Origin of the sequence: Photobacterium rosenbergii (genome assembly GCF_033022775.1) — a bacterium.
Classification (GTDB): domain Bacteria; phylum Pseudomonadota; class Gammaproteobacteria; order Enterobacterales; family Vibrionaceae; genus Photobacterium; species Photobacterium rosenbergii_A.
On sequence record NZ_JAWJZI010000009.1, the window covers coordinates 1 to 115,343 of the forward strand.

Here is a 115,343-nt window from a genome sequence, read left to right on the forward strand (position 1 = left end):
TCGCTGCCGCTCGACTTGCATGTGTTAGGCCTGCCGCCAGCGTTCAATCTGAGCCATGATCAAACTCTTCAATTAAAATTTGATTTGCTGCTAAATAAATAGCGGCTCAATGAATACTGTTAATCCATTACCGAAGTAATGAATGAATTGACTGTGCCGATACCTAAGTATCGATTTGGTCACTCAGTTTCATTGATAATTCTTTTGTTGACTATCATTTCACGAGTGCCCACACAGATTGCATGGTCAAATTGTTAAAGAACAATACTGATTGGTTAGCGGCTTAAGTTGCCGTGCTCCGTGTCAGTGAGGTGGCATTATAGAGACTTCGATCACATTGGCAATAGCCAAAATGCAATTATTTCATTTAAATTAATCAAGCGCTCAACAAACAGGCAATCGCTCTGTTTTGCGCATAAAATCCCTACAAGCCACTCTGTTTGAGCTAAGGCTTTCCATAAGAAAACCTAGCTTTTCTGCTACAATCGTAAGGTATAGCGTATTGCCCAAGCAGCAATAGCGAACAATAGAAAGGGAATCCCCGCGGCTGTATATTCAACCCAAGCATATTCAATTAGCTGTTTGGCCAAGATGAGATGACCAAATACCAACAACAATGCGCACGCTATTGCGACACCTATCAATTTCAGCTCAACCCGATTGGCTTTCCTCTTCATACTGCTCTCCTTTATCTACGCAATAAATCAATATTGAACAGGAGAAAGTAAGAAAGTGGGTAGCACAGTTAACCTTAAAAACGGCTAAACAGTTTATTGCTTATGACTACTGAGCAATTTTGCTAGGGCTTTGAGCGCTTCGTAGTTCTGAGCGGTCAGTTCATAACTACTGTTGATACGAATGCAATGCCGGTATTGCTTGCCTGAGGAAAACAGTGTGCCCGGTGCAATACTGATACGATAACGCTCAAGTAATAGAGTGAGTAACTCGGAGCTATCTAGATCAAATGGGAGAACCACCCAGACAAAATAACCACCATCCGATTTAGTTACTGTCGTTCCGGCGGGAAACAATTGATATATTGCTTTTATCATCTGCTGCTGTCTCTTTACCAGAGTTCTGCGTAATTGCCTCAGATGACTGTCATATACCCCTTCCTTAATATAACTGGCAATTGCATGTTGATTTGGTACTGGCGCTGAAAGCGTCGACATAAACTGTAGTTCGGTAACTTGCTGGGCAAACCTGCCAGCTAGCGCCCAACCGACACGAAAACCAGGGGCAAGGGATTTAGAAAAAGAGGAGCAGTGGATCACCAGTCCTTCACTATCTATAGACTTGAAACAAGGTGGCTTATGCATCCCGTAATAGAGTTCGCCATACACATCGTCTTCTATGATGGCAACGTTTCTCGCAGCAAGCAGATCATACACAGCACGTTGCTGCTCGGAAGCAAGACTCACTCCTGTTGGGTTCTGGAAATTACTCATCAACCAGCAAGCTTTTATCGGATAGCGCTCAAGGCAGCTGGCCAGGGCTTTCGTGCCTAAACCTTTTGCGGGGCAAACTGGGATCTCTACGGCCTTGAGATGAAGCCTTTCAATAGCTTGCAAGGCACCATAAAAAGCTGGTGACTCAATAACGACCATATCACCGGGTTGTGTCACTGCCGCCAAGCCCAAACCGAGCGCTTCTGTCGCACCGGAGGTGATGACAACTTGCTCTGCACTAACATTAATACCAGCTTTGGCGTATCGCTGGCTGATAGCCCGGCGCAAAGACTCGCACCCGGGCGCTAAATCAGTAATGCCACTGTCGTATGGCATCGTTTTCACCGCGCGACTTAACAACCTGCCTAATGTCGGCATAGGAAACAAAGCAGGATCAGGAAACGCAGAACCAAACGGGATCACATCCGGTTGCTTGATGGCCCTCATCACTTCAAAAACATGACGGTTAATGTTGATCGACTGGTTGACGACTTGTGGTTGCTGCGGTGGCGTGGGGAGGAGCTGGTTAAAATGCGGTGAGACAAAGAAACCACTTTTGGGTTTGGCATAGATCCAGCCGTCGAGCTCTAGTTGCTCATAGGCTTTCATTACCGTCATTGGACTGATGGACTGCAACTGGCTCATCTTGCGAATCGACGGGATCCGCTCGCCCGGAAGCCAGACTTGCTGGTTAATCTGCTGCTTTATCAGCTCAATAACAATGATAGCCGGGCTTGGCTCTCTCCCTGATGGCATCGCCTATATTCCAGATCGTTTCAGTGAGGGTGCCACTATAGGCAATCTTTTATACAGAGGCAGCTTGGATGGTAATATATGAGAGGCACGTTCACTTTGCTTAAGTGCAGATACAACAAAGCCCCGACTTTCGTCGAGGCTTTGTTGTTTGAAGTTGGTGCCCGGGGCCGGACTTGAACCGGCACAGTTATTCACCGGCGGATTTTGAATCCGCTGCGTCTACCAATTTCGCCACCCGGGCAGATGCGGCTCATTATACGTATATCAGCCTGATAGACAATCATTTTTTTCTATCTTATCAAAACCACCCTGCAAGTGCATGGTACGCAATCAATACGTTCAAAACAGCACCACCAGCTTATAGCATCATTTCTTTGTTGAGTAGATTCTCATCAATTACTTGAGAGCATCAGAAATCATACTTCAGGGATAGCCTGTTTATTTATACTCTGTCGAAGGCGTAACTCCGGTACAAAGTGCTTCGTGATAGAGCATTCCGTTTGGTTGATTTGACACATCAGAAGTTCAACGGCGGTTTGAGCCATTTGACTAATAGGAAAGTGAACCGACGACACCTGCGGATAAAGCGCATCACAAAGCTCTATACTGTCAAAACTTATCAAGGATAGTTGTTGTGGCAGTTTTACATTGTGCTCATGAAGATATTGCAATGCCCCCTGGGTCATTTCCTCACTGCATGAAAACAATGCCGTCATTGATGGTGCAGAGCGATAAAGTTGCTCCGCCGCTAAATAACCACTTTTTCTGCCGTAGTCTCCCTCAGCACAAAACGCAGGTTCAAAACTAATCGCCGATTGGTGCAAAGCTTCTTTATAACCTTGTAGGCGTAGGTGGCTACTTGGACGACTTAGAGGACCGGTGATACAACCAATGTGGCGATGCCCCTGCTCTATCAAATGCTCCACCGCCATTTTTGCCGCCAGAGTATGATCAAAAGTAATGCAGCGTGACTCTAAACCTTCAACCACCCGGTCCAGGATCACAAAAGGAGTAGGTTCCTGAGCAAGCTCCCTCAATTCATCGTCACTCAAGTGGCGACTATTGAGGACATATCCTTCACACCGGAGGGCATGAAACCGGCGAATCGCTTCCCGCTCACCTTCTGCGCTGTGGTGCCCTTGAGCGGTGATCAGAAACTTTTTATGCAAATCCAGCTCTGCCTGTACCTGCTCCATCATTTGGCCAAAGAATCCACCTGTGTAATAGGTGACAAGCAAACCAGTCATATTGGATGAAGCTGTTGCCAACGAACGGGCAATAGCGCTTGGCCGATAATTTAGCTCTGCCATTGCCTGCTCGACTTTCCTTTTGGTATCGGAACGAAAGACACCTTCTCCGTTTATGATCCGCGATACTGTCGAGCGGTGGACACCAGCCAATGCTGCAACATCTTTTATACTTGCCATGGCAGTTGCCTCTCCTCCTTCACCATTAATTTCCAACCATATTATTGGTTCATCATATCTCGCTAGCGACTATAAAGTGATTTAATTGGTACATGAAGTGATTAACGAGCGTTTTAATATTCAGCTCTCAACATATAGCAAGTTGCCAGTAGGATGCACCAAAACTCTTTAGGGGGAACGAATGCGCTACTGGCAACTGCTATTTGGGTTAAATGAGGAAAAAATTTACGCCTTCAGAGAATGAAAGCTTCCGACTTTCACTCCCCATAGATCCAATGCCTCTTTCAATCTCACATCGGTGAGGATCTCCAACTCCATAGCCCTCGGTATGGCATAACCGCTCGACTCAAGCAAGGGCTGATCAATGTAGGCAGGGTGGCACATTATTTCCAACACATCACACTGACCGCGATATTGCCCAATAATGGCAAGCAGCTTATCTAAGCTCAGTGAATCACCATAAAAGTTTTGACTGAACACATAGTCTTTTCCTTGATTCACGCTCCCACGCAGCGGCACTTGGTATCCCGCCACAATTTCTTCAATAACAGGCAACAGCTTGGGATGCATGTGAGCATGATGGTGGCTGTCAACATGGCTGAGCGTTAACCCTGTTGCCAGGAAATGTTCAATCTGCGCGATCACTTCATCAGCTATTTCACGCTCTTTAAATGCCGGTCTTTGCCAGAAGAGCTCCTTCGCCAAGAAATGGCCGTCGTTGCCGACTAAGCTCGCTGCAGCGGTCACGGGCATGCCCGCAGTAAATCGTAAATGCAGCCCTATCGCCAGAGATGGCTGGGCTGCTGCAACCTGCAACGCGTGCTGCTCTGCCGCCATCCCCACCATCATTGTTGTTGAGCGAACCACTCCATGTAGACAGGCCTGTCCAATCCCAAGGTTAACCCCGCGGGTCAGGCCAAAGTCATCCGCATTGAAAATTACATGCATAAGTTCCCTCTTTTTACTCTGCGGCAGGCAGAATGGTCCTGCCGCATATCTAACAGACAATTAAGCAAAATTTGGCAGGTAATCATGATTCGTGCGCAGGATATCATCGAGAATTGCTTTCGCTCGAGTAATATCTGGCACCAATGGGTTGCTGGACAATGCCATGAAGGCTTTGTTGTAGCTACCCTCAACAGCCGCTTCAATCGCAAGCTGTTCATATGCCTTGACCTGATGGATCAAGCCTGTGATTGCAGGGCTAAGCTTACCAACAGCCAGTGGACGCACTCCCCAACTGCCAACTACCGCACTACATTCAATTACGGCTTCATCGGGCAAACTCGAGATCGTGCCGTTATTCGCTACATTGATCACATGGATCGTTTTGCGATCGTTATAAATTGCATCGACCAGATTCAGTGACGCATCGGAATAGTAAGCCCCACCGCGCATTTCAAGTTGCTTGGGTTTTTCAGCCAGCTCTTCGTCACGATAAAGCTCGAACAGTTCTGCTTCGGTTTTCATGACCTGCTCGGCCCGGGTCCCGCCATCGCGTGCTGACTCCTTTTCTTCAGCCAGCATAGCATCAACCTGATAAAAATAGCGATGGTATGGGCAAGGAATAGCCCCCAAAGCGTTAAGAAAATCTGGGTCCCAAGGCTCTTCAAAAATATTATTCATACTGAAATTCTGGCCATCACCCACTTTTTTCAGCACCTCAGCAGTCACATCCTGGCCATCGACCCATGCCCGGTGAGCCCACACTAGATGGTTCAAGCCAATACATTCAAGCGAGAGTTTCTCCGGAGGGCACGCCATCATCTCCGCAATCATCATCTGCATCGATACCGGGACATTACACAAGCCAATGGATTTGACTTGGGTATATTTCTGAATAGCTTCAGTGACTAAACCTGCAGGGTTAGTAAAGTTCAGCATCCACGCATTGGGCGCCAACTCTTCAATATCTTTGCAAATATCCAGTATTACCGGAATCGTCCGCAATGCCTTGGCGAAACCACCCGGCCCTGTCGTCTCCTGACCAATCACATCATATTTAATGGGAATACGTTCATCATTTGCCCTTGCCTGCAATCCCCCCACTCGAAACTGGGTCATGACGAAGTCAGCATTTGCTATCGCCGCCCTGCGATCCAGTGATGCCTTGATCTCAATGTTTGCGCCGGCTTTTTCAACCATCCGCCGAGTCAGTCCTTCAATGATCTCGAGCTTTTCTTTGCCCGCCTCAATGTCGACAAAATGCATTTCTGTTACCGGGAGTATATCGAGTCGTTTCAATACACCTTCTACAAGCTCTGGTGTATAGCTACTCCCGCCCCCAATAATGGCCAGCTTAAGTGATTTGGTCATAATACGTCCTTATTTCTCAGACAACCTTTCATGCATAGCAACCATTTCTGTAGCCAACTCGTGGGCAAGAATGGTCGTCATCAGATGATCCTGGGCATGCACCATTACCAAGGTCATTTTTACTTTGCCCTCTCCCTGATCGGCTTCAATAAGCTGGGTCTGGATCAAGTGGGCACGGTTAAGGCACTCTTTCGCTTGTTTGAGTAGCCCCTTAGCCTCCAATGCCTCCCCTTTACGCGCCTTGGCCAAGGCTTCGTAACATAAGCTTCGAGCTTCACCGGCATTGATAATAATTTCCATTACTACTGATTCCTGATCCATCAGTCTCTCCTTCATAACAAAACATTCAACACTGCGGGCCAAGAGGCCCGCAGCACTATCATTAAGCAGTTGCACCCTCACCAATAGGTGCATTTTCCTTCTCCTTCTGAGCAGCCGTTTCTTTTTCTTGCTCAAGCAATTGCTTTTCAAACATCTTGAAGAATGGCAAGTAAATAAACAGGTCAAGGATCAGAAGTCCGATAACCAACAGGACGGGAGCAAGTGTCCATCCGGCTCCCCACGAAGCACCGATAATGGCCGGTGTTGTCCATGGCGTTGTTGCCACGCCCATGCCGACAAGACCGGAATGCACCGCTACATACGCTATAACCGCATTGATAATTGGTGCAAATACGAAAGGCACAAATAGCATTGGGTTAAGTACCAATGGTGTACCAAAAATAATGGGTTCGTTGATTTGGAAGAACCCCGGAACCACACTCATCCGGCCCAAACTACGCAGGTGAACCGAGCGGCTGAAGACCATCAGGATAGCTAGCGCCAAGGTCGCACCTGAACCACCGATGAAGATATAGAAATCCCAGAAAGGCTGAGTAAAGATATTCGGAATGGGCTCACCGGCAACAAATGCTTCGATGTTGGCACCAATATTGGTCAGGAAGATCGGAGAGAGCAGACCGACCACAATAGCCGCACCATGAATACCCGCAAACCACAGCAGCTGGGAAACTAACAGGGCACCAATGATTGCAGGCAAAGAGTTAGAAGCACTGATCAATGGCTTAAACATCTGCATCACAGCATCAGGGATCAGCATATCGTATTGAGACTGAACAAATAGGCTGAGCGGGTAAACCGTCATGAATACAACCAGCACAGGGATCAGCATTTCGAAAGAACGCGCTATCGCCGGTGGTACCTGTTCAGGCAAACGGATAGTGATGTTGTGCTTTTTGAGGAAACGGATCAGTTCAACGGAATAGAACGCACTGATAACCGCAGTAAAAATCCCTGTTCCCCCCATGTGCGAGGTAGGAAGTCCGCCTTCGCTAACTGGGGCTGCGACCAACAAAAAGCACATCAAAGACAAACAGGTACTAGTGATACCGTCCATCTGGTAGGCGCGTGCAAGACTATAGCCTATACCCATCGAAACAAAGACGGTCATGATCCCCATCGTCATGTTGTAAGGCATCATAATCATGTCAAAGTTTTTGCCGGCAAAATCCAGCCAAGCTCGGCCAAAACCATTTTGTGTATCTTCCGCGAAAGGAGGAAAAGCTAGAATTAATAAAAAGCTACCCACAATAATAAACGGCATAGCGGTAATAAACCCATCACGCATTGCCCTTACATGTTTTTGCGAACCGACCTTTACAGCTATGGGGGCTATTTTGTTTTCAACAAACCCCATGAGCTTATCGTAAAATTTCATATAGATATTCCTTTATTTAAAACGTAGCAATCCGTCCTGCACAACATGTGCAGGATGTATTGAGTCCCGTTATTATTTTCTTTTAGGTAAGAGGTAATTATTAAATTTATTCGGGAATTAGGGATAAAGCCTGTTCGAGAACTTCCTCACCTTTCATCATCCCGTATGCCATTGGAGAGATCGCATCAATTGGCTTGCCATATAAACTGGCCGTTTTTCGCAACTCTTCAAGCTGAAAACGGACCTGAGGTCCAAGCAAGCAAACATCAAAGGATTGTATTGCATCATCAAAAGCTGTTACGGCCTGTGCTTCGATTTGGCAATCAATCCCACGAGCTTCTGCAGCCTTCGTCATTCGTTGAACCAGCATACTGGTTGACATTCCCGCACTACAACACAACAAAATCTTTTTCATCACTCTCTCCAAGATTCATTTTTAACACTTAAAAACGACAATTAAATATTAGCCAACATAACAAAAAAACGAAAGCGCAACCGGTTGCATTAAGTGTGAAGAGAATCCCATTTCATAGATCAAAATACGACCGAAATTACAATAAATAAATTATCAGAATAAAAGTAATGGAATAAAAAGAAAGCATCATGATTTTGAAGTCAAATTGAAACATTTGAAATAAAGAGTAAATGATAAAACAATCAATACAATTGGCATCTCATGAGCATAATGTTCAGATAGACATTTATGAAAACTTAACACGTTAATAGCCCCATGCTTTATCGCTATTACCAATACCTTTTCAGCAAAAGGCTGTAATAAACATTGTTATTAACTAATAAGATATGGAGTAACATATTATGAAAAAAAATTTATTGTCATTACTATGCTCGGGGTTGTTGCAGCGACCTCACTCACTGTACAGTCCGCCCGCCCTCAAAGGAACTCTCGATCTTCCGATGACAGGACAATCGATGCCACTATCCCATGTAAAACGCCACTGCATACCCATAAGGTTATCATTCTGACCCATAACTTCCTGTTCGAAGACGGCCCTGTATACAGGGCAACGGCGGATCACACGGCGCAATCTGATTGGGCACCATCACCGATATCGAGTCTATAGGTTAATAGCATGCCGCGCACTACCTAGACAGTGAACGTTAGCTACAATCAAGGCGACGTAGTGACATATAAAGGCATGAAGTATGTGGTTAATGCTGCACATATCTCTCAGTCCGACTGGACCCCAGATACCGAGCCAACACTATTTAGCAAACTATAAAGACACAGGCTAAAGCTGAGAGTAAGTAATTTCTATTCGCTAGAAACAACAAAGCCCAGACTTTCGTCGAGGCTTTGTTGTTTAAAATGGTGCCCGGGGCCGGACTTGAACCGGCACAGTTATTCACCGGCGGATTTTGAATCCGCTGCTCCAACTTTGCAAGCGCTATCAACATTTGGATCTAGTAGGATTTATTAGCTCACCAACTTGGATAATCTTGGATTGCCTTAGCACGCATTGCTCACCTAAATGGCCCGCCCCTTAGGCTCAACTTCTTCTAGCCCATCTGAAGCAACTATTTCGTTAGTGCACAATCAAGGAGTCTTCCTCATAGTGCACTCAAAAATAGACAATCCATGTCCTAAAAATAACATTGATTACGCAGAAGGTTGTAACCCGTTTTGTGATGAAGAATGGTATATCACTTCACGTTTACTAGTTGGAGGAGAGGGCTTCATTCAGGAGCTACCTCCAGAGTGGTTTGAGTCCCTTCTTCTTAATGACAAAAAGACCTTTGCACTAAATATCACAGACCGAGAAGTGATAACGATATAATAACTTCAGCTTTAATGCCCATCAGAAAGATGGGCAAACACCCATATAAACACGTCTCAAACCTTTCAAATAAACCAGTACGATAATGACAAACTAATCCCTCATCATCCATCTAATCCAGAAACACCAAGCTGCACAGTATTTTTCTGATACAAACCTCAGGTTTGGTATTCTTTGATTTTATAGCCCACATAATTCGAGAGCGAGTTCTCGCATTAAGCACACCTGCCACTACAACCCAAGACCTTGTTTATTCCACAGCTGTGTCTACTTTTTCAAATTCTAGCCCAACCCAAGGTCCGGCAAAAAGCTTGACAACTCCGGACCCGTAAACCACAATAGTCCGGAGTTTAATCAACAATCTCCGGACCATTGATAAGTAGGATTTTATTATGCGTTTCACTGACCAGCACAAACAGCACTTTGCAGCAACAGATGGCGCTTATTCGGATATTACAAGTGCAGATGAAGCCAAAAAGAGACAGATCACATTAACGGATCATGAAGTAGAACTATTCGTACAGCACTTTGGTGAAGAGAACATTCATACGGGAGCTGCTGGGACTAATCCAGAACTTGCTACGAAGCAATTTTATTTCTTTAACGAAAACAGAGTTATTGAACTAAAACTGGTTTTTCCCAAGCCGAAAAAAAGTGAATTACGGCTCTACATGGCTAAACGACAAGGGTTTGCACCAGATGAAAGACATACTTGGTTTGTCTTCAAATCACCAAATCAGGAATTACTGACGATTGGTTACCTCGAAACTGATAACTGGAACCAACTAGAAGAAAATGATAAGAAAACTAAGGTTATCATAGAAACAATAGAATCAATTGATGATGAGGATTACCTTTATCAAGGTGAAATTTTAAAACAGTTGGCCAAGCAACCCATTGAAGTTTCGAGCTTAAGAGCACCTCGCGATTCCAAAATAGCATCTCAAGCAATAGCCATCGCGAAATACAACTGTGAATATGACAATAAACACCCCACGTTCATTTCAAAAGCAACATTAAAGCCTTACGTCGAGTGCCACCACCTCATCCCGATGGCGTTCCAAAGCGATTTTGAAAACTCGCTAGATGTACCACAAAATATTGTAGTTCTTTGCCCTAACTGCCACCGGCAATTTCATCATGCAGAAGTGAAAGTCCAAAGAGGGATGGTTGAATATATATTTCGTCAGAGGCAAGAGCTGCTAGTCCAGGCGGGTATCGAAGTATCACTAGAGCAATTGATGTCTTACTACGGTATCGATGATTAAAAGTAATAAAAAACAAATTTAATGAATAGGTAGGCAGAATTCTACACCTACCTATTCCGACTAACTACTGTCGTAAATATTCAATAATTGCAGCAGAAATCCTCTCCACTACAGGCACAACTACAGAGTTACCAAATTGTTTATACGCTGGAGTTTTAGCCTCCGGAATCCAAAAGTCTTCAGGATACCCAAATAACTGTCGGCACTCATTGCGAGTAAGTTTACGAGGATTCCTCCCTTCTTGTGGAATAAGGCACTCTTTTCCATCCTTACCATACCTTGCAACGATGGTATTTGACGGACGATTTAGGTCTGCAGCATGAGCCGTAAAACCAGTATTACGCTCCAAATTACGTTGTGTACGGTTTTTATGCCCTTGCCATAACTTATCAGAGATTGTGTACTCTTCAGCTTCTTCTTCTGTCGTCCGTTCAGTTACCCGTCGCAGTGGAATAGGCTCACCATCAAAAGCCGGAAAAACAAAATCTCTTTGCCCATTCGCATTCCATATATCCTCACGGATGCATACCATAAAGCACCGAACTCTTCGTTGCGCAACTACGGTCTGGGAATTAATGATAGAATCGAAGAAAACGTAACTGTGCTTGTCTGGATTATCATCACCAAGAGTCGTCATTGTCTTTTTGATGACCTCATAGGTTTCCCCATCATTATGCGACACCAAGTTCTTTACGTTTTCCATAAACACAACTTTCGGTTGCTTAACGTAGGCAATTTTTGCGATCGAGTGGAACAAGTTACCCTGAGTATCACAATCAAAACCATGAGCCAAACCTAAGGCTGTTCGGGCGGAAACACCAGCATGACTAAAAGGCTGACAAGGAAAACCACCAGCAAGAATACTATGGTCTGGGATTAAGCCATCTAGTTGTTCTTCGCTTATACCTTCACCTGTAAACTGATTGATATCACCAAACGGCACCTTTCCGTAGTTCTTAAAGTAGGTCTTCTTAGCTGCTTTATCCCACTCACTGGAAAAAACACAGCGTCCCCCATTACGCTGAAGCGAAAGGTTAAAACCACCAATACCAGCAAAAAGATCGATGAAAGTAAATTCGTTAGCATCAGGAGCAAACCTCACTTCAGCAAGAACTTGCTCTAAGTCGACGTTACGCTCGCGACAAAAAACTAAAACACACGTCTCCCATAAATCAACTAACTCTTCAGTTTTAAAGTGAAAGTTAATTTCTTCATTATTAAGCCAATGTGTAACAGCAGCCAACAACTCAGCTTCACTTTTCAACTCTGGATTATGAGATATTGTCTGACTGGCGATATATTCAACTAGATCTTCATACATGGGGCATGCTCTCAATGATGCTTATTTTTACACCTGTACTTTTATACAGCACTAAGTGGACTAGGAATTCTAGTCGATTTTGCCTCTTTTTGTAAGTAGAAGCTCAAAATCTGACATCAACGCAAGCAGATAAACCCTGACTAATATGCATCAATCAAGGCACATCAGTTAGAAAAGTAAGTCACATTCAAACAACAAGCGCCCATTGTTTTATGAAAGAAATGGACTCGCCTAGAGACAAAAATTCATTAAGCTGAACCATACTTTGCCGTCGATTGAGCCTAAAATTAACAATATACATTCATTTTAAAGCATGATTAGCCCATGCCCAACATGCGACTGTATAAGTCAAAAAACACCAAGCTAGAAGTCGAATTCCGCAAGCTAATCTTTGCAAAAGGCTTTCGGTATAAACTGCATGACAATACCCTCCCTGGGAAGCCCGATCTAACGTTTCCAAAGTATAAGGCAGTAATCTTTATTCACGGCTGCTTCTGGCACAACCATGAAAGTTGTAAATACGCATCAATACCAAAATCACAACCTGAATTCTGGAAAGGTAAGTTTCGAAAAAATAAAGAGAACCACAGCAAATCAAGCTTAAAGTTAAAAAATGATGGATGGCGGGTTTTAACTGTATGGGAGTGCGCAATCAAACACTCCAAAGATTTTACTATTGATGAATTACTAGATTACATCGAATGTTGGCTTATTAGTGGTGCAGCGTCATGTGAAATATCTGGAACTACTCCTTTCCCAATATTAAACCTTGACTTCAAGAAAATATGAAATCCAAATAGTTCCCCTCTCTCAAGCAACAAGCATCCTCGGCAAGCTTCTTCAAGCCATCTACATAAGCAGGAAAATCATCAACGACACGCAACCTCTCAAAGTCACTTACAGCCAAAAATCTGATATGGCTCAACAACTCCTCAAGCTGTCGGGCTGAACTTCAGATTTAGTGTGAGTTACTACTAACTAATTAATAATCCCCAGTACAACAGCCGCTAGCGGCTGTTGTACTGGGGATTATTAATAAAGATATAAATACCCTACCACCAACCTGTAATGGCCAAATTAACCACGCTTCACAAAGTACGGGTCCGGTATACACCAATCATTAGTGCCCCCAATACCGATGAAAAAATGAGCCAGAGACATGCCCTAGCTCGGTCACTCTGAATTAGTAAGTAGTTATAGAAAAAGATCACAAAAAACCAACGTAAGTCCTCGCCACCCCATTTTCCTTAAAACTAAAGAGACAGATTTTCAGCTAAGTCAGATTCTTTTTTCTTACTTTTCGGAATGTGTTTTTCTGACGCTTCAACTAGACGCTTAGCAGCTACTAATTGATGATACTCATTTAAAAACAAGGCAGAGTAGAATCCAAAAATGGCCACCCACAATATCTGCCCCACAATACTCCCCTCAACAAACATCGTTCTAAAAAGAAGCGGAGCCATAGCAATCAAAGCAAGCACCCCATATGAGATTGCGAAGAAGATAGAAAATACTTTCACTCTCCAAGGACCATCGTATCTCCTCGCCAACCTGAATTTCTTTGTCATTACTTGGTTTGTTGGATGTGTATGGGCACTTGCTTTTACTTTATTGAACGCTCTCTGATAGTCTTTTAACCTATCAACAGCATTGTCCAGTTCAAGAACATACTTAATTTCATCAATAGGAGCGTTCTTATTACCCATCAACGCCCTATACCCCAAAGCCTCCGTATAAGAGGAGTTATCATTGCTTTCCTTTTCATTCAGTGAGTTAAAGAATTTCTTCGCAAACTCAAATTCAGCACGCAACTTAGTCTTTGATTCAAACAGTGCATGCAGCTTAAAGAACGCAATGGTTACACCAAGTACAGCAGCAATCAGCTTAACAAGAAACATGACGCTTTCTCCCGACTCCATTCCAACCTCGCTCATATGTACAAATAAACAGTACTTATACATATAGGGATTACAGTAGGCTAATTCAAGTGCAAGAGCTTTTCTTTCTTTGTTACCCTTAAAATACTCGGCGTTTCATCAATTCACTTTACAGTTAACCGAATGTCAGCTCTGACTAGAATCCGCCATCAAATTCCTTACTAGATCACCACAACAAGCGTATAGATGTCGTATTTCTGCGGTATTACCCCAAAAAATATGAATGTAAACCCCATGAATTAACCGCCGCCGAAGGGCCTCAGACACAAATCGCAGACAAGAAAAAAGGGAGCAGTCACATAACGCAGCTGCTCCCTTCAAGGTTCTAAGGCATACAATATCATAAAGCTCAGACAAAGCATCTTCGTCAACTTCACACTAACCTCATTCAGCTACAATTCAAGCACTTCACCTTTTGTTCTTTCTCGCCGGAGTTTGTCACTCAATAGCGTGGCACATCTACCTATAACGCCACCAGCAGCTAGATCAGCGATACTAGGGGGAATTTATATGAAGTACACAAATATATGGTTAGCTCTCCAACTCAACAGCCTCAAGTACTACCATCGAATTATCATAACGGCCATCACCAGCAAGCACGCGGTTCGCTTCACGTTCAGCTGCCAACCAGTGTCTTCCTAGATCTGAATTCTGATCACGCTCATATGCTTCAAAGCACACAAGCATATCAATATCTTGCTCATCAAAGTACTTCTTAGCTAATTCAACACCTTCATCAGCAAGGTATTGAGGAGCATCTCCGATGGTATATGCACCCAATTCAAATTTAGACATATAAAACCTCTGCTATTAATAGTGACTACAAAACAATAATATATAATTGATTTCCAAATTCTTCCGGAAGAAAGCAAAGGCAGCAGATGAAAGAACAAACATTATCTTTAGGGCTGTACAATATCTCGTTTCACTGGCAAGGCGAAGAAGAACAAAACGCTACCATATCATCAGATCTAACCAGTAAAGCAACAGCCCCACACCACAAAGTTGCGATATCAGCAATAGAGACGCTCATTCTCAGCCACTTCAGAGCGGGAGTTGACATCCTAGCACCTGATTACCTTAAAGCCACCGAAAAAGCGATAGAGGCCATTCTGGCGAATCAAAACCGTTAAATCAAACATACAAAAGGGTGCGGTAACCACACTTCGCATACGCTCATTGTGGTCACCGCGCTTTCAAAATTAATTTTAATATACAAAGACTTTCCTAGCCCGTACAGCCGTTGAACACATTTCCAAATCTGCATCATCAACATACTTTTCAAGCCATCGACTCAAGCCAGAAAATCATCTACAAAACGTAAATTCTCAAGACCAAATATTTTCCAAAACTCAATACTGCCTGGCGGCATAGTTCATTATATAAATACCTCAAAATGGCAGGTCATCAATATCGGAATTCTCAGTCGGCTTCTGGCCTAGTTTCACCTTGCCTTTGAACCGCTCATACAAGTCGAACATGCGCTTAATAAGCTCAAGATTCGCAGGCTGCTTTCCAGTAGAATTTAGCCAACCTCGCCCCTTCCAGTCGGGAGTCAGTTTACACAATGTACGCCCCACACTGTCGTCCAGACCGATTATTTCAACGAAATCAGCCCCACCATTTATAGTATCCTCTGCCACCTTTAACGCTTCGTAGCCCAATTCTAGGCGTTTCAGCGGGGCCTTGGCACCAACAGATGTTTGAACCACCAGCAATGCACCATTGCTAAGCTTAATCTTGGAAGCTTTACCGTCCGTGCCCAGCGAGCAACTTAATGTGACAATTTTTTTCTTAGGCATGACAGCAGTTTTTGGCTCAAGGAAAATAGCTAAGTGATCAAGCGTCGGCTTACATTGTGTCGACGATGATCCATAGATGCGATTGCGCTTTGGCTTAGCTCTTTGCTTTCGCTTGTCTCTTTCATCAATTTTATCAAACAAGTAGGTTTCGGCATCAGCACGGTTCAAGAACTTCCTGCTATGCCCACCTCGCTTATTTTGAGTGATTTTTGCACATTCATCCCATGTGGTAACAATGCGAGCTTCATTGTCATTGATAGCGGCATAAAAGTATTTTTTGGCCATGATCGGCTCCTTTTAATTTTATAAATTATTCCTGCACCTGAACGATGCAGCAGTGAGAGGTTTTAGGTGTGGTGCACAACCGGTATTGGTATCCCCAACGCATCAGTTGCACACCAAAAGAAAGCCCTTGCCAGACAAGGGCTAAGAGGAATAACGTGTTACGAGCAAAGCTCTACGAATGAACGCAGAAGCGGCAAGTCTGACTTGCGGAACATCGCTTCGTAGTTGAACTCCGGAAAGCGAGAGCGGATGACCCCCAGCAGCTTCAACGTATGCGCCGTTATCGGCACTGCGGCTTCAACAAGCTTTTGGCGCTTGGCTCCACGAACCGCAGTTGCCTTGGTGACATAGCCTTCGTCAGTCAGCCATTTAGCAAGCTGGTTAGCATTAAGCGTGGCACCTTCAAGACCGTGACTCTTGCGGGCATAGAATCGCAGGAATAAGCGGCGCATCAGTTCATCAGAGCGCTCTTCAGCTTTGATGCGTACCTTGGTCAGCTTGGCCTCAGAAAGTGCCTCAGCCATCGCCATACGGTCTTCCAGGTTGTGCCAGTCATCCATCGTCTTCAGACAATGATTCAGTCGCCAGCGGTCAAAACGAAGGCGATTAAACATCATCTCGTCAACGTTCTGGAACGGCATTGACTCAAAAGCAATATGCTCGGTGTTACGAACACTTTGCATACGAGGACTAACCAAACGACGCTTCCAGTCAGGTTCAAGGTTCAGACGGCTTTCCTTCTCTTTCATCAACATATCCTTGCGGCCAAGGAACATCTCCCGCGTGGAAGTCAAATGGGACACATCGGTTAACTGTCCAGGAACTCGATTGAGGTAAAGGTTAACCATGAAAGCATTGGGGTCAGTTTCACCTTTAGGTGTCTTGACTCCGGCCTTAGCCAATACCTCAGCGTACCCATTAGATTGTTTGGCCGTTAACTGTCCTCGAGTCTTCATCGCAATGAGCTGGGATGCTCGGTGCTTCAGCTCTAAGATCTCACCGCCATTTGGATCAATACGATGAAAGAAGCCACGGAAGCGGTTGCTAATCGGGCCAGACAAGTTGATCTCATCAAGTTCAGCGTCTGTCAGAAAGCCATCCGTTGTAACCGATACCACCGTGCGGTGACTTGGTACGCCATTAAGCATTTCAGACATCAAAGCACGAGCCAGACCAGTGGTATAAGCAGCAAAGAAGGGATTGGTCAGCGTCGATGGCAGCAGCGGCTTATTCAGGCCACTTTCGACCTCAAATGAGGTTTTACGGCGTAACCCTTGCGCCAGCTTACCGTATACGCTGTTCCCACACTCCTTAAACAGGCGCTCGTCAAAGCTACCTTTTTCGTGAGCAAGGCGTTGCTGTCGTACCCACTGCATAAACGGTTCAAAGATCGAAGCTTGATTTAACCACGGTACGACAAACCCCTGTTTAACAGTGATTTCAGCGCCTTGGTTATAGGCAACCTCTAGCTCGTGCCCAGTGCAGTAGGTCACACCTTCCAACGGGTAGATGAGGCCAAAGGACTCGGTTCTTACAGGCAGTGATGGGAAGCGAGTTCCAGCTGGAAACTTGAAGCTAACTCGGGCTAGTGCACACTTGTCACCGAACAGCTCTTTCAGATTGTGGGTCATGAACATGTTGTCATAATCCAACTGACGTAAGCCGATAAGGATCGAGGTGTAACAGCTCGGAGCATCGAAGTCGTTCCAAGTGTCCTCAGCAGTAGGGCCAGAGACAAAGCTCTCATTGCGCCCACCGTGGTAACAGCGGGTAGCGAAGTCCTCCAGTATCAATCGTTCATCACAGGCAACATCGGAAGTGATGGTTAAAGGCTGGTTGCGGCCTTCAGGCCAAATTTCCTTAGTTACCTCTTCAAAGCCAAACAGTCGGCGATAAGCCTTGGGGTCACTCAGAGTTTCGGTAAATGCCTTAACAGCAATACCACCTATGGTGAATGGAACCCGTTTGATCCCTAGACTCGCGCAGAACTCGATGACTCGCTCCATGTGAAGCGCAGCAACTTCAGCATCACGCAAGGCGTAAGCCTCAAAGCCCGCTTTGTCAGCCTCCAGGTACTCATCCATGCGCTCGATTGAATAGGGAGCCGGGATCTCCAACTTAGAAAGCCCCAGCAGCTCACCCACATCAGCCAAGCTTTTCCCGTTTGGGCAAAGCAGCATGGTGTCGTACCACTGCAACAACAGATGACGACTATTGCGGTTGCTATCCCAGACCTTGATTGGTTGCTTGTCGATACGACGGCAGCTCACCTTTTCAACGTCCACGCCATACGCCTTATCAAGTGATACAACCGTCTTACGGACGCTGTTTACTGCTTCTTGAACGCCAGAAAAGGCTTTATTGAAGTTAAACAAATCCGCTCGCAGGAAGTGAGCACAAGCGATGACCATCTCAGGCCAACACTCAAGTACCCCTTCGGTAATGGCATGCTCAATGGCTTGCACTAAGCAGTGATCCAGATCCAGACGACCGCCTTTACGGTGATTGTCTGGATACAGAATCAATGTTGTCATCTGCCCTTTAAATCGAATCGCAAACTGATAACTCAGAATGTTGTTCTCGGTACCACAGGCTGATGCCGTGTACTCGGTATCTATCGCCACAATAGGGTGAGCTTCAGTTACAAGCCCACGTGGCAACTTGAATACGTTGTCCTTAGGGTCATAAGGGCGGCGAGGCTGGATAGACTCAAAGGTCACATCGTTGCTACCTTCGGCTTCCCATCCTTCTACGCTCTCGTTCTCCCATGACGAAACAACTTCAGAGTCGTTCGCTGCATCATGCCATCCAGTTACAGTCTCGGTTTCAGCGGCATTATTCCAATTAGCTTGCTCTTGCATTTTCATATCCTCCAGGAAAGAAGAAAGCTCCCGTAGGAGCCTTCGATACAGCCATCAGCGCCATTAAGCGTGGTATAGCGCCCAATCAACTTTTGGCATTGCCTTTCCGTCGTTCGCAGATATGAGTCCGTCAACCAGAACATCACGCAAACCCTCAAGGTTGGTATGGTGCTCGGCGTCGAAAATATGCAACAACTTGTCATTGGTGCCAGACACCAACAGCGAACCACTCTTCTCGGACAAACGAATGTCCTTGATCGCTTCGATGTTGATGAAACCACCGTTCTCCATCTTGATGCACTGCTTCGGCTCTGGCTTAACCTTGCCCTTCAACTGTTTGAACAGGTCTTCAGCTTTATCACTATTGTCGTAGCGAAGCAGAGAGCAACCTTTGCCCAATACCAACAGAATGTTGGCTTGCTCGTCATAGAGAACGGTTTCAGAGGCTACAAGGTTTACAGCGCCATTAACAGTGCGAAAAAACATAGACTTAGACATCTTAAAATCTCCATTAAATAAATTGTTAAAGAGCGGTAATGGCGGTGCCATTACCGCCAGCAGCAAGTTGGTGCTGCTTACTCCTCAATGAGGACTGGGTGCAGATTACGGATTTCGTATATCGATATTGTTCGGTACAAAAAGATCCGCCTCTTCAATTGCCAAATGGCATGCAGTCGAAACCGCTTTATCCCTCAGCCCCGAAGGAGTGAGTGCATAGTAAGTGGGTGGGGAATTTCAGGTGTTCAGTGCAAAAAAAGTACGAGTTAGATGAATTCGCAGATTTGGTAGGCTTAGATGCAACAAAGCCCGAGAACATGCGTCCTCGGGCTCTGTTGCAATGTCGGCAAGCTAGTAGGTTTAAATATCCCAGCGAGGCTTCAGTCGCTTCTGCTGCGCTTTCTGATCCAGTTGCTGTTTCTCCATCTGAGCAAGCTCCCAGGCAATCACGTCCTCAAGACGGAAGCGTATCGGGCTGTTACGGTTTGGCCCCAGTTTAAAGAACGGTGGCAGTGACTCCGGATTGCGGGAGCATGCAGTCGTGATGGACTCGACGCTACGTTTCTGGCGTTGAGCTAGGTCTTCCTTGGTCAAGATCACATCGTTCACGCTACGGCCTCCCCTGCAGCGGTACCCGCCCACATACCATTATTACTGGCGAGCATCGATAGAGCAGTCATATCACTTGCCTCAGACAGCTGGGTATTCTGGTGGAAAGCATAACGCTCAGTGGTCGTCACGCTTTGATGGAACAAGTTCTGCTGCACCAAGCGAGCATTACCAGTCAGCTGCAACTGGCGGCTTGCATAGGTGCGGCGCAAGTCATGGATGGTAAAGCCATCAGTCCCACCAGTACACTTTAAGACGAAATCCCGCAGCTTTTCATGGCACGAACGAGGGTGAGCAATGTGCTTGCCTTGTTTGACCTCAGACGGGAATAACCACTCGTTCCAAGAATCAACGGCGCAGGCCTTCAGCAGTCGCTGTGCTGGCCCGTTAATATGAATACGATAAGCTCGCCCATTCTTCGTCATTGGTAGAGAAAGCATTGTGAAGTCGTCACTGATCATGTCGCGAGTGATATCGATGACATTGCCAATACGAAGCCCAAGGAAAAGGCTCACCAGCAAGGCGCGAGATGCGAAGCTATCGATTTCAGTAGCATGCTCGATGTAGTAGCGCAGTTCATGCTCATCCAGAATTCGGTCACGGATGTTAGCTTCAGGCCACTTCTTTATGCCCTTACATGGGTTCTTCATCAATAGGTCGAGATCAACCGCAGCAGAGAAGATCCGGGATAGCAGCGATAGGTGACGATTCACCGTAGCTCCAGAAACCTTGGAAGCCAACCCAGTCAGGAACTGCTCAACATCAAGGCGAGACACTGAAGCCAAGGTCTTATCGGCAAAGTAAGGCATCACACGACGCCAGCGAGTTTTTACGCTTCGGATATCGCGGTTACGGCTTTCCATCATCGGCAGCACATAATCAATGAAGAAGTCACCGACCATTAAGCCAGCGGCCTTGTTGTAATGACCTTGTTCGATCTCGGAGATACGCTTGTTGGCAATCTTATCAAAGGTTGAGATCCCCATTTCAGGCCAATGGCCGATGACCTCTTTAAAGCGTTGTCCTTTAAAGGACTTGTCGATGGACAATGATACGGTTGCCTGATTAAAGGTCACAACCTGATGCTTCACGCCAGTGCGGCGCTTCACGATAGGTGCTTCACCCTTAGCAGGTCGAGGATGCTCACTGAAAGCACGGTTAGTAAAAGAAATGGTGTTGGTCATGTTCGCCCCCTGATATCTAATAAAAATCAATGGGCGAACTTTAACGAAGTGGGACTAGCGAAGTGTTCGGTACAAAACTAATTGATGCTTGCCAAGGCTTTTACTACATGGCGGTTGATGGTCGAACGACTGAGCTCAAAGTCCTCGGGCTTAATGTCAGCTCCCCAAATGTCGAAATCCAGCTTATCTGCTAAATTAGCCAACTCGACATCAAAGGGGCTTACAGCCCCGCTAGCACCGACCGAAAATGCTCGAGAGCAATGCTTCTGGGTCTCCTTACGGATCTCCTCTTCTAAGTCATCCAGTGAGCACTTTGAAGTTACTAACTTCTTCTTGAATCGTTCATATACCTTCTGAAATACGCCATGCTTCGCCATCAGGACATGAACTTGATTTACAAATTCATTGAAGAAAGGCTGCATTTTTGCACTTTCTTTATGGGAGGATGAGTTTTTGACGGATGCTCTACGTTTGCTCGCCAATTCCTCTTCTGCTAATTTTTTATGCTCCCGACGCTTGACATATGGTTCGGCATTAACCGTTTGTCGTTCGCATAGAAGCATGCCTTCTATAAAGTGCAAGTCATCAACTAATTTAACTGCTAAGTCGGTATTGAACTCACCACCGGCACGCGCCACTTTTCTAATTTTTTTGACTTCGAAAAGCGCCTGCTCTGCTTTTCTTCTAGCCAATGCAGGAAACAAGAATTGCTCAGCAACTTCTTCGTCCACTATATCTCCATGCACACCGACATCGGGAAATAGCTCCGGAACCACAAAGGCAACGTACAGTGCTTGAATATCGCTGTAGCTAGCAATGTGCTCAGGTGACGGTAGGTCGTGTAGTTTGCAAAATTCTTCGTCAATTAAATCTGCACCGTTTACCCGCACATCCTCAATTGCTGCATCGACATAGTACATAAGAGGCTCTAGGGTCGCCGCATCATACTTCAAAGGACTTGCATGCCCCTCTCCGAGCAGTTCATCAAAATGCGATGTCGTACTTCCGATCAATTCGTCGACGATGAACTCGATTGATTGATCAAGTTTTTTGCTCTGCTTATCCAGAACGTTCTGTATCTTTTTTGTTTTTGCCACGGTATTACCAATCGCTATCCGGTGTGTTTGTAGTGGCTCATATTACCCCAACGATCCAGTTGCACACCCCACAGCCGACCTTCAAACTCGTGAAAAAAAGTAGATAGTGTGAACTGCGGCGATTGAGCATCAAATGACTAACTAATCATTAACAATCATCAACTCAACAGCTAGCACAGCGGCGCTGTTGAGTTGATGATTGTGATATAGGTAAGTAGGTCAGATTATAGAGCTATACCCACGATCTCACCATCAGTCCTCAGGCCCAAGCACCCACCCGAGCACTCCGCCAATACAGGTTCCAGCGACTGCTCCAGGCAATCCAAAACGGGCTCCAATAACGCCGCCAGTGGCTGCACCTCTTAGTGCACCTTGAGTGCTAGGTTTAACGGTGACCTTGCGCTTACCGTTCTTGTTCTTAGGCGAGATCTCGATGGCATTTATCTCCATCACAGTTGTATGGGGTTTCAATGGATTCATGTTGTACTCCTCAGGTTGGTGTATGCAGGTGAGTTGGTTGGGGTTAGCAGTCGGATGCTATTTACATTGAGCTCTGCTATTCGCTCAAACATCGGTGTGAGGTTGTGACTCAGGGGCTTCCAGTGATGACAGGCGCAGTGGTTACTAGCGTAGGATCTAGGTAGAGGCGGTGACCGCTGTTGACCATACGAGTTCACTGTGGTGGCACTTCTCTAATCAAGGGTTTGCCGAGCAAGCCCAGTGATTGAATAAACAGGCAACCGTGACAGGAACGCAAGATAGGTGTTAGTCCATAATGCCAATTGGACAAGCAGCAGGGTGATGAAAGGAACTCAGCAAGGCGAGATATGCAAGGTTAGCGAATACCCAGCTTTTCGGCGGGAAACGCTAACAAAACACTAAGGTGCAGAATTGCACCAAAATTATATTAATAAATATTATTAATCTGAGTTCACCTTCAGAGCAGATTGCCCAGCCCACACAAGGGTTAATCGGTACATGGACAGAACGATAGCATGAAATTGCAGCCCCCGTTCGTCGTCTGTTAGCAGGGCATATGGAAAGCCCACCCAGAACCAGCGGATGGTTCCCCAGTCATATCAGTGCTTGTTACCACGTCGGTAACAAGCGCCTTTATCTCAAATTGGCACTGGGGGAATTAATACGACCTCGCTCCAGAATCGGGATTTATTAGCCAGCTCCAGCAAGCATGGTTATCAGACTCACGTCGGGTATTTCATCGCTCTCGCCATCAGATGTACCAATCTGAGCCGTCCTCCAAGCAAACAGGCCGACATTTCAGATACACTACCCACCTGCCGCTCAAACAGGCACTAGGGATGCGGTATCCGTTGAAAAACAACAGCAGATATAAAGAGGCGATCCATCAGCACTTACTGCGTAAGCACCTATGGACTGCCCCTCTGAGCTACTGCCTTTCGGTACCTTCCTTCTGGTCTATATCCGGATTCGGCCAACGAAATCGGTCAAGCAACCTCAACCTCGATCTCGGTAAAACATCCCTCGTCCAGATAAGTCAGGAAGTTGGACTCCCACAACTGGTAGAAGTCCAACACGTCAGGTTCATCAAATGGTGCAGCCCCTAGTCCAGCAACCATGGCTTGTCGTGTGCTGAAATCAAAGTCCACCTCTTTCGCTAGTTCAGGTTGGGGGTAACCTTGGTAGCTGAAATCGGTGATGTAATCGATCAACCATTCGTTCAGCAGACGAGACAGCCTTATCTCCACAGGGTGAAAGCCACCTCGGTCAGCAGAGTAAGTAACATCTCGAAAGTTGAACACGATAGCCATGCTGTTGCTTGGTAAATAGGTCTTTTCACCCAGCGTTTGGTTTAAGGCTTCGATAAGGCGTGCGGATGCTGGACGGCACAAACCATCCTTGTCGATGTATAGTTTCATAATGCGTTCACTTTGGGATTGTTTAAAGGGAAGGTGGTGTAGCGGTGGTGCTATGGATTGAAATTATGCGGTGCTGAGTTACTTACCGGATAGTGCCAACAACTTGGCCTTAGCGGCTTCGTAATCAGGGTTGAGCACATGAAGAAATGGGCTCTTGTCGCTAGCCTGGATTAAGCCAAGATCTTTAGACCGCAACGCCGCAGCAAGAAACCCTGCATTGTTCGCACTACCGCCGCCGTAGAGGTCACGAAGCGCTACTGACTTGAATGGCACCTTTGGTTTCTGTTGATCCAGTACGACAATCACATCATCAACAAGCAGCCAGCGTTTGCTGTGAAGTCCCCCGCCTTCATTCCTGCTTAAACGCAGGTAGAGCCTGTCGTCACCCTTGTTGATGGCAACTTCGAAGAAGACATGGTTTTGTGTCTTCGGGCTGAGCTTCTTGCCCTTGCCACTGAGCACTACCTTCTCGAATGGATCATCTACAGGTACATCAGATTGCTTGTTTGGCGTAGCCTTAGGGGGCTTGGGTTGATGGTTGGCGGCTTGTTCTTGTCCCGATCCGGTCGTTGGTTCAGGTGCGGCTTGTTGCCCGGTAGATTCGGTCGCTTGCTTAGTGGTGGATTTAGCTTTGGTTGTCTTGCGGTTCATAAGAAAATCCTCATTAAAGTTGGAATATTTAAGTCACTTCCATCAGTCGATATGACGGCAAATAGCAGTGCTGAAGTAGTTGGCAGGATGGCAAGGAGATAGCAGGTAACACCCACCTCCAGCCGCCGTGGTAATGGTTAAGGCGAGAACGTATTGCTGGTCGTTACCTTCCAACAAGATGGCGTACTCAGGGTTATCAAGAGCGAATTGGATTGCGGTTTGATCAGCTTCATCTTGCTCTCGCAATGTGGCTTCATCATCCTCCGCATCGATCAGAACCAAAGCGGTGCCAGTTTCATCCCACATCTGTTGCGCGGCTTCGATGTCGCCATCAAATGGGGTTGTTAGCTCCGCCATCAAGAGCTGCTGGATAGAAGGAGGCAACGGCAAGGTCGCTACCTGCCAGAGTTGATTGATGAATTGCATAGTTCTCTCTCCGTAGAAAAGACAAAGCCCCTAAGCGAAGAATCGCTTAGGGGCTTTGCCATTAGGGTTGTGGATTGTTTCTCAGGGATAATGGGCAAGTCAGCCAATCGCCGTTACCCGTCAATATGGTTGAAGTGATGCTTACCTTCGATCATGTCAGATAAGGCCGCTGTGGTTTGCCGCTGATTGGCTTCACTGTGCTTCGCGTAGATCAAAGTGGACTCAACGCTTCGATGATTAAGCAGCACCTTAACAGCACTGATATCTGCGCCATTAGAGATCAGATTAGAAGCCACTGAATGCCTAGCGGTATGGAACAACACCTCTCCAGCATCCTTAATGCCAGCCCGCTTCTTGATCAGGTTAAACGCCCAACGAGGTGGTGCGATTGGCTTGCCCTTCTTGGTGCCAGGAAAGACATGGGGGTTGGAGCTGACCCTCGGGATGGATTGAAAAATCTCGACCATCAAGTCAGACAAGAAGATGGTATGACTGCTGCCGTTCTTGGTATTTGGGATCGACAAAGTACGTTTAACCAAGTCAACATCAGTCCATTTCCGATAACGAAGCTCAGACTCTCGACACCCCATTAGGAACAGCAGGGCAATGAAGTTACCAGCACTAGGACAATGGTACTCCCGAGCACATTTAATAATCCGTCGAGTCTCATCGAGATCGCAGAACCGAGTCCGAGTGTTGTTTTCGGGAAGCAACGAAACCATCAGCGCTACGTTGGGTACATTCAGCAAACGCTCAGCCAATTTCCCAACGGTCTTCAGCATCGCTAAGACACGGTTATTGGTCGCAGCCGAGTAACCTTGGTCACTAAGTGATAGCTGGAGTTGCATAACTTGATGAGCAGTCAGGGCGTTATAGGCAATGTCGGCTATCGGTTTGGCGTGATCACGGAATCGCTGCTCATCATCATCCCATGTCTTCTTTCGCTTCTTCGCCATCGGTAAGTAGGTGGAATAGAAGAAGTCCTTTACGGTGGGCACATCGGCACTCTCATCACGAACTTGCTTAGGGTCAATGCCGTCAGCCACTTGTGCCTTGTGTTTACGAGCAATCCGACGAGCTGTATCCACATCGATATCGGGAAAGCGACCAATGGCGATACTGCGCTTCTTCCCATGTAACGTATACCGCAACAGGAACCGCTTAGATCCCGTTCGGCCAGAAAGGCACTTCAAACCGACGATCTCGGTATCGGAGACTTCCAACTCAGTAGAACGGGAATCGGCAGAATTGGCGGGTAATGCCTTCAAAGTGGCATTGGTGAACTTAAATCGCTTATTCATATCAATACCTCGGTTAAAATTAATCAAGGTATTAATATCTGTTTGAAGGGGTCTTTATTTCGGCAGTGGTACCAAATAAGTATTCGTCATCAAGGTGGAAGTAAAGCCCAAAAGCGAGGTAATCAATCTCGGTTAAATTGCGATAGAACTCGTCTGCTTGGATGTTCAGCCTTAACCCGTTCTGGTTACTCAGCAATACATCAATGCAGCAAGAAACAATTAATACAGTTCAACATCATTTTCGAGTTTAAGAAATGTGTGTAAGTCTCATTACTACCCCTACGACCTAATTGCACACTAAAGCAGATGGACAAGATGGGAACCGGAGTAGACCAGTAAAACGATACGTCGAAATGTTGAATCTTGTTGGATAGCCTTGGATCCAGTCACGCACAGAATCGGCACAGCCAAAAACGGATATGGACAAGGAGAAGCTATCTGAAGGGGGCCGAGCGAGCGAGATGTCAGGAGCTGCAGGCAGGATTTGCAACAGCTCATAGCTTGCAAAGCCGCATCAGCCCAGATACAACAAAGCCCCGACTTTCGTCGAGGCTTTGTTTTTGAAAATGGTGCCCGGGGTCGGACTTGAACCGACACAGTTATTCACCGGCGGATTTTGAATCCGCTGCGTCTACCAATTTCGCCACCCGGGCATGTGAATCATTCTACGCATCTTGCTTCCCAACGCAATAGTAAAAAGTAGGAAAATCGCACCCTTGCGTTTGTTTGCTGAGATTTTGAGCGTTTTAAGCAAAAAGGTCCATTAACAAGTACTATGAACGCCAGAATCGGTACATGAATGTTGGCCCATGACGCAACCACCACCCTACCCCGGATATCGATACTTTATAGGGTAGCCAAACACGTAGCCAGCCTTGACGCCGGGTGATTTTCAAGGAAGCGCAGTCGGGAATACTGACAACGAGCTGATGACCATCAAAGATAAAAGGGAGTCGTGATAACGTTTTTGACACCGGAAAACGGCGATGGAGTCCAATCAAAGACACTAACATGCTTTCACTAGGAACGACCAGGGTTAGCCGTCCCCCTTGTGCGTTGAGGTAAGCAACCTCACCACCATGCTCGACCTCAACCTCACCATTATATTCCAACATCATTATCCAACATCAATCCAGGTTACGCCCACGGATGCTGATACTGCCATTTACCTTCCAGATGGAGTGTTCTGATTTGTCGCCAGCCCCGCTTGGCACGCTGATTTCAACATGGTCAAAATCATAGGTCAGCTCGGCATGCCGTTCCGTCAATTTGTCATAAAGGGCGCCAGCCAGTTCCGGCCAGTTCGTTGTATTGTCATTGATATCAGCCATGGTGTTGCTCCTCATTCGTAATGCGCCTTAGCCAGGCTTTCATTTCGGGTATCAGTTACTTCACCCTCGCTTCAAAGAGTTTTGAGGCACAGGCTCCAATAAATATAGTGCCCCTAACCAAAACTGCCGTTAGGAGGACTCTCATTTCCAAGATCCGTATCATTCTCCCCAGAGAGTAATATTGCTACACTGCTCGCAACACCTTGAAGCTAAGTTAATTTGGAAAATCTTGTGAAGAAGAAGAAACAGCCGGACGTTGCATCCACCAAACAATACCCTAGCCTTTTTCGCCGCCTTGCGGCATGGCTCTATGACACCCTGGTCATCGCCGCAGTACTCATGCTTGCTGGCGGCATCGCTATCGGCTTGATGGCCGTCCTAGTGGCAGTTGGTGCTGTTGATATTACTGGCTACGAGGATGTCAGTGCCTATATGACCCTGCACCCCGTGGTGGGCATGCTTTACACCGGCTACCTTGCCATGGTTATTGTCGGCTTCTTTACCTATTTCTGGTGCCAAGCGGGACAGACCTTGGGGATGCGGGCGTGGAAGTTGCGCATCCAAAACAAAGACGGCTCAAATATCCGCCCGACCCAAGCGATGATCCGCATGGCTACCTCGGCATTCGGACTGGGTAACTTGTTGGCTCCCTTTAGCAAGACCAGACAGTCGTTCCAGGATGCCATGGCAGATTGTGAGATGGTTGTTCTGCCGAAGGTCAACTAATTAGCAGCTCACACGTTTCAGAGACAAAAAAGGCGCCGACGGCGCCTTTTCTCTCTTTCGAAGCTACAGTTTTCTTCTTAGCAAGTAAATGGTGATAAACAGGAACACCAAACTCGGCCCTATCGCCCCGATTATCGGGTGAAGCCGGTAAACGATACTCATCGGCCCGAACACTTCATTGGAGATATAAAAACCGAAGCCGAAAATGACCCCCGACAACACCCTTGCTCCCATCGTCACCGAACGCAACGGGCCAAACACAAACGACAGCGCCAGCAACATCATCACCGCAATCGAAAACGGCTGCAGCGCCTTGCGCCAGAACGCCAGCGCATAGCGCGACGAGTCCTGCTTGGAATCTTCGAGATAGTTTTTGTAGTCATACACCCCTGACAGCGAGAGCTCCTCAGGTTTCAGCGTAACGACGGCCAGTTTGTCCGGGGTCAACGCTGTCCGCCAGTGAAGCTCAGGCAGGCGCTCATTGACTTGTTGCTCTTTTCCTATCGTCGTTACCGTTACATCCTTGAGCTGCCAACCCTTGTCATTGTCGAAGGTTGCAGACTCGGCGAAGGTAGAATGGGTTAGCTCGTCCTGTTCATTGAACTGCCAAATATTGACCCCATACAGCTCCTGTTGCTCGTGAACCCGACCTATATAAATGAAGTCATTGTCATCCTTGGTCCAGACACCGCGCTGCACCGACAGGATGTTTCCGCCCGAAGTCCACAGTGCACGCAGTTCACGAGCAGCTTTCTGGGCTTCGGGGGCCCCCCACTGGCCCAGCAGGGTGATCAACAACATCAAAGGGACGGCGGTCTTCAATACCGACAGGCCAATGTCCAACTTGGAAAAGCCAGCCGCCTGCATCACCACCAGCTCCGAACTCGAAGCCAGCATGCCCAGACCAATCAACGCCCCCAGTAAAACCGCCATCGGGAAGAACATCTCAATATCACGCGGAATACTCAGCAGCACATAAATCAAGGCTTTCCAAAGATCGTAAGTACCATCGCCCACTTTTCGCAACTGCTCAACATACTTGATGATGGCCGACAACCCCACCAAGGTAGATAGCGTCAGGGCCGAGGTCGAAATCAGGGTTCGGCCAATGTATAAATCCAGAATCTTAAACATTAACCACGTCTCCGAAACTTCTCTCTCACCTTGCGCACCGCTAAGGTATCCCAACTATTCAGGGCTATTGCCACCACAAAAATCACTAAGTTGATTGACCACAGGCCAATATACGACGGAAGCCCTCCGTCTTCGACAGCAGACTTGGCCGCACTGATTGCAAGGAAGTAAGCCAGGTAAATCAACACCGCAGGAACCAATTTGGCAAAGCGCCCCTGACGCGGGTTCACCGCAGACAGAGGAACAACGATCATGGTCAGTAACGGAATACACAGCACCAGTGACATCCGCCACTGGAACTCAGCCTTGGCTGCCAACTCCGGGCGCTGCATCAACTCGAAGGTCGGTAAGGCATCCCAGTCCCGGCTCTTTTCCCGTACCGCCCGCTGGCCAATCAGGGCCTGGTAGTCATCGAACTGGGTAATGGAATAGTCCAACCGTGTCGGGATCCCCTCGTAGCGGGTGCCTTCTTTCAAATCCAATACCTGACGGCCGTCAGGTAATTCGCTAACATAACCACGGTCTGCCACCATCACACTCGGACGCAGTGCATCACGGGCAGATAGTTGGGCAACGAACACTTTATCCAGTCGGCTACCGCTGTTGGTAATGTCGTTGACGAATACTACCCCCTGACCATCCGGTGCAGCCTGAAACTGGCCCTTCACCAACAAATCAAGACCGGAATCAGCCTTGACCTGCTCCATCAACTGCTCGGTTTTTTCTACCGACCACGGCGCTAGCCACAATGCGTTGAAAGCGGCTACTGAGCCGGTGATAATCGCCAGCCACAAAGCCGCCTGGATCAGGAACTTATTGCCGATACCGGTGGCATTCATCACGGTAATTTCACTTTCGGCATACAATCGACCAAAAGTCAGCAAAATGCCGATGTACAAACTCAGCGGCAACATCAACAGGGCCATCGAAGGCATGTACAAACCGAGCAAGGTCGCGATCAAATCACTCGGGATGGAACCCTCTGTTGCATCAGCAAGAATGCGAATAAATTTCTGACTGATAAAGACAAGAAAAAGGACAAAAAGCACCGCAAATTGGCTTTTTAATGTCTCACGCGTCAAATACCGAACAATAATCACGCTTTAATTACCCATAGAAAACTTGTTTTTTTACTGGAATCACTATAATTTTTCGGTTAATCAGTTATTTTTTTAATCTTTCGGCTAATTGTTAACCTGCACTTTAATCCTATACCGAATTCGTGGTCCAGCAACATAAGTGCGGCATTATCTAACATTTAGCTTTAATTGTCTTTATTAGGATGTAGGAGTACGCATGGAGTTCAGTGTAAAAAGTGGTAGCCCCGAGAAACAGCGCAGTGCCTGTATCGTCGTTGGCGTATTCGAACCACGTCGCCTTTCTCCCATTGCCGAGCAGCTCGACAAAATTAGCGATGGCTATATCAGCTCACTGCTTCGCCGTGGTGATCTAGAAGGCAAGCCTGGCCAAATGCTGCTGCTTCACCATGTACCAAACGTATTATCAGAGCGTGTATTACTGGTTGGTTGTGGTAAAGAGCGCGAACTTGATGAACGCCAGTACAAGCAGATCATCAAAAAAACCATTAGCACCCTGAACGAAACCGGCTCGATGGAAGCGGTCTGCTTCCTGACCGAGCTGCACGTCAAGGGACGCGATACCTACTGGAAAGTCCGCCAAGCCGTAGAAACGACCAAGGACAGCCTGTACACCTTCAACCAGTTCAAGAGCAACAAACCGGAAACCCGCCGTCCGCTGCGCAAGCTGGTATTCAACGTACCGACCCGCCGTGAGCTTTCTCTGGGCGAGCGCGCGATTGCCCATGGCTTGGCTGTTGCCTCTGGCGTAAAAGCCGGTAAAGACTTGGGCAACATGCCACCAAACGTAGCGAACCCGGCTTACCTGGCTTCACAAGCCCGTCGCCTAGCTGATGATTTCGACACGGTCAGCACCAAGATCATTGGCGAGCAGGAAATGAAAGAGCTGGGCATGACCTCATACCTGGCTGTTGGCCAAGGCTCGAAAAACGAAGCCATGATGTCGGTGATTGAATACAAAGGCAACCCTGATTCCGATGCCAAGCCAATTGTCCTTATCGGTAAAGGCCTGACCTTCGATTCCGGCGGTATCTCTATCAAGCCATCAGCCCAGATGGATGAGATGAAATACGACATGTGCGGTGCCGCGACCGTATTCGGTGCCATGAAGGCACTGGCGAAACTCAACCTGCCTATCAATGTGGTGGGGATCCTTGCTGGTTGTGAAAACATGCCGGGTGGCGGTGCCTACCGTCCGGGAGATATCCTAACCACTATGTCTGGCCAAACTGTAGAAGTATTGAATACTGATGCCGAAGGCCGCTTGGTACTTTGTGACGCCCTGACTTACGTTGAGCGTTTCGAGCCAGAGTGCGTTGTTGATGTCGCGACCCTGACCGGTGCTTGTGTAGTCGCATTGGGTAACCATATCAGTGGTCTGCTTTCAAACCACAACCCGCTGGCACACGAGCTGATCAACGCTTCCGAGCAAGCCGGTGACCGTGCATGGCGCCTGCCGATGAACGATGAGTACCAGGAGCAGCTGAATAGCCCGTTTGCCGATATGGCCAACCTAGGCTCGCCGGGCGCAGGGACGATTACCGCCGGTTGCTTCCTGTCTCGCTTTGCCAAGAAATACAACTGGGCGCACCTGGATATCGCAGGTACCGCTTGGGTCGGTGGCAAGGCGAAAGGTGCGACCGGTCGTCCGGTCCCATTGCTGGTCCAATTCCTGCTCAATCGAGCCGGCCTAGAGAACGTCGAGTAACATTGACGCTAGAGGGGGCCAAACGGCCCCCTTCGTTTATAGAGTAAACGCCATGACTCATGCTACTTTTTATATAATCAGTGAACAGCAACATGCAGAGGATAACGACTTCCAGCTGCATTTTGCCTGTCATCAAGCAGCAATGAGTTACCGCCAGGGCCACAAAGTCTACTTGCTTGCCGCAGACAAAGCGCAGGCAGAACAAATAGATGAATACTTATGGCAGCTGGATCCCGATAACTTCGTGCCCCATAACCTGATAGGTGAAGGCCCCCGTGGCGGCTCACCGGTCGAGATTGGCTGGCCCGGACTGCGCCACAGCGGACGGCGCGGGATCCTGATTAATTTGGGGCAAGATGCACCAAATTTTGCCGTTACCTTCTCACAAGTGGTAGACTTCGTCCCTTGCGATGAAAAACAGAAGCAATTGGCGCGCGAACGCTACAAGCAATATCGCCAGGCTGGTATCCAGCTCAACACCGCCAATGCTGCGACGCCCTAATTCCACATAGATCCTTCTAAGAGCGCTATGGAAAAGACATACAACCCACAATCAATTGAAAAAGCGCTGTACCAGCGCTGGGAAGAGGCTGGTTACTTCAAGCCTCACGGTGACACATCAAAAGATGCCTACAGCATCATGATCCCACCGCCGAACGTCACAGGTAGCCTGCACATGGGCCACGCGTTCCAGGATACCATCATGGATACCCTGATCCGCTGTGAGCGTATGAAGGGCAAGAACACCCTATGGCAAGTCGGTACCGACCACGCAGGTATCGCGACCCAGATGGTTGTGGAGCGTAAGATTGCTGCCGAAGAAGGCAAGACCAAGCACGACTACGGCCGTGACGCTTTCATCGATAAAATCTGGGAGTGGAAAGGCGAGTCTGGTGGCACTATCACCAAGCAGCTTCGACGCCTAGGCGCTTCTGTAGACTGGGAGCGTGAGCGCTTCACGATGGACGACGGCCTGTCTAACGCGGTTCAGGAAGTCTTCGTTCGCCTGTTCGAAGAAGATTTGATCTACCGCGGCAAGCGCCTGGTTAACTGGGATCCGAAACTGCACACTGCAATTTCTGATCTTGAAGTTGAAAACAAAGACAAGAAAGGCCACATGTGGCACTTCCGCTACCCGCTGGCTGACGGCGTGAAAACCGCTGAAGGCAAAGACTACATCGTGGTAGCGACTACCCGTCCGGAAACCATGCTGGGTGATACCGGTGTGGCAGTAAACCCGGAAGATCCACGTTACAAAGATCTTATCGGCAAGGAAATCCTACTGCCAATTGTTGACCGCCGTATCCCAATCGTCGGTGACGAGCACGCTGATATGGAAAAAGGCACAGGTTGTGTGAAGATCACTCCTGCGCACGACTTCAACGACTACGAAGTGGGCAAGCGCCACAGCCTGCCGATGATCAACATCCTGACGTTCAATGCTGATATCCGCAACGCGTCTGAAGTGTTCACCACCAACGGTGAGCCAAGCGATGCCTACAGCACTGAGCTACCAGAAAAATACCACGGCATGGAGCGCTTTGCTGCGCGTAAAGCTATCGTTGCCGAGTTCGACGAACTAGGCCTGTTAGACGAAATCAAAGATCACGACCTGACCGTACCTTACGGTGACCGTGGTGGCGTGGTTATCGAGCCAATGCTAACTGACCAGTGGTACGTACGTGCAGCTCCTCTAGCAGAGCCTGCTGTTGCCGCTGTAGAAAACGGCGACATCCAGTTCGTACCTAAGCAATACGAAAACATGTACTTCTCTTGGATGCGTGATATCCAGGATTGGTGTATCTCTCGCCAGCTTTGGTGGGGCCACCGTATCCCTGCCTGGTACGACAACGACGGCAACGTCTATGTTGGCCGCAGCGAAGATGAAGTTCGCGAGCAGAACAACCTGGCACCTGTTGTGGTTCTTCGCCAGGACGATGACGTACTGGATACTTGGTTCTCGTCTGCACTATGGACGTTCGGTACCCAAGGCTGGCCTGAGCAGACTGAAGACCTGAAAGTCTTCCACCCATCAGATGTCCTGGTAACAGGCTTTGACATCATCTTCTTCTGGGTTGCCCGCATGATCATGATGACCATGCACTTCTGTAAAGACGAAGACGGCAAGGCACAGGTTCCGTTCAAGACAGTTTACGTAACGGGTCTGATCCGTGACGAAAACGGCGACAAGATGTCGAAGTCAAAAGGTAACGTACTAGACCCAATCGACATGATCGACGGTATCGGTCTTGAAGACCTAGTTGAAAAGCGCTGTGGCAACATGATGCAGCCACAGCTGGCCGCAAAGATCGAAAAACAAACACGCAAGACTTTCGAAGACGGTATCGAACCTTACGGTACTGATGCCCTGCGCTTTACCCTTGCCGCCATGGCTTCTACCGGTCGTGACATCAACTGGGACATGAAGCGTCTTGAAGGTTACCGTAACTTCTGTAACAAGCTATGGAACGCCAGCCGGTACGTACTGATGAATACAGAAGATCAGGATTGTGGTTTCGCCGCGGATGCCGAGCTTGAGTACTCGCTGGCTGACAAGTGGATCGAATCTCAGTTCGAACTAGCTGCAAAAGAGTTCAACGCCCATATCGACAACTTCCGTCTGGACATGGCCGCGAACACGATCTACGAGTTCATCTGGAACCAGTTCTGTGACTGGTACCTAGAGCTAACCAAGCCAGTACTATGGAAAGGCACTGAAGCGCAGCAGCGTGCAACACGCCGCACCCTGATCACCGTACTTGAGAAGACGTTGCGTCTGGCGCACCCTGTGATCCCATACATCACCGAAACTATCTGGCAGAGCGTGAAACCGCTGGTAGATGGCGTTGACGGTGACACTATCATGCTGCAGTCACTGCCTCAGTACGATGAAGCGAACTTCAACGAAGAAGCTTTGGCTGACATCGAGTGGGTGAAGAGCTTTATCACCAGCATCCGTAACCTGCGTGCCGAGTACGACATTGCGCCGAGCAAGCCGCTTGATGTGATGCTGAAAGCCGCAGACGACAAAGATGCAGCACGCCTTGAAGCCAACAAGCAAGTACTGGTTTCCCTAGCCAAGCTAGAGAACATCCGCGTACTGGCTGCCGGTGAAGAAACACCAGCTTGTGCAACCGCACTGGTTGGCAAGTCTGAGCTGATGATCCCAATGGCTGGCCTGATTGACAAAGACGCTGAGCTTGACCGCCTGGCGAAAGAAATCAAGAAGACCGAAGGTGAAATCAAGCGCATCGAAGGCAAGCTAGGCAACCAAGGTTTCGTGGCTAAAGCGCCAGAAGCGGTTGTTGCCAAAGAGCGCGAGAAGCTTGATGGTTACAAAGAGACTCTAGTGAAACTGGCCGAGCAGCAAGCGACTATCGCTGCGCTGTAATTACCAGCGCCACACTTGATTCAAAGCCGGCCATGCGCCGGCTTTTTTATTGCCTGCCCACTGTGACCTCACTCATAAATCCTTCTACTCACCCAGACCGTATTCTGTCATAGAGCACACCTATCGAATCGATAGATGATAATAGATTGCAAATGATAATAATTATCACTAATATCTAGTTATCAACTGAGGGAGAGTCCACCATGAAAAAGACCATTAGCTTTGCCATTATCCACTTTTTTGTCGCATTCAGCGTTGCCTACTTACTGACAGGCGAGATCCTGATCAGCAGCCTGATCGCCATGATAGAGCCAATGGTCAATACGGTGGCTTTCTACTTCCATGAAAAAGCTTGGCAAACCAAGGCACTGCTTCGCAGTGGCTATGCCAACCCGGGACGCAAAACCTTCAGTTTTGCCGTCGTTCACTTCAGCGTCGCATTTGGTGTAGCCTACATACTCACCGGGGATGTGCTAGTTGGTAGTGTGATGGCCATGATTGAACCGGCTATCAACACCGTCGCCTACTACTTCCACGAGCGTATCTGGCAGAAGAAAACCGCCAAGCAAGCCGCCAAAGAAGCAATGGGACACCTTGCCTGCCACCATGGTGAATTGCAGCAGTGTGCCGACGTCAGTGATATCACGGTTGACAGCGTTGCGAGAAGCAACTAATTTTGATTGCACTACGCAACCAAAAAATATGCAACCAAAAGAGTGTGATACATGGACGCAGCTTCCCTCAGAGCCCAATCCCGCCTTCTTGTGCGGGAATTGGGCATGCTTGACCGCCAATGCGGCAGCCTTGATATTACCCCGGTACAAGCCCACGCCCTGATAGAGCTCGAAGAGCAGCCGCTGTCAGTTAACCAATTGGCCAGCAGGCTAAAAGTCGACAAGTCCAACGCCAGCCGCACCACTGCCAGTTTGCTCAATGCCGGGTACCTGACAACCCAGGCCGATCCCGAAGATGGCCGCAAGCAGCTATCCAGCCTCTCACCGCAAGGCCAAGCGCTGCTTAGTAACCTCAACCACTCCCTCAACCTCCAAGTCGCCGATTTCATGGCACAGCTCGATCAGGATGAAATCGCCAATCTTGCCCAAAGCCTGCAACGCTATACCAAAGCGATCCAGGCCAACAAACAGCAAGAAGGCTATCAGCTCCGGCTGCTCACCCCACTTGATAACGCTGCTATGGCTGCCGTTGTACGCCGGGTATCCGCCGAACACGGCCTGACAGCAGATAAAGGCTATGGTGTTGCCGATCCGACGCTAGATAGCCTTAGCGAGGTTTACAGCGAGCCTAGGAGTGCATTCTGGATCGTAGAGAAGGATAATCGGATATTAGGGGGTGGGGGGATTGCCCCATTGGCAGGGGAAGAAGGGGTCTGCGAGCTGCAAAAAATGTATTTCTTGCCAGAGCTTCGTGGTAAAGGCTTCGCCCGCCGGATCGCCGCCACAGCCTTGAAGTATGCCCGTGAGCAAGGCTTCAAGGCCTGCTACCTCGAGACCACCGCCTCACTGCAGTCGGCTATCAAGCTGTACCAGAGCTTGGGCTTTGTCCGGATCCCGCACGCGATGGGACAGACCGGCCACGATGCCTGCGAGGTCAGGATGCTCAAGACGCTGTAGAATATAGGCTATGGGCTATGGGCTATGGGCTATGGGCTATGGGCTATGGGCTATGGGCAGATTATAAGGGTCTTCAAAGATTCAAGGCACAAAAAAGCTGGCACTTGCCAGCTTTTTGATAGCGATATTACGAGCGTCGAAGATTACTTCTCGTCTTCGTCTTCGTACTCTTCATCGTCGTCCTCGCCCGACTCGAAGTAAGTACCCCAACCGTCATAGTCGATGTTGTGCTTTTCAGCAAGCTGGATCAATTTATCAGCCTGCTCGTCAATCACATCGGCATTCAGAGCAGATTCCATCACGGCATCGAAACATACTACTTTACCGCCACCGTCTTCCGGTGCCAGCTCAAGCTCTTCGGCTTCCAATACTTCAAAGCCCATCTTGAAAGCTTCAACTGCTGCGGCTTCCAGCTCTTCGAAAGTATCTGCCGAAAAGTGGTGCTCGATAGTGTAAAGCGCATCAGGATCACTACCATCTTCCAGCAACGCGGCAATGATTTCGCGCGTTTCTTCCTTCTGCTCTTCGATTAGTTCTGCATAAGACATGGGGAAACTCCACCTATGAAATAAATTCGAACGCAAATATCGCACGGATCGCAATAAAATACCAAATGAAATCGCCTCCGCGGGGAAACTTGATATTTATCAAACTAACGGTCGATTTATTTGCCCCGGCAATAAAATGAAAAAATGCATAATATTCCCTGATATGCGCTTTAAGCGAATAAACACAAAACCCTCAATAGCATATTCACCCATAAAACCTAGAGAAATACCCTCAGCATTCTAATTACCGATGGGTGGGCGGTATGAAAGCGCCAAAAAAGTGTGAACAATCCCAAAGATATACTGCGCCCAGCGGCATAAAATTCACTGGCAACAAGCAAATAGAGCCACGGCAAAGACTGATGGCCAATTAAATAAGCATACGAGAGATACGATCATGAGTAACTTCTACCACGGCCCTGAGCCTGGGAGACGGCGCCGCAGCCAGCTGCGTCGTCCCCGTAGGACACTCACCCACCTGACAACTGCAGCGGGTAGCGATTTGCTATCGGGATCCTTTGCAATGCCAGAGAGTGAGAGCGCGGCTCCGACACCTCACCCAACGTTGACACCTCTATCCAACCTGTATCTTCAGCACGGATAAACAACCTATAAACCATTTTCGTTAGTACCTACTAACGCCTGGTTCTGCCTGCTCCGGCGTCAAGTCCGGCGAGCCCCGTCATGCCTGACGACAGGCCTGGTAGATGAATCACCCTTGTATTGGATGTACAAGGGCAAGGAGAAAACAATGACAACCGAAACCATGAAACAGGAAGAGAAAGGCGGTTTCTTCGCCAATTTCAAATTTCCTTCCGCCTACACTATTTTATTTGCCCTTATTGCCCTTGTCGCATTGATGACCTGGATCGTACCGGCAGGCCAGTACGAGCGCGTGATGAATGAGGATTTGGGCCGTGAAGTACCTGTAACTGGTACCTACCAGCCAGTAGATAGCAACCCGCAGGGTGTGGTCGATGTCCTTTTGGCACCGATTGACGGCTTCTACGATCACAACACCTATGAAGCAGCGGCTATCGATGTTTCACTTTTCATCCTAGTGATCGGTGGCTTCCTTGGCCTAGTGACCAAAACGGGAGCGATTGATGCCGGTATCGAACGCGTTACCGCCCGCCTTCAAGGCAGGGAAGAGATGATGATACCGATCCTGATGGCACTATTTGCCGCAGGCGGTACTATCTACGGCATGGCAGAAGAATCACTGCCGTTCTATACCCTACTCGTGCCTGTCATGATGGCAGCCCGCTTTGACCCAGTGGTTGCGGCTGCAACCGTACTGCTTGGTGCAGGTATCGGTACCCTTGGCTCTACCATCAACCCATTTGCAACAGTTATTGCCGCTAACGCCGCCGGTATTCCTTTCACTGATGGCATCATGCTTCGCGTGGCGATGCTGGTTATTGGCTGGTTGATCTGTGTCGGCTACGTAATGCGTTATGCCAAGATGGTTCGTGCCGACAAAACCAAATCCATTGTCTACGACAAATACGAAGAGAACAAAGCCCACTTCCTGGGTAACCAATCTGGCGAAATGCTGGAGTTCACCACTACCCGCAAAGTGATCTTGGCTATCTTCGCCGCGTCATTCGGTATCATGATTTACGGTGTAGCCGTTGCAGGTTGGTGGATGGCTGAAATTTCAGGCATGTTCCTGGCTTCAACTATTATCATCGGCCTGATTGCCCGCATGAGCGAAGAAGAGTTTACTTCAAGCTTCATTGATGGTGCTCGCGACCTACTGGGTGTAGCTCTAATCATCGGTATCGCCCGCGGTATCGTGGTAATTATGGACCGCGGAATGATCACAGACACCATCCTAAACACTGCTGAGCACGCGGTAACTGGCCTGTCATCAATCGTGTTCATCAATGTGATGTACTGGCTAGAAATCCTGCTATCGTTCCTGGTTCCATCATCATCTGGTCTTGCGGTGTTAACGATGCCAATCATGGCTCCACTGGCGGACTTCGCTGGCGTCAGCCGTGACCTTGTGGTCACTGCCTACCAGTCTGCATCCGGTATTGTGAACCTAATGACACCAACATCAGCGGTAGTCATGGGTGGCCTGGCCATTGCTCGCGTACCTTACGTCCGCTGGGTGAAATGGGTTGCGCCATTGCTAGGTATTCTAACCGTACTGATCATGGCAATGCTGAGTGTCGGCGCCATGCTATAAAATCCCCCCCTTTCGATCTTGCTTACTTCGCCGCCCTTTTGGGCGGCTTTTTTATGCCTCATGCTCAGCATGTTCCTTAGTCTTTGATTGAGGCTTTGTGGCAGTACCTAGAAGCCACAAGTGGCCACAAGACCAGATAACCAAAAGACCAAATAACCCATTGGCCTTCATGACTCGGACTGGTAAGAATCAAGCCAGCAGGAAGAAATGGAGATAACCATTACGGGATCTAAGTCTTGCTTGTCTCTGACACAGTCACGTAGCATTCCATCAGCATACTTCTCTTTGGCTCATTGCTTTATGTTTATCTCCACCATATATAACAGAATAACATTCCAATTAATCGTTAAATTTATTAACTCAAATATCAACAAATCACCATAAAAACGTCATTGAGACAATTTAAAACCAAACCACACCATTTAAACATAAACAAAAACCTGATTTATAAACGGTGTATTTAAATTACAAAAAACCGAATCAAAAATATAAAAGGAAAAATATTTGTTACTAATCAAGTAACATTCCGATTATTTCTATATAGACAAACACTTTTAGTGCATAAGATTATATTTTTCACATCTGCACAACGTGCAAATTTCTGAATAAGATTCCACAAGAACCAAAACAAACATTAAATAACAACCACTTAAGCAAGCCAAAACCACTTTAAACCTAGGCAAAGCACATAAATACCCATGCACGTAAGCGAGTGACAACTGCATTAAAAATGTTAACAAAACAAATATATAGCGTTACCACATTAATAATAAAAGTGTGATAAACCTCTAAGACTGAGAATGCCTTAAGGGTAAAATAAACCCCAGATACGAAAGCAAAGAAATAAATAAACTCTTACTTTGCAATAAAACAAATACAGCCAAACACTTGGCAATAAATAAAGAGAGATACGATCATGAGTAAGTTTTACGTAGGTTCTGAAATAGGTCAATTGCGCCGCGTTCTTATCCACCGTCCAGAGCGTGCCCTAACTCACCTAACACCATCAAACTGTCACGATCTACTTTTTGATGATGTATTAGCAGTTGAACGCGCAGGCCAGGAACACGACGTATTTGCTAACACACTGCGCGAGCAAGGTGTTGAAGTTATGCTTCTTGGTGATCTACTAGCAGATACATTAGAAGTACCAGAAGCGAAAGACTGGCTTCTGAAGACCCAAATCTCTGACTACCGCCTAGGCACTGCATTTGCTAACGATGTACGTTGCTTCCTAGCAGACCTACCAAGCAAAGAGTTGTCTTCAATTCTTCTTGGCGGCCTGAGCTACGCAGAGCTACCAATTAAATCATCTTCAATGATGCAGGGTATGCACGAGCCAACTGACTTCATCATTGAACCACTTCCAAACCACCTGTTCACCCGTGATACGTCTTGCTGGGTATACGGCGGTGTGTCTATCAACCCAATGGCGAAACCTGCCCGTCAGCGTGAAACCAACCATGTTCGCGCTATCTACCGCTGGCACCCAACCTTCGCAGGCCAGGACTTCATCAAGTACTTCGGCGACGAAGAGAAGATGTACGACAACTCAACTATCGAAGGCGGCGACGTATTGGTTATCGGTAAAGGCGCAGTGCTTATCGGTATGTCTGAGCGTACCACTCCACAGGGTGTTGAGCAGTTGGCATCAAGCCTGTTCAAGCATGGCGAAGCAAAGCAAGTTATCGCGATGCAGCTACCTAAGCACCGCTCTTGCATGCACCTAGATACAGTAATGACGCACATGCGTGAAGACACCTTCTCTGTTTACCCAGAAGTTGTACGTAAAGACGTACAGTGCTGGAGCCTGACTGGCGACGAGTCTGGCGCGGTGAAAGTGAAAGAAGAAGGCTACTTCGTCACGGCTATCGAGAAAGCGCTGGGCGTTGACAAGCTGAACCTAATCACTACTGGTGGCGACAGCTTCGAAGCTGAGCGTGAGCAGTGGAACGATGCGAACAACGTACTAACTGTTAAGCCTGGCGTGGTTATCGGTTACGAGCGTAACACTTACACCAACGAGAAATACGACAAGGCAGGCATCACAGTCCTACCTATCCCAGGTGATGAGCTAGGCCGCGGCCGTGGTGGTGCTCGCTGCATGAGCTGCCCAATCGAGCGTGACGGTATCTAATACCAAGGCACTTAGCCAAACCTGACGGCCGGTGCTCGGCACCGGCCACACTGCAGCAAGACCTCTCAGAACCCATTTAGGCGAAAAGCCAAACAAAACACAATAACACTGAGAGTACATCAAGAGAGACGATCACATGACCAAACAAACTGTTGTAGTGGCTCTGGGCGGTAATGCCCTGCTTCGCCGCGGCGAGCCACTCGAAGCTGATATCCAACGCCAGAACATTGCAAAAGCAGCCCAAACCATTGCGGAAATTGGCAAAGAATACAATGTGGTTTTAGTGCACGGCAATGGCCCACAGGTTGGCCTGCTAGCCCTGCAAGGGTTGGAATACAAAAAGGTTAACCCATACCCATTGGACGTACTGGGCTCAGAAACCCAGGGCATGATTGGCTACATGCTGATGCAGGAGCTGAAGAACCTGCTGCCGGAGCAAGATGTGTCCTGCATGCTAACCCAAATGACCGTAGACCCGAACGATCCTGCCTTTGCGGATCCAACCAAGCCTATCGGCCCGGTCTACGAAGAAGCCGAAGCCCGCGAAATGGCTGAGAAATACCACTGGACAGTCAAGCCTGACGGCCAGTACTTCCGCCGCGTAGTGCCTAGCCCGCTACCAACCGGTATTGTTGAAAGCGACGCGATCACTACCCTGATCAAACAAGATCACCTGGTGATTTGTACCGGTGGTGGCGGTATCCCGGTGAAGAAAGAAAATGGCAAGTTGGTGGGTGTAGAAGCGGTTATCGACAAAGACATGTCTGCGGCATACCTTGCCCAGCAGCTTAATGCCGATGCCCTGCTGATCCTGACCGATGCCGATGCGGTGTACCTTGACTGGGGTAAACCAACCCAGAAAGCACTGCGCAGCACCAATCCACGTGAGTTGGCTCAGTATGCTTTCGATGCTGGCTCCATGGGACCAAAAATCGATGCCTCATGCGACTTCATCAAAAAAGGTGGCAAGCTGGTTGGTATCGGTGCCCTTGCAGATGGCCTAGCGATCCTAAAAGGTGAAGCCGGCACAAATATTATTGCAGAATAAAAGAATATTTATTCACAAATCATAAATAATACGTTAAACAATACATAATAGCTTCCGGTGGCGGGGCAACCATTACAACCCAGCCCTTCCCCGGACAGAGAGATACAGATTCAGAGAGGATAACATCATGGCTTTTAACCTTCGCAACCGTAACTTCCTAAAACTTCTAGACTTCACTCCACGTGAAATCCAGCACCTACTTGAGCTATCTGCTGAGCTGAAAAAAGCGAAGTACAACGGTTACGAGCAGCCTCGCCTAACTGGTAAGAACATCGCACTGATCTTCGAGAAAACATCTACTCGTACACGCTGTGCATTCGAAGTAGCGGCTTTCGACCAGGGCGCACAAGTTTCTTACCTTGGCCCATCTGGCTCTCAAATCGGCCACAAAGAATCCATGAAAGACACCGCTCGCGTTCTTGGCCGCATGTATGACGGCATCGAGTACCGCGGTTTCGGTCAGGAAATCGTTGAAGAGCTAGGCGCTTACGCTGGCGTACCAGTATGGAACGGCCTAACTGACGAATTCCACCCAACTCAAATCCTGGCTGACTTCCTGACTATGATGGAGCACGGCCGTGGCAAGCAGCTACACGAAATGAAATTTGCCTACCTAGGCGATGCGCGCAACAACATGGGTAACTCCCTAATGGTTGGCGCAGCGAAAATGGGTATGGACATCCGCCTAGTGGCACCTAAGCAGTTCTGGCCTGAAGAAGCTCTTGTTGCTCAGTGCCGCGAAATCGCAGAAACCACTGGCGCGAAAATCACTATGACCGAAGACGTACAAGAAGGCGTTGAAGGCGTAGACTTCCTATACACTGACGTTTGGGTCTCTATGGGTGAAGCGAAAGAAGCATGGGCTGAGCGTATCAACCTAATGCTGCCTTACCAGGTCAACATGGACATGATCAAAGCCACTGGCAACCCACACGTTAAATTCATGCACTGCCTACCAGCCTTCCACGGCGAAGACACCACTGTTGGTAAGCAGCTAGCAGCAGAATACCCAGTACTGGCACAAGGCTGTGAAGTGACTGATGAAGTGGTTGAGTCTGACTACTCTATCGTATTCGACGAAGCAGAGAACCGTATGCACACCATCAAAGCTGTGATGGTAGCCACACTGGGTCAGTAATCGACTCTCTTGAGTGTAACTACTCTCAAACCCATACCGGCCTTCGGGCCGGTATTTTTATGCCGGATAAAAACAGACCGCTCACTCTCTTCGCTCAACAACAAACCCTTACAGTTCACAGGGTTAGAGCGCCATTTCTAGCCCGTGAAACACCCTTGAAAAGTGCATAAAATTCCGCCAAATGAATACTTTAGGCAAACGCTTGCGTTCGCTAAAAATGGGGGTATAATCCTTCGCAATTTGTCTAGAGAGAGATAAAAAATGCGCCCGTCTTTTCAGCTAAACCTGATGACCCTTCGCCGATTTTCGGCGGAAGCGCCGTTTTTTGTTTTTCCTGTTTTTGTAAAAAGAGCCTCCTTTTTTAAGGGGGCTTTTTTTTGCCTGCTGTCCACACCAGCCGGCACCTGTCGTTCATCATCGTAATTAAAAGGGAAGAGAAGCCATGGCGAATTCGCTGTTTCAAAAGCACATCATTTCCATTCCGGAACTGAGCCGTAGTGAGCTTGAGCTAGTTGTCGAGACTGCTGGCAAACTGAAAGCCGAGCCGAACCCTGAACTTCTGAAGAACAAGGTTGTTGCAAGCTGTTTCTTCGAGCCATCTACCCGTACCCGCCTGTCTTTCGAGACAGCTATCCAGCGCCTGGGGGGGACTGTGATTGGCTTTGACAACGGTGGTAACACATCACTGGCGAAGAAAGGTGAAACCCTCGCCGACTCGGTACAGGTCATTACATCCTATGTTGATGCCTTCGTCATGCGCCATCCACAGGAAGGGGCAGCCCGCCTAGCCTCTGAGTTCTCCAACGGCGTACCTATCATCAACGGTGGCGACGGTGCCAACCAACACCCTACCCAGACCCTGCTGGACCTGTTCACCATCTACGAAACCCAGGGCACGCTGGATAACCTGAACGTCGCGTTCGTCGGCGACTTGAAATACGGCCGCACGGTTCACTCCCTGACCCAGGCGCTAGCCAAGTTCAACAACGTGAAGTTCTTCTTCATCGCCCCTGAAGTCTTGGCGATGCCAGATTACATCTGCGAAGAGCTGGACGAAGCCGGCATCACTTACAGCGTGCACAGCGCGATGGAAGAAGTGATCCCTGAGCTGGATATCCTGTACATGACCCGCGTCCAGAAAGAACGCTTCGACGAGTCTGAGTACGCCCACATGAAGGCCGCTTACATCCTTACCGCACCAATGCTGGCCGAAGCGCGCGACAACATGAAAGTACTGCACCCGCTACCGCGTATTGACGAAATCACTACCGACGTCGACAAGACCAAGCATGCTTACTTCTTCCAGCAAGCAGAAAACGGTGTGTACGCACGTGAAGCCCTATTGGCACTGGTCCTTAACGAAGCAATCTAAGCAGGAGAGAAAATAATGGCGAAGGAAACACAACTACAGGTCGAAGCGATCAAAAACGGCTCAGTGATCGACCACATTCCTGCGAACATTGGCTTCAAGGTACTGAAGCTGTTCAAGATGCACAAAACCAACCAGCGCGTCACCGTGGGTCTCAACCTGCCGTCTTCGGCGCTGGGTGCGAAAGATCTGATCAAAATTGAAAACATCTTCATCAGCGAAGAGCAAGCAAGCCAGCTGGCCCTGTATGCACCACAGGCGACAGTGAACCAGATCGAAAACTACGAAGTCGTGAAGAAGCTGAACCTGACCCTGCCAGAGCAAATCAATGCGGTGTTCAAATGCCCGAACACCAACTGTATTTCACACGGCGAGCCGGTCGACAGCAGCTTCAAGGTTATTACCAAGAAAGAAGATATCCAGCTCAAGTGTAAGTACTGCGAAAAAGTGTTCTCGCGCGAAATCGTGACAGAGAGCAACTAAACGACGTAAGAAGTGCTGCGCTAACCAGCTGAAAAATGTCTCAATTGCGACATTTCCTGCCCTAGGAAAAAGAAAGCCTGCTCAAAGTTGAGCAGGCTTTTTTATTCTCATTTGCGGCAAAGAACACTCCCACCTTCCTCACTACCTTTAAGTTTTCGGCCCCGTGTGCCGGCAATACAAAAACAATAAAAGGCTAGTGGAATGAAAAAACTTGCGCACCTTATCAGAGCAGTCTGGTGCCTGCTTATCCGACCCTGTCACATCATCATTGCTTGCGTCTTTTTATCCGGCTGTATTTCCAGTAATGGGCCCGTCCAACAAACCTACCAGCACTCCGCCAATGAAATGGTGGTGATTGGTGTTCCAATGCTAATGGGCGGTTTCGGCTCTGCCGTTCCCGTCAATGATGACTACATGATAACAGCCAAGCATGTCGCCCAACTTTCTTGGGATGCAGGGGTCATTTACCACCCGGCCTGCGACTTGGCCCTGATCCCACGCAAGTCCAGCGCCCAGCCAACCTGGGGGCTGATCTACCCCGACCAATCGGTGATCCACCACGGCCATTCATTAGTGGGCACCACCGTCAGCGGTGAGGGCAAATACCTACAGGACGTGGTCGACACCAATACCGACTGCCTCTATTCCCTCAGTGACGCCCCTGTCATGTCGGGCATGAGCGGTGGGCCGGTATTTAACGAAGAAGGTGAAATCGCAGGTATCACAGTCGCTATTGTCAATAATCCGGAAGATCTGCAAAACCTGAGACCTGCAACCCGGTATAGCCAGTTTGTCCCCTCACCGCTGATTTTCGACTGGCTAGATGCACTGGGTATCGAAGTGAAATCAGCCAGTTCCGAGCTTGCCGGCATCAGTGTGTCGAACTACGTCGCCGCACTCAACCGCCAAGATACTGAAACCATTCAAATCGCCAACAACAACACACAGGCAACAGCGGGCAACACGCAGAGGCGCACCTTCATGCCAGTCACCCAGTACAGCACTGATACTCCGAATAATTTATCTGGCCTGAATATTCCCGAGGAAAATGATGGTGTTGCCGCTAACCAGTCCAAGCCATCGGTCAAGTTAAATCCTCGGACCCTACTTGATCAGTCGGGATATAATTCCTCATTCTAACCAAATAGATGGCGTTTTGTTTTGGTGATAGGGGTCAATAAATTACTCTGGTATTGTTGATATGATGCCCTTGCAAGATTATGCAACCGAGGCATTATATCTTGCGACAGGGTAGCCATTGTATCGCGCCGATAAGAAGCACAGACTTCCAGACAAATCAGACGGGGCGAAGGCTGCTAACGAGATACGATCAAAGACCCAACAGAATAACAAGGAGTTGCCCGTGAGTGGATACAGTATGCACGGAGCGATGGACGCTTTCTGTCAAGAAGAAAGCATCACTTCCGCCTGCAAACGACTATTGCAGCAACAGAGCTTTTCAACCCAAGATGATATCCGCAAGCAGCTTATCGCAATGGGTTTTGAAGATGTGAGCCAATCGACAGTGTCCCGCCTGCTTTCAAGGCTGGGCGTCGCTAAAGTGCCCAACGCCTACGGCAAGAAGGTCTATTGCCTGACCGTGGAAAGCGAGCCGGTACAGGTCGGCTCTTCTATCGCTTCACAGATTGAGTTTATTACCCACAACCAGTTGGTTGTCGTGGTGAAAACCCACCCAGGCGGCGCCCAGCTGGTCGCCAGGCTAATCGACATCCAGCCCCATGCCGAGATCCTCGGAACTGTAGGCGGTAATGATACCGTGATGGTGGCACCGAAGGACATTAGCCGCATCGATGAGTGCGAGAAGGTGGTCAAGGCAAGGCTCGGGATCCCAGCCTAAGCATATCCGTGCTGTCTTTTTGCCCAGCCTATCTGAAACCCTTTGACCTCTTCGCCATTGGGTTGCAAACTAGACCTCTAACGATGACCTACAAATATTTTAGTAAGGACAAGTAATGACTCAAGTACTTCACACAGAGCAGGCTCCAGCTGCAATCGGCCCTTATGTACAGGGTGTTGACCTAGGTAACATGGTTCTGACTTCTGGTCAGATCCCAGTGAACCCTCAAACCGGTGAAGTGTCTGACGATATCGCTGAGCAAGCTCGCCAGTCACTGGAAAACGTTAAGGCTGTGGTTGAGTCTTCTGGCCTGAAAGTGGCTGACATCGTAAAAATGACGGTTTTCGTAAAAGATCTGAATGACTTCGGTACCGTTAACGAGGTATACGGCCAGTTCTTCGACGAGCACAATGCACCATATCCAGCTCGCTCTTGCGTTGAAGTAGCTCGCCTGCCAAAAGACGTAAAAATTGAAATCGAAGCGATCGCCGTTCGCAAGTAATTGCCCTCGGCTCGCTACACAAAAAAAGCTGCCTTTGGCAGCTTTTTTTTGTTTTTGTCTTTATCGTCAAGCATTTGCCAAGGTCAGTGCCAACACCTGCGGAAACCAAGCGGTAAAACGTTCAGGTTCTTGGTCCAAGGCCACCTGAAGTTCACTTTGCGTCCACCAACGGTAGGTTAAGACCTCATTGAGATTGGGCGTGATCGCGATATTGGCAGCCTCAGCGACCAACACATGATCCAATTCGTGTTCGATCAAGTCATTGTCCAGCTCGGCGTGATAAACGAAGCTGGCGACATCTGACAATGCACGGATATCGACGATGCCCATTTCCTCAGCCAAGCGGCGGATCCCAGCCTGTTCCATGGTTTCCTCTCTGCGAGGATGCGAACAGCAGGTGTTAGTCCACAGCCCACCACTGTGATACTTACCCAAAGCGCGCTGCTGCATCAGGAATTCCCGCTCGTTATCACCGTCGCGGTACAGCAAGACCGAAAAGGCCAAATGCAATACACCGTCCCGGTGCGCCTGCATTTTTTCCTCAACGCCAAGCTCCCTGCCCTGCGGATCGACTAATATAACCTGTTCTTCAATCATGGTTCTTCAACTACACAAAAAACAAAAAGGACACGCTGGGGCATGTCCTTAATCATTCACACAATGGCAAGAGTGCTGGTTAGTTAACGTGCTGAGCGGCTGTCCGCTTCTGCATTGAGCTCTTCCAATTTCGCCGCCATCAGATCACGACACTGATTCGACAACTGACGGACATCTTCTTTGGTCAGCCCATCTACCAGTACAGGTGGTAACATTTCAACGATCACCACACCGTTGTCCCATTTGTTTAGTTTAACATTTTCTGTGCTACTACACACAATCGGCACCACCGGAACACCAGCGCCGATAGCGGCATGAAAAGCGCCGGTTTTAAACGGCAACAAACCACGGCCGCGCGAACGGGTACCTTCCGGGAACATCCATATAGAGACATTACGTTCTTTGATTTGCGCAATCACCTGGCCAATGGTTCCCACCGCTTTGCTGCGGTTGGCACGGTCAATCAAGATATTTCCGGTGAGCCAGTATAGCTGGCCAAACAATGGCATCCAGGCAATGCTTTTCTTACCCACGGTAACGGTACGAGGTTGAATAGCGCCTGATACGGTAAACATATCGTAGTTATTCTGGTGGTTCGCCAGGTATACGCTTGGGACTGGCTGCTCTCCCTCAGGGAAACGAAGCTCCAGCTTAATGCCGAAGATACGGGCCATCTTGCAGAAATGACGACCAACGATATAAACATTCTTGGGATTACGAGGGCTGAGCAAACAGTAGCCACAGCCAAATACAAACATGAACACAGCAAATACTGCGACAGCAATCATGCGCAATAGAAACAACATCAGACTCTCCTCAGCGTACAAGCGTTCGCTAGTATACTTAGGCTGCGGGAAAAAACACCTTTTATGTGCAGAAATTAGACCACATCCTACCTCTTTCTGCCCCGAACTGCGGGAAAACACCCAATAAAAAGCCCTCCATCAGGAGGGCTTCCATCATGCTTCTTTAGCAAACTTATTCAGCATCAGGCTCTTGTGGAGCATCAATTTCAAAACGCGTCACCCGCTGCAGGCCACGAGGAAGCATACTGCCACGGCGGCCACGCTCACCACGGAAGTTATCCAAATCAGCCGGCTTAAGACCCAGCTTACGCTTGCCAGCATACAAGGTCAGATGGCTGCCTTTTGGCAGTACCACCAACTGGGACAAGAACTCTTCCCTAGCCTTAGAGCGGGCTGCCGGGATATTGATGATCTTGTTACCCTTACCTTTACCCAACTGAGGCAGCTCCTTGATTGGGAACAACAACATCCGGCCCTCATTGGTGATGGCCAAGATCTCATCATTTTCCAAATCCGCAATGCACTGAGGCTGCATCACCTCGGCCTTTTCCGGTACCGTCAACAAGGCTTTACCGTTCTTGTTCTTCGACACCATATCGCTGCACTTACAGATGAAGCCATAACCGGCATCCGAGCCCATTAGCCATAGCTGATCATCATCGGCCATCATTACCTGGCGAACCTGGCTTCCCGGCGTCAGGTTCAAGCGGCCTGTAATTGGCTCGCCCTGGCTACGGGCCGATGGCAGGGAGTGGGATTCAAGCGCATAGCTGCGTCCATCCGAGCCGAGGAAAACTGCTGGCTGATTGCTCTTACCACGAGCATGGGCCAAATAGCCATCCCCCGACTTGTAGCTCAATGAGGTTGGGTCAACCTCATGACCTTTAGCATGGCGGATCCAGCCTTTCTCCGATAATACAACAGTGATCGCTTCCGATGGGATAAGCTCTCGCTCGGTCAGTGCCTTGGCTTCTTCACGCTCTACCAATGGTGAGCGGCGGTCATCACCGTACTTCTCAGCATCAGCCAGGATTTCTTTCTTGATCAGAGTGCTCAGGCGACGCTCTGATCCCAGTAGCTTCTCAAGGTGATCGCGCTCTTTCGACAACTCATCCTGCTCGCCACGGATCTTAATCTCTTCCAGTTTGGCCAACTGACGAAGCTTGATCTCCAAGATTGCGTCCGCCTGGATAGCAGACAGGCCAAAACGCGACATCAGCTCGGCTTTCGGATCATCCTCGGTGCGGATAATTTCGATAACTTCATCAATGTTCAGGTAGGCTGCCAACAAGCCCTCAAGGATATGCAAACGGGCATTGACCTTGTCCAAGCGATGCTGCAAACGGCGACGTACGGTTGTACGACGGAATTCAAGCCACTCCGAGATGATCTGCACCAGCCCCTTAACCTGCGGACGGCCATCAAGGCCCAGCATGTTGAGGTTAACGCGAAAGCTCTTTTCCAAGTCGGTAGAAGCAAACAGGTGGTTCATCAGCTGCTCGCTGTCCACGCGGTTAGAGCGCGGTACAATCACGATACGGGTTGGGTTCTCGTGATCCGACTCGTCACGCAAGTCTTCTACCATCGGCAGCTTCTTAGCACGCATCTGGCTGGCGATCTGCTCAAGCAACTTAGAGCCCGACACCTGGTGTGGCAGCGCCGTGATCACAATATCACCGCTTTCCTTGTGCCAGACCGCACGCATCTTGATACTGCCGCGACCTGTTCGGTAGACCTTCTTCAGGTCTGTCTTCGACGTGATGATCTCCGCTTCGGTCGGGTAATCCGGTCCCTGAACGAATTCCATCACCTCATCAAGTTCTGCCTTCGGGTTCTCGATAAGATGTACTGCCGCATTGGCCACTTCACGGGCATTGTGCGGCGGGATATCGGTAGCCATACCAACGGCAATACCGGTCACACCGTTAAGCAAAATATGCGGCAAGCGAGCTGGCAGCATCTTCGGCTCTTTCATGGTGCCATCGAAGTTCAGCCCCCAGTCAACCGTGCCCTGTCCTAGCTCATTGAGCAGGACTTCCGAGAAGCGCGACAGGCGCGATTCGGTATAACGCATCGCCGCGAAAGATTTCGGATCGTCCGGTGCACCCCAGTTACCCTGACCGTCAACCAGCGGGTAGCGGTAGGAAAATGGCTGTGCCATCAAAACCATAGCTTCGTAACACGCCGAGTCGCCGTGCGGGTGGTATTTACCCAGTACATCACCGACGGTACGGGCTGACTTCTTGTATTTCGCGGTTGCCGACAGGCCCAGCTCGGACATCGCATAGATAATACGGCGCTGTACCGGTTTGAGGCCATCGCCGATAAACGGCAGGGCACGATCCATGATCACGTACATGGAGTAATTGAGGTAGGCATCTTCGGTAAACTTCCGTAGCGGAAGCTGTTCAACGCCATCCATTGAGACATCAGTCATCGTTGGGTATTCCGTTTACGTTTCCAGCCCGGGCATCTTCGCACGGGCCATCAAATCATCAGGTAGGGCCGACTGGCAGGCTTATTGACCAACCGCCCCAATCAATCACACTTCGGCCATGTCGCCTTTGCTCTGCAGCCAGTGGCGGCGGTCTTCCGCCCGCTTCTTGCCCAGCAGCATATCCATCATTTCGTTGGTCTGCTCATCGTCGTCGATAGTCAGCTGAACCAGACGGCGGGTATTCGGATCCATGGTGGTTTCACGCAACTGGAGCGGGTTCATCTCACCCAGACCTTTGAAGCGCTGGACATTGACCTTGCCGCGTTTGTTGCTCAAGCGATCGAGAATGCCGTCTTTCTCGGCGTCATCCAGGGCATAGTAAACTTCCTTGCCAAGGTCGATACGGTACAGCGGCGGCATCGCAATATAGACGTGACCAGCACGCACCAAAGATTCGAAGTGACGGACAAACAATGCGCACAACAGAGTGGCAATATGCAAACCATCCGAGTCAGCATCGGCCAGGACGCAGATCTTGCCGTAGCGCAAACCGCTCAAGTCATCACTGTCCGGGTCGATACCCAAGGCCACCGAAATATCATGGACTTCCTGCGAAGCCAGTACCTGATCGGCAGAGACTTCCCAAGTATTCAGAATCTTACCGCGCAGCGGCATGATGGCCTGGTACTCACGGTCACGGGCCTGCTTGGCAGAACCACCCGCCGAGTCACCCTCGACCAAGAACAGTTCGGTACGGGACAAGTCCTGCTGCGAACAGTCTGCCAGCTTGCCCGGAAGTGCCGGGCCCGAAGCGACCTTCTTGCGCACCACTTTCTTGCTGGCACGCATCCGGCGGTGGGCATTGGCAATACACACTTCCGCCAACTGTTCGGCGATCTGCGGGCGCTCGTTCAGCCACAGGCTGAAGGCATCTTTGACCACCCCGGAAACAAACGCGGCGCACTGGCGTGATGACAGGCGCTCTTTGGTCTGGCCGGCAAACTGCGGATCCTGCATCTTCACCGACAGCACGTAGGAACAGCGGTCCCAGATATCATCGGCAGTCAGCTTCACGCCACGCGGCAGCAAGTTGCGGAACTCACAGAACTCTCGCATCGCATCGAGCAAGCCCTGACGCAGACCATTGACGTGGGTACCGCCTTGCGCGGTAGGGATCAGGTTGACGTAACTTTCGGTGATCAGCTCACCGCCTTCCGGCAACCACAGCAATGCCCAGTCAGCGGCTTCAGTCTGGCCACTGAACACACCGGTAAACGGCTCTTCCGGCAACAGGGTATACCCCTTGACACCCTCGGCCAGATAGTCTTTCAAACCGTCTTCATAACACCAGCGGAAGGTTTCATCGCTGGTCTTGTCGGTAAAGACAATTTCCAACCCAGGGCAAAGCACCGCCTTGGCCTTGAGGTTACTTTTCAGGCGAGAGACAGAAAATTTCGGGCTGTCGAAATATTTGGCATCCGGCCAGAAGTGAACACTGGTCCCCTTGGCACGGCGGCCACAGGTGCCGATCACTTCCAACTCGCTGGCCTTGTCGCCATTTTCAAAAGCAATTTGATAAACCTGGCCATCACGTTTCACCGTGACCTCGACGCGGGTCGACAGGGCGTTAACCACCGAGATACCCACCCCGTGCAAACCACCGGAGAACTGGTAGTTTTTGCCTGAGAATTTACCACCGGCGTGAAGCTTACATAGGATAAGCTCGACCCCAGACACCCCTTCTTCCGGGTGAATATCGACCGGCATCCCCCGGCCGTCATCAATCACTTCCAGTGACTGATCCGCATGAAGAATGACCTCTACCTTGCGGGCATGGCCAGCCAAGGCTTCATCGACACTGTTATCGATGACTTCCTGGCCTAGGTGGTTAGGCCGTACCGTGTCGGTATACATCCCCGGACGGCGGCGTACTGGCTCAAGGCCATTTAGAACCTCAATGGCTCCAGCGTTATAGCTTTGCTCTGTCATAATTACGGAAAGTTACGGAAAAATTTCTGCCACAATAGTCAGTAACCCCAGCTCGGATGTCAAGCTAGGGTCGAATATGTGGCCCACAATTGTGAGTCGAATTTGATCCAAGTCGGGACAAATTCCTCTCAAGCAACAAGTGCTCGGAAGGTATTACAAGCCCAGGAATTGAATGATTTGTTCAGGGTAACGATCAAATCCGACAAAACTATGATCCCCATCGGGCTCAACCGTTTGCCGGCAGGCCGAGTATTTCTCGACAGCCTGGCGGTAATCCAGTACCTCGTCACCTACTTGTTGGAGCAACCATAGCTGCTCGGGGTGGCGGAGTTTGGCCACATCCATCTGGCGCAGTTCATCCATGTGTTTGGGCTCTAGGAAATAGCGCTCCCCGGTATAAGGGTTTTCCTGCTCACCCAGGTGATCCTGCAATAATTCGTAAGGTTTAACCGCTGGATTAACCAATACCGCAGGAAGCTGATAACGGTCATTGAGCCACGTAGAGATAAAGCCCCCCAGCGAGCTGCCGACCAAGCCTATCTGGTATTCATGACGCAATGATTGCACCAGCTCATCAATAAACTCTTCAGCCTGATCAGGATAGCAGGGCATCTGCGGGATCTCGACCCGGATATCCGGTCGCTCAAGGCGGCAGTATTCCGCCATAATCGTTGCCTTGAGGGATTTCGGCGAGCTATTGAAACCGTGGATATACAAAAGCAACGGCTTCATCTAGTAACCTGCTGATTCAAAATTCGGGGTAAAGTCATGGCCTTCCAAGCGATAGACCTTTGTTTCAAGGCGTCCATCACTGTGCAATGTCAGATAACGCCAGCCCGGACCTTTCTGATCCAAGGCAAAGTCATGCGAATCAGGCTGGAACTGGATACAGGTCGACGGTGTCGCCAGTACCCTGACATCCTGATGAACTCGGTCCAGCTCCTGGTGGATATGCCCGCACAAAATCGCCTTAACCTGCGGATAACGGCCAATAACCTGCCAGAACGGTTCGCTGTTGTGCAGCTGATGCTGATCCAGCCAAGTGCTACCTGCCGGTAGCGGGTGATGGTGCAACAATACCAACGCATGGCGCTCTGGGTGAGCCGACAAAGACGCGTCTAGCATCTCGAGCTGATCCTGACTCAGCTCACCGTGCGGTACCCCTTTGACCTGGCTGTCCAGCAGGATCACCTGCCAGTGGTCACCCGCCAGTACCTGATGGCAAGGCTTGATCTGCGGCGACGGCAACACCGCCTGCATGCTAGGCTGGTAATCATGGTTACCCGGCAGCCAGAAACAGGGCTGCGGCCAGCGCGCGATACCATCGCAAAAGCGCTGGTAGGAATGTTCGGTATGGTCTTGGGAAATGTCGCCCGTCGCCACTATGGCGTCAAAAGGGCGTGCAGCAGTATCTACCGCATTCAATACGGCATGAAAGCTGTCTTTTGTCGCGACCCCCAACAAACTGCCGCCGTCATCGGCAAACAGGTGGGTATCGGTAATTTGCAGGAGAACCACACTATCGCGGTTCGTCTGTGGCAGAGTAAAAGTCTGCAAAACGTCAAAAACCTTGTCTATCTGATTCTGTTAACAAACCGACTGTCTGCTGATCCCGTTTTTTAGGCAATACGCCAACCAGTCTCCCAGAAAACGGTTAACTTGATGCTTCTCATCTTTCTGATGCATCCGCATATTGGGGTAATCATACCTTGGCTTCAGACGCGAAGTCTGCTGAGCGGAACACACTTCTGCGACCCTGGCGTCGTGGTACAACCTGATCGTCATTTTCGGGATCAGGTAATCCGGCAGCGATTCTTCTGCCTGGAGATGTATTTCAACCACCGTGGTATAACGGGTCGACTCAGTAATGGTCAGATGATATTCCTGTTCCGAAACACAATAAATGCATTGGTCCCCTACCTGATCGCTTTTTGGCAGCAATGGGAGCAACTTCGCATAGTTAGTTTCGTAAAGTCGCATGATACCAGCAAAATCAACAGTGTATCTTCTATTCAATCGGTATCCTCAGTGAGTGTGGTTGTCTAACGGGCAGCCTGCAACCGAGTGTAGTTCAATTGCAACCATTGCAGGGCAATGATCGAGGCTGCATTTTCAATTTTACCAGATTCTACCCACTGGTAAGCCTCTTCCCGAGAAACCACATGCACTTTGATATCTTCGCCTTCCTCTTCCAGGCCATGGATACCTTCTGCCGTGGTGCTATCCACCTCACCGACATAAATATCCAATGTTTCCGAACAGCCGCCCGAGCTGGACAGGTAGCGGGTAATTTTATGGAGCAGGCCGACTTCAACCCCCGCCTCTTCCACTGACTCTCGGCGGACAACATCATCTACCTGTTCACCAGGCTCAATAATGCCGGCCACAATCTCCAGTTGCCATGGCGAACAATCAGCTGCCATCGCCCCGACCCGGAACTGCTCAACCAACACCACCTGATCGGTGACGGGATCATAAGGCAACATAGCTGCAGCATGGCCGCGCTCAAACATTTCGCGGTCCAGTGGCTGGCTCCAGCCCCCTGCAAACAAGCGATGGCGAAAGCGATACTTCACCATACTAAAAAAACCTTGGTACAGAGGCTCCTGTGCGATGACCTCAACGTCGTCGCGAGAAAACTGCCCAGGTCCGACTTGCTTAGCGCCTGTTTTTGCCATGTTTTTTATTCCTTTTGCCCTTACTCACACGGCCTCCGGCCGACGAAGGCATATATCATTCCATTCCCGCCAAGGATCAGCAATGATTTAATTCAACATTTATGACAATTATTGTGATTTTTTTTAAGTCGCTTTTCGCCACGAAAAGCTTAAAATCACATTTAATCCAGTAAAATATCGTAAAATAAAGTAAATTGTTCAATGATCAGTTTCAGGCAAGGAAACATAGGTTAAACTGGAGCCTTGCTCTTATTTTTGTCAGGACCAGGAAAGGCATACATGAAAAAATTGCTTCCGCTTATTGTTAGCTTTGCGCTTGGCGGTCTTAGCCATACTGCACTGGCTGATGATCTCGCCGAAATCTACCAACAAGCAAAACAAAATGACCCCCAGCTGCTACGTGCGGCTGCCGATAAAGACACTGCGTTCGAAACGATCAATTCAACCCGAAGCGCATTGCTACCGCAGATTAACCTTACAGCTGGCTATAACATCGCTCGTATGGATGGTGATGCCGATGGTTTCAACGGCGGTCTTAGCCTAGACCAGTCTATCTACAACCGTGCCAGCTGGGTAAATCTTGATATCAGCGAGAAGGTAGCGCGCCAGAGTGATGCATTCTATGCCACCACTCAACAAGGCCTGATCCTGCGTGTCTCTGATGCCTACTTTGCCGTGCTTCGTGCAATGGATGATCTAGAATTCGTCCGTGCCGAAAAAGCCGCTGTTGGCCGACAGCTAGAGCAAACCAAACAGCGTTTCGAAGTTGGCCTGTCAGCAATCACCGATGTGCACGATGCCCAGGCACAGTACGACAGCGTGCTGGCTGATGAAATTTTGGCAGAAAACTCGCTGACCAACAGCTACGAAGGCCTACGTGAAATCACTGGCCAAGAGCATACGAACCTAAGCGTGCTGGATACCCGCCGTTTCAGTGCCAGCGCCCCTAAGTCCCGTGTCGAGAGCCTGATTTCAGATGCTGAGACTGAAAACCTCAACCTACTGACTTCCCGTATCTCACAGGATATCGCTCGCGACCAAATCGCTCTAGCAGAATCCGGTCATTTGCCGACCCTGTCTTTCAGTGCTGGCTACAATTACGATGACAAGCTGCCAACAACAGATGACGGTACGCTAACTGCAGGTATCAACTTGGCGCTACCTGTTTACACCGGTGGCCGTGTAACCTCGGAAGTGAAACAAGCTCAGTACGGCTATGTGGCAGCGAGTGAAGATCTGGAAGGTTCTTACCGCAGCGTTGTTCGTGACGTTCGCGCCTTCTACAACAACATCAACGCTTCTATCGGTGCTCTACGTGCTTACCAGCAGTCTGTGGTTTCTGCCCAGTCTGCACTAGAAGCGACCGAAGCCGGTTTCGATGTCGGTACCCGTACCATTGTTGACGTACTGGATGCGACTCGCCGCCTGTATGATGCCAACCGTCAGCTGGCCAATGCCCGCTACGACTACATCATCAGCCAGCTTCAGCTAAAACAAGCCGTTGGCTCACTGAACGAACAAGATATCTTGGACGTTAACGCAGGTCTGGTAAAAGCGAAGTAATCGCAGCCCAGCTTTAGCAAACGCATAAAAAAAGCGCCATCAGCAATGACGGCGCTTTTTTAATGTCTGTGGCAAGAGAAAAGGCCTATTAGCCCCGCCCTCCTTTAATCGCTTCGATGATCTCTGTGGTCGAGCAACCGTCCTCGAAGTTCAGCACCCGAACCTCACCACCAGCGGCAATCACTTCTTGGCCACCGGCGATCTCTTCCGGCTTGTAATCCCCCCCTTTGACCAGCAGGGTGGGCAAAATCTCACTGATCAAGCGTTGTGGGGTTTCTTCGCTAAACGGCACTACCCAATCAACCGCACCAAGACCTGCCAATACAGCCATACGGCGATCTTCAGGGTTAACCGGACGGCCTGGACCTTTTAACGTCTGTACCGAACTGTCAGAGTTCACCGCGACAATCAGGCGATCGCCAAGTTTGGCTGCTTCATTGAGGTAAGCAACATGGCCGGCATGCAAGATGTCGAAGCAACCATTGGTCATCACCACTTTCTCGCCTCGGGCACGGGCTGCTTTAACCGCTTGTTTCAGCTGGGCTTCACTGATCACGCCAAAACCGCTGTCCTGGCTGCCATGAATCGCTTCGGTCAATTCAATGGTCGACAAGGTCGATGTACCCAGTTTACCCACTACGACACCAGCTGCCGCATTGGCCAGTTTACAAGAGTCAGACAGTGATTTACCTGCAGCCAGTGAAGCTGCCAGTACAGAAATCACCGTATCACCAGCACCGGTCACATCATAGACCTCTTTGGCCTGGGTCGGCATGTGCAGCGGCTCCTGGCCTTTTTGCAGCAGGGTCATCCCGTGTTCACTGCGTGTCACCAATAGCGCTTCCAGCTCAAAACGCTCGATCAATGCCAAGCCTTTTGCCACCAAGTCTTCTTCAGACTGGGCTTTGCCCGCCACCGCTTCGAACTCTGACAAGTTCGGCGTCAGCAGTGTGGCACCACGGTAGCGTTCGAAATCCGCCCCTTTCGGGTCAACCATCACTGCAATACCCGATTTACGTGCCAACTGGATCATCGCCTGGACATGCTCAAGGGCACCCTTGGCATAATCCGACAACACAACGACCTTGCTTGATGCCAGCGCCTGCTCCATACGAGGCAAAATCACATCCGCCGGCACATTATGGAAACCTTCTTCAAAGTCCAAACGGATCATCTGCTGACCGCGGCTCATCACTCGTAGCTTGGTAATGGTTGGATAGTCCGGCAGGGTCACAAAATCACAGCGAACATCCAATGACGAAAGCTTTTCCGACAACGCACGGGCTGGTTCATCAATACCGGTCAGTCCAACCAAACGGGCATGGCCGCCCAGTGCGGCGATATTCATGGCCACGTTGGCCGCGCCACCCGGACGCTCCTCTACCTGATCGACTTTTACTACAGGAACGGGGGCTTCAGGGGAAATACGACCTGTCGGCCCATACCAGTAGCGATCCAGCATGACATCACCCACGACCAGCACGCCTGCTTGATCATAATCAGGAAGAGTCAGTTTCATTTTTTTCTCCGGGATTGTGATAACCCCCAAATATTAACACAAAGCCAAATTGGCATGCATCTGCTCGGGGGATTTCAACGGTGATTCAACCACAAAGGGCGGGAAACCGTCCTCGCCTTCATAGTCCAATATTAAACTTCAGGCTCCAGCAATGACTGCCAGATCGCCTGTACACATTGGCGCTCATCAGCAAAACGTCCTTCTTCGACATAGGCCGGTAGCCCCAGCAAACTCAGGCGATGGATTTCATCCCGCATCGCGCAATAGGCCTGCTTGAGCTTCATTGCTTGCTCCGGCGCCAAAATATCGTAATCGGCCATGGTATCGAACAAGCGGACATTGTCCGACCAGCGAGTCAGCGCTTTCTCTTCGGCGGCATGCTGCAACACCAAGTACTGGGCCAGAAACTCAATGTCGGTGATCCCGCCCTTGTCCTGCTTGAGACCGAACATCCCGGCCTTCTTGCTACCAAGGTGATCGCGCATCTTGTGGCGCATTTCGACCACTTCCTTGCGCAACGGCTCGGCTTCTCTGCTGGACATCAGAATGGATTTTCTCACATCGGCAAACGCCTGCTGCAACGGGGCATCGCCATAAATCATTCTCGCCCTGACCAAGGCTTGATGCTCCCAGGTCCAGGCTTCTTTTTGTTGGTAATCGGCAAACGCTTCCATGGTACTGACCAGCAGCCCCGAAGCACCGGATGGGCGCAAGCGCACGTCCACTTCGTATAGCACCCCAGAAGCGGTGCGGGTAGAGAACAAATGGACAATACGCTGGGCGAGGCGCAGATAGAACTGCCTGCCGTCTATTTCCTTGCGGCCATTGGTATATACGTTATCCGGACAGTCGTGCAGGAACACCAAATCCAAATCCGAGCCATAGCCGAGCTCCCAGCCACCGACTTTGCCGTAGCCCACGACCGCAAATCCACGCCCGTTGCGCTCAAGCAAATGTGCCGGCTCACCGAACTTTTCCACCATCTGCAGCCAAGCTTGGTTAACCACGGCGGCGACTATGGCTTCTGACAGGTAGGTCAGGTGATCGCTGACCTTCATCAAAGGCAGTGCACCGGCGATATCGGCCGCAGCGATACGAAGCAGCTGAGTCTGCTTGAACTGGCGGATCGCCTCCATCTGCTGCTCCATGTCCTCTTCCGGGATCCGGGCAAGGAATTCGCGCAGCTCGTCACCGTAGTGCTCAAGCGGCGTCGGATTGTAGAGGTGCTGGGGATCAAGCAGCTCATCGAGCAAGATCGGATATTGCGCCAGCTGGGTAGCAACCATCGGGCTGGCCGCACACAGGCGCACCAACTGCTCGAGTGCCGCCGGGTGCTCGCTGAGCAGCTCGAGGTAAGTGGTTCGGGTTGCAATACGGACAATCAGTTTGCTGACCCGCTCCAGCACTGCTGGGGCATCGTCGCGGGTTACAATCAGCATCAGTACCGCGGGCATCAGCTTGGCGAGAACTTCCCGGCCACGGGGGCCAAGCGTGCGCTTCGATAGCTCGGCTTTCATATTGGTCAACACAGAAAGTTGACGGTCAGCTTCCGGTGCATTGAGCTCAGCAAGGATCGCGGTTACCACTTCAGGATCTTTGATCATGGCCCACATTTCATGGAACTGGGCCGTGGCTTCACTTTGCGACTCTTCTTCATCACTGCCAATGATGTCATCGAACACTGCATGGATTGCCGCCATATGGTGGCCAACAGCCTGCTCTAGCCCTTCCCAATCCGCAAAGCCCATCGCCAATGCCAAGCGGCACTGATCAAGCGGTTTGTCCGGCAGGGTTTGGGTTTGCTTGTCATCGATAGCCTGCAGCAGGTTTTCCAGTTTACGCAAGAACGCATAGCCCTGCTCGAGATCATCGACTTGCAAAGATGGCAACAAGCCTTGTGCTCTTATCGCCTGAAGGGTCTCGCGCAAACCACGTCCCCGCAACTCAGGCGTACGGCCACCACGGATCAACTGAAATGACTGGGCGATGAACTCCACTTCGCGGATCCCGCCCGGCCCGAGTTTGATGTTGTTGGTGAGGCCACGGCGACGCACTTCGCTGCTGATCATCGCCTTCATCCGCCGCAATGACTGGATGGCACTGAAATCGATATAACGACGGAATACAAAGGGCCGCAGCATCTGACGCAATTCCTGGTACTGGGAGAAGCTTTCTTTCCCCATCACCCGCGCCTTGATCATGGCATAGCGCTCCCAGTCACGCCCCTGCTCCTGGTAGTAATCTTCCAGCGCGGCATAGCTCATCACCAACGGGCCGCTATCACCAAATGGTCGCAGACGCATATCGACCCGGTAGCAGAAACCATCAAAGGTCTGCTGATCGAGCGCCTTGATCAGACGTTGCCCCAAGCGGGTAAAGAACTGGGCATTGGCCAGGCTACGGCGTCCGCCTTGGGTTTCGCCGTTTTCCGGGTAGGTAAAGATCAAATCGATATCGGACGAGAAATTGAGTTCGCCGCCACCGAGCTTGCCCATCCCGAGGATCAACATCGGCTGGGCTTCACCACAACTGTTCATCGGCGTGCCCCACTCCCGGCAACATTGCGCATAGAGCCAGTTGTAGGCTTCCATGATCATCGCCTCTGCCAGCATAGAAAGATGACCGAGGCTTAAGTCCAAAGAGTTATGACCGATAAAATCACGCCAGGCTATCCACACCATTTCGCGGCGGCGGAACTGACGCAGCACCCGCATCATTCCAGCTTCATCATTCACTTTAGCCAGATCGCCAGCCAAGTCAGAGCGATAGTCTTCCGCTCTTGTTGGGTCAGCCAAATGCTGGGCTAACCACGGCAACAAAGCAGCATCACGCACTACCGAGGCGGTAATAAAATCACTGTAGGCCAGTGCCTGCTTGAGCTCGTCAAGCTTATCCTGTGGCCAGTTGGCTATTGCATCCGATTGGGCACTGCTTACTTTGTCCCACGCCTTGTCCATTGCGGTTTGGAAGCGATCCTGCACAGTCATAGGGGTTCCTTTTCAAATGCCGTTGTCTTACCTACCCTCATTTACCAACCATACCGGCCGGCTGGGTATTGATTGTCCTTACGATAGCACAACGCCCGCACGAGGCGGGCGTTGATTTAAGGGGAAAAGTGGATTTATTTAAACGTTGAAGGCTTGGATTTTCTTTTCCAATTCAGTGGCATGATTTTGCATCGCATCCGATGTTTCCGACAACTCAGTCACCACCACGACTGATGCTTCCACCAGCTCGCGAACATTGGTCAGGTTCTGGTTCATCTCGTCAGCGACGGTGCTTTGTTGCTCGGCTGCCGATGCGATCTGGAAGTTCATGTCATTGATCAGGCTGACCTGCTCAACAATTTTATCCAGCTCACCACCGGCACTGGTGACCAGCTCTACCCCTTCGGCCGCTTCGACCACACTCTGCTCCATCAAGCCCACCGCCTGCTGGGCACTGGTTTGCAACTGGGAGATCATTTCCTGGATCTCAACCGTTGCAGTCTGGGTGCGTTGGGCTAAGTTACGTACCTCGTCTGCCACCACGGCAAAGCCACGCCCAGCATCACCGGCACGGGCTGCTTCAATAGCCGCATTAAGCGCCAGCAAGTTAGTTTGCTCGGAAATACTCTGGATAGTGACAATCACAGTGCCAATCTGCTCAACACGCTCTTCCACCTGGTTGACCGCATTGGCTGACTGGCTGATATCCTGCGACAACTGGTTGATGGTACCGATAGTCTGGGAAACGAACTGCTGGCCCTGAAGCGCCTGACCCGATGTCCCTTCCGTGGCGCTCGACGCCTCTCGGGCATGCTCGGCAACGGTCTGCACTGTCGAGGTCATTTCGCTCATCGCCGACGCCAGTTGGTCAATCTCATTGAACTCTTCCTGCGCCGACTCCTTGGTTTCAATCATACTGATCGACATAACCTCAGCCAGGCCAGATAACTCGCCGGCAGCATCGCGCTGGTTACTGATCACCTCGCGTAGCTGAAGACGGGTCTTCTCAAGTTCTTTCGCCAGGTCACCGTATTCGTCACGGCACTCCATCACTATTGGTTGGGTTAGATCCCGGGCAGCCAATCGTTTAATACTGTCAGCCAGGTATCGGGTCTGGCGCAGCATGACATGGGAGCCGCCTAGCAAAATCACCACAAAGGCAATGATCATCAAAGCCGTTTGCCACGCCACCTGCACAAGATACTGCTGGTAATAGGCGTCGGCTTCCGAGGCAGGCTGCGATGCGACCACCACCCAGTTCAATCGAGGAAGTTCAACCGCATACTCAAAGCGCGATTGATCAGAAAAAATCAGGCTAGCCTGCCCGGACAGTTGCTGTAAGGCACGGTTAAGGCTGCCTTGGCTGTCAATCTCTCCCTGCAGCCCTGACAAAGCGCTGGCACTCGGGTGACCGATAACCTTGTTACTGCCGCGCTCGACCAAATAGACATAGGCGCCGCTGTTCATGGCCGCCGCCTGCGCGGCAACCACCTGTTCAACCAGCACAACGTCCTGCTGGCTCGCCGATGGCAGCGCCTGAATGACCGCTGCGGTTGCCTGAGCTTGCTCCTGCGCCCTGTCTTGCTGGATATCCACAACCGATTGATAGAAGGTGCCGGCATCCCACAGCTGCTTGCCAACCAGCAAGATGGTACTGAACACCATCAGCAATAACAGCTTGGGGACCAAGCGGATATTTGTCAGCCCTTTTTCCCATGGCTTGAAAACCATTTTGGTCATCTGGTATCTCCGTATATTCTTATGACGCCCACGCAAAATCAGTTGGTCACACGAAGGTCTTCTGTTCTGCATAGGGTGTAGGGAAGTCGGTGCCTAGAAATCTATTTATTTTTCGCACCGAAACAATAGCTCACATTCTATCTATCGGCCGTAAACATATAAAATTTAATGATGAAAAAGATCGACCCCGTCAAATATGAACTCAATCCAATGAGCTTGATGTCATTGTTACTGTCGTTTGTATCACTGACCATAGTGACAACCATGATCTTCCTGCCCAAGCAAAGCAGCGGCTATTTGCTGCTGTTAGGCATCGATACCTTTATCTGCCTGGTGTTCTGGTGTCAGCTGCTGGCGGACTTTTTCCGCAGCAGGGAGAAAGTCCTCTACCTCAAAACCCACTGGATCGACTTCATTGCCAGTATCCCGATCATCGAACCGATCCGCTTTGCCCGCCTGCTGCAAATTTTCAGGGTGATCCGCCTGATCCGCTCTAGCCAACAGATCCTCCGCCAGATCCGCAGCAACCGCCGCGAAGCAACCGTTGCCAGCATCTTCTTGTTGTTGACCGTCTTGGTCTCGGTTGGCTCAGCCCTGATGCTAATATTGGAGGGCAATGTCCCCGAGTCCAACATCAAGGATGCCAGCGATGCCCTGTGGTGGGTGTTCGTAACGATTTCGACCGTCGGCTACGGTGACCACTACCCGGTGACGGAGTTTGGCAAAATGCTGGCAGCGGTGATCATTGTCTGCGGCGTCGGCTTGTTCGGTATGGTTGCCGGCTTGGTCAGCTCGATCATTTCCGATCCGGAGCATAAGAAAAAGCAAAACGATGCCCGCCATGAAAAGGAATGGCAGGCGATGCTGGCCAACCAGCAGCGATTGATGGATCGCCTCGAAGCCATTGAAAGAAAACTGGAAGAGAAAAACCGAGAAACCAAGTAGGCGATACCCAAGCCTCTTGGCTAAATAACAAAACACCCGGCCTGAGCCGGGTGCTTTCAAGGCATAGCCATTATTTTATGGCCAGTATGGAAGAAGCTCGATACCCATCTGACGAGTCTGATCCATCGCATGGATCAACGACTCCTCCTTGCGCTGGAGCCATTTTTCAATCTGGCTGCGATCCTCGTCGTCCTGTTCATCCAACAATTGGCGGACAGGCTCAAGGTGGCGAAGATCCTCAATCCCCTGCAACAAGTCCAGCCACGGCATGCGAAATGCCATGCGCTTTTCTTCTTCGTATAATGAAGCAAAGCTCAAACCGCTCATCAGGTTGCGAAGCAAGCGCGGTTGCTGGTCGAGATAATCGACGCGATTGAGCTGGCGCTCGGCCGGAAAGACATCAAGCAATTCCTGCCACGAACGTCCCAGCATATTATCGGCAAAGCCTTTAACCGGTTCGGCCAAACGTGCCCGGGACTTGTCATCGAGAAACGGCTGCCAACCTCGGCTCAGGATCCAGCGGCTCAAGTTGAGCAGCAGACCACAGTAACGTGCCGAGCTGAGCAGAAGTAACATTTCGTTATCGTCAGGCAGATCCGATTGAACCACTTCAAGTTGCTTCACGAGTTGTTTGCGCGCATTGAGCTTTTTCAGTACGTGACCTTTTTCGGCCAGCAAATACTCCAAGCCTGCCGCATCACCCAGCCAGTCCAGCTCACCTTCTAGCCACTGCAGCTCCTGGCGCAATAGGGCGCTGGCCCGACGCGGGATCATACCACCGAAAGTGACCAGGGTTTGACGGGTCAAGCCAAGCGCCTGCTGGATTTGGACCAGAGCCTTGGGCTCTTGGCGTTCAGCAAAGATTTGCTCATGGTAATGCCAATGGCCCAGAGCATGCTCAAGGGTTTTGACAAACACGGCTTCGACCGACTCACTACCGTCAAGTTTGACCGGTGCAAGCTGGGTCACTTCATCACCCTGATAGCCTGCCGCCAAGCGATAACCCCGTGCAGCTTTGCTCAGGTTACCCAGGCGCATACCACCGTCGGCGCACAATTCACGGGCCAGAGTAAACAAGGCATCCGTTTGGCCTGACTTCAGCTCTAGCTCGACCTCGCAGATCGGTGTCGTTTCACCGTTGGCACTCACTTCCCCTTGGTCAAAGGCCAGTTCGACCTGACTGCCATCGGGCATCGCGACCAACCATTGCTGGCGGACAAAATCCGTGGAGAAAAGCGGGGCGAGTTGCTGCTGGGTGCGCTCGACATCGAAACCTTCCGGCCAGGCATCAGCAGGATGCAGGGCAAGATCAGGATCGGTGCTGTTGGTTTCGGCATTGTATTCCGGACGCTGGTGCAGTCCGGCGACCACGCGACCGGCGGTCTTCAATGTTTGGACAAATACATCATCAAAACGACGGACCCGAAGGCCGATATCGTGCTGGCGAAGAATTTGGTCTGGGGTGTCGAAGTAGACATTGCCTAACTCGCGACGACTTTGCTGCAGAACTTTCGCTTCAGCGATTTTTTTCAGTAACTGGCTCGAAAATTCTGGTGAGACGAAAAACTTCAGTTCTATCTCAGTTTCCATAGTTCTACCTATAAACAGTGGCAAACCAAGGATATTGGCAATTGCACTCCGGGGCAAGTCTGAAATATAAACAAAACCTTGATCGAAATTAGTTCCCCTATACTTACTTATGCGTTACCATGCGCGCCTTAATGACCATCGCTCAAGAATTAGCCATTTAAGGCACTTTCTAGGTTATTCGGCTATGCCAGTAAATACTATTATGGGGCTATTTGCTAAGTCCCCGATCAAACCACTGCAACGTCACGTTACTCGCGTAAATGAATGTTGCGAATTGCTTGTCCCATTCTTCGAAGCCTGTAAGGCGGGTGATTGGGATCAGGCGGCTGTCCTGCGCGAGCAGATCTCCCAGCTTGAAAAAGATGCGGATGTGCTCAAGCGTGAAATTCGCCTGAAGCTTCCTCGTGGCCTTTTCATGCCAGTCGATCGTACTGACATGCTTGGTCTACTGACCCAGCAAGATAAGCTTGCCAACCTGTCGAAAGACATTGCGGGCCGCGTCTTGGGTCGCCAGCTCCAAATTCCTTCCGAAATGTATCCTGACTTTATTGCCTACGTTCAACGTTGTCTTGATGCCGCCAACCAGGCGAATCGCGTCATCAACGAACTGGACGAGCTTCTTGAAACAGGCTTTAAAGGCAGAGAAGTGACGCTTGTGGCAGAGATGATCAACCAGCTTGACGTTATCGAAGACGATACCGACAGCATGCAGATCAAACTTCGCCAACAGCTCATGTCCATCGAAGACCAACACAGTCCGGTGGATATCATGTTCCTTTACAAGATCCTCGAGTGGGTTGGCGCTATCGCTGACCAGGCACAGCGTGTCGGCTCGCGTCTTGAAATCATGCTATCGCGCTCATAAGCGAAAGAGTGTAACAAAAACAAGGTTTTACAATGGAAATCCTGGCTAACTACGGCACCATTATCATTTTGGTGGCGGCTTTTTTTGGTCTATTGATGGCTATTGGTATTGGTGCGAACGACGTTGCCAACGCCATGGGTACCTCGGTCGGTTCTAAAGCACTGACCGTTAAACAAGCAATCATCATTGCGATGATCTTCGAGTTTGCGGGTGCTTACCTAGCAGGTGGTGAAGTAACAGATACCATCCGTAAAGGGGTTATCGAAACCTCTCTTTATGCTGCCAATCCGGAAGTATTGGTGTACGGCATGATGTCGGCCCTGCTGGCTGCGGGTACCTGGCTACTGGTTGCGTCCTATATGGGCTGGCCGGTATCTACCACCCACTCCATCATCGGTGCCATCATCGGTTTTGCCTGTGTTTCAGCAGGTACTGACGCTGTTGACTGGAGCTCTGTACAGGGCATCGTCGGAAGCTGGCTTATTACACCATTGATCTCGGGGCTGTTTGCTTACGCTATTTTCATTAGCGCCCAGCGCCTGATCTTCGATACCGATAACCCAGTAGCCAATGCAAAGCGCTTTGTACCTGTCTACATGTTCATCACCACGATCGTAATCGCTCTGGTTACCATCAAAAAGGGCCTGAAACACGTAGGTCTTCACCTTACGAGCGGTGAAGCATGGCTAGCTTCTGTTGCTGTGTCCCTCATTGTAATGGTGTTTGGTTACATTTATATTAATCGTAAGTACACAGATGACGGTTCGGCCGTTGATAGCAACGGATATGCCGGTGTTGAGCGTATTTTCAGCCTACTTATGGTAGTTACAGCTTGTGCGATGGCTTTTGCCCACGGCTCTAACGACGTAGCCAATGCTATCGGTCCTCTATCTGCTGTTGTATCGACGGTTGAGCATATGGGTGAGATCACAGCCAAGAGCCAAATCGCTTGGTGGATTCTACCTCTAGGTGGATTTGGTATCGTTGTCGGCCTAGCAACAATGGGTCACAAGGTAATGGCTACCGTTGGTACCGGTATTACCGAGCTAACGCCAAGCCGTGGCTTCGCTGCCCAGCTAGCGACGGCCTCTACCGTTGTTTTGGCATCGGGTACAGGCCTTCCTATTTCAACCACACAGACATTGGTTGGTGCGGTATTGGGTGTTGGTTTTGCCCGTGGTATCGCAGCTCTGAACCTTGGCGTGGTACGTAACATTGTTGCCTCTTGGGTTGTCACACTCCCAGCTGGCGCCCTGCTTGCAGTCATTTTCTTCTATGTAATGCAAGCGGTGTTTGGTTAAACACCGTCAAAGCGGGCTCAAGATCAAAAGAGGGAGGCTATGCCTCCCTCTTTTCTTGCACCCAACGCACAAAATTCTTAGACTTCCTCTCTTAGAGAAAAAACAGGCTCTCCCCCAAGGAATCAAATTGTGAAGCAGCTAATCAGCTTACTATTACTCGCTTGTGCCATGGTGACCATGCCTGCGCAGGCCCAACAAACCCGGTATATCTCCGACAACCTATTTACCTACATGCACAACGGCCCAAGTACGCAATACCGTATCATGGGTAGCGTGAATGCTGGTACCAAAGTCGATCTGCTGGAAACCAACAGCAGCACTGGCTTTAGTAAAATCCGCGATAACCGCGGCCGTACCGGCTGGGTTAACTCTGATTTCGTTTCGACCCAGGTTGGCCTGAAAGTGCGTTTTCCGGCGCTGGAAAAAGAGCTGACTGAAGTGAAGTCTCAGCTAGAAGAAGCACTGGAGTCTGGCGATGAGAAAACGGCTAGCCTGCAAAACTCACTGAAGCTGCGCAACGAACAAATTTCCGATCTGGAAACCCAGAACGGCCAGCTTAACGAGCAGCTAATGACCTCGCAGGCTGAGATCCGCGAGCTACGTGCCCGCCTGGACACCCAGAAAGATGACCTGCTGATGCGCTGGTTCACATACGGCGGTATGGTTGCCGGCGGTGGTCTGCTATTCGGCCTGATCCTGCCTCACCTTATCCCGCGTCGCCGCAAGCGCAACAACGGCTGGGCATAATCTCCCAAACAGAGATGACAGCAACAGAGCAGAATCAAAAAAGGCAGCTAAGCTGCCTTTTTTATTATCCAATATTGAGTGCTATTGCCTGTTTACCATTCCGACAGGGCTGGCATCGAGATCAGGTAAGACTCGAAATCAAAGACAACGGCACGGGGTTCAATACGCCGCAATGTCACGCCCGGGGCGATCTCATCCCCTTCATACGCCTCGCTGCCATTGACCTTCACCCAGCGGCTGTTGGCAGCCGAAGAATAAATGTGGGTCTGAAAATTCAACGAAGGAATACGATCCTGAACCGATGCTGGCAGATCGCCGATGGATACCGCGCTCATTGGCGCTTGCGGCTCTGGCATTGGCGGCAAGCGCTCTTCCTGCAGCAATTGCGGCAGTGTTTCCCCATCACCAGTGGCGGCAATCGCGGCCTTCAGTTGGCTCGCCAACTGTGGCGACAACTCGGAGTAATCCAGGGCTTCCAAATCCCAGCTATCGTCAGCGGAATTACTTGCTGGTCGACCGAAAGACTGATCCACCGAGGTAGACAACGGCATTGGCGCGCTGTCCCAGCCACTTGGCTCACTGCCCGCTTGAACGGGCGTTGACGAGGTCTGGGTATAAGTGACCCGATACGACTGTCCTGTTTGATGAGGAAGAGGCTCGGTATAAAACTGCGGGTAATCCAGTCTCTCAATGCCTTGTGGATATTGCAGCGCGTCAGTTACCGCTGCAACCTCAAGTGTCGGTGCCGACATCGGCTGCACGGATGCCGCCGCCTCAATAGCAGCGGCTTGGCTATCAGCGATATGAGGCAGAGGCGCTATAGCTATTTCCGTTTGTTGCTGCTGGAAAAACAGATACCCCAGCATCCCGATCACCGGCAGGGCAAAGCCGGCTCCCGTTAGCAGCCAAGGATGAGTTTGCTTTGGAGCAGGCCCCGTTCGATATGCCGCCCCCGATGGCAATGCTGCTGGTACACGCTGAGCATCCGACTGAGCCAGGGCTGATAATAACTTCGACATTAGCTTTTCTCCGGTTGCAGGGTCGGACCCGGTAAATTCAAGGCTGAATCTATCACCATCAAGGTGCGAGGCCCGGCGATCCCATCCACCGATAAATCTTGTGCGCGCTGGAAGCGGCGTAGTTTCTTGAGCAGCTCCTGCTCAAAGGTATCTTGGTTCTCCGGCATCACGCCCAACAACTGGCTGAGTTGACGATCGAGCCATTTTACCCTTGGCCCTTGCTGGCCGTAACGAATCGCGGTTTTGTCTCCCAGAGGCGGTCGCCACAGCAAGGTGTATTCGCCATTCCAACGCTGTGCCAACCATTGGGCACTGACAGAAAAACGCTGCCCAGCCAGCAGCAACTCAACCTTGTCCTGGCCAATCGCATATAAGGTTGCAAAGTAGCTTTCTCCACTCGGCTCACTGAGCTCAACAACCGCTGGGCGGTTGATCAATGCCAGTTGCTCCAGTGACCCCGTTCCGTTAAAACAGCTGAGCTGGACACGGCTACCTGACTCACAGTTGGCCTGATTGAGTTGGGTGCTGTACCCCCAGAGTTTATACAGCGTCTGCATCGCTAGACGCTCAGAGCCAGCCTGGCTAACCACCTGCTGCCACAACGCCTGTGGCGACAGTTGCTGTGGCCTAACCTGCTGAGGTACAGCCTGTTGAGGGGTGATCTGCACCGCCTTGGTGACAGATTGGGTCAGTGACGGCTGAGAAGCTTCAGGCTGACTTGCTGTCATCTGCTCTTGCGCTGAGGCAGCCACTGAGGATGGCACGGCAGCACCAGACGCCACCGGCAAAGGCTGACTGTTAGATTGCGACAAAATACCCGACCAATACCCCAATCCTACGGCTGTAACAATGCCCGCAGCCAAAGCGACAGCCAGAGGCTTGCGAGAAGGTGCTGGCGTATCGGTATTACCGGGTGCGGTGTATTGCGGTAGTTGCCAGCTCAAGACATCACTGCATGCGCGCTCGACCAGCTCTTTGTTTAGCAAATGAGTTGACTGCTGGTGGGCCAGCTGCATCGACTTATCACACACCAGGTTGATAAGACGAGGGATCCCGCCGGTGGCCTTGGCGATTTGCTTGGTCTGGGCAGGGGCAAACACTTCATGCAAACAGTCCACCGCCTGCAGACGGTAATGGATATACTCCCGCACTTCATCTTCAGTCAGCGGAAGCAAGTGATAGCGAGAAGTGATCCGCTGGGCGAGCTGGCGCAACCTGTCCTGTTGCAACAGTTGCTGCAGCTCGGGCTGACCCACTAGCACCACCTTGAGTAGTTTGACACTGTCGGTTTCTAGATTGGTCAACAGTCGCAGCTGCTCGAGCACTTCCGGCAGTAGATGCTGGGCTTCGTCGATCAACAGCAGGGTCTGGCGTCCTTCCCGATGGTTGGCCAACAAATGCTGATAGATGCCATCGGTCAGGGTTTTGATGGTTGCCTCATCGGTATAATCAATTCCCAACTCATCACAGAGGCTAGCAAGCAGCTCTCGAGTCGATAGTGACGGGTTCATAATAACCGCCACCTGGGTTTCCTGAGGCAGGCGCGATACTAACGCGCGCAAAACTGTTGTCTTACCGGTACCCACTTCGCCGGTCAACAAACCGAAACCGCCCCCTCCATTGAGGCTGGACAACATGTGGGTCAATGCTTCACGGTGACGCTCACTCAGATAAAGGAAACGTGCGCTGGGCACAATAGAAAATGGTGATTCGCTGATCCCAAAAAAGTCCTTGTACATGCCTTTTGATCTCTTATTGTCGGCCTGGAAGGGGAAGCCCCCTACGTTACCTGTCCCTTAAATGAATGTATAGCCCTTCAGATAAGGCCTGACAAGGGTTTTGCCTCTAAACCTCGGCCTGCCGCAAGCCATTCGTGGCGGCCTGGAAGGTTTGGTATACTGGAGCAATAACAGTCTGCAGTCAGAACGAAAAAGGATAAATCAGTGCAAACGTATTTAGTTGGCGGGGCTGTGCGAGATGCCCTGCTTGAACTGCCAGTAAAAGACAAGGACTGGGTCGTTGTCGGAACGACGCCCGAGCAAATGCTGGAGCAAGGCTACAGCCAGGTCGGCAGCGATTTCCCGGTTTTCTTGCACCCTAAAACCAAGCAGGAATACGCCCTCGCCCGTACCGAGCGCAAGTCAGGCCAGGGCTATACCGGGTTCACCTGCTATTCAGCACCCGATGTGACCCTTGAGCAGGATTTGATGCGCCGGGATCTGACCATCAATGCCATTGCCCAGGCAGAAGACGGTAGCCTGATAGACCCCTACCAGGGTCAGCGCGATCTGGAACTGCGCCAACTTCGCCATGTCTCTCCTGCGTTTGTCGAAGATCCTTTGCGTGTACTGCGCGTTGCCCGCTTTGCTGCCCGGTTTGCCCATCTTGGCTTTACCGTCGCTGCCGAAACCATGGCTCTGATGCAGGGTATGGTGGTAGCTGGCGAGCTTTCTGCCCTGACGCCGGAGCGGGTGTGGATCGAATGGGAGAAGTCCCTACAGTCCGACAACCCTGAGGTATTTCTCAAGGTATTGCGCCAGTGCGGTGCCCTTGCGGTGATCATGCCGGAAATCAACGCCTTGTTCGGTGTTCCCCAGCCGGAAAAATGGCATCCGGAAATCGACTGTGGTATCCACACCCTGCTGGTTGCCGAACAAGCGGCAAACCTCAGTACGTCCAAGGCGATCCGTTTTGCCGCCCAGATCCACGATCTTGGCAAAGCCCTTACCCCCAAAGAAGAACTACCGAGTCATAAAATGCACTGCCATACCGGGCTCGATGCTATTCGTGGCTTGTGCCAACGCCTGCGGGTGCCGAACGAGTATCGAGATATAGCCCTGATGGTCTGTGCCCAGCATACCAAGCTGCATTTTGCCGCCGAGCTGCGCCCTAGTACCTTTATCAATATTTTCGATCAAATCGATGCCTGGCGTAAGCCAGAGAGAGTCGCCCAACTGGCCACCTGCTGTCGGGCCGATGTAAGAGGCCGCACCGGATTTGAAAACGATCCCTACCCACAGGCCGATATTTTCGAGGGTGCCTTTGCCGCTGCCCAAGCCGTTGAGGTGAAACCGATTGTCGAAGCCGGTTTCAAGGGGAAAGAGATCAAGGAACAACTTGCGCTACGCCGTGCGGAGGCTGTCAAAGCCGCGCTGGTAGATCTACGCTAGCCACGGTTCCATGACTATTTGATTATCTGGCTATCTGATTATCTGCTTGTGAACAAATAAAAAGCCCGGCTCACTAGTAGCCGGGCTTTCTGTCTCATTTCAATATGGATGCGCTATTACTGAGTCAACAGAAACGCCATCAGGCCTGCGCCAAGTAGCAAGCGGTATACCACAAACGGGAACATCCCCAAGCGAGTAACCAGCTTAAGGAAGGCGTGGATACAGGCATACGCACTGACAAAGGAGATCACAATACCAATCAGCAAAGCATCAAGCTGGATTGGTGCGCCGCTCACTACCATCTTCATACTCAGGTAACCACCGGCAAGCAGAATGATCGGGATCGACATCAGGAACGAGAAACGCGCTGCGGCTTCACGGGTAAAGCCCAAGTACAGCGCCGCGGTCATGGTGGCACCGGAGCGCGAGGTACCCGGGATCATCGCCGCAGCCTGGGCGAGACCTATAAATAGCGAACGCTTCCAGTCAGCTTGATATTCATCATCTTTTTGCGACGCGCGCACATCCACCCACCACAGCAGCAAGCCGAAGCAGATAGTCGTACACGCAATCACCCACGCCGAACGCAAGTATATTTCGATAATGTCTTTCATAAACAAGCCGAAGATACAGGCCGGGATCGTAGCCAGTACAATCATCCAGGCTAGCTTGGACTCAGCGCTATGCTCCTTCTTGAAAATAGAGCTGATCCACGCTGACAGCAGGGCCACCACTTCCTTGCGGAAGTACCAGATAACGGCAGCCAAGGTACCCACATGCACCGCCACATCAAACGCCAACCCCTGATCATCCCAGCCCAAAATAGCCGATGGCAAAATCAAATGGGCAGAGCTCGAAATCGGCAAAAACTCAGTTAGACCCTGGATCAGAGCCAGCATAAAGGCTTCAAAGTAACTCATAACTATCCCTAAACGACAAAATGATATTCAACGGGCCAAAGCGCCTGTTCAAAACGAGAATCATGCCAAAGTTCAGTCACCGTGCGGCCATCTCCCGGGATCACCCGTTCAGGGCACAGCTCCATCAAAGGCTGCAACACGAAGGCAAACTTATAAATATCGCTACGCGGCAAAACGGGATAGGTGCTCTGCACGGTATCCCCATAAAGGAGGATGTCCAGATCCAAGGTGCGACTTTGATTTTTGGCCGCATCGGACGAGCGGCCATGTTGCAACTCTAACTGCTTCAGCGCATCCAAGAGTGTATCCAAAGACAAAGACGTTTCGATGACAGCGACACAGTTATAGAAGTTCGGTCCGCTAAAGCCCACCGGCTCGGCTTCATAGATGGTCGAAACCTGCATCCCTGCACCCAACTGACTCAACCCTACCAAACCCGCCTGCAAATAGCGCTCGCGGTCTATGTTGGAGCCAAGGCTGATATAGACAGTGGTCACTTGCTTCCCCGCTCGATCACCACCCCGACACCACGGGCATTGGCAACCGCACCCGGCTTGGTCACCCGTACCTTGATCCAAGGTACCGAGAACTGGGCCATGATCAGGTTAGCGATTTCCTCAGCGACACGCTCCACCAACAGGAAACGGCCAGTTTGAATATGCTGTGTCACCGCATCACTCACCGCCGCATAATCCAGGGCATAAACGACATCATCGCTTTGTGCAGCAGGACGATTATCGTGAGCCATTTCCAAATCAAGCACCAATTTTTGCTTAATTTCCTGTTCCCAGTCATACACACCGATGGTGGCGATGACTTCAAGATGTTCGATAAATACTGAATCCATGTTCAATCGCTAATAATGTTAGAGGTCGGATACCTAATTTGAGCAAAAACGCGTATTATCAGGTCGTAATCGTCTATATACTATGATCTTGATTTATATGATCATCGTATTGCCTATGAGGCTTCGGGTGAGCACTATACCATATGCCGGCCCATGCATCATGGCTGACGATAGATTAAATCGGCGGCTCATTGCCACTAGCTACAGGATCTTGCATGACACCACTTGTACTCATGATCATCATCGGTGCCTACCTGCTGGGTTCAATATCCAGTGCCGTCTTGATCTGCCGCTTGTACAGCCTGCCGGATCCGCGAGAAAACGGCTCGGGCAACCCCGGGGCCACCAATGTCTTGCGTCTCGGCGGCCGTGGAGCTGCTGCCAGTGTACTGGTGTGCGATATCCTCAAGGGCATGCTGCCGGTCTGGCTGAGCTACTTCATCGGCATCAACCCGTTCATGCTGGGTTTCATCGGCATTGCCGCCTGCCTTGGCCATATCTACCCGATATTCTTCCATTTCCGGGGCGGTAAAGGCGTCGCTACCGCGTTGGGCGCACTGGCTCCCATAGGCTGGGATCTCAGCGGCTTGCTGATCAGCACTTGGTTACTTACTGTATTAGTTACCGGCTATTCTTCGCTAGGCTCCATGGTCACCGCTCTGGCTGCACCGCTATTTACCTGGTGGGTCAAACCGGAATACACCATGCCGGTCGCCATGCTGTCATGCCTTATCGTGTTCCGTCATCACGACAATGTCCGCCGTCTGCTCGAGGGGGAAGAGAGCAAAATCTGGAACAAATTCCAGCGCAGAAACAAAACAACCCCGCCGCAAGACTGATTGTCAGCCTGCCACGGGGTTGCTTCTTTACTAAGTCCATCGATTTACTGCCCATTCGTTGCTAGGCAGACGTCTTTATTCGCCTTTGATCGGCTTGAGCTGATCGATAGGCCAGCGCGGATAGGCTTTCACACCCAAATCCATCGTTTCTTGGTTCTTCAGTCGCTGCATACCGGCAAACGCAATCATGGCACCGTTATCGGTGCAGAACTCGGTGCGCGGGTAGAATACTTCTCCGCCCATTTTCGCCATCATGGTTTCCAGCTGCTCACGCAAGTGCTTGTTTGCACTCACACCACCGGCAATCACCAAGCGCTTGAAGCCTGTTTGCTTCAGGGCACGCTTACATTTTATCGCTAGCGTATCAACAACCGCTTCCTGGAACGCATAAGCGATGTCGGCACGGGTCTGCTCGTCATCATCGTTGGCGCGGATAGTATTGGCCGCAAACGTCTTCAGGCCAGAAAAACTGAAATCCAGCCCCGGACGGTCAGTCATCGGGCGCGGGAAGGTAAAGCGCCCTGCCGTGCCTTTTTCGGCCAAACGCGACAGCAGTGGGCCTCCCGGATAGTCCAGTCCCATCAACTTGGCGGTTTTATCAAACGCTTCACCGGCCGCATCGTCAATCGACTCGCCCAGAATTTGGTATTCGCCAATGCCCTTCACTTCCACCATCATGGTGTGACCGCCAGACACCAGCAGCGCCACAAACGGGAACTGAGGCGGGTTATCTTCCAGCATCGGTGCCAACAAGTGGCCTTCCATATGGTGTACCGCGACGGCTGGCAGGTCCCAGGCATACGCCAGGCTGCGGCCAATGGTCGCCCCGACAAGCAGTGCGCCAACAAGCCCAGGGCCTGCGGTGTATGCCACTCCGTCCAAATCTGCAGGCGTCAAGCCGGCATTGTTAAGCGCTTCCTTGATGAGCGGAATCGTCTTCTTTACATGGTCACGCGAGGCCAGCTCCGGCACGACGCCACCGTAATCGGCGTGCAGTTTTACCTGGCTGTAAAGTTCGTGTGCCAATAGGCCTTTTTCATCATCGAAAATAGCCACACCTGTTTCGTCACAGGAGGTTTCGATGCCCAGTATACGCATAACAACCTCTATACTTATGGTAATTGGGGGCCATACTACCGCCCTTGACAGAAATTAACCAGTTCGGGGTTGCAGAATGCTTTACAAATGCCCCCAGATCAGATTAGAATTTCGCACCATTTTTAATCAGCTGACACTTTATTGAACGTCAGCATTAACCGAATCACTCTGAGGTGAGTATTACATGCCAGTAATCAAAGTACGTGAAAACGAACCGTTTGACGTAGCACTACGTCGTTTCAAGCGCTCTTGCGAAAAAGCAGGTATCCTTTCTGAAGTACGTCGTCGTGAGCACTTCGAAAAGCCTACTACTGTACGTAAGCGTGCGAAAGCAGCGGCAGTTAAGCGTCACCTGAAGAAATTGGCTCGCGAAAACGCGCGTCGCGTTCGTCTGTACTAATCTGCTGATTAACAGAAGGAACGTGTTATGACCCTGATTGAACGTCTTAAAGACGAACAAAAAGCAGCGATGAAAGCCAAAGACAAACCTCGTCTTGGCACAATTCGCTTGGTAATGGCTGCCATTAAACAGCGTGAAGTTGATGAAAAGATCACTCTTTCCGAAGACGACGTGCTGGCAGTACTGACCAAAATGGTAAAACAACGCCGTGACTCTGTTGCTCAATTCGAAGCAGCAGGCCGTCAGGATCTTGCTGATGCAGAGCTTGCTGAGATCACAGTTCTGGAAGAGTTCATGCCACAGCCGCTGACCGACGACGAAGTCGCCGCTCTGCTGGACGAGGCTATTGCTGCGACCGGCGCTGCCAGCATGCAAGACATGGGCAAACTGATGGGCGTGTTGAAACCACAGGTTCAGGGTCGTGCCGATATGGGTAAAGTTAGCCAGCTGGTGAAAGCCAAGCTAGGTTAATCCCTACCCTATTTCTGCAACAAGCCGTGCTATCCGCTACCGGACTGCGCGGCTTGTTCGTATTTATTGCCCCATCAATTTTTATTCAACGATGCCAAATCAAAGTGCTATTATCGTTTATCTATAACACTTTGATTTGACACTCCATTCCAACGCAAGCAGGTATCACCACTCTATGGCTGGAAAAATCCCACGTACATTTATCGATGATCTCATCTCTCGGCATGACATCGTGGATATTGTGGATGCCAGGGTAAAGCTCAAGAAACAGGGCAAAAACTTTGGTGCCTGCTGCCCGTTCCATAACGAGAAGACCCCGTCTTTCTCTGTCAGCCAGGAAAAGCAGTTCTACCACTGCTTCGGTTGTGGCGCCCACGGTAACGTCCTTGATTTCGTGATGGAATTCGACCGCCTGGAGTTTGTCGAGGCCATCGAAGAACTTGCTTCACAGCTAGGTCTCGAAGTGCCGCGCGAGCAAGGCAGCGGCGGTGGCCAATCCGGCGCCCGCAGCAAAGAAAAACTCGGCCTTTATGAGATGATGGGGCAGATCTCCCAGTTCTACCAAGGCCAGCTGCGCACCCAGGAAGGCCAGGTGGCGATTGACTACCTCAAAGGACGCGGGCTTTCCGGTGAAGTGGTCAAAAAGTTTGGTATCGGCTTTGTCCCGGATCAGTGGGATCAGGTTCGCAACCGCTTCGGCCGCGATATGCAGGCCCAACAGGCGCTGGTTAGCGCCGGTATGCTGATCGAAAATGACAACGGCAGGCGCTACGACCGCTTCCGTGGCAGGGTGATGTTCCCTATCCACGACCGCCGCGGCCGGGTGATCGGCTTTGGTGGCCGAGTCCTTGGTGATGGTACCCCGAAGTACCTCAACTCACCGGAAACCCCGATCTTCCACAAAGGGCGTGAGCTTTACGGCTTGTACGAAGTACTGCAAGCTCATCGCGAGCCGGAAAAGCTATTGGTGGTCGAAGGCTATATGGATGTCGTTGCCCTGGCTCAGTTCGGGGTCGACTATGCCGTGGCCTCGCTGGGTACCTCAACCACCGGTGACCATATCCAAATGATGTTCCGCCAGACCGGCACCGTGGTATGTTGCTACGATGGTGACCGTGCCGGCCGTGACGCAGCGTGGCGCGCGATGGAGCAAGCCCTGCCGTACCTCAACGACGGCCGCCAGCTCAAATTTATGTTCTTGCCAGACGGCGAGGATCCCGATACCTATATCCGCCAGTACGGCCAGGAAGGGTTCGAGCAGCAAGTTGACCAGGCCATGACCCTGTCGGACTTCATGTTCAGCACCTTGCTGCAGCAGGTGGATACCAGCAGCAACGAGGGCAAGGCCAAGCTCAGCACCCTTGCCGTACCGCTGATCGACAAGGTACCCGGCGGCACCCTGCGCCTTTATTTGCGTGAGATGCTTGGCAGAAAACTGGGATTACCCAACGAAGAGCAGCTACAGCAACTAATCTCTAAACAAGGGGCCGATACACCGAAGAAGGCCGGCCAGCCGGAAATCAAACGTACCCCGATGCGTGAAGTTATCGCCTTGCTGATCCAGAACCCGGATTTTGTAAATAGCCTAGAATTTGATATGGCTGCATTTGAAGGGATTGATGTCGCTGGGCTAAATTTATTGATAACGATAGTTGAAAAGTGTCGGGCCAACCCCAATATTAAAACTGGACAACTCCTAGAGGGTTGGCGCGGAAGCAAAAGTGAAGGGATGCTGGCACGTCTGGCAGCCTGGGAACTGCCTCTTGCCAAAGAAGAGGACAACACTCTAGATGTTTTTCTTGACGCAATGGACAAAGTCATTGACCAGTGCGTTAAACAACAAATCGAAAAGTTGCAGGCTAAATCGAGAACCGTCGGCTTATCAGTCGAAGAGAAGCGGGAATTGCAGTTGCTGATACTCAACCGTCCCGGCTAGTAAGTAGTCATCAATTAAGAAATTTGTTATAATTATTGGTTTGCATCTCTGCATACTACTTTTCTCAATCAGACCCTAAGTTGGATATCGTCTATGGAGCAAAATCCGCAGTCACAGCTAAAGTTACTTGTTGCTAAAGGCAAGGAACAAGGCTATCTGACCTACGCCGAAGTAAATGACCACCTACCAGAGGACATCGTCGATTCTGACCAGGTGGAAGACATCATTCAGATGATCAATGACATGGGTATCAAGGTGGTTGAAACTGCCCCTGATGCCGATGATCTGATGATGACAGAAGACAATGCGGACGAAGACGCGATTGAAGCCGCGGCCCAGGCCCTATCAAGTGTAGAAAGCGAAATTGGCCGCACCACTGACCCAGTACGTATGTACATGCGTGAAATGGGTACAGTAGAACTCCTTACCCGCGAAGGCGAGATTGATATCGCAAAGCGCATTGAAGATGGTATCAACCAAGTTCAGTGCTCTGTTGCCGAATACCCAAGCGCCATCGCCTACTTGCTTGAGCAGTTTGACAAGGTAGAAGCAGAAGAGCTTCGCCTGACCGATATCATTTCTGGTTTTGTCGACCCGAATGAAGAGGAAACAGCGGCACCGACAGCAACGCACATTGGCTCTGAGCTAAGCGAAGCAGATCTTGAAGATGAAGATAAAGATCTGGAAGAAGATGATGATGCCGATGAAGAAGAAGAAGATACTGGTATTGACCCAGAGTTAGCTCGTGAAAAATTCAACGACCTGCGTATTGCCTATGACAATATGGCCTTGGCGATTGATACTCACGGTCGCCAGGATCCAAAAACAGCCGTTGCTGTTGAAGAGCTTTCTGATATCTTCAAACAGTTCCGTCTGATCCCTAAGCAGTTCGACAAACTGATCAGCTCTCTGCGCGAATCAATGGACAAGGTTCGTACCAACGAGCGCCTGATCATGCGTATGTGTGTCGACAACAGCAAGATGCCGAAGAAAACATTTGTTAGCCTGTTTGCTGGCAACGAATCATCTTCTGAGTGGATCGACGAAGCACTGAACTCAGGCAAGCCTTACGCTGAACGCCTGAAAACATACGAGGAAGATCTTCGTCGCGCTACAACCAAGCTAAGTATTCTGGAACAAGAAACTGGCTTGTCTATCGAGCGTATCAAGGACATCAGCCGTCGCATGTCTATCGGTGAAGCGAAAGCCCGCCGTGCGAAGAAAGAAATGGTTGAAGCAAACTTACGTCTTGTAATCTCGATTGCCAAGAAATACACCAACCGCGGCCTGCAGTTCTTGGATCTGATCCAGGAAGGTAACATCGGCCTGATGAAAGCGGTAGACAAGTTCGAATACCGTCGTGGTTACAAGTTCTCGACCTATGCGACATGGTGGATCCGTCAGGCAATCACGCGTTCTATCGCTGACCAGGCGCGTACTATCCGTATCCCTGTTCACATGATCGAGACAATCAACAAGCTGAACCGTATCTCTCGCCAGATGCTTCAGGAAATGGGCCGCGAGCCATTGCCTGAAGAGTTGGCTGAGCGTATGCAGATGCCGGAAGACAAGATCCGCAAGGTACTGAAAATTGCTAAAGAGCCAATCTCGATGGAAACTCCTATCGGTGATGATGAAGATTCGCACCTAGGTGATTTCATTGAAGATACCACGCTTCAGCTGCCTATGGATGCCGCTACGGCAACCAACCTGCGTATGGCGACCAACGACGTACTGGCTGGCCTGACGCCACGTGAGGCAAAAGTACTGCGTATGCGTTTCGGTATCGACATGAACACTGACCACACCCTTGAGGAGGTGGGCAAGCAGTTCGACGTTACCCGTGAGCGTATCCGTCAGATCGAAGCCAAGGCACTGCGTAAGCTACGCCACCCAAGCCGCTCAGACGTTCTGCGCAGCTTCCTGGATGAGTAATCACCCGTCCTGATACAGTTGATAAAAACGGGCCCTGGTGCCCGTTTTTTTATATGTCACCTTTACCGAAATCAAGCTGTTACCCTTCGCTGAGCCTATCTCAAGCAATCTTCGTTAACTGCCTAAAAAGCAAGCAAAACAACCACTTTATTCGCTAGACAAGGCCACAGGCTTCCCATATAATTTCACCCATTCGGCCCCTTAGCTCAGTGGTTAGAGCAGGCGACTCATAATCGCTTGGTCCCCAGTTCAAGTCTGGGAGGGGCCACCAGATATAGAAAGGCCTGAGCGGTTAGTAACCACTCAGGCCTTTTGCATTTCTGAAGGCTGTGTAGCATATATGTAGCAAATTTTTCAGACGTTCTTCCCTCGTACTCTTTTCAAAACACATTTTCACTCGCACTTTCTGCCAGACCCAATTGCCCCATAAACATGTTGTGATCTAATAAGCAACAAAACACACATGAACATCTTGTATGGCAAAGCGGACCCCAAACTTTTTCACCTTCCTCCTTGCGTCTCCTTGGTGGTATAGCGTGATCGCCTCTCTCTCTTCATATTCCGCTCTTAGCTACCTAATACCCATACTTATTGGTAACGATTCTGCTGTCTCTAACGCCTTTCTGGGCGGCCAAAGCAGGTTGCCCCCTATGTTGCCTATATTCTGCTGCTCCCTGCTCCCTTGGCTTACCTGAAAGCCAGGGGATTAAAGGGGAAATTCAAAACGACCAATAGCCAACAAGATATCAAAAAGCTCGACTGGCAAGAGTTTGAGTAGCAGGTAGGTGAGGTGTACCATCAGCGAGGTTTGAGCCAGCCATAGTGAAGGAAAGAGGAAGCAACTAACTTACTTGTGATAGTCGAACTAACAAGAGGAAGCCACTTCATGTATATTGATTTTAAAACATACAGTTAGATCATAATAGGAAGCAAATGAAGGTAGTCACTGAGTCAACTAAAAGTGAGTGGGAAGCAGCAATACAGGAATGTAAAAAAGACCTTGTTATCTATGCGCCATACTGGGATAAATTTCTTCTTGACCTCCTAGAACCTGTAAAGCCAAAAATAAATATCACTATCATAACGTCAAATGATATGTCGAAGTATATTACCTCACGATATGCACTCGAAGCGCTAAAAAAGGTAGTGAACAAGAAAGAATACGGAAAGACACTAAAAATAAAGGAATATCCTGGGCTTCATGCAAAATTGCTCTCGGTTGATGGACGTATAATTTCCGTTGGTTCACAGAACTTCACTACAAATAGTCAGGAGCGAATGTTTGAAGTTAGCGTATTTTGTTCAGAGGAAAATGTAAGGCTCGCACAACTAGAATCTCAATTGAATAATGCCCATATGGTCATGATAAAAAAAGAGCGTGTTGAAGAGATTGAAAAGTTCGTGCAAAACCACAAGGAACTTCGCAATCAACTTCGCCTAATGAGAAAAGAACAACTACTGTTACAACAAGCTTGGCACCCTCTTAGATTCGATAAAGGCGAACGAGCAGAATTAGCAGACCAGCTGACATTCGAAGAGTTGTTTAAAAATGAAAAACATGACGTTGAGCGCAGCAATTGGATTCCTATTTTTGACCAACAAAAAAAATACCGCCTGCACTTTGTTCGAATCAACAAAAATACGGCATCATTTACCCTCACTAAAATATTTTTTAGTGATAGCCTGGACATCGGGCATGATAAAGAGAAAGAGCAATTCGATTTTCAAGTTTCGTCAAGAGCTGACAAGGATGGCTTTAACGTGGCAGTGACAGCTAAAGTTACCTACGGTGAGCGCCTGTACAAAGCGACTATCAAGTATTGTATAGACTTTGAGGAGAGCATTGAGCCCGAGATCAGTTGGGGTCAGAGAATACCGCCCGAAGAACTGAAGTGCGTATTGCTTAATCACGTAAGCAGTGGCCAGTTACTCCGTCGAATAATGGAGAGTTTCCACACTAGTAACTTTCTAAATAGTGAGCAGACAAAGACTTTCAAAGATACTTTCCGGAAAGCAAAAGAAGTCACTATATTAACTGTAAAAAGTCACCCAGTATTGGTTATCAGGTAAAGCCTGACCAAATTGCTTTATGATTATAGCTATCAAGAACATATCAGAAATCAACATATACAGATTAAAGCGCTAATCAGCCACGATACTGATAATGCTAGAGCAATTCCCCTAGCTTTACGACTACTCAAGTACCAATGCTATCTTGAAAAACGTGCACTTTGACATCTTATAGTGAAAAGCCACTCAACATTATCATGATGAGTGGCTTTCAAGCTAAAGGTAGTTAGATATTGTTTCAATATGATGCATCATAGAATTTTCTTTCACAGGGCCAAGGTTAGGGTAATGCTGTCTATTATATAAATCGATGAAAGCTTGAAAGCCTACAGTTGTTTGATCAAGAGCTGGAGTTTGATTTGCAAAAGTAATTAATGCTCCTAAGGCTTCAAGAAACTTACCACCAGTATTACTTGTTGTTCCACTATTGATTGTTGAAACACAATGCTTTATCAACATCAAATCGTTGCACGCAGGCTCAATATATGTGATATGAATGGCAACAGCTCGAGCAGGGCCTCCATTCTCAGTGTAAGGTTCACCTACGATTTGATAATCACCAAAACCAACAGCATTCGGTAAGTTCGTATAGGTAACATGTGCATCCGAGAAGACATAAGGATGAGTAGAGTAGTCAGCATTCCGACTTTGTGCTTCAAAAGAGTCTGTTATTTTTACTAACCGAGGAATTTGGGACTGAAATATTTGGCTTAAATTTGGTGTCGCACGAACCGTATTAACCAAAGCATTCGATGTGATGTTAGAAACATTAACTGTTGGTTCGTCCCTAAAGTAAGTCGCAAAATCTACTCCATCTCCTAAGAGATGATTGGCTAACTGGCATGCTGAGGTAATGTTTTGTTGGCTAAAAGCAATACAAGGGAAAAAGTTTAACCCCTCGCCTATTAAATCAGAAAAAAAATCAGAGCTATTGTTACCAACCAAGTCCCCGACGAGAGGGTTAATGATAACTAATGGATTGATATTATTTGCATTTAGCTCTCTAACAGTCCGAAGTAAAGTATTAGTACTCTCTTTCACAGGCTCAATAATTGGCCTAACTTTCATTGAATCTAAATTTGAAGCCGTCTTACGTAGAGCGGAAAGCTCATGACGCTTTCCTCTCAAGAATGGGTAGTACATCACTATCTCCTAGTTCTATTGATGCATTATTCATCAATAAGCATAGAAGACTGTTTTTTTCATTTCTGCTGAGCTGGTAGCTAATCCCGATATTTTTTAAGGATTTAGGTAGCGCATTGATAAAAGTGTGATCGTTGCAACGAAATTTTTTCAGACTATTTTTAAAAATGGCATTAGCATTTTGTTCAGATAGAGTTTGGTAAGCTTCTTTACAGTACTCATAAAGCTTCGTATTTGGCATTTCAGGGATATCACCTAACACTTGCTCAGCAATAAACATATACTCAGGCTTTCGTAACGTATCGAAGGTTATGTCATAATCAAACTCATCACTAATTGGAGCTGTAATAACTGTCTTTAGCTGATTTCTTTTTGTAAGCTCGATAACACCGAATATTGGTGATACGTCATGGATACTCAACACATGCTCTATATGAGAGTTATGAGTGACAACATATGTTTTGTCATAAGCTTTACGATAAGAGCTTAGCTGATCCTGAAATCGTACTAAAGAATCAAATTCCGTCTTTATTTCATAACATGTTGAATAGCCATTCACTACCAAGCAATCCGCAATATTATGTCCTGTTCTCAGCTCACTCATCATAGATGTTGTATTCATTGAGTGTCTACCGAGCAGAATTTTATTGGCAATTTCATTTTTTACTACATATTCGTTTCTATAATTTTTGACAAGAAGGCTATATGCCAGATCATAGAAATCAGCCATCTCGATGACTTCAGACAACTCTGGAAATTCATCACCAATTTCGTGAAATATGCCAAAGTTACCTGCTGCCACTTTTTTCAGTTCAGAGCTATTAAATAGCTTTGCTAGCACTCGATACTTCATAACAAACTTATAACACCATTTTGGTCATTCTGCTTTGCCTTACATCACAGCGACAGGCATCCTAAAATCAAATAACGCGCTAGGCAAGGCCATTTATTATAACTAGTACACTTATTCACAGAACTCCAAGTTAAGGCGCGCATGGCACCTGAAACGCTATGCGCCATTCATGTAGGCGGGTGATGATGGCCTTACCTGCTATCGCCACGCCTTTAAGCGCTCTAACAAGCTCACTCTCGCAATACTGGCTTGTCTTCACAGCTCCGGTATCAGTATCAACCGAAAGCTCGTAGTGCGGCTGGAAAGCCTGTTCTTTGCGTTTGCAGAACACACCACCCATTAGCTGGGTAAACGCCTTCCAATCGCTGTTATCTGCCGCCGTCGTGATCTTCTCTGCCAGCTCTCCTTCACCAAGTTGTGACTTCCCGAGCAGTGACTTCAAGCGGCGGAGTTCACGCCATACCGTGACCGAGCAACCACCGAGTTGCTGAAATTGCCGGATACCCCAGCATGCGGCCCACGCATCAACGCGCGCAGCGGCGCACTTAGGGTCTTCACCATATACACCGGATTCTAAATCCTCACCGTCGATATTCTTGGCAATGTACTTGGCGATATAGCCCGTTGCAGAACCCTTGCTCTCATCAATCTTCACCTCGGTAAAGCGGTGCTGCTCTGCCCCCTTTTCCTGGCTATCTTCACGCATCGCATAGTCACGCATCACCTCTATCATGCGCGAATAATGTTCCTGTTTAACAAAGAACAACATATGCCAGTGAGGTGTGCCATCATGCTGAGGCTCTGCGACACGAAAGCCATAAAAACGCACACCTTCACGATGCAGTTTAGAGCGAATCAAAGTCCAAAGCTCAGTCAGGTACTGTTGCCCATCCCACGGGGTGTAACCTTCCCAGTTCGGGTTTTCCATCCCGGATTTTGAGTAGGCGCGGTGATACTTGGACGGGCAAGTAATAGTGATAAACGCTGCTTCATGGCCTAACTCTTTCGCCAAGTCCTCAAAGCCCCGCGCCCTAACCATCAATTCCGCCTTGCGAATTTTAGGATCAGCCACGCCTTTCTGGGACAGCTCCAACAAGGAAAAGCTCTCTCCGGCTTGATTGGTCGCAATGGTGTTCGCCAGATACTCTTGCTGGTAGTGCTTCTGATTGAGCCTTGCTTTTAAAGTGGGGTTAGAGCAGTAAATACCCTTAATCCGATTTACTTTATTAAGGTGGTGATAGACCACCTCAACATTTCTAATATGGGCTTTGCGAAGTTTACGTAACCACCATTTATCATCACAAAGGCGGCCTGCTATTCCCTGTACTGAATAAGTCTCTCGGCTTGGTGGTTTAACTCCCTGCAAGATAGCGAACTGCTCCAGCTGGGTTAGTGCCTCTTCTGGCGAGTGGATATGAAAGCGGCGCAGCGCCAGACTAGCCTTTGCATAACTTTTGGCATCAGCACGCAACCCATCCTCCGACACGTTCAGGTTTAGCTTATGAAGAGGAATCGAAATCTTTTCGGCCAAAGAGTCCGTTGTTTCACGCAGGAAGCTATTGCGCTCACGCTTCGAGGCAATCGACAAATAACGATTAAATAGCTGGCGCTGAACTTGATCAGGAAAAGGCCGCAAGCGGCCCTTCACAAATGCTTTATCATCCCAGTCGACCAAGGAGAGATCTAACGCTTCGAGCATATCGCTTCCCTCCCCTTCAACGTAAGGCTAAATCGATCCCAGCGGATACCATAGCGTTGCACAGCTTGGTACTTAATCAGCCCCTCACGACGTAGCTTATAGACGGTACGATTGATAATCTTAGGGGCTATCGGATATGTCGGGATGATCTTTCCTTGGTCAGGACAATACTCTGAGCAAACATCAAAGGTATTGCCCTCTTTCAACCACAGCAGAACATTCTCCTGCTCTTGAGTAAGGTTATACATGAGCACCTCCTTCATGAGGCAGCTGATGCATTTTCCGGTGGCTATCCAACCATTGGTCGAGATCCTCTTTGAGGTAGCGAACCGCACGGCCAATTTTGATAAAAGGGGGGGCTTGAGTCCGGTTCTTCCGTAAACCTTCCATACGCGACTGGCGCAGAAATGAACGGCTCATGCCAATATAATGCGAAGTTTCTTGTTCGGTGAATACGCGTTTATCTTGTGTTGCTGATTTCATGTTTATGTCTCCAGTTGTGTACTGAGAGACACCGTAGCGTTCCTTAGCTTCCCGGGAAGCTAGCAAGGAAACCAGCCGGGAAGTTAAGTTTTAAAGCGTTGCTTGCGTACTGCTGAGAGTTGATTTTGGAAAGTCTTATAAGACATAACATTTTCGGCGTCGCGTCCACGTCCAAACCAAATAATTTGGTCTTGGGTCATTTCATCAATCACCTGCTCGATATCATAGCAGCGCACAGTTTGTTTAAAGTCTTGTCGCAGCAAATTCCAAAGCTTATCTGAGCGAGCTGTAGGGTATTCATCAAGGAGAGCTCCCATAATCACCTTAATGGGATTGGTCTCCACATTAGGCTCAATTGGGGTAGAGGTTCGGTTTGAAGGCATAACCGTTTGGCTTTCTATTTGCTTTGCGAACCCAAACCGTTCGGGCTGTTTTAGGCATTCAGGGCCAAATTGTTCGGCTAGTTTTCGGATATCAAACCGTAGCTGCTCTGGTTTGATTTCTATAGGCTTGATGCCAAGCTGTTTGACGGGGGCATCAACAAGCAATGACATCCAATCATCAAGAAGATCTACCTTCTCACCATCAACCAAAGCCTGCTGTTGTTTATTCTTCACATAATTTAATGAAGCGCGCTGATCTGCTACCAATCCAACAGGCCCACAAGCAACAAATGGCCCATTAGGCACATCACCACTGTATGACAGCTTAGAAAAGGTGTGATTAGGCAAATCAGCGAACCATTCCCGGCAATCAATAATCGCCTTGATTCGCTCTGGTTCTTGGATCAGAAACTGTTCAAGGCGAATTGTTTTGCCTTCACAAAGCAAGGTCTTGGATTGCCGTTTGGTTAAGCTAACCGTACCACTGTAATCAAATACGCCTAGTAGAGCATTGTTTTTGCTTACCAAACCGAATTTTTGACCTTCAAGCCATGCACATAAAGTAAGCTCTCCATAGTCAATTAAGCTTAAAAAGTCGCCATAAGAAATTGAAACGAGGTCTTTAACTTCATTTAAACGGAAAAATATTCTATTCACTCTCATTTGCACATCAAAAACTAAATGATATTAGATTGACAGTAATGAAGGTTATTTTCTATTTATAGATAATTTTATGCGATAGGAAGAGCAGAATGAGTGATAAAATTGCAGCCTACATAGCTTAATTCGTGTGTGATATCAAAGACTGAGCTCTGTATTCTATGAGGCTGCATAACATAATTATATCAGTCTCCGTATGGAGTCCTCAACTCTTTCTTCATCAGTAACCGTTCAATTGATACATTTTTTCGCCAGTCGATAAACCACATAGAGTTTTTAGCCATTTCAATAAACTCTTCTTGAGACTGTTCAGAAAAGCGGCTCAACTGGTCAAGTACTAAACCAGCAACCTTAGACTTAGTCAACTCTGTTACATAAGGGCAGCTCATTGTATCCAAAAAAAGATGACAACTTTCTGAATTAATAAAGATATTGTTATTAGATATTTTTTCTTCTATTAACTTGGTGATTCTTAGCTTCACTTTTCTATATTTAGAATCATTCTGAATATAAAACAATCCAACCATTAACCTAAAATAGTTACAGTTTTCATCAAGACCAAGTAGGCTTTGAAGTTTATCAGGTTCAATTTGATAATTAAAATCAATAGTTTTCAATGCAATGATAAGATTAAGGATCTCAACATGATTGGGTAGCTCACGACTAACAAACATATTGATTACAGAGCTCGACTCATCAAAAATTTTCTTTCTAATTCGTTCTTTTTGCTCAGCCTTTAATCGAAGTGAAAGTCTATTTGAAATTATTATTATCTGAGACAATAAATATGTACTTCGAACCCGAAGATCCATTGCATATATAAAAAAAGACAACTCTAATATTATTAATAAAAATCTGCACAATCTTTCAGATTGTTCATCATCACCCTCAAGAGATTGATATTTCCGGTCTAAATCAGCAACTTTTATTTTTATTAATGTAAAGAAATAACCTGTAACACTTGAGTAGTCAACAGATGCATCATTTACAATACACTTGAAATCTCGAATTAATCTATTTGCAATCAGGTTATACCTTCTCAAGCCTGACGTTATTTCTAAAATATGGTTAGGCTCTTCATCACTACATTTATTTTTGTCGTTTAATTCATTACTTTTCTTAAAAAGGTTAAATAAATCGTCAACTTGATACTGAATATTTTTCTTAGCCGATGTGACGGGAGTAATAAATGGTACTGAAAAATCAATACTTTTAGAGTCATTACAATATAGCTTATATTTTTCCAGCTCACCTTTTACAACAGAAAAAACCTTTCTTTTTATTTCATTAGAATTAAAAAAAAGAAAATAATCATCGACATATCTTTTTAATTCATAATGCAAGCCTTCATGAATAGACTCTTTATCCAAACTTTCTTTTATTGAAGAGTCGATTGATTGTAATATTAACTCCGAGAAAATCCTTGAAAACTCTGGACCAATAACTATGCCATGTTTTCTTCCATAATTACAACCTTCCATCAACTTAATATAAGTTGATTCGAAGTTATTACCTTGCAAAACGACTCTTGATTTATCCTCACCTCGCAAACTATTTGCCAGCATATATGTAGATATAGAATCAAAACATTTAGCAATATCAAATTTAAACAAACAATGAAATTTTCTTTCTATTTTATGAAATTCATATCCATCATAAAATTTGTATAAGAAGTCATATTTTTTATATTTAAAAAAAGAGCTAGCATATTTTGGCGTTAAAGATTGCTCATGTAACTCAACCCCCTCATCTTTAAAGTCTTTATGAGGAGCGCTATAACCTTTTTCATAATATAAACTTGCAATAGTTTTAGGGTAGCGCAAGCTAAACTTACTTTTTGAACACAGGTGAGTAATCAATAAATTATAATCACGATATAGAGAAACAAAGCTAATTTGGCTTGCTGGATGAATTAAATATAACTTCCTAGAGCTATCAACCCCTTTCTTTATTAAATATTCAAATGGCTTTGTCTCAACATCTTGATATAAAAGCTCAAAAAAAACATCATTTGATTTCAGCTTGTTACTTTTTATTACCTTATAAAACCCTTCGTTGGTAAAAATAAAAGGAAGCTCGTATGGAAGTACATCAGTCAATAATATTCTATTAAAATCATTTCTTTTTAATTTAATATGTTTACTCATTACTACTAATTCCAACAACTACTAATCAAATTAAACTCTTCCTCACTAAATTCATGAAAAATCCTCTGTTCAAAACCAGTCATAAAGCAATTTGATACTGCTTGCCTTCTAACATTCATAGGTATTTTTTTAACAGCATTACCAAATGATGAATTACGATCACAGAATAATGAATTTCTCAAGAAAACATTGAGTTCTTTCAAATGAAGGCTATTATTAACGAGTCTATTTCCATAATAGATCCCTCCCTTAAGCGTTCCCATATCATCATGGTATGTTTTTTTATTTTTAATATCAGAGTAAAGCTCATAATTTCCTGAAAGAAATGCAATTCGCTTTATAAAAACCTCATCCCTCAAGCTTTTGGGATTGACTTTATCATAATTAAATATAGACTTAATGACTCTAGTTTTTATTTTATTTATTTTATTTTTCGATATTTCGACTTTAACTGCTCTCTTACCTAAATCATCACAATTATGATACAATGTATAATCATACCCCAGTAAAGATAGTTTACCGGGCTCGCCTTTATTATCCTTATTACACGAACTAATTTTCAATTCTTGCGTTTTTTCATTCACGCTTAACTTATGATACTTGAAAATTGGAACTATATCCTTTTCAAAAGACATATAGTCATCATGAGTTATGATTATAATATCGTCAACATAGCGAGCATAATAATAAACCTCACTCATTGATTTTATTTTATTGTCAATATCTTCCATAAAAAGTTCGGAGAGTACAGAGCTAATTGATAATCCTCTCGGCAATCCTGAAAAGCCTTCAGGGAAAGAAGATATTAATTTATCTAATAATTTTTTTCCTTCATAAGAAAGCAAGGAATCAAGTTCCAATTTATTTTTTAACTTTAAAATATCAACGCTTTCAAAAAAACTCTTTATATCAATTCTAAAAACTCTATACGAAGATGTATCTTCAAATATTCTTAAAGCTTGTTCAGATATATCATCTCTACTTGAAAATTTAATCCTATATAAACGTTTCAAATTATCTGTTATTTTTTTTATGGCGTAATACTCACAAGCGTTATTAGTGAAAAACACCTTTTTATTATCTTTTTCAAAATAACTTAACTCAGAAAAATAAAAACCTGGTCCTGATATTTCATCAGATATATTCTTTAAGCTTTCTTTATAATCTTTTTTTTCCCTTCCTAGAGAAAACTTAATTATTTCTTTTTTTCTGGTTAATTTAAGCAATGATTCCTCATCAAAACTCTGATTAAGCATATTCAGCCCCCAAAAAACAAACCATTACAGAACAAAGCATTACTATAGTCATTCAAAACATAATTATTATAGTAAGAAAACAGCGTATAAATGAAAGTTAATATGAAGAATAATGAAATAGCAGCATAAAGGACAAAAGGAGAAAAATATTGAATTTTAACATATAAACTAACATTGAATTTTTCATCTGTTTTAGACTCTTCAACCTTCCTATCTCTCCTACCATAAACATAATCAATATGATTATGATTATCCGACTTTTCTTTATAGCGTTGATATCTTGCCTTAATAACGTTCATGTCAAACTTTTCATCATCAAACAAAGACAATAAGAAATTAATTTCCTCACCACTTTTCAGCATCTTGTATGAATTGATAGCATAATTTGCAAATGCGACCACTAATGATAATGCTGCAATGAAAATTGAAGATATCAGTTGATATAACTCAAGAGCCTGAGATTGAAATAGTAGTCCACTAGAATATTTCTGCATTAACGTTATAAATATTAGTGAAAATGAAGATGTACTTAAAGCAAATAAGGAGAAGTTATTTAATCGAGAATATCTTCTGGATGCAAAAAACCTAGAGTAAGCCGTTGTCTTTATACTTCTTTTAAATTTATCAACATCAGTATTCATGAATCAAACCAAAACAAAAAAAACAGGCATCATTGTACAACATTACACTCATTAGATATATATATCTTCCATGTTAGATTGAAATCTGCCATTACCAGCTTTAAGGAAAGTGATGATACAAATGATTAAATCGAAGATCCGCCTCTATCACGATAACCTTGAGCTGTTTACGCTAGATATTAGAATAGAACTCCTCCCCTAATGTATAAAACAGCAGTAAAAAAATCACGGTAGATTTACCACTTCCCCCATTAGACTTTGAAACACTAATCAAAGAGCGTCAAATTCAGCAATAATCGAAACACTCTACTCGTGAGGCTCACCTCTGGATGAACTTCACCCAATCAACCCCACCGCTGCCGCCTTATGCTCGGGAGCCAAATGTGCATATCGCAACGTCATATTCAAATCCGCATGGCCTAACAACTCGCGAACCGTATTAAGGTCAACACCAGCCATCACCAACTTGCTGGCGAAGTGATGGCGCAGGTCATGAAACTTAAAGTCACTGATAAAAGCCGCTTCCAGAACCAAGGCCCATGGCTTTTTCACATCGGTGAGTGGTTGGCCCGATTTTCCCTCATATATATAGAGGGAATTTGGATTTTGCTGCCGCCAGTTTGCCAATGCTGAAAACGCCTCTTTATTAAGAGGCACTGTTCGCCCTTCTTTGGACTTAGCATTTCTGGCGCGAACTGTCAGGTATTTGCCCGTCAGTGAAATGTCAGCCCAAGCCAAGTTCAGAAGCTCCCCGCGACGTAACCCAGTATTCATCGCAACCAACACCAAAGGCTCAAGGTAATCAGCAAACGCGACCTCATCCAAACAGGGGTATGGCTCTTGGTTCCGCTTTACCCGGTGCTCATTGGCAGATTGGCGGGCAAGGCGGATGTTACGGCCCCGCTCTTTAAGTGCATGACGTAACCTTTTTTCTTCCATCTCGGTCAGGTAGCGCACCCGGGTATTATCACTTTTAATCGCTTTTACCTTGGTCAAGTCATGGCGCTCAATCAGCCCCCACTCGACCGCTCGTGATAGCGCTCCTTTTAAGGTATTGACGGTGTAGTTAATCGTCGCGGGGGCTTTGCCAAGTTTGCGCTGTTCACTGCGCCACTTCTCTATTTCCCATGCTGTGATTTGGTCGAGATCTTTCTCAAGCAGGAAATCGAACCGGGAGCGGAGGTGGTTAACGGTGCGGCTGGCAGTTTTCGGGTTACGGGTATGCAGAAAAGGCAGGTAACGTTCTTCAAGGAAGATAGAGAGCTTAAGGTGTTTGCGGCGAAGAGTCTCTTCCCGAGTTTGCTTCTTTACCGCATGGACATCATTGCCCTTGGCTACCTCACCCATTTTCTCCCGGGCCAAGTCGCGGGCTTGTGCCGGAGTCAGATCACTCGCCGGGCCAAGCTTCAAATTAACCTGTTTGCCATCCAAGCGGTAAAAGAGGTAATAAACGATACGGCCCGAGCTGGAAATCCGAGCATGAAAACCGGGGATCTCGGTATCGTTGAGCCGCTTGTCATCAACACGCAGTTGCTTAATAGATGAAGCTGAAATCTTCTTTTTGATGGCCATAATCGAGCGTATCTCTCCGCAGGGCCACGCTGTATATGTAGCATATATGTAGCAAATGGCCGATATTCCCATGTATTACAGTAAACACCAAAAAACCAACAACCCCAAATAAAGCATTGAATATATTTGGAATTATTTCACATTATTGTTCATCAGCGTTCACTGAAACACATCAAAAATACGACTCATAATCGCTTGGTCCCCAGTTCAAGTCTGGGAGGGGCCACCACTCTCTTGTGGTAAAGAATTCAGAAAAGCCCGATGAGGAAACTCATCGGGCTTTTTGCTTCTCTGGTGTCCACCTAACAACCACTCTCCCGCCTAACTTGCTGCAACCTTAACCTACTAACAACCTTGTTATTTATTTTTCCCTCCTAAATAAATCATCAATTGATAAGAAACAAAAAAAATCTGTGAAATATGTAGATAATCTCACCCTCTCTTTGAGCAGGCGTTAAAAATTTGCGCATTATCACAAGGTGATTAAAGAGATTGACTATGTTAATATATGCCCCTTGTTTGACCTGCTGATTTATGTAAGGCAGACATACAAGCGTCATGCTACTACAGTATAGTCATGGCAACTTGCCAATAACCTTCTCGGTGAACGGCAGCTTTGGCTCACAGAGATGCCTTACAAAAGCAACACCACTGCTTTTGTAAGGCAATATTTTTGAAAAAATTTGTATTATCACTGGTGATAGCTGGACGAAAGTTACATTTTTTTGAGGTCCGCCACACTTTGTAGGCGTATTTCAACATCAATGGCACTCCGTTTTCGGGTATAACACTGTGAATCAAATTTCCCTTGGGTAAAAGTTCGTCCGGAGACCATTCTCAATGAAAAAGACCAAGATCGTATGTACGATTGGACCTAAAACTGAATCTGTAGAAATGCTTACTAAGCTAGCTAACGCTGGCATGAACGTAATGCGCCTAAACTTCTCACACGGTGACTTCGCTGAGCACGGCCAGCGTATCCAGAACCTACGTGACGTTATGGGTGAAACCGGTAAGCAGCTTGCGATTCTTCTAGACACTAAAGGTCCAGAAATTCGTACTATCAAGCTTGAAGGCGGTCAAGACTTTTCTCTAGTTGCTGGTCAGGAGTTCACGTTCACAACTGACACTTCTGTAATCGGTAACCAAGACCGCGTGGCGGTAACTTACCCTGGCTTCGCTAAAGACCTGGCTAAAGGCAACACTATCCTTGTTGACGACGGCCTGATCGAAATGGAAGTACTAGAAACCACAGACACTGAAGTTAAGTGTAAAGTACTTAACAACGGCGACCTAGGTGAAAACAAAGGTGTTAACCTACCTGGCGTTTCTGTGAAGCTTCCTGCACTGTCTGAAAAAGACAAAGCTGACCTAGTATTCGGTTGTGAGCAAGGTGTTGACTTCGTTGCAGCTTCTTTCATCCGTAAAGCGTCTGATGTTAAAGAAATCCGTGAGCTACTAGTGGCTAACGGCGGCGAGAACATCCAGATCATCTCTAAGATCGAAAACCAGGAAGGCGTTGACAACTTCGACGAAATCCTAGAAGCGTCTGACGGTATCATGGTTGCTCGTGGTGACCTAGGTGTTGAGATCCCAGTTGAAGAAGTTATCTTCGCTCAGAAGATGATGATCGAGAAGTGTAACCGTGCACGTAAAGTGGTTATCACTGCAACTCAGATGCTTGACTCTATGATCAAGAACCCACGTCCAACTCGTGCAGAAGCGGGTGACGTTGCGAACGCAATCATGGACGGTACTGATGCAGTAATGCTATCTGGTGAGTCTGCGAAAGGTAAGTACCCTATCGAAGCGGTAACTATCATGGCTCAGATCTGTGAGCGTACTGACGCAGCACTGAAAGCAGAGCTAGGCTCTCGCCTAGACAGCCCACGCCTACGTATCACTGAAGCGGTATGTAAAGGTGCGGTTGACACATCTGAGAAGCTAAACGCGCCTCTTATCGTGGTAGCAACTGAAGCTGGTAAGTCTGCACGTTCTGTACGTAAGTACTTCCCGACTGCAAACATCCTAGCTGTTACAACTAACACTAAGACTGCTGCTCAGCTGGCACTGACCAAAGGTGTTACACCAGTAGTTGTTGACTCAATCGACAACACTGATGCGTTCTACGGCCGCGGTAAAGAGCTGGCACTAGAAACTGGTCTAGGCGCTAAAGGCGATATCGTTGTTATGGTATCTGGCGCGCTAGTTCCTTCTGGTACAACTAACACAGCTTCTGTACACGTACTATAAGTGTTATTTCGCTGATTGTTGAAAACGGGAGCCTCGGCTCCCGTTTTTTATTGGTAAATGTGCTGCTGATTTCATAACCATCCGTCACACGGATCTGTGATGACCTCTCACAATTATGAAACTTAGCGATCGCACTCGATTTTTTTCCTCGATATACTTCACCCTGCAGTATTCCCCCCAAGCATACCCTTATGGACTTAACTTAGCGGGTAGCACTGCTTATTCTGAGCTGAAACCACACAATGAGGAAGAACGTGTCCAGCCCCACCCTTGCCGATAAAGTCATGGAAATGATCCGCCAGGATATTTTGACGGGTGAACTCTCCCCTGGCCAAAAACTGGTTGTTGCCGATCTTAAATCGCGATACAGCGTAGGCGCATCTCCGATCCGTGAAGCCCTCGTCCAACTGGCCTGGCGTAAGTACGTCCATTTTGCGCCACAAAAAGGATGCTGGGTAGCCGATGTTTCAGCCGCCGAACTGGAAGATTTATTCGATACCAACCAAGAACTCTCAAAGATCTTGCTGCAACGCGCGATTGAACAAGGTGATGAAGCATGGGAAATCAATATCCTGACCAGCTTCCATAAGCTCAGCAGACTTAACCCTGCAGAGGCCAATACCGATTTTTCAGAATGGGAACAAAGACACAGCGACTTTCATCACGCCCTCCTTGCCGGCAGCCAATCGCCAACAATGCTGGCACTATATCGTCAAGTGTATGAGCAAATCGAGCGCTATCGCCATATCTGGGTGAGCAAGCACCGCCAATACGAAGAACGATACCATGACAACGGTGAGCATGAGGCTATGATGAAGGCCGTGCTAGATCGCAATACCGAGCAGGCACTGGCGATTATGGCCACCCATTCAAAGCGCGCCTTGGAAATGATTAAAGGCGATCTCGAATAGCCCGAGCAGCACTACCAGAAAATTTCCTTGTGATGAGTGTTAAGCAGTAGCACAGCCAGCAAGAAATAAAGCGCGCTGACATTGAAGCCAAGCAAGAACAGGCTAAGCACTGTCAGCCTTGCCAAAAATTTACGGTTCATCATTTCCCCCCTGTGCCATACCACCCGATTGGCACCTGACCTTATTAGACTTTAGTCTAATAAGGTATGATTTTCAGGGAGAAAAATAGACAAAACCCGGTGACAAGCACCGGGTGTTTTGAGGCTGAGACATACAACTTCGCAGGGCTTAGGCTTTCAGCGCCCGCTCACCGCGAGCAATACCGACCACGCCACTGCGTGCCACCTCGATAATCTCCGTCGCTTCACCGACAGCTGCAATAAAGGCATCTAGCTTCTCGCTCGCCCCTGCCAGCTGAACGGTATAGATCTGGCTTGTCACATCAACAATTTGGCCTCGGAAAATATCTGCAGTACGTTTCACTTCCGCACGGGCAAAGCCGCTCGCCTTCACTTTGACCAGCATCAGCTCACGCTCGATGTGCTCGCTTTCAGTGACGTTACTGACCTTGAGGATATCAATCAGCTTGTGCAGCTGTTTCTCAATCTGCTCCAGTGCTGCGTCATCCTCAACGTTGGTGGTAATATTCAAACGGGACAGCGTTGAATCATCGGTAGGAGCTACGGTCAGCGATTCAATGTTGTAGCCACGCTGGGAGAATAACCCGACTACCCGTGACAATGCGCCCGGCTCATTTTCAAGAAGTACTGATACAATCCTGCGCATATTAAGTTCTCTCCGTTTTACTCAGCCACATTTCACTCATTGACCCACCACGGATCAACATTGGGTAGACATGCTCGGTCTCGTCCACACTGATATCGATAAATACCAGCCTGTCTTTCAGCGCTAATGCCTTTTCCAGTTCACCTTCCAGTTGGTTCGGATCGGAGATCCGTACCCCGACATGGCCATACGCCTCGGCAATGGCTGCAAAATCAGGTACCGAATCCATGTAAGAATGAGAGTGGCGGCCTTGGTAAATCATATCCTGCCACTGCTTTACCATTCCTAAGAAACGGTTGTTGAGGTTGATGATCTTAACCGGGATATCGTACTGCAATGCGGTGGAAAGCTCCTGGATATTCATCTGGATACTGCCATCACCGGTTACACAGACCACCTCGGCATCAGGCAGGGCAAACTTCACCCCCATCGCAGCTGGCAGACCAAAGCCCATGGTGCCAAGGCCACCGGAGTTGATCCAGCGGCGGGGCTTATCAAACGGATAATACAAAGCAGCGAACATTTGGTGCTGGCCAACATCCGAGGCGACATAGGCATCGCCACCAGTCAGTTTGTGAAGCACCTCAATCACTTCCTGCGGCTTGATGCGCTCGTTATCCTTTTTGTAGCTCAAGCACTGGCGCCCGCGCCAAGATTCAATTTCGCTCCACCAGCTATCAATGGCAGCATCATCGTTTTGGCCATTTTGCTCATCAAGCATTTTCAACATGCAGTTAAGCACCGTATCAGCCGAACCAACAATCGGAATATCTACTGCAATGGTCTTGGAAATAGATGACGGGTCGACATCAATGTGCATGATGGTTGCATTCGGACAGTATTTCTCGACATTGTTGGTGGTACGGTCATCAAAGCGTACCCCGATACCGAAGATCAGATCCGAGTTATGCATGGCCATATTGGCTTCGTAAGTGCCGTGCATCCCCAGCATACCCAGGTTGTTCTTGTGCGAACCAGGGAAGGCCCCCAAGCCCATCAGGGTATTGACCACCGGGATATTCAGGCTTTCTGCCAGCTTGAGTAAATGCGGGCTACAATCTGCCATAATCGCACCGCCACCCACGTACAACACAGGTTTCTTGGCCGCTAACAGGGCTTTGAGGCCGCGCTTGATCTGCCCCTTGTGCCCTTGCGTCGTCGGATTGTACGAGCGCATCGCAATCGACTCAGGATATTTATACGGGAAGCTCTCAGCCGGGTTGAGCATATCTTTAGGGATATCGATAACCACTGGGCCTGGACGGCCGCTCGAGGCGATATAGAAGGCTTTTTTGATGATCTCTGGGATGTCTTCAGGCTTTTTCACCAAGAAGCTGTGTTTGACGACAGGACGGGAGATCCCCACCATGTCACACTCCTGGAAGGCATCATTACCGATGAGGTTGCTCATGACCTGGCCTGAGAGCACGACCATTGGAATGGAGTCCATATAAGCGGTCGCGATACCGGTAATGGCATTGGTCGCTCCGGGGCCGGACGTTACCAGCACCACGCCAACATCACCCGTGGCACGGGCATAACCATCTGCCATGTGCACTGCCGCTTGTTCATGGCGAACCAGTACGTGTTCGATGTCGCTCTTCTCATGCAGCGCATCGTAAATATCCAGTACTGAACCACCAGGGTATCCGAAGATATGTTTCACGCCTTGATCGATCATCGAACGAACGATCATATCGGCGCCGGACAACATTTCCATATTTCTGCCTCCAGGTCGCGTATACCACCCTGCATAGCTAATTCATTCCAAACCTCATGCTAGCGGCCTGATCCCATCTGTTTGACTGGAGGGACAAACGAACTGGGCATCAGCACGGGTTGCGCTAGCCTGACTCAGGAAGTACAGCGACCAGAATACCTAGGCGCTTCAATTAGCTATACAGGCTGGTATAACATAGTTAGGGCTTATTTTTAGCCTAATAAAATGAAATCGTGCTTTCATGCTATGTCACCTACCCGGGTCATAACCCGAGCAGTAATCCGCAATAACTGTAACGTTTTTTTAGCAACTAAGTCTATTGGTTAAAGGCAGTTAACTTGTATCCTCTAAAATGAGCAAATATCCATCAAGATCATCACGGAGCGTGCTACAGATTGCAGAATATTTTCCCCTGCAAAGCCAGATCATTCAGAATGTTCAACTGCTCGAACCAGAACATGTCCCCGAAAATAAATAGTCGCTAAAATGACGTCAAAGGCATGCTAACCGCCAAGGGTTGAGCATCAGGTATAAAAAAGGAGAGCCGCGGCTCTCCTCTTGCAACAAGTTCAGCTAATTCAGCAGTAAATTCAGCAATATTACTTCGTCGCTGCTTTGTGGCTCTCTTCGTACATACGCTCGATTTGTTGGTGGTAGCGATCCTGGATCACTTTACGACGCAGTTTCTGGGTCGGGGTCAACTCACCTTTATCCATCGAGAACGCGCTTGGCAGCAGGGTAAACTTCTTAACCTGCTCGAAGCGTGCCAGATCTTTTTGCAGCTCGACCACACGCTTTTCGATCAATTCGATGATCTGGCTGTGCTTGACCAGCTCCATGCGATCCTGGTACTTGATGTTAAGCTCGCGGGCATGCTCTTCCAATGTTTCGAAACAAGGGACAATCAAGGCCGAGACAAACTTGCGGGTATCGGCAATCACCGCGATCTGTTCGATGAAGTGGTCTTTACCGATTGCGCCTTCGATCACCTGCGGGGCAATATACTTACCACCCGAGGTCTTCATCAGCTCCTTGATACGGTCGGTAATAAACACATTACCTTCCTCATCAATATGGCCGGCATCACCGGTTTTCAGGAAGCCGTCTTCGGTAAAGTTCTTGGCAGTCTCTTCCGGCATGTTGTAGTAACCACGCATGACCATCGGGCCACGGACCAGAATTTCATTGTTGTCGCCAATCTTTACCTCGGCACCCGGCATCGGCATCCCGATAGAGTCAGGGTTAAAGCAGCTATCATCCCAGCACGATACCGTCGCCGTGGTCTCGGTCATGCCGTAGCCCAGCTTGACGTTGATACCGATAGCGTGGAAGAAACGGCCGATACTCTCGTCCAGTTTGGCGCCACCACATGGCATAAAGTTGATGTTGCCACCGAGGATAGCGCGCAGCTTCGACAGCACGAGCTTGTCTGCCAGGGCATGGCTCTTTTTCAGCATCCACGATGGCTCACGGCACTCCTGGCGCGCCAGCGCCATGCGGGCGCCCATGTTTACCGCCCAAGTAAAGATCACCTTGCGCTGGAAAGGCGCACGGGACACTTTGTCGTGGACAGTTGAGTAAATCTTCTCGTAGACCCGAGGTACTGCCGCCATGACGTTCGGCTTCACTTCGGCCAGGGCTTCTTTGAGCAGGTTGGTATCAGACAGGTAGCAGTTCACGCCGCCGCGGTGTAGGACATAGAAAGTCCACGCGCGCTCAAAGACATGTGACAACGGCAAGAAACAAAGCGATACATCGCCTTCTTCCAGAGCCAGCTTCTGGTCGTGGCCTTCAATCTGCGAGGCAATATTGCTGTAGTCCAGCATCACCCCTTTCGGCGTACCGGTCGTGCCTGAGGTATAGATAAGCGTCAGCAGATCGTCCATTGCCGCTTCATCAACACGCTGGGTCAGGGTCTGAGTTGGCGCAGAATCAGCAGCGGCAAGGAAGTCTTCAAAACGGATCACCAAAGGATGTTCGGTCAGGTTTTCGACCTCACCCATCACCACGATATGTTCCAAATCAGGACAGTCTGCCGCAACCGATACTGCAGCATCCAGCTGAGCCTGCTCGCCGACAAACAGAATACGCACGCCAGCGTCGTTAATGATGTACGCGGCTTGCTGCGGGGTATTGGTTGGATAAATAGGGACAGTTACAGCTCGGTTGTACAAGGTTGCGAAGTCAGCCACTGTCCATCGCGGCATGTTGTTGGAGAAAATACCGACCTTGTCTTGGACATTGAGACCATGCCCAATCATTGCCAGCGCTAGCTGTTGGATCTGCTCGCCAAACTCAGTCCAGCGGATATCTTGCCATTGACCTGCCACTTGGTGGCGCAATGCAACCTGGTCACCTAAACGCTCAACTTGAGAACGAATGCGGTTGACGATATGAAATTCACGTTTAGCCATAACTACTCTGCCATTCGGGCTTACACCTGTAAGCCTATTCCGCTGGGGAGTCTACCTGTGACGCAGGGAAAAAGGCAACTCCGTGACCTCACAAAATACCCATTTCGCTGGTACGACCAGAATTGAAAAGCCTGATATTACAAAGGCTCTACGTTTCCCTAATAGCGACGCTACAAAGTGTAAGGAAATACGTCTAACTTTCCGCCTACTACCAGTATACGCACAGACTCGCTAACAAAAAGAAAAGCCAGCTCACGCTGGCTTCATAACAATAAGAGTAACCACCCTGACTTAGAGAGAGCTATCACCACATACAGCAAGCAGCTGATCGCGCATCCAGATGTGGCCTTTGTCTTTCTGTGACGACTCATGCCAGCTCAGGTAACCGGCAATCTTGGCCGACTCAACCGGCAACGGCAGGATCTTCAGCTGCTGGCTGGCAGCGGTCACATTGGCAAGCCAGCGCGGTACCACGGCAATCAGCTCTGACTGGCTAACCACGTACATGATGTTGCTCAGGCTCACTCCCTGGTAGGCTTCTTCGTAGCTGGTATGAGAATGATAGATGTGGTCGGCAAACATCTTCACCCCAGGGATCGACTTCATTACCGCATGTTGCTCTTGGCTAAATTCAGCCTCACTGATCGTCTCGCCAATACGCGGATGGTTACCCGCAGCCACGACAACCAACTCATCGGTAAACAATTCAGTACTGCAGAAGCCCGGCTCATCAAAGCGCACGTAATCAATAACAAAATCGATATCCTGGTAGCGCATTTTCTGGGTCAGTTCAGCGTCCAGTTCAGCTTCAACCTGCACACGTACATATGGTGCTTGTTCGGCAACATTGCCCAAAATACGCGGAGCAAAACGCATATCAGACGGGCTGCACACCGCCAGCTTAAAGGTACGGGTTGACGTTTCTGGTGAGAAAATAGAAGACGGCAGCTCATTTTTCACCAACTGCAGCGCCTGGCGTAGAGGGCCGAAAAGTTGCTTGGCACGCTGGGTAGGCTGGATACCGCGACCATGACGGATAAACAGCTCATCGTTGAACATCACCTTCAAGCGAGCAACGGCATTACTTACTGCCGGCTGGGACATACCCAAGTTGTGTGCTGCACGGGTGATGTTCTGCTCCTGCATCACTGCATCAAATACAGTCAACAAGTTCAAATCAACGCTACGTAAATTGGATTCCATTTTGTACCCATCAGCAGGGTGAATAGATGAATTTCTGCGTGCCATTATTTGCCTCTATCGATTACCGTTATGGGGCAAAATCCATTATGCCGCCGGTGAATAACTGGGCATTCCAATGCCTCTGAAAACTGACTCCCTCTCACGGGATGGTGCCAGTATGTTTCAAATAGATTGACGAAATAAATAGGCGAGTATCAGCAAATTGATGCAGTGATATATAATAATCTGAATTCAGAATACAAACACTTACATTTCATGATGTTAGACTAGATATAAAAAGATCTAAAATATCTATAATTAAAATAAAGTTTCAATTATAAGCAAATTTAAAGGCTTGGCAGAGACACAAAAAGGCCTAAACCGGCCTTTTCCTATAAGGTGAGCGTCGAAAAATCACACCGATGTTATTGAAGATTTGTAGCGGTTTGGCTCAGCGTTTGTATACCATTCGATCATCGCTTCTTCGACAACCTCGGGGTACTCAACCTTATCCCATAACTGCTGCCATAATTCATCACAGTTATGCCACTCCCCCGAGAGAACCCAGCTAGCAACAGCCTTTGCCACATCTGGGATGTTAACCCTGCCGGCTGGGATACTATCCAGCCAATTTCTCACCGCGGCAGGGTCAAGGTAGCTCATCGAGTTAGCCAATCCCATCATCTCCAGCGTCATCACATTGCTGAGCTGCTCATACTGACCATGGAGCGGTTTGAGCAATAACTTCTTGCCGAGGTTCATCGCCTCGGAGGGCAGTTCGAACCCGCCATTGGCAATCACCCCACAACATTGATGCAAGCGGTGGTGAAAGCTTTCCCGGTTGAGCCGACGGACGCTGACATTGTTATACTCACTGTCTTCACTAACTTCAGGGTGGTAGCAGTAAAAGTGAATTTGAGTAAAACGAGTCAGCAGATCAAGCACTGCTGGCAAGCTCTCAAATGGCAAATAAACCAATACAGACCTATCTTTGGCTCTCGGCGCCTCGGTAACGGGCACGATCGGCGGTAAGATCATCTGGTTAAAGTGAAACCAATGCACCCCTAATTGCTGAACCGTCGGGGCAAATCCTCTTATAACCATACTATCAAACCAAGTTTGTCCCTGAGTCGGGATATCATGCAAAAAGGCATTCTGATGGCTAATGCCAATACTGTGGACCTTCTGCTTCTTGGCAGCCCAAGCCGACACCGGCTCAAAATCATTAAGCACTACATCATAGCCAGACACATCGAGATTGCTAACATCCCTGACAAAGGTGCCAAGCTGGTTACTGGTCAGGGTTTTCCAGCGGCTCACTTCGCCGTTTTCAGTCACAAAGGTTAGCCCGCGCCGGGTTTGGAAATCACCGAAGCAGTCCATATCGAAATAGCGGTTGTCCGGTCGACCTGAGAACAGGAAGTCCACATCGGCTCCCAATGCCGAAAACGCCCTCGCCATCTCACGCGCTCGAGAAATATGTCCGTTGCCTGTTCCCTGAACACCATAAAGGATCTTCATACCCTGATTCTTCATACCCGGCTACTCCTTAAAAGCTCACCAGCTGGAAACACAAAATCCCCAGCAAAGCCCCGGCAATGACATCAGTGATGTAGTGAACGCCAAGCAAGACACGGGAAAAGCCAATCGCGACGGCCCACGGCCAGATGAACCATGAGGTATCCGGGTAAAAGGCCGTGATAAGCGATGCCATCACGAAAGCGGCTGCGGTATGGCCTGATGGCAGACTGTATTTGTCCGACGGGGTAATGAAACTCGGCAACGCAGCCGGGCGGTTGCGCTTTAAACTGTTTTTGAGGGCGAGATAAGCGGGGAGCTCGATGGCAAAGGCCAGCAGCCCTGTACCCACAACCTCTGCGCCCTGAAAGGGATCGGCCACCCACACCAGTGCCGCGAAAATCACATACAGGTGGCCATCCCCAGTGTGGGAAACCGCACGGCTTATTTGCGCAACCTGAATGTTAAAACGATGACAAAGGCAAAGGGCCGAAAAAGCGTAGTCCATTCGCTGTAACGGTGTCAGTAAGGTCATTGTCCAGCTCCTAAGCTGATTAACTCTTGTTCAGATTAGGAAAGGGATATGACACCGAAGTGACGCTTTGGAGGAGGGATAATGACAATCCTTCCGTGCCCGATACAGAAAAGAACAACGGAAGGATTATCTGTAGCTATGACAATTAAACGCTACGCAGAGACCAATTTTTCGTGGCGATGGACCAACTTGAAGTCAGAGAGAATGACATACGCAGCCGGGATCATAAACAGCACCAGCAAGGTCGAGGTGAAGATCCCGAACACAATCGAAATCACCAAAGGCTTTATCACCTGAGCCTGTAGGCTAGTTTCCAACATGAGAGGCAACAAACCAGCCGCCGTCGTCAATGAAGTAAGGAACACCGCCCGGAATCGCTCGCGACTCGCTTGTACCACAGCCTTCTCGATATCGTCACCATCATCGAGATGATGCCGGATGTACTGCACCAGCAAGATAGAGTCATTGACCACCACCCCGGCCAACGATACAAAGCCCATCATACTCGGCATACTCAGCGGGTGCCCCAGCAGTAAATGGCCCCAGAATACCCCTATCAGCGCGAGTGGTATCGCCAGCAATACCACGAACGGCTCGAGGTAACTGCGGAATTGGAAGCTGAGGATCACAAACACGCCGAAGATCCCCAGCATGAAGCCGGTCGCCATCGACTGGCCGGTTTCCGCGGTATCCTTGGCCGCCCCTTCGAAATCAAAGCGCAGTCCCGGGTAGTCCTGCTGCAATTTGGGCATCAACTTGGCCCTAAACTGGTTCAGAACTTCGCCAGAGCTAATCACACTCTCTTGCAGGTCACCATAGACACTCAAGGTACGCAGGCCATTGATCCGCTGGATACGGACATAATTGCGCTGGTGCTCGAGGATTGCGACGGAGGCCAGTGGGATCTGGCTGCCATCGGACAGAATGATCGGAAAACTCGATAAGTTTTGCAGATCTGCCGCCCGCTCTTTGTTGAACATCACTTCGATTTCGATATTCTCGGGCCCGATCTGGATTTCATCGGCAGTCTGACCGAAATAGGCCGAGCGGAGCTGGGAAGCGATCATCTGACCGTCAACACCGAAGGCTTCCGCCCCCGGGCGCAGGCGGATCAGCACTTCCGGTTTGCCCATCCGCATATCATCTAGCACGCCCGATACCCCAGCAAACTCATTGAAGAACTGCTGCGTTTCTACCGAGGCAGCCTTGAGCATCGCCAAGTCATCGTGCTGCATCCGCACTTCAATGGCACGCCCGCCCGGCCCCATCATTGGCTGCTTGTAAACCAAGGCCACCGGGGCGGCCAGCTCGCCAACATCTTCCCGCCAGGCATCGATAAACTCATCAATCAAACTGTTGCGGATCTCGGCGCTGAGCAAATCAAGCCTAACCGTGGCGACGTGCGGCCCGCTCTCGTCAGCATCGGCATTGAAGTTGAACTGCTCGGTGATATTCCTCACCAGAGAATCACCGCCTTCGTTGCGTTCTCTCCATTCTTCATTTAGGCGTTTTGCCGAAGCCACGATTTCATCGACCACAGCTTCGGTCTGGCCCAAGGTAGAACCCGGTGGCAAAATGACCCTCGCTTCAGCAATGTCGCCATCCAACTCCGGAAAACCGACAAACTTGAGTCCTCCACCAGCCAGCAACGCAAATGAGGCAAACAGCAAACCAATGACTCCGCCGACAAACAGATAGCGCCACTGTACGACCACAGCCACCATTTTCACTAAGCGCTCATTGCGGAACCGCTCAAACCCGGCCAAGAAGCGCTGCTTCCAGCGGGGCGGAAGCTTCTCTTGTTTCTGGCGGTGTAAGGAGTGACTGAGGTGACTTGGCAGGATCAAAAACGCCTCAATCAAGCTGATCGACAGTACCAAAATCAACACCTGCGGCACCACCCGCAGCACCGCGCCCATCTCCCCTTCGAGGAAAATCAAGCTGCCGAAAATACATATGGTGGTCAGAAACGACGACACGACCCCCGGCAAGACTTTCTTCACCCCGTTATAAACCGCGTCCTGGATCTTCTGGCCGCGATCAAGGTGGGAAGCAATGGATTCGGAAATCACGATCGCATCGTCCATCATGATCCCGATCGCCATCAACAAGCCAACCAGGGACATGATGTTGATAGATAAAGAAAAGGTCGCCATCAAGTACATACTGCCGAGGAAGGCGACCGGCAGCCCTGCGGCAATCCAGAATGAATAGCGGAACGAGAAAAACAGCCACATCACGGCAAAAACCAGTATCACCCCCTGCCAGCCATTTTTGACCATCATGGTCAGGCGGTCCCACAACAACGAGGAGAGATCGTTGGTCAGGGTCAGGGTTACGCCGGTCGGCGCGCGCTGGTTTTCGGCCTCGACAAAGGCTTCGACCCGCTCTTTGATCCGCAGGGCATCATCCGCCTTGTTCTTGCTGACTCGCAGCATGGCCGACGGCACGCCATCAAACAATACTTTCTGTTCGTCGAGGGCAAAACGGTCGGTAATCGTCGCGACATCCCCTAGCCGCAGCACCGCCCCCTGGGCATCGGCGCCGACAACCGTCCGGGCAATCGTCTCGGGGGTAATTTTCTGCTCATCAAATCGAATCAGCAAATTACGGTCTGCCAGCTCGATATTACCGCTAGGCAGCTTGATGTTCTGCCGGCTCAGCTTGCTGGCAATATCACTGACACTGAGGCCAAGCTGGCGAATCGCCACCTCATCGAGTTCAACCCGAAGCTGGTGATCGGAAAAACCACTGACTTCGACCAGCGAGACACCGTAGTCGAGCTTGAGGGTTCGTTTGAGCTGTTCGGCGTAAGCTTTGAGGTGCGGCAAGCTGGTGTCGGCTTTGATAGCGACATCTACCACCGGCTCGTTCCAGTCCAGCTCACGGACAATCGGTGATTCGATTTCAGTCGGGAAGTCATTGATCGCGTTGATCTGGGTCTGGACATCCACCAGCATTCGCGAGACAACCTCGCTGTTGGTCAGCTTGAGGATCAAAGATGCCGAGCCTTCCACCGCTTCACAGCGGGTCTCAACAATATTGGCTAGCCCATCGACCGCATCTTCCATTCGCATACAGATGCTCTCTTCCACTTCCTGTGGCGAGGCGCCCGGGTAAACTACCGAGGCAATAATGTAAGGCGGCGCAAACTCAGGAAAGGTTTCGCGTTTGATCTTCGGTAGCGACACCAAACCAAGAATAATCAATGCCAACATCATCAAGTTGGCAGCGGTTGGGTGGCGGGAAAAATAACGGATCATGATACCGGCTCCTGATCCTGGTCTTGAACCTGGGCCTCTTCAACAGGCTTACCATTCACTGTCACGACTTTGAGCGCCATACCCGCCACCGCAGGCAAGAGATCATTGACCACCAGTTGGGTGCCGGATGCTAGATCACCGTTAATTGCCACTTGGCCGTCACGGCGGAACAGCACAGTTACCGGCTGAATTTTAAGATTGCTGTCACTATCAACTAAGTAGACTTTATCGCCGTGAAGAGCACGTTCGGGGATCACCCAATGCGGGTTGGGCTGGCCCGAAAGCCTGGCTTCGACAAACATACCGTTGACCAATGGCGGGGCCGTTTCTGGCGACAACTGGCTATAATCCTGATCCACTTCAAGGATCACCCCGACAGTTGCCTGGTTAGCATTGACCGTATCACTGATCCGGGTCACTTCCGCCGGCCACTGCTGGATAAAGCTACCGCTCGAGAGCTGGATACTGGCACTGAGATCCAGCTGATCAGCGCGTGGCTTGCCATCGGCATGGGCAGTGTACTGGGTCAGGCTGGCAGCCAATACCTGCATGTCATGCAGGGCGATCTGGACATCAATTTCAACTGTGTCGATACCGTGTGCCACTACCATCACCTGCTGAGTATTGACGACCTGATCCTGCTCGATATCGACAGTGGAGATCCGGGCATCAATCGGCAAGATGATCACGGTTTTTTCCAGCGAGCGTTTCGCCTCCCTCACTTGCGACAAGTTGACTTCCAGCTGGGCAAGCGTCACCTTGTGCTCGTTGGGCAGAACGATAAGCTGGTTTTCGATTTCCTGCACCACTTTTTGGCTGGCCAATGCGTTTTGCTGCTCAAGGTCAACCGTCGATTGCGAGGTTAACCCTTTGGTTCGTAGCTCCTGCTTTCTCGCCAACTCCTTCTTGCTGATTGCCAACCGGTTTTTTTCTATCTTAAGGGTGGTTTTGAGGTTTTGCTCTTCCTGCCCGAGCTTGGCCAACTGGGCCTGGCTGGCACTGACATCCGCTTCAGCCTGCGCCAAACGCAGCTCGTAGTCCAACGGATCGATTTTCAACAGCACCGTACCGGCGTCAAGCACCCGGCCCTTGTTCAAGTCAGGGTGGCGATAGACCACCTTGCCCGATACTTCGGCGATAGCCTGCCACTCCACCTTGGGGGCAACTCGACCAAAACCGGCAGCTTGCGGCGCGAGCATTTGCTGCTGGAGGTTGATCACATCCACTACCCGTGCCCGCTCGAGCGCCGGCTTCACTTCCGGTGACGGGCGCAGGTTAATGGCCAATACCAAAATCACCACACCGACCAATACAGCAGGAAACAGGAGTAATTTTCGATTCTTCAGCATGGTTTATCCTCTTCCTTTGGCATTGTCAGGCCACGTACCAGCAGATTGACATTATGTTCGGCCAGTTCAGCCAAATAGGCTTCATTCATTTCAATATTTTGCAGCGTCAGCATCGAAGGCGGAATGAGAAAAGGAAATACCATCAAACTGATAAAACTCATTCTCGCCTTATCTGGACATACGTCAGCCCTAAGCTCACCTTGCTTCTGCAATTGCTGGAACATCACTTCAATCGCCGGGCGTGCTACCTCATTGAAAATCTTTTCCATGGTCTGACGTTGTAGATCCGTTGGTTCCATCATCATGGCCCGGGCGATCAACTTGGGCATATCCGGATTAGGTGCCATGATACGATAATAGGTACGCATCAAATCACCGATAGAGGCAAAGTCCCCCTTGTCCAAGGCGACTTTTAACTGGGCATGGATCGGAGTAATCGTCTCTCTCAGCATGGCTTCATACAGACCAGCCTTGTTGGCGAAGTAGTAGCGGATCAGTGCCACATTCACGTCAGCACGGCTGGCTATCAGCCTTGTCGACACCTTGCCGTAAGGCAAGCTGACAAACAGCTTCCTCGCTTCAACAATCAACCGCTGCCTGGCATCTGAATCACCAACAGGGCGGCCAGCCTTACCAACCATGACACCTCCCTAAAACCTTTGTTATTGCGTACATTCTGCTTTCGCTTCGCTCAATTAATCACTTGATTAATTTTAAGCTTTGCCCGTCAGACTAACAGGACATTAATTCCCCACAATTTAATCAATTGATTAATTTTAATATAAGAGAGATTTGCCTTCTTTGATGTGATGCCAACAAAGAAATAACATTCTGCTTTGCCTCTTCGAACTATTACTTGAACCCTTACCGAGCTATTCCGTCATAGCAACCATGAATACAACTGGTCTGATTTGTCATTACAGCCACGGAATATCAACTGAATAACCATTAAAATAAAATAAACATGCAATTTAGGGTTGACGGTCAGCCTGTCTATTTGGTATTCATTTGTTAACCAAGTTTGTGGATTTATTTCAATTATGAAAATGCGTTTCTCATCTCTTCTCCTAAGCCTCCTCCTTATCGTGACAAGATCGCGCGGGTAGCTTATGGGTGAGAAACACCACTAAGAATTCAAAAAACCCGCGCAGACTGCGCGGGTTTTTTCTTATACAGGCCAGCGCAAGCGGATGCAGACAACGCCAATAACGGCAGCCAATGAAAGGAAGTAGCAATGAAAGATCAGGTCATCATTTTCGATACCACGTTACGGGACGGTGAACAGGCCCTATCCGCCAGCCTGACGGTAAAAGAAAAACTGCAGATCGCTTATGCCCTTGAACGCCTTGGCGTTGACGTTATCGAGGCGGGCTTTCCTGTATCCTCTCCCGGCGATTTCGAGTCGGTCCAGACCATTGCCAAGCACATCAAGAACAGCCGTGTCTGTGCCCTGTCCCGGGCCGTTGCCAAAGACATTGATGTGGCTGCCGAGTCGTTGAAAGTGGCCGAAGCATTCCGTATCCATACCTTCATCTCGACCTCAACGGTCCACGTACAGGACAAGCTGCGCCGCAGCTACGATGACGTGATTGAGATGGGTGTTGCTGCCGTCAAGCGTGCCCGCAACTACACCGACGATGTCGAGTTCTCATGTGAAGATGCCGGCCGTACCCCAATCGACAACCTGTGCCGTATGGTTGAAGCGGCAATCCATGCCGGTGCCACTACCATCAATATCCCAGACACCGTGGGCTATACCTTGCCTAGCGAATTTGGCGGTATCGTCGGCCAGCTGTTCGAGCGCGTACCTAATATCGACAAGGCGATTATCTCGGTGCACTGCCACGACGACCTGGGCATGTCCGTTGCCAACTCGATGGCGGCGGTCCAGGCCGGTGCCCGCCAGGTAGAAGGGACAATCAACGGTATCGGCGAGCGTGCCGGTAACTGTTCGCTGGAAGAGATCGCCATGATCATCAAGACCCGCGCCGAGTTACTGGGTGTCCACACCAATATCAAGCACGACGAAATCCACCGTACCAGCAAGATGGTCAGCCAGCTGTGCAACATGCCGGTACAGGCCAACAAGGCTATCGTCGGTGCCAACGCCTTCAGCCACTCTTCTGGCATCCACCAAGATGGCATGCTGAAGAACAAAAACACCTACGAGATCATGACCCCTGAGTCGATTGGTCTTAAGAACCAAGCCCTTAACCTAACCTCACGCTCGGGCCGCGCCGCCGTGAAGAGCCACATGGATACACTGGGCTACACCGAAAACGAATACAACCTAGACGAGCTGTACGCCGACTTCCTGAAGCTGGCCGACCGCAAGGGCCAGGTATTCGACTACGACTTGGAAGCCTTGATGCACTTTGCCAACCTGCGCGAGGAAGATGACTTCTTCAAGCTGAACTACCTAAGCGTACAGTCAGGCAGCGTGATGGCGACCACCAGCATCAAGCTACAGTGCGGTGACGAAGAGAAATGCGAAGCCGCAGTAGGAAACGGTCCGGTTGATGCGCTATACCAGTGTATCTACCGCCTAACCGGTTACGACATCGTATTGGATAAATTTGACCTGACTGCCAAAGGCGAAGGGGAAGATGGCCTAGGCCAGGCTGACATCATCGCCAACTACAAAGGCCGCAAGTACCACGGTACCGGCTTGGCGACCGACATTGTCGAGGCATCAGGACAAGCACTACTTCACGTGATCAACAGCATTCATCGCGCCGATCAGATTGCAGAAATTAAACAGAAATCCCAAATGGAGACAGTATAACCATGGCAGGTACATATAAGATTGCCGTTCTACCGGGTGACGGTATTGGCCCAGAAGTAATGCAGCAGGCCCACAAAGTGTTGGATGCTGTACAAGAGAAATTCGGCTTCACCCTAACGTGCAACGAATACGATGTTGGTGGTATTGCCATCGACAACCATGGCTGTCCACTGCCGGAAGCAACACTGAAAGGCTGTGAAGACTCCGATGCGATCCTGTTTGGATCGGTAGGCGGCCCGAAGTGGGAACACCTTGCGCCAAACGATCAGCCAGAGCGTGGTGCACTGCTACCGCTTCGCAAGCACTTCCAGCTGTTCTGTAACCTGCGCCCGGCGCAGATCCACAGCGGCCTGGAAGCCTTCTCGCCACTGCGTGCCGATATCTCCGAGCGCGGCTTCGATATCGTTGTGGTCCGCGAACTAACC

Annotated in this window: 102 protein-coding genes, 3 tRNA genes, 1 rRNA gene and 1 pseudogene (1 of these 107 running past the window's edge); 38 read left to right on the forward strand and 69 right to left on the reverse strand. The window is 49.0% G+C overall.

Translation table 11 applies throughout. The features are described 5' to 3' along the window. From R2X38_RS18355 to R2X38_RS18400, 10 genes are all read right to left on the reverse strand, one after another. A 16S ribosomal RNA gene (locus R2X38_RS18355) occupies nucleotides 1-75 on the reverse strand; the annotation flags it as partial. A gap of 404 nt (nucleotides 76-479) precedes the next feature. Further along, nucleotides 480-677 (reverse strand): hypothetical protein, encoded by a 198-nt coding sequence (locus R2X38_RS18360; protein WP_317523782.1) that lies wholly within the window; start codon nucleotides 675-677, stop codon nucleotides 480-482. A 93-nt stretch (nucleotides 678-770) separates the two neighbouring features. Further along, a complete protein-coding gene (locus tag R2X38_RS18365; RefSeq protein WP_317523783.1) occupies nucleotides 771-2,204 on the reverse strand; it encodes a PLP-dependent aminotransferase family protein in 1,434 nt (477 codons plus the stop codon). A gap of 155 nt (nucleotides 2,205-2,359) precedes the next feature. Then, nucleotides 2,360-2,445 (reverse strand) — tRNA-Leu (locus R2X38_RS18370). Nucleotides 2,446-2,620: 175 nt separating this feature from the next. Next, nucleotides 2,621-3,631, reverse strand: coding sequence for a LacI family DNA-binding transcriptional regulator (locus tag R2X38_RS18375; protein ID WP_317523784.1), 1,011 nt, complete (start codon nucleotides 3,629-3,631; stop codon nucleotides 2,621-2,623). A gap of 225 nt (nucleotides 3,632-3,856) precedes the next feature. Then, nucleotides 3,857-4,579: a chitin disaccharide deacetylase gene (chbG, locus tag R2X38_RS18380; RefSeq protein ID WP_317523785.1), complete on the reverse strand. Its 723-nt coding sequence runs from the start codon at nucleotides 4,577-4,579 to the stop codon at nucleotides 3,857-3,859. A gap of 60 nt (nucleotides 4,580-4,639) precedes the next feature. After that, nucleotides 4,640-5,947 (reverse strand): 6-phospho-beta-glucosidase, encoded by a 1,308-nt coding sequence (locus R2X38_RS18385; RefSeq protein WP_411185491.1) that lies wholly within the window; start codon nucleotides 5,945-5,947, stop codon nucleotides 4,640-4,642. 9 nt (nucleotides 5,948-5,956) lie between these two features. Then, nucleotides 5,957-6,268 (reverse strand): PTS lactose/cellobiose transporter subunit IIA, encoded by a 312-nt coding sequence (locus R2X38_RS18390; protein ID WP_317523786.1) that lies wholly within the window; start codon nucleotides 6,266-6,268, stop codon nucleotides 5,957-5,959. Nucleotides 6,269-6,329: 61 nt separating this feature from the next. Continuing rightward, nucleotides 6,330-7,664, reverse strand: a complete 1,335-nt coding sequence (locus R2X38_RS18395) for a PTS sugar transporter subunit IIC (RefSeq protein ID WP_317523787.1) — start codon at nucleotides 7,662-7,664, stop codon at nucleotides 6,330-6,332. Nucleotides 7,665-7,770: 106 nt separating this feature from the next. After that, nucleotides 7,771-8,079 (reverse strand): PTS sugar transporter subunit IIB, encoded by a 309-nt coding sequence (locus R2X38_RS18400; RefSeq protein ID WP_317523788.1) that lies wholly within the window; start codon nucleotides 8,077-8,079, stop codon nucleotides 7,771-7,773. 526 nt (nucleotides 8,080-8,605) lie between these two features. Here R2X38_RS18400 and R2X38_RS18405 point away from each other — a divergent pair. Together R2X38_RS18405 and R2X38_RS26810 are read left to right on the forward strand one after the other, a co-directional pair. Continuing rightward, a pseudogene (locus tag R2X38_RS18405) lies at nucleotides 8,606-8,905 on the forward strand (carbohydrate-binding protein); the annotation flags it as partial. 249 nt (nucleotides 8,906-9,154) lie between these two features. Further along, on the forward strand, nucleotides 9,155-9,460 hold the full coding sequence (locus tag R2X38_RS26810) for a DUF3085 domain-containing protein (RefSeq protein WP_411185494.1): 306 nt from the start codon (nucleotides 9,155-9,157) through the stop codon (nucleotides 9,458-9,460). 112 nt (nucleotides 9,461-9,572) lie between these two features. On the opposite strand, the gene R2X38_RS26815 is transcribed toward R2X38_RS26810, so the two are convergent. Beyond that, nucleotides 9,573-9,692, reverse strand: coding sequence for a hypothetical protein (locus R2X38_RS26815; RefSeq protein WP_411185496.1), 120 nt, complete (start codon nucleotides 9,690-9,692; stop codon nucleotides 9,573-9,575). Between the two features lie 160 nt (nucleotides 9,693-9,852). Between R2X38_RS26815 and R2X38_RS18410 the strand changes: the two genes are divergently transcribed. After that, nucleotides 9,853-10,728 carry an HNH endonuclease gene (locus tag R2X38_RS18410; protein ID WP_317523789.1) on the forward strand — a complete coding sequence of 292 codons (876 nt, stop codon included), beginning with the start codon at nucleotides 9,853-9,855 and terminating at the stop codon, nucleotides 10,726-10,728. A 64-nt stretch (nucleotides 10,729-10,792) separates the two neighbouring features. Here the strand turns inward: R2X38_RS18410 and R2X38_RS18415 are convergent, their stop codons facing one another. Next, nucleotides 10,793-12,049: a DNA cytosine methyltransferase gene (locus tag R2X38_RS18415; RefSeq protein ID WP_317523790.1), complete on the reverse strand. Its 1,257-nt coding sequence runs from the start codon at nucleotides 12,047-12,049 to the stop codon at nucleotides 10,793-10,795. 333 nt (nucleotides 12,050-12,382) lie between these two features. Between R2X38_RS18415 and R2X38_RS26820 the strand changes: the two genes are divergently transcribed. Further along, on the forward strand, nucleotides 12,383-12,838 hold the full coding sequence (locus R2X38_RS26820; protein WP_411185530.1) for a very short patch repair endonuclease: 456 nt from the start codon (nucleotides 12,383-12,385) through the stop codon (nucleotides 12,836-12,838). Between the two features lie 464 nt (nucleotides 12,839-13,302). Here R2X38_RS26820 and R2X38_RS18420 read toward each other — a convergent pair whose 3' ends face one another. Then, the gene (locus R2X38_RS18420) at nucleotides 13,303-13,947 is read right to left on the reverse strand and encodes a hypothetical protein (protein ID WP_317523791.1); all 645 of its coding nucleotides are present in this window, start codon (nucleotides 13,945-13,947) and stop codon (nucleotides 13,303-13,305) included. Between the two features lie 570 nt (nucleotides 13,948-14,517). Then, nucleotides 14,518-14,781, reverse strand: coding sequence for a hypothetical protein (locus R2X38_RS18425; protein ID WP_317523792.1), 264 nt, complete (start codon nucleotides 14,779-14,781; stop codon nucleotides 14,518-14,520). A gap of 86 nt (nucleotides 14,782-14,867) precedes the next feature. On the opposite strand from R2X38_RS18425, the gene R2X38_RS18430 reads away from it, so the two are divergent. Beyond that, a complete protein-coding gene (locus R2X38_RS18430; RefSeq protein WP_317523793.1) occupies nucleotides 14,868-15,119 on the forward strand; it encodes a hypothetical protein in 252 nt (83 codons plus the stop codon). Nucleotides 15,120-15,377: 258 nt separating this feature from the next. Here the strand turns inward: R2X38_RS18430 and R2X38_RS18435 are convergent, their stop codons facing one another. The 14 genes from R2X38_RS18435 to R2X38_RS18500 form a co-directional block, all read right to left on the reverse strand. Further along, nucleotides 15,378-16,073 (reverse strand): viroplasmin family protein, encoded by a 696-nt coding sequence (locus R2X38_RS18435; protein WP_317523794.1) that lies wholly within the window; start codon nucleotides 16,071-16,073, stop codon nucleotides 15,378-15,380. A gap of 158 nt (nucleotides 16,074-16,231) precedes the next feature. Beyond that, nucleotides 16,232-18,934 carry a hypothetical protein gene (locus R2X38_RS18440; RefSeq protein ID WP_317523795.1) on the reverse strand — a complete coding sequence of 901 codons (2,703 nt, stop codon included), beginning with the start codon at nucleotides 18,932-18,934 and terminating at the stop codon, nucleotides 16,232-16,234. A gap of 63 nt (nucleotides 18,935-18,997) precedes the next feature. Beyond that, a complete protein-coding gene (locus R2X38_RS18445; protein ID WP_317523796.1) occupies nucleotides 18,998-19,432 on the reverse strand; it encodes a hypothetical protein in 435 nt (144 codons plus the stop codon). Between the two features lie 360 nt (nucleotides 19,433-19,792). Further along, nucleotides 19,793-20,041, reverse strand: a complete 249-nt coding sequence (locus tag R2X38_RS18450) for a hypothetical protein (protein WP_317523797.1) — start codon at nucleotides 20,039-20,041, stop codon at nucleotides 19,793-19,795. Beyond that, nucleotides 20,038-21,225, reverse strand: a complete 1,188-nt coding sequence (locus R2X38_RS18455) for a tyrosine-type recombinase/integrase (protein WP_317523798.1) — start codon at nucleotides 21,223-21,225, stop codon at nucleotides 20,038-20,040. The genes R2X38_RS18450 and R2X38_RS18455 overlap by 4 nt, the downstream gene beginning before the upstream one ends. Nucleotides 21,226-21,302: 77 nt before the next feature. Beyond that, nucleotides 21,303-22,322 carry a hypothetical protein gene (locus R2X38_RS18460; protein WP_317523799.1) on the reverse strand — a complete coding sequence of 340 codons (1,020 nt, stop codon included), beginning with the start codon at nucleotides 22,320-22,322 and terminating at the stop codon, nucleotides 21,303-21,305. Nucleotides 22,323-22,574: 252 nt separating this feature from the next. After that, nucleotides 22,575-22,802 carry a hypothetical protein gene (locus R2X38_RS18465; protein ID WP_317523800.1) on the reverse strand — a complete coding sequence of 76 codons (228 nt, stop codon included), beginning with the start codon at nucleotides 22,800-22,802 and terminating at the stop codon, nucleotides 22,575-22,577. Between the two features lie 986 nt (nucleotides 22,803-23,788). Next, nucleotides 23,789-24,220: a DUF2787 domain-containing protein gene (locus tag R2X38_RS18470; RefSeq protein ID WP_317523801.1), complete on the reverse strand. Its 432-nt coding sequence runs from the start codon at nucleotides 24,218-24,220 to the stop codon at nucleotides 23,789-23,791. Between the two features lie 78 nt (nucleotides 24,221-24,298). Beyond that, the gene (locus R2X38_RS18475; protein WP_317523802.1) at nucleotides 24,299-24,871 is read right to left on the reverse strand and encodes a hypothetical protein; all 573 of its coding nucleotides are present in this window, start codon (nucleotides 24,869-24,871) and stop codon (nucleotides 24,299-24,301) included. Between the two features lie 42 nt (nucleotides 24,872-24,913). Beyond that, the gene (locus tag R2X38_RS18480; protein ID WP_317523803.1) at nucleotides 24,914-25,297 is read right to left on the reverse strand and encodes a hypothetical protein; all 384 of its coding nucleotides are present in this window, start codon (nucleotides 25,295-25,297) and stop codon (nucleotides 24,914-24,916) included. A gap of 113 nt (nucleotides 25,298-25,410) precedes the next feature. After that, complete coding sequence (locus R2X38_RS18485; RefSeq protein ID WP_317523804.1) at nucleotides 25,411-26,598, reverse strand: site-specific integrase; 1,188 nt, start codon at nucleotides 26,596-26,598, stop codon at nucleotides 25,411-25,413. Between the two features lie 567 nt (nucleotides 26,599-27,165). Then, a tRNA-Leu gene (locus R2X38_RS18490) sits at nucleotides 27,166-27,251 on the reverse strand. Nucleotides 27,252-27,371: 120 nt separating this feature from the next. Continuing rightward, entirely contained in the window at nucleotides 27,372-27,713 is a 342-nt protein-coding gene (locus tag R2X38_RS18495) for a hypothetical protein (protein ID WP_317523805.1), read from the reverse strand. A gap of 12 nt (nucleotides 27,714-27,725) precedes the next feature. Beyond that, nucleotides 27,726-27,944, reverse strand: coding sequence for a hypothetical protein (locus tag R2X38_RS18500; protein WP_317523806.1), 219 nt, complete (start codon nucleotides 27,942-27,944; stop codon nucleotides 27,726-27,728). Between the two features lie 216 nt (nucleotides 27,945-28,160). Here R2X38_RS18500 and R2X38_RS18505 point away from each other — a divergent pair, with 216 nt between their 5' ends. After that, nucleotides 28,161-28,655, forward strand: coding sequence for an RDD family protein (locus R2X38_RS18505; protein ID WP_317523807.1), 495 nt, complete (start codon nucleotides 28,161-28,163; stop codon nucleotides 28,653-28,655). 63 nt (nucleotides 28,656-28,718) lie between these two features. Here R2X38_RS18505 and lptG read toward each other — a convergent pair whose 3' ends face one another. Together lptG and lptF are read right to left on the reverse strand one after the other, a co-directional pair. Beyond that, nucleotides 28,719-29,789 (reverse strand): LPS export ABC transporter permease LptG, encoded by a 1,071-nt coding sequence (lptG, locus tag R2X38_RS18510; RefSeq protein WP_317523808.1) that lies wholly within the window; start codon nucleotides 29,787-29,789, stop codon nucleotides 28,719-28,721. Then, nucleotides 29,789-30,889: an LPS export ABC transporter permease LptF gene (lptF, locus tag R2X38_RS18515; protein ID WP_317523809.1), complete on the reverse strand. Its 1,101-nt coding sequence runs from the start codon at nucleotides 30,887-30,889 to the stop codon at nucleotides 29,789-29,791. Before lptF ends, lptG begins: the two co-directional genes overlap by 1 nt. A gap of 196 nt (nucleotides 30,890-31,085) precedes the next feature. Between lptF and pepA the strand changes: the two genes are divergently transcribed. From pepA to R2X38_RS18540, 5 genes are all read left to right on the forward strand, one after another. Then, nucleotides 31,086-32,594, forward strand: coding sequence for a leucyl aminopeptidase (gene pepA, locus R2X38_RS18520; protein WP_317523810.1), 1,509 nt, complete (start codon nucleotides 31,086-31,088; stop codon nucleotides 32,592-32,594). 52 nt (nucleotides 32,595-32,646) lie between these two features. Beyond that, on the forward strand, nucleotides 32,647-33,096 hold the full coding sequence (locus tag R2X38_RS18525) for a DNA polymerase III subunit chi (protein ID WP_317523811.1): 450 nt from the start codon (nucleotides 32,647-32,649) through the stop codon (nucleotides 33,094-33,096). Nucleotides 33,097-33,123: 27 nt separating this feature from the next. Further along, nucleotides 33,124-35,985 carry a valine--tRNA ligase gene (locus R2X38_RS18530; protein ID WP_317523812.1) on the forward strand — a complete coding sequence of 954 codons (2,862 nt, stop codon included), beginning with the start codon at nucleotides 33,124-33,126 and terminating at the stop codon, nucleotides 35,983-35,985. Between the two features lie 203 nt (nucleotides 35,986-36,188). Further along, nucleotides 36,189-36,659, forward strand: coding sequence for a DUF2061 domain-containing protein (locus R2X38_RS18535; protein WP_317523813.1), 471 nt, complete (start codon nucleotides 36,189-36,191; stop codon nucleotides 36,657-36,659). A gap of 51 nt (nucleotides 36,660-36,710) precedes the next feature. Next, nucleotides 36,711-37,616, forward strand: coding sequence for a bifunctional helix-turn-helix transcriptional regulator/GNAT family N-acetyltransferase (locus R2X38_RS18540; protein WP_317523814.1), 906 nt, complete (start codon nucleotides 36,711-36,713; stop codon nucleotides 37,614-37,616). A gap of 143 nt (nucleotides 37,617-37,759) precedes the next feature. Here R2X38_RS18540 and rraB read toward each other — a convergent pair whose 3' ends face one another. Beyond that, nucleotides 37,760-38,164 carry a ribonuclease E inhibitor RraB gene (gene rraB, locus R2X38_RS18545; protein WP_317523815.1) on the reverse strand — a complete coding sequence of 135 codons (405 nt, stop codon included), beginning with the start codon at nucleotides 38,162-38,164 and terminating at the stop codon, nucleotides 37,760-37,762. Nucleotides 38,165-38,561: 397 nt separating this feature from the next. Here rraB and R2X38_RS18550 point away from each other — a divergent pair, with 397 nt between their 5' ends. The 10 genes from R2X38_RS18550 to R2X38_RS18595 all read left to right on the forward strand — a co-directional run bounded on the left by R2X38_RS18550 (nucleotide 38,562) and on the right by R2X38_RS18595 (nucleotide 48,896). Then, on the forward strand, nucleotides 38,562-38,768 hold the full coding sequence (locus R2X38_RS18550; RefSeq protein ID WP_317523816.1) for a hypothetical protein: 207 nt from the start codon (nucleotides 38,562-38,564) through the stop codon (nucleotides 38,766-38,768). Between the two features lie 147 nt (nucleotides 38,769-38,915). Then, nucleotides 38,916-40,361 carry a YfcC family protein gene (locus tag R2X38_RS18555; protein WP_317523817.1) on the forward strand — a complete coding sequence of 482 codons (1,446 nt, stop codon included), beginning with the start codon at nucleotides 38,916-38,918 and terminating at the stop codon, nucleotides 40,359-40,361. Nucleotides 40,362-41,277: 916 nt separating this feature from the next. After that, a complete protein-coding gene (gene arcA / locus R2X38_RS18560) occupies nucleotides 41,278-42,498 on the forward strand; it encodes an arginine deiminase (protein WP_107299565.1) in 1,221 nt (406 codons plus the stop codon). 136 nt (nucleotides 42,499-42,634) lie between these two features. Beyond that, nucleotides 42,635-43,546, forward strand: coding sequence for a carbamate kinase (arcC, locus tag R2X38_RS18565; protein WP_317523818.1), 912 nt, complete (start codon nucleotides 42,635-42,637; stop codon nucleotides 43,544-43,546). 127 nt (nucleotides 43,547-43,673) lie between these two features. Continuing rightward, nucleotides 43,674-44,684 carry an ornithine carbamoyltransferase gene (locus R2X38_RS18570; protein ID WP_107299567.1) on the forward strand — a complete coding sequence of 337 codons (1,011 nt, stop codon included), beginning with the start codon at nucleotides 43,674-43,676 and terminating at the stop codon, nucleotides 44,682-44,684. A 442-nt stretch (nucleotides 44,685-45,126) separates the two neighbouring features. After that, nucleotides 45,127-46,056 (forward strand): aspartate carbamoyltransferase, encoded by a 930-nt coding sequence (pyrB, locus tag R2X38_RS18575; RefSeq protein WP_317523819.1) that lies wholly within the window; start codon nucleotides 45,127-45,129, stop codon nucleotides 46,054-46,056. 15 nt (nucleotides 46,057-46,071) lie between these two features. Further along, nucleotides 46,072-46,536 (forward strand): aspartate carbamoyltransferase regulatory subunit, encoded by a 465-nt coding sequence (gene pyrI, locus R2X38_RS18580; protein WP_317523820.1) that lies wholly within the window; start codon nucleotides 46,072-46,074, stop codon nucleotides 46,534-46,536. Nucleotides 46,537-46,737: 201 nt separating this feature from the next. Continuing rightward, entirely contained in the window at nucleotides 46,738-47,676 is a 939-nt protein-coding gene (locus tag R2X38_RS18585) for a serine protease (RefSeq protein WP_317523821.1), read from the forward strand. Between the two features lie 238 nt (nucleotides 47,677-47,914). Then, on the forward strand, nucleotides 47,915-48,394 hold the full coding sequence (locus tag R2X38_RS18590; RefSeq protein WP_317523911.1) for an arginine repressor: 480 nt from the start codon (nucleotides 47,915-47,917) through the stop codon (nucleotides 48,392-48,394). Between the two features lie 115 nt (nucleotides 48,395-48,509). After that, the gene (locus R2X38_RS18595) at nucleotides 48,510-48,896 is read left to right on the forward strand and encodes an enamine/imine deaminase (RefSeq protein WP_317523822.1); all 387 of its coding nucleotides are present in this window, start codon (nucleotides 48,510-48,512) and stop codon (nucleotides 48,894-48,896) included. 66 nt (nucleotides 48,897-48,962) lie between these two features. Here R2X38_RS18595 and idi read toward each other — a convergent pair whose 3' ends face one another. The 8 genes from idi to nudF all read right to left on the reverse strand — a co-directional run bounded on the left by idi (nucleotide 48,963) and on the right by nudF (nucleotide 57,403). After that, nucleotides 48,963-49,493: an isopentenyl-diphosphate Delta-isomerase gene (gene idi, locus R2X38_RS18600; RefSeq protein WP_317523823.1), complete on the reverse strand. Its 531-nt coding sequence runs from the start codon at nucleotides 49,491-49,493 to the stop codon at nucleotides 48,963-48,965. A gap of 83 nt (nucleotides 49,494-49,576) precedes the next feature. Then, nucleotides 49,577-50,299, reverse strand: coding sequence for a 1-acylglycerol-3-phosphate O-acyltransferase (locus R2X38_RS18605; protein ID WP_317523824.1), 723 nt, complete (start codon nucleotides 50,297-50,299; stop codon nucleotides 49,577-49,579). A 172-nt stretch (nucleotides 50,300-50,471) separates the two neighbouring features. After that, nucleotides 50,472-52,736, reverse strand: coding sequence for a DNA topoisomerase IV subunit A (parC, locus tag R2X38_RS18610; RefSeq protein ID WP_317523825.1), 2,265 nt, complete (start codon nucleotides 52,734-52,736; stop codon nucleotides 50,472-50,474). Nucleotides 52,737-52,841: 105 nt separating this feature from the next. After that, nucleotides 52,842-54,725 carry a DNA topoisomerase IV subunit B gene (gene parE / locus R2X38_RS18615; protein WP_317523826.1) on the reverse strand — a complete coding sequence of 628 codons (1,884 nt, stop codon included), beginning with the start codon at nucleotides 54,723-54,725 and terminating at the stop codon, nucleotides 52,842-52,844. A gap of 153 nt (nucleotides 54,726-54,878) precedes the next feature. Next, nucleotides 54,879-55,457 carry an esterase YqiA gene (gene yqiA, locus R2X38_RS18620; RefSeq protein WP_317523827.1) on the reverse strand — a complete coding sequence of 193 codons (579 nt, stop codon included), beginning with the start codon at nucleotides 55,455-55,457 and terminating at the stop codon, nucleotides 54,879-54,881. Continuing rightward, entirely contained in the window at nucleotides 55,458-56,282 is an 825-nt protein-coding gene (cpdA, locus tag R2X38_RS18625) for a 3',5'-cyclic-AMP phosphodiesterase (protein ID WP_317523828.1), read from the reverse strand. Nucleotides 56,283-56,312: 30 nt separating this feature from the next. Beyond that, nucleotides 56,313-56,741 (reverse strand): DUF1249 family protein, encoded by a 429-nt coding sequence (locus R2X38_RS18630; RefSeq protein WP_317523829.1) that lies wholly within the window; start codon nucleotides 56,739-56,741, stop codon nucleotides 56,313-56,315. Nucleotides 56,742-56,767: 26 nt separating this feature from the next. After that, complete coding sequence (gene nudF, locus R2X38_RS18635) at nucleotides 56,768-57,403, reverse strand: ADP-ribose diphosphatase (protein WP_317523830.1); 636 nt, start codon at nucleotides 57,401-57,403, stop codon at nucleotides 56,768-56,770. A 279-nt stretch (nucleotides 57,404-57,682) separates the two neighbouring features. On the opposite strand from nudF, the gene tolC reads away from it, so the two are divergent. Continuing rightward, nucleotides 57,683-58,966 carry an outer membrane channel protein TolC gene (tolC, locus tag R2X38_RS18640; protein ID WP_317523831.1) on the forward strand — a complete coding sequence of 428 codons (1,284 nt, stop codon included), beginning with the start codon at nucleotides 57,683-57,685 and terminating at the stop codon, nucleotides 58,964-58,966. An 88-nt stretch (nucleotides 58,967-59,054) separates the two neighbouring features. Here the strand turns inward: tolC and hldE are convergent, their stop codons facing one another. From hldE to R2X38_RS18655, 3 genes are all read right to left on the reverse strand, one after another. Continuing rightward, nucleotides 59,055-60,485: a bifunctional D-glycero-beta-D-manno-heptose-7-phosphate kinase/D-glycero-beta-D-manno-heptose 1-phosphate adenylyltransferase HldE gene (hldE, locus tag R2X38_RS18645; protein ID WP_317523832.1), complete on the reverse strand. Its 1,431-nt coding sequence runs from the start codon at nucleotides 60,483-60,485 to the stop codon at nucleotides 59,055-59,057. A 131-nt stretch (nucleotides 60,486-60,616) separates the two neighbouring features. Next, nucleotides 60,617-63,472, reverse strand: a complete 2,856-nt coding sequence (glnE, locus tag R2X38_RS18650) for a bifunctional [glutamate--ammonia ligase]-adenylyl-L-tyrosine phosphorylase/[glutamate--ammonia-ligase] adenylyltransferase (protein ID WP_317523833.1) — start codon at nucleotides 63,470-63,472, stop codon at nucleotides 60,617-60,619. A gap of 138 nt (nucleotides 63,473-63,610) precedes the next feature. Beyond that, nucleotides 63,611-65,212, reverse strand: a complete 1,602-nt coding sequence (locus R2X38_RS18655) for a methyl-accepting chemotaxis protein (RefSeq protein ID WP_317523834.1) — start codon at nucleotides 65,210-65,212, stop codon at nucleotides 63,611-63,613. Nucleotides 65,213-65,383: 171 nt separating this feature from the next. Between R2X38_RS18655 and R2X38_RS18660 the strand changes: the two genes are divergently transcribed. After that, nucleotides 65,384-66,157: a potassium channel family protein gene (locus R2X38_RS18660; protein WP_317523835.1), complete on the forward strand. Its 774-nt coding sequence runs from the start codon at nucleotides 65,384-65,386 to the stop codon at nucleotides 66,155-66,157. Nucleotides 66,158-66,232: 75 nt separating this feature from the next. Here R2X38_RS18660 and R2X38_RS18665 read toward each other — a convergent pair whose 3' ends face one another. Further along, nucleotides 66,233-67,747, reverse strand: coding sequence for an inorganic triphosphatase (locus R2X38_RS18665; protein ID WP_317523836.1), 1,515 nt, complete (start codon nucleotides 67,745-67,747; stop codon nucleotides 66,233-66,235). A gap of 184 nt (nucleotides 67,748-67,931) precedes the next feature. Here R2X38_RS18665 and R2X38_RS18670 point away from each other — a divergent pair, with 184 nt between their 5' ends. The 3 genes from R2X38_RS18670 to R2X38_RS18680 all read left to right on the forward strand — a co-directional run bounded on the left by R2X38_RS18670 (nucleotide 67,932) and on the right by R2X38_RS18680 (nucleotide 70,660). Continuing rightward, nucleotides 67,932-68,612, forward strand: a complete 681-nt coding sequence (locus R2X38_RS18670) for a TIGR00153 family protein (RefSeq protein WP_317523837.1) — start codon at nucleotides 67,932-67,934, stop codon at nucleotides 68,610-68,612. A 32-nt stretch (nucleotides 68,613-68,644) separates the two neighbouring features. Then, nucleotides 68,645-69,913, forward strand: coding sequence for an anion permease (locus tag R2X38_RS18675; protein WP_317523838.1), 1,269 nt, complete (start codon nucleotides 68,645-68,647; stop codon nucleotides 69,911-69,913). 129 nt (nucleotides 69,914-70,042) lie between these two features. Next, complete coding sequence (locus R2X38_RS18680; protein WP_317523839.1) at nucleotides 70,043-70,660, forward strand: TIGR04211 family SH3 domain-containing protein; 618 nt, start codon at nucleotides 70,043-70,045, stop codon at nucleotides 70,658-70,660. Between the two features lie 92 nt (nucleotides 70,661-70,752). On the opposite strand, the gene R2X38_RS18685 is transcribed toward R2X38_RS18680, so the two are convergent. Then, complete coding sequence (locus tag R2X38_RS18685; protein WP_317523840.1) at nucleotides 70,753-71,679, reverse strand: general secretion pathway protein GspB; 927 nt, start codon at nucleotides 71,677-71,679, stop codon at nucleotides 70,753-70,755. Beyond that, the gene (locus R2X38_RS18690; protein ID WP_317523841.1) at nucleotides 71,679-73,418 is read right to left on the reverse strand and encodes an ExeA family protein; all 1,740 of its coding nucleotides are present in this window, start codon (nucleotides 73,416-73,418) and stop codon (nucleotides 71,679-71,681) included. The genes R2X38_RS18685 and R2X38_RS18690 overlap by 1 nt, the downstream gene beginning before the upstream one ends. A gap of 204 nt (nucleotides 73,419-73,622) precedes the next feature. Here R2X38_RS18690 and R2X38_RS18695 point away from each other — a divergent pair, with 204 nt between their 5' ends. Then, a complete protein-coding gene (locus R2X38_RS18695; RefSeq protein ID WP_317523842.1) occupies nucleotides 73,623-74,849 on the forward strand; it encodes a multifunctional CCA addition/repair protein in 1,227 nt (408 codons plus the stop codon). 116 nt (nucleotides 74,850-74,965) lie between these two features. On the opposite strand, the gene R2X38_RS18700 is transcribed toward R2X38_RS18695, so the two are convergent. The 3 genes from R2X38_RS18700 to folB are packed head-to-tail and all read right to left on the reverse strand — an operon-like array spanning nucleotide 74,966 to nucleotide 76,616. Beyond that, on the reverse strand, nucleotides 74,966-75,769 hold the full coding sequence (locus tag R2X38_RS18700; RefSeq protein ID WP_317523843.1) for an undecaprenyl-diphosphate phosphatase: 804 nt from the start codon (nucleotides 75,767-75,769) through the stop codon (nucleotides 74,966-74,968). Nucleotides 75,770-75,777: 8 nt separating this feature from the next. Further along, nucleotides 75,778-76,266 (reverse strand): 2-amino-4-hydroxy-6-hydroxymethyldihydropteridine diphosphokinase, encoded by a 489-nt coding sequence (gene folK / locus R2X38_RS18705; RefSeq protein ID WP_317523844.1) that lies wholly within the window; start codon nucleotides 76,264-76,266, stop codon nucleotides 75,778-75,780. Next, nucleotides 76,263-76,616 (reverse strand): dihydroneopterin aldolase, encoded by a 354-nt coding sequence (gene folB, locus R2X38_RS18710; RefSeq protein ID WP_317523845.1) that lies wholly within the window; start codon nucleotides 76,614-76,616, stop codon nucleotides 76,263-76,265. The genes folK and folB overlap by 4 nt, the downstream gene beginning before the upstream one ends. A gap of 215 nt (nucleotides 76,617-76,831) precedes the next feature. Between folB and plsY the strand changes: the two genes are divergently transcribed. Further along, entirely contained in the window at nucleotides 76,832-77,455 is a 624-nt protein-coding gene (gene plsY / locus R2X38_RS18715; protein ID WP_317523846.1) for a glycerol-3-phosphate 1-O-acyltransferase PlsY, read from the forward strand. A gap of 75 nt (nucleotides 77,456-77,530) precedes the next feature. On the opposite strand, the gene tsaD is transcribed toward plsY, so the two are convergent. Then, entirely contained in the window at nucleotides 77,531-78,553 is a 1,023-nt protein-coding gene (tsaD, locus tag R2X38_RS18720) for a tRNA (adenosine(37)-N6)-threonylcarbamoyltransferase complex transferase subunit TsaD (protein ID WP_317523847.1), read from the reverse strand. A 184-nt stretch (nucleotides 78,554-78,737) separates the two neighbouring features. On the opposite strand from tsaD, the gene rpsU reads away from it, so the two are divergent. The 6 genes from rpsU to R2X38_RS18750 all read left to right on the forward strand — a co-directional run bounded on the left by rpsU (nucleotide 78,738) and on the right by R2X38_RS18750 (nucleotide 85,365). After that, a complete protein-coding gene (gene rpsU / locus R2X38_RS18725) occupies nucleotides 78,738-78,953 on the forward strand; it encodes a 30S ribosomal protein S21 (protein WP_005301411.1) in 216 nt (71 codons plus the stop codon). A gap of 27 nt (nucleotides 78,954-78,980) precedes the next feature. Next, nucleotides 78,981-79,424, forward strand: a complete 444-nt coding sequence (locus tag R2X38_RS18730; RefSeq protein WP_317523860.1) for a GatB/YqeY domain-containing protein — start codon at nucleotides 78,981-78,983, stop codon at nucleotides 79,422-79,424. Between the two features lie 175 nt (nucleotides 79,425-79,599). Further along, the gene (dnaG, locus tag R2X38_RS18735; RefSeq protein WP_317523861.1) at nucleotides 79,600-81,360 is read left to right on the forward strand and encodes a DNA primase; all 1,761 of its coding nucleotides are present in this window, start codon (nucleotides 79,600-79,602) and stop codon (nucleotides 81,358-81,360) included. Nucleotides 81,361-81,453: 93 nt separating this feature from the next. After that, nucleotides 81,454-83,295 carry an RNA polymerase sigma factor RpoD gene (gene rpoD / locus R2X38_RS18740; protein ID WP_317523862.1) on the forward strand — a complete coding sequence of 614 codons (1,842 nt, stop codon included), beginning with the start codon at nucleotides 81,454-81,456 and terminating at the stop codon, nucleotides 83,293-83,295. A gap of 195 nt (nucleotides 83,296-83,490) precedes the next feature. Beyond that, nucleotides 83,491-83,566: transfer RNA gene (locus tag R2X38_RS18745), tRNA-Ile, on the forward strand. A 662-nt stretch (nucleotides 83,567-84,228) separates the two neighbouring features. Next, nucleotides 84,229-85,365: a phospholipase D-like domain-containing protein gene (locus R2X38_RS18750; RefSeq protein ID WP_317523863.1), complete on the forward strand. Its 1,137-nt coding sequence runs from the start codon at nucleotides 84,229-84,231 to the stop codon at nucleotides 85,363-85,365. A gap of 216 nt (nucleotides 85,366-85,581) precedes the next feature. Here R2X38_RS18750 and R2X38_RS18755 read toward each other — a convergent pair whose 3' ends face one another. The 10 genes from R2X38_RS18755 to R2X38_RS18800 all read right to left on the reverse strand — a co-directional run bounded on the left by R2X38_RS18755 (nucleotide 85,582) and on the right by R2X38_RS18800 (nucleotide 96,202). Continuing rightward, entirely contained in the window at nucleotides 85,582-86,508 is a 927-nt protein-coding gene (locus tag R2X38_RS18755) for a sce7725 family protein (protein WP_317523864.1), read from the reverse strand. Then, entirely contained in the window at nucleotides 86,474-87,349 is an 876-nt protein-coding gene (locus R2X38_RS18760) for a sce7726 family protein (RefSeq protein WP_317523865.1), read from the reverse strand. Before R2X38_RS18760 ends, R2X38_RS18755 begins: the two co-directional genes overlap by 35 nt. Before the next feature lie 142 nt (nucleotides 87,350-87,491). Then, the gene (locus R2X38_RS18765) at nucleotides 87,492-89,060 is read right to left on the reverse strand and encodes a replication endonuclease (RefSeq protein WP_317523866.1); all 1,569 of its coding nucleotides are present in this window, start codon (nucleotides 89,058-89,060) and stop codon (nucleotides 87,492-87,494) included. Then, nucleotides 89,045-89,308 carry a hypothetical protein gene (locus R2X38_RS18770; RefSeq protein ID WP_317523867.1) on the reverse strand — a complete coding sequence of 88 codons (264 nt, stop codon included), beginning with the start codon at nucleotides 89,306-89,308 and terminating at the stop codon, nucleotides 89,045-89,047. The genes R2X38_RS18765 and R2X38_RS18770 overlap by 16 nt, the downstream gene beginning before the upstream one ends. After that, on the reverse strand, nucleotides 89,301-89,543 hold the full coding sequence (locus tag R2X38_RS18775; RefSeq protein WP_317523868.1) for a helix-turn-helix domain-containing protein: 243 nt from the start codon (nucleotides 89,541-89,543) through the stop codon (nucleotides 89,301-89,303). The genes R2X38_RS18770 and R2X38_RS18775 overlap by 8 nt, the downstream gene beginning before the upstream one ends. 83 nt (nucleotides 89,544-89,626) lie before the next feature. Further along, complete coding sequence (locus R2X38_RS18780; protein ID WP_317523869.1) at nucleotides 89,627-90,583, reverse strand: hypothetical protein; 957 nt, start codon at nucleotides 90,581-90,583, stop codon at nucleotides 89,627-89,629. Between the two features lie 188 nt (nucleotides 90,584-90,771). Next, the gene (drt3b, locus tag R2X38_RS18785) at nucleotides 90,772-92,733 is read right to left on the reverse strand and encodes an antiviral reverse transcriptase Drt3b (RefSeq protein ID WP_317523870.1); all 1,962 of its coding nucleotides are present in this window, start codon (nucleotides 92,731-92,733) and stop codon (nucleotides 90,772-90,774) included. Nucleotides 92,734-92,738: 5 nt separating this feature from the next. Beyond that, nucleotides 92,739-93,989: an antiviral reverse transcriptase Drt3a gene (drt3a, locus tag R2X38_RS18790; RefSeq protein ID WP_317523871.1), complete on the reverse strand. Its 1,251-nt coding sequence runs from the start codon at nucleotides 93,987-93,989 to the stop codon at nucleotides 92,739-92,741. A 2-nt stretch (nucleotides 93,990-93,991) separates the two neighbouring features. Next, the gene (locus R2X38_RS18795) at nucleotides 93,992-94,630 is read right to left on the reverse strand and encodes an SLATT domain-containing protein (RefSeq protein WP_317523872.1); all 639 of its coding nucleotides are present in this window, start codon (nucleotides 94,628-94,630) and stop codon (nucleotides 93,992-93,994) included. A 336-nt stretch (nucleotides 94,631-94,966) separates the two neighbouring features. After that, nucleotides 94,967-96,202, reverse strand: a complete 1,236-nt coding sequence (locus R2X38_RS18800) for a site-specific integrase (protein ID WP_317523873.1) — start codon at nucleotides 96,200-96,202, stop codon at nucleotides 94,967-94,969. 840 nt (nucleotides 96,203-97,042) lie between these two features. Between R2X38_RS18800 and pykF the strand changes: the two genes are divergently transcribed. Next, a complete protein-coding gene (gene pykF / locus R2X38_RS18805) occupies nucleotides 97,043-98,455 on the forward strand; it encodes a pyruvate kinase PykF (protein ID WP_317523875.1) in 1,413 nt (470 codons plus the stop codon). 242 nt (nucleotides 98,456-98,697) lie between these two features. Further along, nucleotides 98,698-99,366, forward strand: a complete 669-nt coding sequence (locus tag R2X38_RS18810; RefSeq protein ID WP_317523876.1) for a GntR family transcriptional regulator — start codon at nucleotides 98,698-98,700, stop codon at nucleotides 99,364-99,366. A gap of 11 nt (nucleotides 99,367-99,377) precedes the next feature. Here R2X38_RS18810 and R2X38_RS18815 read toward each other — a convergent pair whose 3' ends face one another. The 10 genes from R2X38_RS18815 to R2X38_RS18860 form a co-directional block, all read right to left on the reverse strand. After that, nucleotides 99,378-99,506 (reverse strand): hypothetical protein, encoded by a 129-nt coding sequence (locus R2X38_RS18815; protein WP_261396954.1) that lies wholly within the window; start codon nucleotides 99,504-99,506, stop codon nucleotides 99,378-99,380. A 148-nt stretch (nucleotides 99,507-99,654) separates the two neighbouring features. Beyond that, entirely contained in the window at nucleotides 99,655-100,152 is a 498-nt protein-coding gene (gene ilvN, locus R2X38_RS18820; protein ID WP_317523877.1) for an acetolactate synthase small subunit, read from the reverse strand. A gap of 1 nt (nucleotide 100,153) precedes the next feature. Beyond that, a complete protein-coding gene (locus R2X38_RS18825) occupies nucleotides 100,154-101,872 on the reverse strand; it encodes an acetolactate synthase 3 large subunit (RefSeq protein WP_317523878.1) in 1,719 nt (572 codons plus the stop codon). Nucleotides 101,873-102,471: 599 nt separating this feature from the next. Continuing rightward, on the reverse strand, nucleotides 102,472-104,286 hold the full coding sequence (locus tag R2X38_RS18830; protein ID WP_317523879.1) for a long-chain fatty acid--CoA ligase: 1,815 nt from the start codon (nucleotides 104,284-104,286) through the stop codon (nucleotides 102,472-102,474). A 291-nt stretch (nucleotides 104,287-104,577) separates the two neighbouring features. After that, nucleotides 104,578-105,534, reverse strand: a complete 957-nt coding sequence (leuO, locus tag R2X38_RS18835; protein WP_317523880.1) for a transcriptional regulator LeuO — start codon at nucleotides 105,532-105,534, stop codon at nucleotides 104,578-104,580. 348 nt (nucleotides 105,535-105,882) lie between these two features. Further along, on the reverse strand, nucleotides 105,883-106,989 hold the full coding sequence (locus tag R2X38_RS18840) for an MJ1255/VC2487 family glycosyltransferase (RefSeq protein ID WP_411185532.1): 1,107 nt from the start codon (nucleotides 106,987-106,989) through the stop codon (nucleotides 105,883-105,885). A 28-nt stretch (nucleotides 106,990-107,017) separates the two neighbouring features. Then, complete coding sequence (locus R2X38_RS18845; RefSeq protein ID WP_317523882.1) at nucleotides 107,018-107,521, reverse strand: phosphatase PAP2 family protein; 504 nt, start codon at nucleotides 107,519-107,521, stop codon at nucleotides 107,018-107,020. Nucleotides 107,522-107,673: 152 nt separating this feature from the next. Then, the gene (locus R2X38_RS18850; protein ID WP_317523883.1) at nucleotides 107,674-110,784 is read right to left on the reverse strand and encodes an efflux RND transporter permease subunit; all 3,111 of its coding nucleotides are present in this window, start codon (nucleotides 110,782-110,784) and stop codon (nucleotides 107,674-107,676) included. Continuing rightward, on the reverse strand, nucleotides 110,781-112,133 hold the full coding sequence (locus R2X38_RS18855) for an HlyD family secretion protein (protein ID WP_317523884.1): 1,353 nt from the start codon (nucleotides 112,131-112,133) through the stop codon (nucleotides 110,781-110,783). The genes R2X38_RS18850 and R2X38_RS18855 overlap by 4 nt, the downstream gene beginning before the upstream one ends. Further along, on the reverse strand, nucleotides 112,127-112,774 hold the full coding sequence (locus R2X38_RS18860; protein WP_317523885.1) for a TetR/AcrR family transcriptional regulator: 648 nt from the start codon (nucleotides 112,772-112,774) through the stop codon (nucleotides 112,127-112,129). Before R2X38_RS18860 ends, R2X38_RS18855 begins: the two co-directional genes overlap by 7 nt. A gap of 593 nt (nucleotides 112,775-113,367) precedes the next feature. On the opposite strand from R2X38_RS18860, the gene leuA reads away from it, so the two are divergent. Both leuA and leuB read left to right on the forward strand, forming a co-directional pair. Then, a complete protein-coding gene (leuA, locus tag R2X38_RS18865) occupies nucleotides 113,368-114,918 on the forward strand; it encodes a 2-isopropylmalate synthase (protein WP_317523886.1) in 1,551 nt (516 codons plus the stop codon). A 2-nt stretch (nucleotides 114,919-114,920) separates the two neighbouring features. Continuing rightward, on the forward strand, nucleotides 114,921-115,343 hold the 5' end (the start) of the coding sequence (gene leuB / locus R2X38_RS18870) for a 3-isopropylmalate dehydrogenase (RefSeq protein WP_317523887.1). Its footprint extends 666 nt past the window's final position; only the first 423 of its 1,089 coding nucleotides appear in the window; it begins with the start codon at nucleotides 114,921-114,923; its stop codon lies off the right edge, out of view.

Bases quoted from the DNA above. Each gene is read 5' to 3' on its own strand.
- leuO (WP_317523880.1), bottom strand. From the start codon at position 105,534: ATGGCACGCAGAAATTCATCTATTCACCCTGCTGATGGGTACAAAATG.
- R2X38_RS18570 (WP_107299567.1), top strand. From the start codon at position 43,674: ATGGCTTTTAACCTTCGCAACCGTAACTTCCTAAAACTTCTAGACTTC.
- R2X38_RS26820 (WP_411185530.1), top strand. From the start codon at position 12,383: ATGCGACTGTATAAGTCAAAAAACACCAAGCTAGAAGTCGAATTCCGC.
- arcC (WP_317523818.1), top strand. From the start codon at position 42,635: ATGACCAAACAAACTGTTGTAGTGGCTCTGGGCGGTAATGCCCTGCTT.
- lptG (WP_317523808.1), bottom strand. From the start codon at position 29,789: ATGTTTAAGATTCTGGATTTATACATTGGCCGAACCCTGATTTCGACC.
- R2X38_RS18475 (WP_317523802.1), bottom strand. From the start codon at position 24,871: ATGAACCGCAAGACAACCAAAGCTAAATCCACCACTAAGCAAGCGACC.
- R2X38_RS18730 (WP_317523860.1), top strand. From the start codon at position 78,981: ATGACCCTGATTGAACGTCTTAAAGACGAACAAAAAGCAGCGATGAAA.
- R2X38_RS18845 (WP_317523882.1), bottom strand. From the start codon at position 107,521: ATGACCTTACTGACACCGTTACAGCGAATGGACTACGCTTTTTCGGCC.
- R2X38_RS18425 (WP_317523792.1), bottom strand. From the start codon at position 14,781: ATGTCTAAATTTGAATTGGGTGCATATACCATCGGAGATGCTCCTCAA.
- pepA (WP_317523810.1), top strand. From the start codon at position 31,086: ATGGAGTTCAGTGTAAAAAGTGGTAGCCCCGAGAAACAGCGCAGTGCC.
- R2X38_RS18860 (WP_317523885.1), bottom strand. From the start codon at position 112,774: ATGGTTGGTAAGGCTGGCCGCCCTGTTGGTGATTCAGATGCCAGGCAG.
- R2X38_RS18385 (WP_411185491.1), bottom strand. From the start codon at position 5,947: ATGACCAAATCACTTAAGCTGGCCATTATTGGGGGCGGGAGTAGCTAT.
- arcA (WP_107299565.1), top strand. From the start codon at position 41,278: ATGAGTAAGTTTTACGTAGGTTCTGAAATAGGTCAATTGCGCCGCGTT.
- R2X38_RS18440 (WP_317523795.1), bottom strand. From the start codon at position 18,934: ATGCAAGAGCAAGCTAATTGGAATAATGCCGCTGAAACCGAGACTGTA.
- R2X38_RS18360 (WP_317523782.1), bottom strand. From the start codon at position 677: ATGAAGAGGAAAGCCAATCGGGTTGAGCTGAAATTGATAGGTGTCGCA.
- R2X38_RS18655 (WP_317523834.1), bottom strand. From the start codon at position 65,212: ATGACCAAAATGGTTTTCAAGCCATGGGAAAAAGGGCTGACAAATATC.
- R2X38_RS18585 (WP_317523821.1), top strand. From the start codon at position 46,738: ATGAAAAAACTTGCGCACCTTATCAGAGCAGTCTGGTGCCTGCTTATC.
- R2X38_RS18795 (WP_317523872.1), bottom strand. From the start codon at position 94,630: ATGAATACTGATGTTGATAAATTTAAAAGAAGTATAAAGACAACGGCT.
- R2X38_RS18810 (WP_317523876.1), top strand. From the start codon at position 98,698: ATGAGGAAGAACGTGTCCAGCCCCACCCTTGCCGATAAAGTCATGGAA.
- hldE (WP_317523832.1), bottom strand. From the start codon at position 60,485: ATGAAACTGACTCTTCCTGATTATGATCAAGCAGGCGTGCTGGTCGTG.
- R2X38_RS18525 (WP_317523811.1), top strand. From the start codon at position 32,647: ATGACTCATGCTACTTTTTATATAATCAGTGAACAGCAACATGCAGAG.
- parE (WP_317523826.1), bottom strand. From the start codon at position 54,725: ATGACAGAGCAAAGCTATAACGCTGGAGCCATTGAGGTTCTAAATGGC.
- leuA (WP_317523886.1), top strand. From the start codon at position 113,368: ATGAAAGATCAGGTCATCATTTTCGATACCACGTTACGGGACGGTGAA.
- parC (WP_317523825.1), bottom strand. From the start codon at position 52,736: ATGACTGATGTCTCAATGGATGGCGTTGAACAGCTTCCGCTACGGAAG.
- R2X38_RS18665 (WP_317523836.1), bottom strand. From the start codon at position 67,747: ATGGAAACTGAGATAGAACTGAAGTTTTTCGTCTCACCAGAATTTTCG.
- R2X38_RS18825 (WP_317523878.1), bottom strand. From the start codon at position 101,872: ATGGAAATGTTGTCCGGCGCCGATATGATCGTTCGTTCGATGATCGAT.
- R2X38_RS18850 (WP_317523883.1), bottom strand. From the start codon at position 110,784: ATGATCCGTTATTTTTCCCGCCACCCAACCGCTGCCAACTTGATGATG.
- glnE (WP_317523833.1), bottom strand. From the start codon at position 63,472: ATGACTGTGCAGGATCGCTTCCAAACCGCAATGGACAAGGCGTGGGAC.
- ilvN (WP_317523877.1), bottom strand. From the start codon at position 100,152: ATGCGCAGGATTGTATCAGTACTTCTTGAAAATGAGCCGGGCGCATTG.
- R2X38_RS18685 (WP_317523840.1), bottom strand. From the start codon at position 71,679: ATGTCGAAGTTATTATCAGCCCTGGCTCAGTCGGATGCTCAGCGTGTA.
- tsaD (WP_317523847.1), bottom strand. From the start codon at position 78,553: ATGCGTATACTGGGCATCGAAACCTCCTGTGACGAAACAGGTGTGGCT.
- R2X38_RS18540 (WP_317523814.1), top strand. From the start codon at position 36,711: ATGGACGCAGCTTCCCTCAGAGCCCAATCCCGCCTTCTTGTGCGGGAA.
- R2X38_RS18555 (WP_317523817.1), top strand. From the start codon at position 38,916: ATGACAACCGAAACCATGAAACAGGAAGAGAAAGGCGGTTTCTTCGCC.
- pykF (WP_317523875.1), top strand. From the start codon at position 97,043: ATGAAAAAGACCAAGATCGTATGTACGATTGGACCTAAAACTGAATCT.
- R2X38_RS18590 (WP_317523911.1), top strand. From the start codon at position 47,915: ATGCACGGAGCGATGGACGCTTTCTGTCAAGAAGAAAGCATCACTTCC.
- R2X38_RS18430 (WP_317523793.1), top strand. From the start codon at position 14,868: ATGAAAGAACAAACATTATCTTTAGGGCTGTACAATATCTCGTTTCAC.
- R2X38_RS18750 (WP_317523863.1), top strand. From the start codon at position 84,229: ATGAAGGTAGTCACTGAGTCAACTAAAAGTGAGTGGGAAGCAGCAATA.
- chbG (WP_317523785.1), bottom strand. From the start codon at position 4,579: ATGCATGTAATTTTCAATGCGGATGACTTTGGCCTGACCCGCGGGGTT.
- R2X38_RS18595 (WP_317523822.1), top strand. From the start codon at position 48,510: ATGACTCAAGTACTTCACACAGAGCAGGCTCCAGCTGCAATCGGCCCT.
- R2X38_RS18495 (WP_317523805.1), bottom strand. From the start codon at position 27,713: ATGTTGGAATATAATGGTGAGGTTGAGGTCGAGCATGGTGGTGAGGTT.
- R2X38_RS18410 (WP_317523789.1), top strand. From the start codon at position 9,853: ATGCGTTTCACTGACCAGCACAAACAGCACTTTGCAGCAACAGATGGC.
- R2X38_RS18455 (WP_317523798.1), bottom strand. From the start codon at position 21,225: ATGACCAACACCATTTCTTTTACTAACCGTGCTTTCAGTGAGCATCCT.
- R2X38_RS18500 (WP_317523806.1), bottom strand. From the start codon at position 27,944: ATGAGGAGCAACACCATGGCTGATATCAATGACAATACAACGAACTGG.
- yqiA (WP_317523827.1), bottom strand. From the start codon at position 55,457: ATGAAGCCGTTGCTTTTGTATATCCACGGTTTCAATAGCTCGCCGAAA.
- R2X38_RS18485 (WP_317523804.1), bottom strand. From the start codon at position 26,598: ATGAATAAGCGATTTAAGTTCACCAATGCCACTTTGAAGGCATTACCC.
- R2X38_RS18445 (WP_317523796.1), bottom strand. From the start codon at position 19,432: ATGTCTAAGTCTATGTTTTTTCGCACTGTTAATGGCGCTGTAAACCTT.
- R2X38_RS18365 (WP_317523783.1), bottom strand. From the start codon at position 2,204: ATGCCATCAGGGAGAGAGCCAAGCCCGGCTATCATTGTTATTGAGCTG.
- R2X38_RS18700 (WP_317523843.1), bottom strand. From the start codon at position 75,769: ATGAGTTACTTTGAAGCCTTTATGCTGGCTCTGATCCAGGGTCTAACT.
- R2X38_RS18775 (WP_317523868.1), bottom strand. From the start codon at position 89,543: ATGAAATCAGCAACACAAGATAAACGCGTATTCACCGAACAAGAAACT.
- R2X38_RS18690 (WP_317523841.1), bottom strand. From the start codon at position 73,418: ATGTACAAGGACTTTTTTGGGATCAGCGAATCACCATTTTCTATTGTG.
- dnaG (WP_317523861.1), top strand. From the start codon at position 79,600: ATGGCTGGAAAAATCCCACGTACATTTATCGATGATCTCATCTCTCGG.
- pyrB (WP_317523819.1), top strand. From the start codon at position 45,127: ATGGCGAATTCGCTGTTTCAAAAGCACATCATTTCCATTCCGGAACTG.
- R2X38_RS18800 (WP_317523873.1), bottom strand. From the start codon at position 96,202: ATGGCCATCAAAAAGAAGATTTCAGCTTCATCTATTAAGCAACTGCGT.
- R2X38_RS18840 (WP_411185532.1), bottom strand. From the start codon at position 106,989: ATGAAGATCCTTTATGGTGTTCAGGGAACAGGCAACGGACATATTTCT.
- R2X38_RS26810 (WP_411185494.1), top strand. From the start codon at position 9,155: ATGGCCCGCCCCTTAGGCTCAACTTCTTCTAGCCCATCTGAAGCAACT.
- R2X38_RS18660 (WP_317523835.1), top strand. From the start codon at position 65,384: ATGAAAAAGATCGACCCCGTCAAATATGAACTCAATCCAATGAGCTTG.
- drt3a (WP_317523871.1), bottom strand. From the start codon at position 93,989: ATGCTTAATCAGAGTTTTGATGAGGAATCATTGCTTAAATTAACCAGA.
- R2X38_RS18670 (WP_317523837.1), top strand. From the start codon at position 67,932: ATGCCAGTAAATACTATTATGGGGCTATTTGCTAAGTCCCCGATCAAA.
- R2X38_RS18605 (WP_317523824.1), bottom strand. From the start codon at position 50,299: ATGTTGTTTCTATTGCGCATGATTGCTGTCGCAGTATTTGCTGTGTTC.
- R2X38_RS18815 (WP_261396954.1), bottom strand. From the start codon at position 99,506: ATGAACCGTAAATTTTTGGCAAGGCTGACAGTGCTTAGCCTGTTCTTG.
- R2X38_RS18390 (WP_317523786.1), bottom strand. From the start codon at position 6,268: ATGGATCAGGAATCAGTAGTAATGGAAATTATTATCAATGCCGGTGAA.
- R2X38_RS18855 (WP_317523884.1), bottom strand. From the start codon at position 112,133: ATGCTGAAGAATCGAAAATTACTCCTGTTTCCTGCTGTATTGGTCGGT.
- drt3b (WP_317523870.1), bottom strand. From the start codon at position 92,733: ATGAGTAAACATATTAAATTAAAAAGAAATGATTTTAATAGAATATTA.
- R2X38_RS18530 (WP_317523812.1), top strand. From the start codon at position 33,124: ATGGAAAAGACATACAACCCACAATCAATTGAAAAAGCGCTGTACCAG.
- R2X38_RS18535 (WP_317523813.1), top strand. From the start codon at position 36,189: ATGAAAAAGACCATTAGCTTTGCCATTATCCACTTTTTTGTCGCATTC.
- R2X38_RS18375 (WP_317523784.1), bottom strand. From the start codon at position 3,631: ATGGCAAGTATAAAAGATGTTGCAGCATTGGCTGGTGTCCACCGCTCG.
- R2X38_RS18415 (WP_317523790.1), bottom strand. From the start codon at position 12,049: ATGTATGAAGATCTAGTTGAATATATCGCCAGTCAGACAATATCTCAT.
- R2X38_RS18435 (WP_317523794.1), bottom strand. From the start codon at position 16,073: ATGGCCAAAAAATACTTTTATGCCGCTATCAATGACAATGAAGCTCGC.
- R2X38_RS18765 (WP_317523866.1), bottom strand. From the start codon at position 89,060: ATGCTCGAAGCGTTAGATCTCTCCTTGGTCGACTGGGATGATAAAGCA.
- tolC (WP_317523831.1), top strand. From the start codon at position 57,683: ATGAAAAAATTGCTTCCGCTTATTGTTAGCTTTGCGCTTGGCGGTCTT.
- R2X38_RS18400 (WP_317523788.1), bottom strand. From the start codon at position 8,079: ATGAAAAAGATTTTGTTGTGTTGTAGTGCGGGAATGTCAACCAGTATG.
- rpsU (WP_005301411.1), top strand. From the start codon at position 78,738: ATGCCAGTAATCAAAGTACGTGAAAACGAACCGTTTGACGTAGCACTA.
- R2X38_RS18470 (WP_317523801.1), bottom strand. From the start codon at position 24,220: ATGAAACTATACATCGACAAGGATGGTTTGTGCCGTCCAGCATCCGCA.
- rraB (WP_317523815.1), bottom strand. From the start codon at position 38,164: ATGTCTTATGCAGAACTAATCGAAGAGCAGAAGGAAGAAACGCGCGAA.
- nudF (WP_317523830.1), bottom strand. From the start codon at position 57,403: ATGGCAAAAACAGGCGCTAAGCAAGTCGGACCTGGGCAGTTTTCTCGC.
- folB (WP_317523845.1), bottom strand. From the start codon at position 76,616: ATGGATTCAGTATTTATCGAACATCTTGAAGTCATCGCCACCATCGGT.
- R2X38_RS18465 (WP_317523800.1), bottom strand. From the start codon at position 22,802: ATGAATCCATTGAAACCCCATACAACTGTGATGGAGATAAATGCCATC.
- R2X38_RS18675 (WP_317523838.1), top strand. From the start codon at position 68,645: ATGGAAATCCTGGCTAACTACGGCACCATTATCATTTTGGTGGCGGCT.
- R2X38_RS18550 (WP_317523816.1), top strand. From the start codon at position 38,562: ATGAGTAACTTCTACCACGGCCCTGAGCCTGGGAGACGGCGCCGCAGC.
- R2X38_RS18755 (WP_317523864.1), bottom strand. From the start codon at position 86,508: ATGTACTACCCATTCTTGAGAGGAAAGCGTCATGAGCTTTCCGCTCTA.
- R2X38_RS18770 (WP_317523867.1), bottom strand. From the start codon at position 89,308: ATGTATAACCTTACTCAAGAGCAGGAGAATGTTCTGCTGTGGTTGAAA.
- idi (WP_317523823.1), bottom strand. From the start codon at position 49,493: ATGATTGAAGAACAGGTTATATTAGTCGATCCGCAGGGCAGGGAGCTT.
- R2X38_RS18420 (WP_317523791.1), bottom strand. From the start codon at position 13,947: ATGTTTCTTGTTAAGCTGATTGCTGCTGTACTTGGTGTAACCATTGCG.
- rpoD (WP_317523862.1), top strand. From the start codon at position 81,454: ATGGAGCAAAATCCGCAGTCACAGCTAAAGTTACTTGTTGCTAAAGGC.
- R2X38_RS18830 (WP_317523879.1), bottom strand. From the start codon at position 104,286: ATGGCTAAACGTGAATTTCATATCGTCAACCGCATTCGTTCTCAAGTT.
- pyrI (WP_317523820.1), top strand. From the start codon at position 46,072: ATGGCGAAGGAAACACAACTACAGGTCGAAGCGATCAAAAACGGCTCA.
- R2X38_RS18395 (WP_317523787.1), bottom strand. From the start codon at position 7,664: ATGAAATTTTACGATAAGCTCATGGGGTTTGTTGAAAACAAAATAGCC.
- R2X38_RS18480 (WP_317523803.1), bottom strand. From the start codon at position 25,297: ATGCAATTCATCAATCAACTCTGGCAGGTAGCGACCTTGCCGTTGCCT.
- plsY (WP_317523846.1), top strand. From the start codon at position 76,832: ATGACACCACTTGTACTCATGATCATCATCGGTGCCTACCTGCTGGGT.